This is a genomic window from Pseudomonas sp. 05N433, from assembly GCF_056396925.1.
Window position 1 is genome coordinate 1 of sequence record NZ_JBFTML010000005.1, and the last position, 112,230, is coordinate 112,230.

The following is a 112,230-nucleotide window of genomic DNA, read 5'->3' on the forward strand; positions in this document are numbered from 1 at the left end:
GTCAGGTATTGCGGCTGCTGCGCAGCCGAGCGGGAGCAAGCTCCCTCGCCACGGTGCCCTTGATTCAGGGTCAGGCAGTGGCGGGGCGCAGGGAGTAGGTTTTCAGTTGGTCGGCGAAGTCGCGCAGGGATTGAATCCCGCTGGCCTCGGCCTCGTGTACCCAATCCTTGATGGCGGCCAGCATGTCGTGACCATTTGAGCTGGTCTTGACCCAGATCTGCTGCAGGGCCAGGCGTTTCTCGTAAATTACCTTCAGCGCCTGGCTGTGCTCGAGCATGGTCTGGATGCGCAGGTGGTGCTTGTCGTCCAGCAGGCTGGTTTCCCGCGAGAGCAGGCGTTTGGCCCGGTGGAACTGGTGGCGGACCGAGTGATCGACCTTTTCCAGCTCTTGCTTGACCAGCGGCGCGATCACCAGCTTGCGGTACTGGGCCATGATCTGGAAGCGGTTGTTGAGGATCGCCATGGCGGTGTCCATGTCCAGGTTGCCTTTGCCTTCGACACGGTGGGCGATCGGCGCAACCCGCTGGACCTTGGCCAGGCGCAGGAAGCTGAAGACCTGGATCCAGGCCCAGCCGAGGTCGAACTCCCACTTCTTCACCGACAGTTTGGCCGAGTTAGGGTAGGTGTGATGGTTGTTATGCAGTTCTTCACCGCCGATCAGGATGCCCCAGGGCACCAGATTGGTCGCCGCATCGCGGCATTCGAAGTTGCGGTAGCCGATGGCATGGCCCAGGCCATTGACCACGCCGGCGGCCCAGACCGGGATCCACATCATCTGGATGGCCCAGATGGTGATGCCGATGGTGCCGAACAGCAGCAGGTCGATGACGCCCATGATCGCCACGCCCAGCAGCGGGAAACGGCTGTAGAGGTTGCGTTCGATCCAGTCTTCGGGGCAGTTCTTGCCGTAGATGCGCAGGGTCTCGGGGTTTTCCGCTTCGGCGCGGTACAGCTCGGCACCTTTGCGCAGAACGGTGGACAAGCCCTTGATGACCGGGCTGTGCGGGTCATCGACGGTTTCGCATTTGGCGTGATGCTTGCGGTGGATAGCGGTCCACTCGCGGGTGTTCTGCGCCGTGGTCAGCCACAGCCAGAAGCGGAAGAAATGTTTCAGGCCGGCATTCAGCTCAAGCGAGCGATGGGCTGAATAGCGATGCAGATAGACCGTGACGCCGACGATCGTGACGTGGGTCATCAGCAGGGTGACTGCCACCAGTGACCAGGGCGATAAGCCAAGAAAACCTTCGTACCACATAGCCTATAGGACCCTCGATAAAGAAAAAAACAGCCGTCGCATTATCACTTAGCCCACAGATAAAACCAGTCGCCCTTTCAGATAAGAGTGGCCGGATGTTTCTTTAATCTATAATTCCAGTCTTTTTTGTAGGGGCATGGACGCTCGAATGTCAGCCACATATCGCGATGCCTTGCGTGCAGCGCTACTTTATCTGGTGCTTTCCGTAGTCTGGCTTCAGTTCAGTGGTTATTTATTGAACAGTTTCTTCGATAACTCCACCGACCTGCTGCGCTGGCAACTGATCAACGGTTATGCCTGGGTGGCCTTCAGTGCCGGGCTGATTTTCATCGCGCGGGCACGTTTGTTTCGCTGCCTGGGCGTCGGCGCCAAATTGCGTGAGCGTAATGCCGACCGGGAGCGTTTGCGACAGGCGGCCGCGGTGTTCGATTGCACCCGCGAAGGGGTGCTAGTCACCAATAACAAAGGGCTGATCGTCCATGTGAACCGGGCGTTCATGGAAATCACCGGCTACCAGTGTGAGGAAGTGTTGGGTCAGCGACCGAGCATGTTCAAGTCGGGCCATCACCCGCCGGGTTTCTACCAGTCGATGTTCGCGACACTCGACAGCCTCGGCGAGTGGAGCGGGGAAATCTGGAATCGTCGCAAAAGCGGCGAGATTTACCCGCAATGGCAGACGATCCGCCTCGTTCATGACGATCAGGGGCGGCTCAGCCAGTACGTTGCGGTGTTTTCCGACATCAGTGCGATCAAGAACTCCGAGCATGAACTGACGCGCCTGGCCCACCACGATCCGCTGACCGATCTGCCCAATCGCCTGCTGTTTACCGACCGTGCCGGGCAGGCTGTGGCCTCGGCGCAGGCCCATAAGCGCGGTTGTGCGTTGCTGATGATCGACCTTGATCACTTCAAATTGATCAACGACAGCCTCGGTCACAGTGTTGGTGATCAATTGCTCAAGGGCGTGGCTGAGCGTCTGAACACCTTGTTCGGCCCGGGCATCACCCTGGCGCGGCTCAGTGGCGACGAATTTGCCCTGTTGGCTGAAAATTGCCCGCAACCGGGGCATGCCGCGGCGCTGGCCCAGCGGGTCATCGATGGTCTCAAGGAGCGGTTTGAGATTGACCGGCATTCGTTGTTCATCAACGCCAGTGTCGGCATCAGCCTGTTCCCCAGCGATGCGTTGAGCGCCGAGCAACTGTTGCGCAATGCCGACTCGGCACTGTTCAAGGCCAAGAGCGCCGGTCGCGACAGCTATGCCCTCTACACCGAAGAGCTGACCGCGCATGCCCAGCAACGTGTCGAGATTGCGTTCGAATTGCGCCGAGCACTGGAGCAGCAAGAGTTGCGGGTTTATTACCAACCCGTGCACGACCTCAAAACCAGCCGTCTGATCGGCGTCGAAGCCCTGGTGCGCTGGGAGCATCCACAGCGCGGGCTGGTGTCACCGGCTGAGTTCATCCCCATTGCTGAACGCACCGGGTTGATTGCCGAGATCGATGCCTGGGTCATGCGCCAGGCCTGTCAGCAAATGTGCCAGTGGCACGCCGCAGGCGTGGTGTTGTCGTTTGTTGCGGTGAACGTTTCTTCGCGCCTGTTCGCTCGCCGTGAGTTGTACCAGCAGGTGGCTCAGGTGCTGCACGACACCGGGCTGGATCCGGCGTATCTGGAGCTGGAAGTCACCGAAAGCGCGGTGATGGAGGATCCGGAAGTGGCGCTGGAGCAGATGCATCGCTTGCGTGAGTTAGGCGTGCGGCTGGCCATCGATGACTTCGGCACGGGCTATTCGTCGTTGCTGCGACTCAAGCGTTTACCGGTGCAAAAACTCAAGATCGATCAGGGATTCGTCGCAGGCTTGCCGGGTGATGAGGATGACGCGGCGATCGCGCGGGTGATCGTTGCGTTGGCGCAAAGCATGGGAATGCAGGTGCATGCCGAGGGGATCGAGCAGGTCGAACAGGCGGCTTTCCTGCTTGAGCACGATTGCGATCTGGGGCAGGGCTACTGGTTTGGGCGACCTGTACCGGCGGCGTCCTTGGATTGGGTTCGGGCGCCGGTGATTGGATGAGTGCCTGAACTGCTTCTTGTGGCGAGGGGGCTTGCCCCCGTTGGGGCGCGTAGCGGCCCCAAATCTTTGCGTCTGCTACGCAGCCGAACGGGGCGGTGCGGCGTTCCGACAAGCCCCCTCGCCACAGGGTTTTGTGTGGCCCTGAAAATAGTAGATCCCCCGCAATCCCTTGTCCCATCAAATAATGCATTCTGGTTATATAAACATTCTTAAATAGTCTTTTTAAGAATATCTGCGCCTATCTACTATTGCTCTCACGCCGTACGCAGTGCCCGCCACTGCCAGGCATATCTCATTAAAGGAGCAGCACCATGAGCGCATCCCTACGCAGTGTTGACGGGCAGGACGAAGCCACCATTTTGCGCGAGATCCAGAGCGCGTTGCGCGATCTGCGCTTTGGCGCGGTGGAAATCACCGTGCACAACGCCCAGGTGGTACAGATCGAACGCAAAGAGAAATTCCGTTTGCAGCATCCGGGCAACAAGTCGAGCTGAAGCAAAGATCAAAAGATCGCAGCCTTCGGCGGCTCCTACGGGAGCGTCGAAGGCTTCGATCCTTGAGTCAGGCAACCCGTTCCAGACCATAAGAAAAAGCCACCACACCAAGAATTCCAGGAGCTTTCACCATGTCGTCGATTCGCCATTTTGCGTTGGCCGCCCTGGCCAGTGCCCTTTTTGCTGGTTCCGCGGTTGCCAAGGATTACGAACTGCTCAACGTGTCGTATGACCCGACCCGCGAGCTGTATCAGGACTACAACGCCGAGTTCATCAACTTCTGGAAGAAAGACCACGCTGGCGACAACGTGAAGATCCAGCAGTCCCACGGTGGCTCAGGCAAGCAGGGCCGGGCGGTGATCGACGGTCTGCGGGCCGACGTGGTGACCCTGGCCCTGGCCGGCGACATCGACGAAATCGCCAAGCTCGGCAAGAGCCTGCCGGCTGACTGGCAGAAGCGTCTGCCGGAAGCGAGCACGCCTTACACCTCGACCATCGTGTTCCTGGTGCGCAAGGGCAACCCGAAAGGCATCAAGGACTGGGGCGACCTGACCAAGAACGGTGTGGAAGTCATCACCCCGAACCCGAAAACCTCCGGCGGTGCACGCTGGAACTTCCTCGCGGCCTGGGCCTATGGCCTGAAAGCCAATGGCGGTAACGAAGCCAAGGCCAAAGAGTATGTGCAGACCCTGTTCAAGCACGTGCCTGTGCTGGATACCGGTGCTCGCGGTTCGACCATCACTTTCGTCAACAACGGTCAGGGCGACGTGTTGCTGGCCTGGGAAAACGAAGCTTTCCTGGCCTTGAAAGAAGACGGCGGCGCCGACAAGTTCGACATCGTCGTGCCTTCGCTGTCGATCCTTGCCGAGCCACCGGTGGCCGTGGTCGACAAGAACGCCGAGAAAAAGGGCAACACCGAAATCGCCGAAGCGTACCTCAAGCACCTGTACAGCCCGGCCGGCCAGGAAATTGCGGCGAAAAACTTCTATCGTCCACGTGACAAGGACGTAGCTGCCAAGTACGCCAAACAGTTCCCGACCCTGGAACTGGTGACCATCGACAAGGACTTCGGCGGCTGGAAAACCGCCCAGCCGAAATTCTTCAATGACGGTGGCGTGTTCGACCAGATTTACCAGGCGCAGTAGCCTGAAATAGATCTGCCAACGGGCCCCGATCTTGCCGTCGGGGCTTAGTGCGTTTTCAACCAAGGACTTTTATGTCGCGTCGTATCTCCCCCGTCATACCCGGCTTCGGGCTGACGCTGGGCTACACCTTGGTGTACCTCAGCCTGATTGTGCTCATTCCACTGGCGGCGATGTTCGTGCATGCCGCTCAACTGACCTGGGACCAGTTCTGGGCAATCATCTCGGCACCTCGAGTGCTGGCCGCGTTKAAGCTGAGCTTCGGCACCGCGTTGTACGCCGCGATCATCAACGGCGTGATCGGCACGCTGCTGGCCTGGGTGCTGGTGCGCTACACCTTCCCGGGGCGCAAAGTCATCGATGCGATGATCGATCTGCCCTTCGCATTGCCCACTGCCGTGGCCGGTATCGCGTTGACCGCGCTGTACACCCCCACCGGCCTGGTGGGTCAGTTCGCGGCGGACCTGGGTTTCAAGATCGCGTATACCCCCCTCGGCATCACCCTGGCGCTGACTTTTGTAACACTTCCATTCGTAGTACGTACGGTACAGCCTGTACTGGCCGATATCCCCCGTGAAGTGGAGGAGGCGGCGGCGTGCCTGGGGGCAAATCCGTTGCAGGTTTTCCGCCATATTCTGATGCCGGCGCTGCTCCCGGCCTGGCTGACCGGTTTCGCTTTGGCCTTTGCCCGTGGGGTCGGYGAGTACGGTTCGGTGATTTTCATCGCTGGCAACATGCCAATGAAAACCGAAATTCTGCCGCTGCTGATCATGGTCAAACTCGACCAGTACGATTACACCGGCGCCACCTCCATTGGTGTACTGATGCTGGTGGTTTCCTTTGTCCTGTTGCTGCTGATCAACTTGTTGCAGCGGCGCATCGAAACCCCATAAGGAGGCGCGAAAAATGTCCCAATCGTCTATTGCAGCGGCCTCCTCGAACGCCGCCCGCCGTGGCAGTGCTGCTTCGCGGCGAATCCTCATTGGCCTCGGCTGGCTGATCTTTGCGCTGTTTCTGTTACTGCCGCTGTTCATCGTGGTGTCCCAGGGCCTGAAGCTGGGCCTGGGGGCGTTCTTCACCGCGATCTTTGAGCCGGACGCGTTGTCGGCCCTGAAACTCACGGTGATTGCGGTGTTGATTTCGGTGCCGCTGAACCTGGTGTTCGGTGTCAGCGCGGCGTGGTGCGTGAGCAAATACTCGTTCCGCGGCAAGAGCATGCTGGTGACCCTGATCGACTTGCCGTTCTCGGTGTCGCCGGTGATCGCAGGTCTGGTCTACGTGCTGATGTTCGGCGCCCAGGGCTTGTTCGGCCCATGGTTGCAGGATCACGACATCCAGATCGTCTTCGCCTTGCCGGGCATCGTGCTGGCGACGATTTTCGTCACCGTGCCGTTCGTGGCCCGTGAGCTGATCCCGCTGATGCAGGAACAAGGTACCCAGGAGGAAGAGGCCGCGCGTTTGCTTGGCGCCAATGGCTGGCAGATGTTCTGGCACGTCACCGTGCCGAACATCAAATGGGGCCTGATCTATGGCGTGGTGCTGTGTACCGCGCGGGCCATGGGTGAGTTCGGGGCGGTGTCGGTGGTGTCCGGGCACATTCGCGGGGTGACCAACACCTTGCCGCTGCACGTCGAGATTCTCTACAACGAATACAACCACGTGGCCGCGTTCGCCGTGGCGAGCCTGTTGCTGATCCTGGCGCTCTTCATCCTGCTGCTCAAGCAGTGGAGCGAAAACCGTATTAACCGCCTGCGCGCCAGCGCCGCGGAGGAATAAGTCATGTCGATCGAAGTGCGTAACGTCAGCAAGAACTTCCACGCGTTCAAGGCGCTGGACAACATCAGCCTGGACATTCAAAGCGGCGAACTTGTGGCGCTGCTGGGGCCGTCCGGCTGCGGCAAGACCACATTGCTGCGAATCATCGCCGGCCTGGAAACCCCGGATCAGGGCAACATCGTGTTCCACGGCGAAGATGTTTCCGGCCACGACGTGCGTGATCGCAACGTCGGTTTCGTGTTCCAGCACTACGCCTTGTTCCGCCATATGACGGTGTTCGACAACGTTGCGTTCGGCCTGCGTATGAAGCCGAAAAACCAGCGTCCGAACGAAAGCCAGATCGCGGTGAAAGTCCACGAACTTCTGAACATGGTGCAACTGGACTGGTTGGCCGATCGCTACCCGGAACAACTCTCCGGCGGCCAGCGTCAGCGCATCGCGTTGGCCCGCGCCCTGGCGGTGGAGCCGAAAGTGCTGCTGCTCGACGAGCCTTTTGGTGCACTCGATGCCAAGGTCCGTAAAGAATTGCGTCGCTGGCTCGCGCGGCTGCACGAGGACATCAACCTGACCTCGGTATTCGTGACCCACGACCAGGAAGAAGCGATGGAAGTTGCCGACCGGATCGTGGTGATGAACAAGGGGGTGATCGAGCAGATCGGTTCACCGGGCGACGTCTACGAAAATCCGGCCAGCGATTTCGTCTATCACTTCCTCGGCGATTCGAACCGTCTGCATTTGGGCGAAGACCGGCACGTACTGTTCCGTCCACACGAAGTGTCGCTGTCGCGGCATGAACTGGAAGACCACCACGCCGCTGAAGTGCGGGATATTCGTCCGTTGGGCGCCACCACGCGGGTGACGCTGAAGGTCGAAGGCCAGAGCGAGTTGATTGAAGCTGAAGTGGTGAAGGATCACGACAGCCTGGTTGGATTGACGAAGGGTGAGACGTTGTTCTTCAAACCCAAGGTCTGGCAGAAAGTCGCCAACATTTAAGGGCCAAAGCATCGCGAGCAGGCTCGTTCCAGCAGTGGATTGGTGTTGACCACAAACTCTGTCGGCAACCCAAAGTCCTTGCTCGCGATGGCGTCTCCAAGAACACCCCACCCAATCTGTAATAACACCAACTGACCTTGCTTCGATCGGTTCTACCCCCGTGATTTTTTTGCCTCAAACCCTACCTAGACTCTGACTTGCCAGGAGGCAGTGAGAGTCCATGACGGACCGGTGTTATCTCCTGGCGCCCTGATGCCAAGGAGATAAAGCATGAGAATGGAAGTCAGTCGGCATGGCCCGTTTGGCTGTGCCTTGTTGAGCGCTTTGTTGGGCTCGTCCGCCATTGCCGCCCCCTCACTGTCGCCGCAGATACCCTTTGATGTCACGGTTACCCAACCGGTTTCTCTGCCCAGCCTGCAGGCCGATTTCGATGACTTGTCGTGGCAGACCTTCATCGCCCTGAGCTGGCCGGCGCTGGACAATGGCGATCCAAATACCGGCACCCCCATCGGCAAGCAGGATGGGGCCACGGTGTGGGAAAGCTGGAAAGAGAGCTACCAGATATTCCGGGCCAAGGGCCAGACACCGCTGCCCTGGAATGCCCCGGCAACCCTCCCCGAAGCGTGCAAGTCGCTCAAGCCTGGTCGTCTCCTGCAGCAAATGGGGAAGGTGCCCGATGTGCTGAATGAGTTTATCCAGCCCTTCGAGAGTGGCCCGCTGGTGGATCAGAACGGCGTCTATACGCGCAACGAAATCGTGGTCAACCAATCGATGTTCGACGGGATCGTCAACAACGGGCTGTACAGCATCGAAGGCCAGCAGAAGTTTTTCGCAGCGAGCCCGAGCAACGCCGTGGCTTTCAGCTGTGGCTCGGCTGAGACGAAGCAGGTCGGTGCGGTGATGGTGAAGGCGTCGTGGAAAGTGCTTGGCCCCAATGATCGCCGACAGGATTTCCACACCGTCGATGCACTGGTCTATACACCGGGCAACAACGATCCGAGTCATGGGCCGATTGTCGAGGAGTCGTGTGTATCCGAGCCGGTCGGGCTGGTGGGGTTGCACATCGTTCATAAGACCGCCAATGCCGCGCAGTGGGTCTGGTCAACCTTTGAACATGTGAAAAACGTACCGGAGAAATCCACGCCTCCTGAGCAGCGGGTGGGCCCGTACCTGTTCTACAACGTCAACAGCAAGAGCGACGTCAACCAGCCTCCGCCACGGCCGTGGAACCCGGCAGTCAAGGCGACGCCCTCGCAGATCGAGCGTGACGCGCCGCTGACCGACGCCACCAAAAAGCTGAACACCACGTACCAGGCCCTGCTGCGAACGGTCAATCCGCAGAGCGTGTGGGCGAACTATCAATTGATCAGCACCCAGTGGCCGTCAGCCCCTCCACAGCCCAATTGCCAGATATCGGCGACCAACCCACTGGGCAGTCCCGCGCCCTTGTTCCTGGCCAACGCCACGCTGGAAACCTATATCCAGGGCACCGTGCCCCAGGCGTCTTCCAGCTGCATGGCGTGTCACGGCAATGCGGCCACCCATGTCACCGAATCCCCGCGCACCAGCTTCGCGGATTTCACCTACCTGCTTGAACGCGCACAGTCCACGGGTGGACAAGGAGTCAGCCATGAGCAGTGATCTGCAAAACTTCATTGGCCTTTCATCGGCCCTCACCGGCATTCCCGCTGATCGACTGGCGCCGGCCATCGATCAGGTGGGCTTGCCGCCGATCTTTCTCGAGTTCATCACGCCGCGCATCACGCCTGATGTGCTCAACGCCTTGCTGACTCAGTACGCCACGATGGCGGCGGACCTTGAGCCTCCGGACCGGATCGCCCAGGCGGTGCTGATGGATGGGGCGCAACCGGCGACCACGCAAACCGCCCGAGCAGCGCGTTCAATCATGAAACTGTGGTTGTTGGGTGTCTGGTATCAGCCCTATGCCACCGGGAGCTACAAATCGACCGACTCGATGGTGGTGTCCGATCAGGCCTACATCAACAGCTGGGCCTGGAAAATTGCCCAGGCCCATCCCATGGGATACAGCGAGATGTTTTTCGGCTATTGGAACACCACGCCGCCGAGCCTTGAGGATTACACCGGGGTACCCGCCAGCGGACAGCAAGGAGCCTTGTCATGAGTACCGAACAAGCGGACGTAGTGATCGTTGGCGCGGGGCTGGCCGGCAGCATCATCGCTTATCAACTGGGCATGGCTGGGGTGGATGTGCTGGTGCTCGAATCAGGCCCGGAAATCCCGGCCAACCGTGCTCAATACCTGGAGCGCTTCTATACGTCCACGCTGAAAACCCCCGAGGCCCCGTACCCACCGGTGACGAGCCTGGACACGCCGCGTGATCCGGCCAACGAGAACGCCCCGCGTGCGACCATCGCCGATTTGATCCTGGGCTGGGACAAACCGGCGATCAGCTATCTGGTACAGAAAGGCCCGATGCCCTTCACCAGCACCTATGAACGGGTCGGCGGYGGCACCACCTGGCATTGGGTCGGGACATGTCTGCGCATGGTGCCGAACGATTTTCGCCTGAAATCAAAATACGGCGTCGGGGTGGACTGGCCTATCGGCTACGACGATCTGCAAAGTGCCTACTGCCGGGCCGAGGCGGAAATCGGCGTGGCGGCCAATGTCGCCGACCAGGCCTATCTGGGCATGACCTTTCCCGAAGGTTATTCATTCCCGATGCATAGCATTCCGTTGTCGCTGGTCGATGGCAGTTTTGTCACGGCCGTGACGGGGCAGATGTTCGACGGCTTGCCGCTGGTGGTCAGTCCGACGCCCGCCGGGCGCAATTCCCAACCTTACGCGGGGCGCCGGGTGTGTGCCGGCAACACCAACTGCACACCGATCTGTCCGATCCAGGCCAAGTACGATGCGACAGTGACAATGAACAAGGCCCTGGCCACCGGCAAGGTCAAGGTGTTGTACCGAACCGTGGCGAGCAAAGTGACCGTCGGGGCGGACAGCAATATCAACGGTATCGAATTCATTCAGTATCAGCTTGGCGACGGCCCGGTCACTGGAACCGGCGTCGCTATCGGGCAGCGTTATGTGATCGCCGCCCATGCCATCGAGACACCCAAGTTATTGCTCAACTCGGTCAGCGATGCCTGGCCCAAAGGTGTGGCCAACAGCAGTGGACAGGTGGGACGCAGCCTGGCCGATCACCCGATCTACCTGGCATGGGGGCTGATGCCTGAAGGCAAGGCGGTTTTTCCGTACCGGGGTCCTCTGTCCACGGCGGGCATCGAGAGTTTGCGTGACGGTGACTTTCGCACATCTCGAGCGGCGTGGCGCATCGAAATCGGTAACGAGGGCTGGAACTGGCCGGCCACCGATCCTTACACCACCGTGGCTGACTTCATCGACGGGGCGAATCACAGTCAAACCAACCCGCTACCGCCGGCCTTGAAACCACAGCAAGTGCTCTATGGGACAGCATTGGTTCAAAAGCTCAACGACTTGTTCATCCGTCAGTTCCGGATCGCGTTTCTGGTGGAGCAGGTCGAGGACGATCCCGATCACCCCACGTGTTACATCGTGCCGTCGACCGAGTACAAGGACCGGCTCGGCATTCCCCGGCCGGAAATTCACTATGACCTGTCCAAATACACCAAGGAGGGCTTCAAGCAGGCGAAGAAGTTGGCGACTCACATCATCACCGAACTGCTCGGCGCGGTGGAGCTGACGAAGCCTCTCACGCCCGGGACGTTCACCTATGACAATGAGCCCTACAGTTTCCAGGGCGCCGGACACCTGATGGGGACCTATCGCATGGGCGATGATCCAACCAAATCGGTCGTCGACAAATACCAGCGCAGTTGGGACCACAAGAACCTGTTCCTGGTGGGCGATGGTGTCTTCCCCAGCACCGGCACTTCGAACCCGAGCCTGACGATTGCTGCGTTGTCGTTCCAGGCCGGGGATACGCTGGCCAACGACCTGAAGGCTGCGACGGTGGAGGTTCTGGCCAATCTGCCCTGGCAGGGCACCGGTGTACAGATCAACGGTCTGGTTCCACGTCTGGCTCGTTGTGTCCTTGGCTTATGGTGCGCCAGCCCGGAGGGTAATTGGGTGGATGGAAAGGGCAATCCGAACTACATCGCCAAGTTCGGCTATACGCTGATGGGGGCCGCCGAAGGTGCTTTGATCGGCCGTGTTGGTGACTTTGGCATTCCCTTCCTGATCGGCGATCTGGCGCAGATTCCGGCCGGCCAGCAAGGCGAGCTGCAGTTGTGTATCAATGATGACCTGCTAGGCCTCTACGGTGCGGGTTTGAAGGACAACCTCGGTGCACTGACGGTTCGGGTCGAGTTCGGCACGCTGTGAAACCTGGAGCGGTAACGGTATCAATCCGTTACCGCTCTTTTTCTCAGGCGGCGGAGCGTTGATTGCGCAAGGCCACTGGCCCGGCGCGTTCTTCGATGGCTCGTTTCAGCTCGGTCCGAAGCCCCAGCAGGAAGCCTGCTTCCACCACCACAAACAACGGCCCGACAATCAACCCCGTCACATCATCGACAAACGCCGGTTTGCGCCCCTCGTAATGATGACCGACAAACTGTATCGCCCAGCCCACCACAAACATCCCGATGCCGGCGCCAAGCCAGACGAATGTGCTCTGCTGCGCAAGCATATGCCCCAGCCAGACCGACAGACCCAGCAATACCGTCATCAGCCCCCCCAGCCGCAGTTCCAGGCGCAGGTAAAACCACGCCGACATCAGTGACACCAGCACTGCCGGTGACAGCCAGCCCCCGGCCCATTGCGGACGCGACAGCAACACCGCGACCGCCACGACGATCAGGGGAATGCCCACGAAGTGGCTGGCGATATTGCGCGGATCACGGTGGTAGGCGGCGTATTGACTGAGATGGTCAACGAGGCTTTTCATTGTTATTCCTCCTGTAGGGTGATTGATGATGCCCCGGGTTCATCTCTCGCTCTGTCAGGCAGGCGACAATCTCCAGGAGTTTTCATGGACATGCAGGTTTGGCGTTCGCGCCTGATGACGGGGCAATGGTTCAGTCACTTGCCTGTTTCCTTACAGGATAGTCTGCTGGCAATCGCCAGGATTCGGCGGCTGTCACCGGGGCAACTGCTGTTCAAACGCGGTGATCCCCCGTGCGGGTTGTATGCGGTGCTTGAAGGTTCGGTGCGCATTGGCGCGGTGAATGAGCAGGGCAAGGAAGCGCTGCTAAGCCTGGTGGAACCGCCGCACTGGTTCGGCGAAATCTGCCTGTTCGATGGCCAGCCGCGAACCCATGATGCCTACGCCGTGGGCCAGTGCATTCTGTTGCACATCCCGCAAACAGCGCTGCTGGCATTGCTCGACGAACACCCGGTGTACTGGCAGCAACTGGCATTGCTGATGAGCCACAAACTGCGCCTGACCTTCATCAACCTCGAACAGCTGAGCCTGATGCCAGCCCCGGCGCGCCTGGCCCATCGCTTGCTGATGATCGCCGAGGGCTATGGTGAAATCGACCTGCCGCGCCGCGTTCTGCAACTGCCGCAAGAGCAATTGGCGTCGATGCTGTCGTTGTCGCGCCAGACCACCAACCAGATCCTCAAGGACTTGCAGGGGCAGGGGATTCTGAATCTCAGGTATGGCGAGATCGAGATTCTGGATGCGCGGCGGTTGCGGGCGTTGGCGGTGGTTTGATGTGCACTTGCAGGCGCTGTCGATTTTATTGATGGGCTTTGTCCACGAACGCGCCTAGCCTGTGAAGACGACAATCGAGGTGTGCCATGCGTGTGCTGTTAGTGGAAGACGAACCCGAGACCGCCAGCCTCCTGGCCAAAGGCCTGAGCGAAGCGAGTTATGCGGTGGATGTAGCGCTCAATGGCATGGACGGCCGGCGCTTCATCGAGTCTGGCGAATATGAATTGATCATCCTCGACGTGATGCTGCCGGGGCTCAACGGCTGGCAGTTGCTGCAGCAGATCCGCAAGCTCGGCGATACGCCGGTGCTATTGCTCACCACCACGGACGGCATCGAGGACCGGTTGCGCGGGTTGGAGCTGCATGAGGATGATTACCTGCTCAAGCCGTTTACCGTCAGCGAGCTGGTGAAGCGGGTGCGCAAGCTGTTGCGGCGGGATCGGGGGCGGTAGCGGTTTCAGTGGTGCTTGAGAAATTGCGATGGGGCCGGAAATCTCAACACGCCTTGGGAATCTATTACCGCAACCCATCCCGAAACTGCCCCGGCGTCATTCCCGTCCAGCGCTTGAACGCGCGGCTGAAGCTGCTGGTGTCGGCGAATCCCAATAGATAACTGACCTCGCTCAACGAGCATTGCGGGTCGCGCAGGTGCAGCAGCGCCAGGTTTTCCCGACTTTCGTTGAGCAGCGTATCGAACCGACAACCTTCGTCCGCCAGGTGTCGTTGCAGGCTGCGCAAGCTCAAGTGCAGTGCTTCGGCGATGCGATCGGCCGACGGTTCGCCCTCAGGCAGTTGCTCTTCAATGGCGTCGCGAACCTTGCGCTCCCAGGTCAGGGGCTTGAGTTGCGCCAGGGTGCGTTTGAGCACGGTCTCGTTGTGTTCGGCCAGTTCCGGGTTGGCGTCGTCCAGGTGGCTGTCGAAATCCACCAGGGCGAATTCCAGTCGGTCTTCCTCGGCGGCGAAATACACCGGCGAACGGAACACTTTGTGCCATTGATGCGGGTCGGCAGGTTCCGGACGGCGCAGATAAACCGCCAGCGGCGCGTAGTCGCGGCCCAGCCGGTTACGGCAGGTGCGCACGTAAATCGCCGCGAATGCGTCGATGGCTTCGAAGGCTGGCGCGGGGTTGCCTTGGGGGATTTTCAGGCGGAAGCGGTAGCGATCCTCGGCGCGGGTCAACTCCAGGTCCAGCGCATCGCTGACCACCTGGTGATAACGCACGATGCGCTCGAACACTTCCCGCAAGCTGCCGCTGGCCACCAACGCATACCCGAGCGCATGGAACGTGGTCGGGCTGACAAACCGCGACACCCGCAAGCCAATCGCCGGGTCGCCACTGACCTGCACCGCGATTTCCCACAGGCGTGTGGTGCCGGACAACGGGTAACGGGCGTTCGGGTCGTCCATCAACTGCGGATCGAGCCCCGCCTGTCGGCACAGGGCGGTGCTGTCGAGGCCCAGCGCATCGAGCTGCTTGCGCAGGRCGCGGGTCCAGCTGGCGAGGGAGGTCGGTTCAGTCATGTCGATTGGCGCGTCCGGTCAACAGGTTGGCGTTCACGGCTACCGCTGTGTGAAGCATCACAGGGCAGGATGCGAACATCAATAACCAAAGGATGGAAGCATGGACGGTACTTCTGCAAGTCCCCAGCGACTGAATGCAGCACAACGATCAGCGCATATTCGCCAGGTGGTATTGGCCAAGGGCGTCGAGTTGCGTCGGAGCTACCCGATTCTCAACCATCAGGACGCCTTGGGTGCGGGCATCCTGGCCTTCGCCCTGGCCGGGATGATCGGGTCGGCAGTGCTCTATATCAACGGATACATGGCCTGGTGGGCATGCCTGTTGGTCAACGCGTTCTTCGCCTCGTTGACCCATGAACTTGAGCATGACCTGATCCACAGCATGTATTTTCGCAAACAGCGGGTGCCGCATAACCTGATGATGGGCCTGGTGTGGCTGGCGCGGCCGAGCACCATCAATCCGTGGATCCGCCGCCATTTGCACCTCAACCACCACAAGGTGTCCGGCACTGAAGCCGACATGGAAGAGCGGGCGATCACCAACGGTGAGCGCTGGGGTTTTGCGCGGCTGTTGATGGTTGGCGACAACGTGATGTCGGCGCTTATCCGCATGCTGCGGGCCAAGACCTGGGCGCACAAGTTCAGCATCCTCAAGCGCTCCCTGAAAGTTTACGCACCGCTGGCGCTGATGCATTGGGGGGCGTGGTATGTGTTCCTCGGTTTTCACGCCGCCAACGGCATCGCGCATCTATCGGGGGCGCCCATCGAATGGTCGGCGACGACATTGGCGGTGATGCAAGTGATCGACATCGCTGTCGTGGTGATCATCGGTCCGAACGTGTTGCGCACGTTCTGCCTGCATTTTGTCAGCTCGAACATGCACTACTACGGTGACGTCGAGCCGGGGAATGTGATTCAGCAGACTCAGGTCTTGAACCCTTGGTGGCTGTGGCCGTTGCAGGCGTTCTGCTTCAACTTCGGCAGCAGCCACGGGATCCATCATTTTGTGGTGAAGGAGCCGTTTTACATCCGCCAGATGACGGTGCCGGTGGCGCATGAGGTGATGCGTGAGATGGGGGTTCGGTTCAATGATTTCGGGACGTTTGCACGGGCGAACCGATTTGCGCACAAGGCGACCACAGAACCCCGTCAAGTGCATGCCGCTCAGGTTTGAGCAAGGCACCCGGAAACTCAAAGGCGAAAAACGCTCGTCATCAATTTGACCCAAAGGGACGCTAAGTTGTGACGCAAGCAGCGAGGGGTCGGCGATTGCCGAAGATGATTCGTATATGTGATTTAGGTCTAATAAAGTAATTAAATATTCCTTTATTGGATAACCGATTTCGCCAATCATCGGCTTCAGGATTGTTGATCAGCGCAAACAGATTTTGAGTTTCCGGGGCCGTCTCCTTGGCAGGGTGCGGCCCCTTTTTTATTTTGGATAAACGCATATTCGATATTGGTCTTAATAAATAGCTTCTTATTCCTTAGCGAATATAACTCTCCTCCCTATACTCGATCAGGAACAGACACACAGCAGGAGAGCTCCCCCATGCGCAACGAATCAATTCGCTACCTGATTGTGCCGGGCTGGCAAGGATCGCCAGAAGATCATTGGCAAACCCACTGGCAGAACAGTCTGCCAAACAGCGCGCGGGTGGAGCAGGCCGACTGGCTGACGCCTCGTCGTGAAGACTGGGTCGCAGCGTTGGCCGAGGCGATTGCCGCCGACAGCACGCCTGTGATCCTGATCGCCCATAGCCTGGGTTGCATCACCGTTGCCCATTGGGCAGCCACCGCGCCGCTGCAATTTTTGCGTCAAGTGCGCGGCGCCTTGCTGGTCGCGCCGGCGGACGTCGAGCGCCCGGCCTGCGCGCCGGCCCTACGCAACTTTGCGCCGATCCCGACCCATTTATTGCCGTTCCCGAGCCAGGTCGTCAGCTCTGACAACGACGCCGCCGTGAGCGCGCCACGCGCGCTTGAACTGGCGCGTCAGTGGGGCGCCGAGGCGGGGATTTTATCGGGGGCCGGGCACATCAACGTGAAGTCCGGTCACCGGCGCTGGGAGCAGGGTTTTGCCTACCTTTATCGGCTGCAGAACCGCATGGAGCAGCACGCCCTGCGCCGCGCTTGAACCTCATTCTTTTTCTTTAAAAATCGCCCCCGTCTCCCGGCGGTTTTGGGCGGGAGTCTGCCATGAGTTTGCATGAAACCTTCGGTCAGCCATTGCTGACCTTTCCCGATGCGGAGAAAAGCCCGCTGAGCATCCGTGCCAAGGCGCTGGTGTTTGTCGATCCGCGTTCCCGGCAGTTGCGCCAGGAGCTGGAACAGCTGGCGCCACGTTCGATCTCAGTGTTGATTCGCGGTGAAACCGGCAGCGGTAAAGAACTGCTGGCGCGGCACATCCATCGCGCCAGTGATCGTGGCGGGTTGTTCGTGTCCGTCAATTGCGGCGCGATCAGCCCGACTTACGCCGATGCTGAACTGTTCGGCTATGCCGCCGGCAGTTACAGCGGTTCGGCCAGCAGTCGTGCCGGCTGGTTCGGCTCGGCCAACGGCGGCACCTTGTACCTGGACGAGATCGGCGACCTGCCGCTGCCGATCCAGATCAAGTTGCTCGCAGCCCTGGAAAACCACGAAGTCACCCGCGTCGGTGCGCACCAGCCGAGCCCGGTGGACGTGCGTCTGGTGGCGGCCACCAGCATCGATCTGGCCCAGGCAGTGGCGGCCGGAAAATTCCATGAGCGGCTTTATCACTACCTCAGCGAGGGCCAGCTCGAACTGCCGGCCTTGCGTGAGCGGGTGGGCGATATTTTATCGCTGGCCGAATACTTCCTCGGCATCTACAGCCAGCGCCTCGACCTGCCGGTGCCACTGATCAGCGAAGCGGCGCAGCATCTGCTGGAGCAACACAGTTGGCCGGGCAACACCCGAGAGCTGGAGAACGTCATTCACTTTGCGCTGCTGGTGAGTACGGGCGATGAGATTTTGCCGGAGCATTTGAATCTGCCCGAGGCGCCTGCATCGTTGCTACAGATCGAGCAGCAACTGAAAAAAATCCTCGGCAGCGGCTCCGCCGCCGAAAAAGAGGCCTTGAAAGACCTGCTCAAAGCGACGGGGCTTCTGTAGGAGCGAAGCTTGCTCGCGAATCAGACAACTCGGTCTGTCTGGAGGACGGCTTAGTGGGCAAGTCGCGCTCCTGCAGGGTCGTGCATGGATTTATGGAAGGGGGGCTGTATGAACAAAATGGAATATGAAAGTGAATAAAAGATATTGTTCGGGAATAAAAAATCCCGGTATCGTCCGCGTCACGCCAGCGATAGCACTTCACTGGCACCTAAACATTTAGCCGTCGTCGATGACGACCGTGATTTTCGATAAGGACACTGCATGAAAAAGGTTCTGTTGTTCACCGCATTGGCGGCTGCCCTGACCGCGGGCCAGGCCCAGGCTGGCGAGAAACTGGTGGTTGCGGCGACGCCGATTCCACATGCCGAGATTCTTGAACTGATCAAGCCTACCCTCGCCAAAGAAGGCGTGGACCTGGAAATCAAAGTCTTCACCGACTACGTTCAGCCGAACGTGCAGGTCGATCAGAAGCGTCTGGACGCCAACTACTTCCAGACCCTGCCGTACCTGAAAAGCTTCAACGAAGGCAAAGGCACGAACCTGGTGACTGTGATCGGCGTGCACGTCGAACCGTTCGGCGGCTACTCGAAGAAAGTCAAAACCCTGGCTGAGCTGAAGGACGGCGCAACCATCGCCATCCCGAACGAAGGCAGCAACAGCGGCCGTGCCCTGATCCTGCTGCAGAAGGCTGGCCTGATCGAGTTGAAAGACCCGAAAAACGCTTTGGCCACCCCGAAAGACATCGCCAAGAACCCGCACAATTTCAAGTTCAAGGAACTGGAATCGGCCATGCTGCCGCGTGTTCTGGACCAGGTCGATCTGGACATGATCAACACCAACTACGCGCTGGACGCGGGCCTCAACCCGGCTAAAGACGCGCTGGTGATCGAAGGTGCCGATTCGCCTTACGTGAACTTCCTGGTGGCACGTCCGGACAACAAGGACAGCGTTGCCATCCAGAAACTGGCCAAGGCCCTGACCAGCCCGGAAGTGAAGGCGTTCATCGACAAGAAATACAGCGGCGCGGTACTGCCGGCGTTCTGATTGATTGCAGTCTCGAACCCTTCAAGGTTTCAAACGCCGATGGCTACTATAGCGTCGGCGTTTTTTATTGCGCCAAGATCAAAAGATTTCAGGCCACCCGCGTCTTCAACGCCCTGCGCAGCGCCACCAGCAATTTCACGATGTCCTGCGGATCCAGCCGCGGCGTCACTTTTACGTCAGCCATGTTCTCTTCCTTGTGATGGTTCGGCCGGGGGAGTCTGGCCAAAAGCTGCACGTCCTTGGAGGGGCATTTTGAAAAAAAGATCCCTCCTACAGCGCAAAGGAAAATAACCGTCCCCCGCTGCCGTCGCAAATCCGCAGAATAGTTTTTTGCGTGATATCAATATGCTTTAACGGTATTTAAATTCCTCTTTTTATACCTTTAAAGTTGGCGCCTGCCGGGTGGTTATCCACTGCCCATGGACTGCGCCATCGTCGCTTACCGAGCGGCGTACAGGATGTTCAATGACCATCGATTACGCATTTATCCTCAGCACCCTGCCGGCGTTTCTCAAAGCCGTTGGCGTGACGCTGCAGGTCGGCTTCATCGCCATCGGCACTTCGTTGCTGGTGGCGCTGATCAACGCGACGATTCTGGTGTTTCGCACGCCTTACCTGCAGCGCCTGGTCGGGCTGTATGTGGAGTTGGCGCGTAACACGCCATTGCTGATCCAGTTGTTCTTCGTCTACTTCGCCTTGCCGGCCCTGGGCATCAAAGTCTCGGGCTTCGCCGCAGCGATCATCACCATGACCTTTCTCGGCGGAGCCTACCTCACCGAAGTCCTGCGCGCCGGCGTGGATGCCGTGCCCCAGGCGCAACTTGAGTCCGGTCGTTCAATAGGCTTGTCCCACGGGCAATTGCTGCGCTACGTGATCTTGCCGCAGGCCGGCATCCTCAGCCTGCCGTCGCTGTTCGCCAATTTCATATTCCTGCTCAAGGAAACCACGGTGGTCTCGGCGGTGGCGGTGCCGGAGATTCTCTACACCACCAAGAGCTACATCGCGCTCTATTACAAAACCTACGAAATGCTCGCCGTGCTGACGTTGATCTGCGTGCTGTTGTTTTTGCCGTTGTCGCTGCTGCTCAGCCGTCTGGAAAGGAGGCTCCAGCATGGCCAGTTCGGGTCTTGAGTTGCTCATGGTGTCGTTGCCGCAATTGGGCAAGGGCGCTGCACAAACCTTGTCGATTTCATTCCTGAGCATCGCCTTCAGCACCGTCGGCGGGGTGCTCTACGGCGTGTTGCGCACGCTGAATTCGACATGGCTCAACGCAATGCTGCGGGTTTATCTGGAATTGTTCCGGGCGATCCCGGTGCTGGTCTGGTTGTATTTGTTGTTCTTCGGCCTGCCGATTTTTTTCGGCCTGAGCATTCCGAGCTTCTGGTGCGCGGTGCTGGTGCTGTCGCTGTGGGGCGCCAGCGAAGTCGGGGAAGTGGTGCGCGGCGCCTTGCATTCGTTACCGCGCGGCCAGCGAGAAGCGGGATTGTCGATTGGCTTGAACGGCCCGCAACTCTATGGCTACGTGCTGCTGCCCCAGGCGCTGAAACGCATGACGCCGCCGACCATCAACGTCTACACGCGGATCATCAAGACCAGCTCTCTGGCGGTGCTGATCGGCGTGGTGGACGTGATCAAGGTCGGCCAGCAGATCATCGAGCGCACCTACGAATCGGTACTGATCTACGGCGCGCTGTTTCTGTTTTTCTTTTTCATCTGCTACCCGCTGTCAGCCGCTTCCCGCGTGCTGGAGCGGCGCTGGACGCAAGCATGAGCGCATTGATCGAGTTCAAGGGTTTCAACAAGTTTTTCGGCGAGCAGCAGGTGCTCAACGGCATCGACCTGAAGGTGAGAACGGGCGAAGTGATCGTCATCCTCGGCCCCAGCGGCTGTGGCAAAAGCACCTTGCTGCGCTGCCTCAACGGCCTGGAAGTCGCTCACAGCGGCAGCTTGAATTTTGCCGGGCGTGAGTTGCTGGACAAGGGCACCGACTGGCGCGAAGTGCGTCAGCAGATCGGCATGGTATTCCAGAGTTATCACCTGTTTCCGCACATGAGCGTGCTCGATAACGTGCTGCTTGGCCCGGTGAAAGTGCAGAAGCGCGACCGCCGCGAAGCCCGTGCCCAGGCCGAAGCCTTGCTGGAGCGCGTAGGCCTGTTGGACAAGCGCGACGCGTTCCCGCGTCAGCTCTCCGGTGGTCAGCAGCAACGCATCGCCATCGTCCGTTCGCTGTGCATGAACCCCCAAGTCATGCTCTTTGACGAAGTCACCGCCGCCCTCGACCCGGAGATGGTCAAGGAGGTACTCGAAGTGATTCAGGGGCTGGCCCGCGAGGGCATGACCCTGCTGATTGTCACCCACGAAATGGCCTTCGCCCGCGCCGTGGCCGACCGCATCGTGTTCATGGACGCTGGGAGCATCCTTGAGCAACAACCCCCCGAGATTTTCTTTACGAACCCGCAAACCGCACGAGCGCAGCAGTTCCTGGAGAAGTTCTCCTTCGTCGCCGCACTACCCAAAACGACTCAAATAAAGGAATTGGAACTGCCATGAAAACTGCCAAGTCTTCTCTGCTGCTACTCCCGCTGTTCGGCCTGGCGCTGCTGGCCGGTTGCAACAAAACCGAAGAGCCGGCCAAGCCGAAAGTCGCCAGCGTCAGCAGCGCACCGGCCGGTTACCTGGAAAAGATCAAAGCCCGGGACAAGCTGATTGTCGGCGTGTTCACCGACAAACCGCCGTTCGGTTTTGTCGATGAAGCCGGGCGCTACGTGGGGTTCGATACCGACATTGGCCGCCAATTCGCCAAGGATCTGTTGGGCGATGAAAACAAAGTCGAGTTCGTGGCGGTGGAGCCGGCGAGCCGGATTCCATTCCTGCAAAGCGACAAGGTCGACCTGATCCTGGCCAACATGACCGTCACCCCGGAGCGCAAGGAAGCGGTGGACTTCACCAACCCGAACCTCAAGGTGGCGGTGCAGGCGCTGGTGCCGCAGGCCAGTTCAGTGAAGAACCTTGATGACCTGGCGACCCGCACGACTATCGTGACCACGGGCACCACAGCCGATGTCTGGCTGACCAAAAATCACCCGGACTGGAAACTGCTGAAGTTCGAGAAAAACTCCGAGTCCCTGCAAGCCCTGGCCAATGGTCGCGGCGACGCTTATGCGCAGGACAATCTGGTGCTGTTCAGCTGGGCCAAACAAAACCCGGGCTACCGTGTACTGGAGCAGAAGTTGGGCGCCGAAGCACCGATCGCCCCGGCGGTGAAGAAGGGCAACATCGAACTGCGTGATTGGGTGAATGCGGAGTTGGCGAAGCTGGGTGAGGATAAGTTTTTGCTCAAGCTGTACGACCAGTATGTGCGTAAAGAGCTGAGCGACGACACCAGGCCTGAGAGCGTGATTGTCGAGGGTGGGAAGTGGCAGGGGTGATTGGCTTCAGCTGATCGTTCCCACCTGTGGTGAGGGAGCTTGTTCCCTCGCCACAGAGCGAGGGAACGATCAGTGTGTCTCAGTCGGGCCAATACCACACCGGCTCATCCAGCATCCGCTGCCCGACCATCCCGGTCTGGCCGAAATCTTTCTCCAGCACAATGCAATTGCATTCCGGGTCTTGCTGCAATGCCGAGATCAAGCGCCGCGCATGGGACACCACCCACACCTGGCACTGTTCGGACGCTCGAATAATCAACCGCGCCAACGCCGGCAACAAGTCCGGATGCAGACTGGTTTCCGGCTCATTCAGCACCATCAGCGTCGGCGGCCGGGGTGTCAGCAATGCCGCGACCAGCAACAGATAGCGCAACGTCCCGTCCGACAACTCGGCGGCGGACAGTGGCCGCAACAACCCTTCCTGATAAAACTCGATTGCAAATCGGCCACCTTGCAGCAGTGCGATGTTCAGCGTCGCGCCGGGGAACGCATCGCTGATCGCCGCCTGCAAGGCTTCGGGATCGCCGATTTCGCGGATGGTCTGTAATGCCGCCGCGAGGTCGCGACCGTCGTGGTGCAACACCGGCGTGCGAGTGCCCAGTTGTGGTTGTCGCGCCGGAGCTTCGGCATCGCTGCGAAAGTGATCGTAGAAGCGCCAGCGGCGGATGAATTCACGCAGCTGCAAGACTTCCGGCGAGGTACGCAAGCTACCAACCTGATCGAACAGGCTGTCGAAATTCGGCGTGTGCTGGGACAGCACCTCCCAGCCGCGTCCGGCCCGTGTGCGAATCATCGGGCCGTCGCGATCCACCAGCAGGCTGGCCGGGCGATAGAACGGCCCGGACCAGATGCATTCCCTTTTGATTTCCGGGTCCAGAGAAAACGCGGAAAGACTCGGTTCCGCAAGGCCCAGCGCGATCGAGTAGCTGAAGTCTTCGCCGGCAAACCCCAGGCGCAGGCGCTTGACGCCGTGTCGCATGGTTGCCTGGACCGGGATTTCACCAGCGCGCATGCGCTGGGTGATGGTTTCCGGCCCGGCCCAGAAGGTCGAATCCAGCCCACCCTCGCGTGCCAAGCCATTGACCACTCCACCCTGAGCAGTTTCCGCCAGCAGACGCAAGGCGCGGTAGAGATTGGATTTACCGCTGCCGTTGGGGCCGGTGATCAGGTTCAGCCGTTCGAGCGGAATCACCAATTTATTGATCGAGCGGTAGTTGGCCACCGCGAGGGTTTTGAGCATGGGGAGCTTCCTGCTGCAGGGTCCGCCAGTTTGTCTTATCGTCGGCGACTGTGATCGTCTGTGACGAGGGAGCTTGCTCTTGCTGGGCTACGAAGCGGCTCAAAAAAGTTAAACGAGGTGTGTCAGGCAAAACGAGATAGCAGGTTTGCGTCTGTTGCGCAGCCGAGCGGGAGCAAGCTCCCTCGCCACAGGATAGTCCCCAGGCCATAAGGTACGTAGCAAACCCGTGCACCTGTTGAACCCTGTTCTAAGCTCACAGTCGTATCGTCACTGGCACGTACGTACAACGCAAAGGAGTCTGCATGGCGGGTCCCGGATTGAAATTAATGGTTGGCCTGAGCCTCTTCGCCTTGCTGACCGCCTGTGGCGAAAAAAAGCCCGTCGAGAAGGACCGTCCGCGAGTCTTCGTGCAAGAGGTCAAGCCAACCGATTACGCCGCTGCGGTGACACTCACCGGTGATGTTCAGGCCCGAGTCCAGACCGAGTTGTCGTTCCGCGTGGGCGGCAAGATCATCCAGCGCATGGTCGATGTCGGTGACCGGGTGTCGGCCAAACAAGTGCTGGCCAGGCTTGACCCCAAAGACCTGCAAACCAATGTCGATTCGGCCCAGGCCCAGGTGGTTGCCGAGCAGGCGCGGGTCAAACAGACTGCCGCCGCCTTCGTTCGCCAGCAAAAACTCCTGCCCAAGGGCTACACCAGCCAGAGTGAATACGACTCCGCCCAAGCGGCCTTGCGCAGCAGCCAGAGCGCATTGAGCGCGGCTCAAGCGCAATTGGCCAACGCCCGCGATCAACTGAGCTACACCGCGTTGATTGCCGATGCGCCAGGCGTGATTACTGCGCGCCAGGCCGAAGTCGGCCAGGTGGTGCAGGCCACGGTGCCGATTTTCAGCCTGGCCCGGGATGGCGAGCGTGACGCGGTGTTCAATGTTTACGAATCGCTACTGACCGAACCGCCGTCAGACCGATCGATTGTGGTCAGCCTGCTCGACAATCCGAAAATCAAGACCACGGGCACCGTTCGGGAGGTCACGCCAGCGGTGTCCGCGCAGACCGGCACGGTGCAAGTCAAAGTCAGCCTCGACGGTCTCCCTGAAGGCATGCAGCTCGGCTCGGTGGTGAGCGCCACGGCCAAGCCAGTGGGTAAAACCGCAGTGGAACTGCCCTGGGCGGCCCTGACCAAAAACCTCAGCGACCCGGCCGTGTGGCTGGTGGACGCCGAGGGCAAGGCGCAGTTGCACACGGTCACCGTTGGCCGTTACCTGACCGGCAAAGTCATTGTCAGCGCCGGCCTCACCGGTGGCGAAAAAGTCGTCACCGCGGGCGGCCAGTTGCTGCACCCGGGCGTACGGGTGGAGGTCGTCGAAAATACCGATCAGACCCCAACCACAGGAGCCCAACCATGAAGCACCTGTTGCTGTTGTCCGCCGCTGTACTTCTGGTCGCCTGTTCCAAGGAAGAAGCGCCGCCAGAACCGGTGCGGCCGGTGTTGTCTGTGGAAGTGAAAGCGCTCCATCAAGAGGATCTCGGCCGGTTCGCCGGCAGCATTCAGGCCCGTTACGAAAGCAATGTCGGTTTCCGGGTGCCGGGGCGTATCGCCAGCCGCAATGTCGATGTCGGCGCCGAAGTCCAGAAAGGCGCCTTGCTCGCCACCCTCGACCCCACCGATCAGCAGAACCAGTTGCGCTCGGCCCAGGGTGACCTGGCGCGTGTTCAGGCGCAGCTCATCAACGCCCAGGCCAACGCCCGGCGTCAGCAGGAACTGTTCAATCGCGGGGTCGGCGCTCAGGCACAACTGGACATCGCCCAGACCGAACTGAAAACCACCCAGGCGTCCCTCGATCAAGCCAGGGCCGCCGTCAACCAGGCGAAGGACCAACTCAACTACGTCGAGCTGCGCACCGATCACAAAGCCATTGTCACCGCGTGGAATGCCGAAGCCGGGCAAGTGGTGACCGCCGGCCAGCAAGTGGTGACCCTGGCGCAGCCGGACATCAAGGAAGCGGTGATCGACTTGCCCGACACCCTGGTCGATGATTTGCCGGCCGACGTGGTGTTCCAGGTCGCCTCGCAACTGGACCCGAGCATCACCAGCACCGCCATCGTGCGCGAAATCGAACCCCAGGCCCAAAGCGCGACCCGTACCCGTCGTGCCCGCCTGAGCCTGACTGATACGCCACCGGGTTTTCACCTCGGCACGGCGATCAGCGTGACCCTCAGCTCTGAAATCAAACCACGCCTCGAACTGCCGGCGAGCGCATTGCAGGAGGTCGATGGGAAAACACGGATCTGGGTCGTCGATCCRCAGACGCAAACCGTTGCCCCAAGGGAGGTCAGCCTGGTCAGCCGGACCGACGACACAGTGGTCGTGGCCAACGGTGTGAAATCCGGCGAGCGGGTGGTCAGTGCCGGTGTGAATAGCCTCAAACCGGGGCAGAAAGTGAGAATTGACGAGGGCAGCCCGCAATGAAAGGGAGTTTCAACTTATCCGAGTGGGCCCTCAAGCATCAGTCGTTTGTATGGTATTTGATGTTCGTCGCGCTGTTGATGGGCGTGTTCTCCTACCTGAACCTGGGCCGCGAAGAAGACCCGTCGTTCACCATCAAAACCATGGTGATCCAGACCCGCTGGCCCGGCGCGACCCAGGAAGAAACCCTCAAGCAGGTCACTGACCGGATCGAGAAAAAACTCGAAGAACTCGACTCGCTCGATTACGTGAAAAGCTACACCCGCCCCGGTGAATCGACGGTCTTCGTTAATCTGCTCGACACCACCAGCGCCAAGGACATTCCGCAAATCTGGTATCAGGTGCGCAAGAAGATCAACGACATCCGCGGCGACTTCCCGCAAGGCCTGCAAGGGCCGGGCTTCAACGATGAGTTCGGTGACGTGTTCGGTTCGGTGTATGCCTTTACCTCTGACGGCCTGTCAATGCGCCAGCTACGCGATTACGTGGAACAGGTGCGTGCCGAAATCCGTGAAGTGCCAGGGTTGGGCAAGGTCGAAATGATCGGCGAGCAGGATGAAGTGCTGTACCTGAACTTCTCCACCCGCAAACTCGCCGCCCTCGGCATCGATCAGCGCCAGGTGGTGCAGAGCCTGCAATCACAGAATGCCGTGACCCCGGCGGGAGTGATCGAGGCCGGCCCGGAGCGGATTTCGGTGCGGACCTCGGGGCAGTTTGCCTCTGAGAAAGACCTGGCCAACGTCAACCTGAAGCTCAACGACCGCTTCTACCGCCTGGCCGACATCGCCGACATCAGCCGTGGCTATGTCGATCCTGCCACCCCGGAGTTTCGTTTCAACGGCCAGCCGGCCATCGGCCTGGCAATCGCCATGAAGAAGGGCGGCAACATTCAGGCATTTGGCAAGGCGCTGCATCTGCGCATGAACGAGCTGACGGCCGACCTGCCGGTGGGCGTTGGTGTGCACAACGTTTCCGATCAGGCCGAAGTGGTGGAAGAAGCGGTCGGCGGTTTCACCAGTGCATTGTTCGAGGCCGTGGTGATCGTGCTGATCGTCAGCTTCGTCAGCCTTGGCGTGCGCGCCGGGCTGGTGGTGGCGTGTTCGATTCCGTTGGTGCTGGCGATGGTCTTCCTCTTCATGGAATACAGTGGCATCACCATGCAGCGGATTTCCCTCGGAGCGCTGATCATCGCCCTCGGCCTGCTGGTGGACGACGCGATGATCACGGTGGAGATGATGGTCACGCGCCTGGAAATGGGCGAAACCAAAGAACAGGCGGCGACCTTCGCCTACACCTCGACGGCGTTCCCGATGCTCACCGGCACGCTGGTTACCGTCGCCGGTTTCGTGCCGATCGGCTTGAACGCGAGCTCCGCCGGTGAGTACACCTTCACGCTGTTCGCGGTGATCGCGGTGGCCATGCTGGTGTCATGGATCGTCGCCGTGCTGTTCGCCCCGGTACTCGGTGTGCATATTCTGAGCAGCAATGTGAAACCTCACGACGCAGAGCCAGGGCGCATCGGTCGGGCGTTCAATGGCGGCCTGCTGTGGGCCATGCGCAATCGCTGGTGGGCCATCGGTATCACCGTGGCGCTGTTCGTGCTCTCGGTGTTTTCCATGCAGTTCGTGCAGAACCAGTTCTTCCCGTCCTCGGACCGCCCGGAAATCCTCGTCGACCTGAACCTGCCGCAAAACGCCTCGATCGCCGAAACCCGCAAAGCCGTGGACAAGCTTGAAGCGACGCTCAAGGGCGACCCGGACATCGTGCGCTGGAGCACCTACATCGGCGAGGGTGCGATCCGTTTCTACCTGCCTCTCGACCAGCAGTTGCAGAACCCGTACTACGCGCAACTGGTGATCGTCAGCAAAGGCCTGGAGTCACGCACGGCGCTGACTGCTCGTTTGCAAAAGCGCTTGCGTGAAGACTTCGTCGGCATCGGCAGTTACGTCCAGGCCCTGGAAATGGGCCCGCCGGTGGGGCGTCCGATTCAATACAGGGTCAGCGGTAAAGACATCGATCAAGTGCGCAAACACGCGATCGCCCTGGCCACTGAACTGGATAAAAACCCGCACATCGGCGAGATCATTTACGACTGGAACGAGCCGGGCAAAGTGCTACGCATCGACATCGCGCAAGACAAGGCGCGGCAACTGGGGCTGTCGTCGGAAGACGTGGCGAACCTGATGAACAGCATCGTCGTCGGCTCGCCGGTGACGCAGGTCGATGACGACATCTACCTGATCGACGTGGTCGGCCGCGCTGAAGATGCCGAGCGCGGCAGCCCGGAAACCTTGCAGAACTTGCAGATCGTCACCCCCGGCGGCACTTCGATACCGCTGCTGGCGTTCGCCACGGTGCGCTACGAACTGGAGCAACCGCTGGTATGGCGTCGTGACCGCAAACCGACCATCACCATCAAGGCTGCGGTGCGCGACGAGATTCAGCCGACCGACCTGGTGAAGCAGTTGCAACCGGACATCGACAAGTTCGCCGCCGGTTTGCCGGTGGGCTACAAAGTCGCCACTGGCGGTACGGTGGAGGAAAGCGGCAAGGCCCAGGGGCCGATTGCCAAGGTGGTGCCGTTGATGCTGTTTTTGATGGCGACCTTCCTGATGATCCAGTTGCACAGCGTGCAGAAGCTGTTCCTGGTGGCCAGCGTCGCGCCGCTCGGCTTGATCGGCGTGGTGCTGGCGCTGATTCCGACCGGCACGCCCATGGGCTTCGTGGCGATCCTCGGGATTCTGGCGCTGATCGGCATCATCATCCGCAACTCGGTGATTCTGGTGACCCAAATCGACTCTTTCGAGAAGAGCGGTTATACGCCGTGGGACGCGGTGGTGCAGGCCACGGAGCATCGGCGTCGGCCGATTTTGTTGACGGCAGCGGCGGCGAGCATGGGGATGATCCCGATTGCCCGGGAAGTGTTCTGGGGGCCGATGGCCTACGCGATGATTGGCGGGATCATCATCGCCACCTTGCTGACGCTGCTGTTTTTGCCGGCGCTGTATGTGGCCTGGTACAAGGTACGCGAGCCGAAGAAACAAGCGCCGTAACGATCAGTCGGCTCGACGCCAAACGCTGGCCAACCAAGGCTGCTGCTCCCGTGGCAGCCCCGCCGGCCGGTAGTAATGCTCAAGCTCCACAAACCCCGCCTCGGTCAGTATTTGTTGCCACGCCGCCAGGTCGTAATACGCCCCATAACGCGGTCCGTTCCAGCCTTCCTGATTCTCGCCACGGGGATTGGAACTGAACAACACACCGCCCGGCTTCAATGCCGCGCGCAGTTGCTTCAACACCCTGGGCAACTCCTGGCTCGGGACATGAAACAGCACCGCGTTGGCAAAAATCCCGTCAAACCGCTCGGCTGGCAGATCGAGCTTCAGGAAGTCCTGCTGCCAGACCTCGCAACCGCTGTCGTCCCGGGCCATCTGCGCAAGCTTTTCCGAACCGTCGAGCCCGATGGCGATGTGGCCCAGGCGGGTGAAGGTTTTCAGGTCGCGGCCGGGGCCACAGCCAAAGTCGAGAATGCTGAAGGGCGCCTCACCCTGAATATGCCGCAACAGGGCATCGATGTTCTGGCTGACATCRTGATCGCGAGTGCCTTCACGGAAGTCCTCGGCCACCGCGTTGTAATGGCCCAGGGTGGTAGAGGTGATCTGCTCCAGGTCGGCGGGAGTCTGTTTCATGGTCGGCTGCACAGAAAAAGAAAGAAGCACTGACTATAAGCGCTTTCGCACTTTTGATCTTGATTCAGCGCTTGTTCAACCCCCGCGCCAACCGATCCCCACCCAACTGAATCACCGCCACCAACACCACCAGCAACACAATCACCGTCAACATGATCTGGCTGTCAAAGCGCTGATACCCATATCGATAAGCAATGTCGCCCAACCCACCAGCGCCAATCGCCCCGGCCATGGCCGACGAGTTGATCATGGTCACCAGCGTAATGGTGAAGCCGCCGACAATCCCCGGCAGCGCCTCGGGCAGCAGCACATGCCAGACGATATGCCAGCGTCGGCAACCCATTGCCTGCGCCGCTTCGATCAACCCGTGGTCGACTTCCCGCAGGCTGACTTCGGCGATGCGTGCGAAGAACGGCGTAGCGGCAATAGTCAGCGGCACCACCGCTGCCCAAACGCCATAGGTGGTGCCGACGATCAACCGGGTGAACGGAATCAGCGCCACCATCAAAATCAGAAACGGAATCGAGCGGAACAGGTTCACGAACGCGCCCAGTGCGCGGTTCAGCGCCGGTGCTTCGTAGATCCCGCCTTTGGTGCTGGTGACCAGGATCACCGCCAGCGGAATACCCACCAACAGCGCGATCAGTGACGACACGCCGACCATCAGGAAGGTGTCGATGAAGCCTTGCAGCAATCGATCAAACCACATAACCCAGCACCTCCACCTGTTGCGCCCAATGACTGGCGCGCTGACGCAATTCCTCGGCACCGAGGGACGAACCGGTCACCGCCAGCAGTAATTGCCCCAGCGCATGGCCCTGAATCCGTTCCACGCCCCCTTGCAGCAAACGCACGCGGCCACCGAGGGCGCTGAAAAGCGCCGCCAGGTCTGGCTCGTCGCGTGTATTGCCGGTGAATTGCAAGCGCAGGACCACGGCAGCGTCCGAAGACTGCGGCTGTGCCCGCAAGCGGCTTTGCAGTTCATCCGGCAGGCCGTGTTGCAGCGGCGCGAGCAAGGTCTTGCTCACTTCATGCTGCGGGTTGCCGAAGACCTCCCAGACCGGCCCCTGCTCGACGATTCGCCCGTGCTCCAACACCACGACCCGATCGCAGATATCGCGGATCACCGCCATCTCGTGGGTGATCAGCACGATGGTCAGGCCCAGTCGCTGGTTGATCTCGCGCAGCAGGCCGAGGATCGATTGGGTGGTCTCCGGATCGAGGGCCGAAGTGGCCTCGTCGCACAGCAGAATCTCCGGGTCATGCACCAACGCACGGGCGATGCCGACACGTTGTTTCTGCCCGCCGGAAAGCTGCGCCGGATAAGCCTTGTGTTTACCTTGCAGACCCACCAGTTCGAGCAATTCACGGACCTTCTGCTCGCGTTTTTCCTTGGGCACACCGGCGACTTTCAATGGTAATTCGACGTTCTGCCAAACCGTCTTGGCTGACATCAAATTGAAGTGCTGGAAGATCATGCCGATGCGCCGGCGCAGCGCCACCAGTCGGTCTTCATCGAACTCGCCGATGTCCACCTGATCGATCAGTACTCGCCCGCTGCTCGGTTGTTCGAGGCGGTTGATGGTACGGATCAGAGACGACTTGCCGGCACCGCTGCGCCCGATGATGCCGAACACTTCGCCGCGTTGGATTGCCAGGTCGATACCGTGCAGGGCCGCCACCGGACCTTGCTGGCCATTGTAGGTTTTACCCAGGCCGATGAAGCGCACGTGGGCGCGGTTCAGCTCGGGGTGGAGCTCGGTGCGTTCAGCACTGTGTGGCTCTGGAGTCTCCAGTCGCCGTTGGATGGCGGCCGTCATGCTCAGCTTTCCCAGCCGGCTTGATAGAGCTTGCCGTGGGCTTTATCCAGCGCTGCGCGAACCGCTGGCGAGTGCTGATAGATGTCGACGAATTTGATCAGCCGTGGGTCGGTTTTGCTTTTCGGCTGGATCACGAACTGGATCACGTATTCCTTGTGATCGAGACCATCGAACAGCAGGGCCGAGCTGGCATCGAAGGTTTTCGACAGGCGAATGTAGGCCGGATAACCCTGGACCAGATCGGCGTCGTCATAGGCGCGTACCAGTTGCACGGCTTCAACCTGAAGGATTTTGATTTTCTTCGGGTTGGCGATGATGTCTTCTTCGGTGGCCTTGTAGCCGACGCCCGGTTTGAGGGTGATCAAGCCGGCCTTGGCTAGCAGTTGCAGGCCGCGACCGCTGTTGATCGGGTCGTTGGCGATGGCCACGCTGGCGCCTTCTGGCAACTCGGCGAAGCTTTTGTATTTCTTCGAATAGAGGCCGACGTTGTTGATGATGCCCGGGGCGAACGGCACCAGATCAAAGCCGGCCGCGGCCTTGGCGTTTTCCAGGAACGGGATGTGCTGGAAATAGTTCACGTCGATGTCGCCCGAGGCGAGGCTGACGTTGGGAGCGATCCAGTCGCTGAACTCCACGAGTTCGACTTTCAGGCCTTGTTTGCTGGCTTCCTCTACGGCGGCTTCCAGCGGAATGGCGAAGGCGGCGGTGGTGCCGACCTTCAACGGCGCGTCGGCGGCGAAGGTGATGGAGCTGAAGAGGCCGAGGGCCAGGGCCAGTGCTTTGACTGGGTGGGATAAGAGTTTTTTGGTCATGATGATTTTCCAGTCAATTGTTTAATGTGCATGCTTTTGTGGCGAGGGAGCTTGCTCCCGCTGGGCTGCGAAGCGGCCCCAAAGCCATTCAATGAGTTCAGTCAGTTGAAACTCGCCAGCAGGTTTTGCGACTGCTGCGCAGTCGAGCGGGAGCAAGCTCCCTCGCCACAGGTTTTAGTGTCGGTAGTGGGAGCCCGTGTGTTGCTCAGGCAAATGCGCGTCACGCTGAAACAGTTTTTCCCGCAGGCTGCCGTCGTCGTAAGCGGTCTTGTATGACCCTCGGCGCTGCAACTCCGGAATCACCAGCTCAATGAAATCCACATAGCTTTCCGGGGTGACGATCCGTGTCAGGTTGAAGCCGTCGAGGCCGGTTTCGGCGATCCATGATTCCAGCTCATCGGCCACTTGCTCAGGCGAGCCGACCACGGTGATGTAGCGGCCACCGAGGGCGTGTTGTTCCAGCAGTTTGCGGCGGGTCCAGTCGTTGTTTTGCAGGTTCTTGGTGGCAGACTGGATGGCGTTGCTCTTCACGTACTGGATCGGTTCGTCGAGTTCGTACTCGGAAAAATCGATCCCGGTGGACGCCGAAAAGTGCGCGACGCCGGCCTCGGCGCTGGCGTAGCTCAGGTATTCGGCATGCTTGGCCCAGGCCAGCGCTTCGGTGGCGCCGACGATCACGTTCAAGCCCATGAACACCTTGATGTCCCAAGGATTGCGCCCGGCCTCGACGGCGCTGGCGCGCACCTTGTCCACCTGGATCCGGGTCGCCGGTTTGTTCTGGCCGCTGATGAACACGCACTCGGCATGCCGACCGGCGAACAGCAAACCGCGATCGGAGCTGCCGGCCTGGAACAGCACCGGCGTGCGTTGCGGCGACGGCTCGCAGAGGTGATAACCCTCGACCTGATAGAACTCGCCCTTGTGCTCGACCTTGTGCACTTTGTCTGGCTGGGCGTAGATCCGTTGCTCGCGGTCGTTGAGCACCGCGCCGTTTTCCCAGCTGCCTTCCCAGAGTTTGTAGAGCACTTGCAGGTATTCGTCGGCCTGGTCGTAACGTCGGTCATGTTCCACCTGCTCGCTGAGGCCCATGGCCTTGGCGGCACTGTCCAGATAGCCGGTGACGATGTTCCAGCCGACCCGGCCGCGACTCAGATGATCAAGCGTCGACAGGCGTCGGGCGAACAGATACGGCGGCTCGTAGGTCAGATTGGCGGTCAGGCCGAAGCCGAGGTTCTTGGTGACCGCGGCCATGGCCGAGACCAGCAGCAGCGGGTCGTTGACCGGCAACTGGATCGACTCTTTGAGCGGCACGTCGATCGAGTTCTGGTAGACGTCGTACACGCCGACGATGTCGGCGATGAACAGACCGTCGAACAGTCCGCGCTCCAGCAGTTGCGCCAGTTCGGTCCAGTATTCGATCGTCTTGTACTGGGTGGACGTGTCCCGTGGATGGGTCCACAGGCCATGGTTGATGTGCCCGATGCAGTTCATGTTGAACGCGTTGAGCAGGATCTTCTTTTTGCTCATCAAATGGTCCCCCGCAACGGCGGGTTTTCATCGTTGAGGTAGTAATTGCCCACCGCGTGATACTTCCAGCGCACCGGGTCGTGCAGGGTGTGCACCCGGGCGTTGCGCCAGTGCCGATCGAGGCCGTGCTCAATCAGGGTCGCCTGGCTACCAGCCAGTTCGAACAACGTGCTGCCGGCGGCGAGGGAGATCTCAGTGCTGATGGCCCGGGCTTCGGCAACCGCAATCGACGCGGCGGCGACGGTCTCGGCATTGGTGTCGGCCTGGGCCCGGTCGAGGAATTCGCCGGAGCGTTCCAGCAAGGCTTCGGTGGCGTGCAGACGAATACTCAAGTGGCCGAAACTCTTGATGGTCAGCGGGTCTTCGGTGGCTGTTTCATGCGTGGCGTCGATCCACGGTCGGGTTTTGGTGCGCACGAAATGCAATGCATCTTCATAGGCTGCGCGGGCAATGCCGGTGTCGATCGCGGCGTGGAGAATCTGCGCCAATGGGCCGACAGTGGTCGGGCGTTCGAATGCGCTTTGAAATGGAATCACGTCTTCGGCGGCAACGTAGACATCCTCGAACACCACCGAACCGCTGCCGGTGGTGCGCTGGCCGAAGCCGCTCCAGTCGTCGATGACCGTCAGGCCTTTGCTGTTGTGCGGGACGAAGGCCAGCTGCTGCACGCCGTTTTCATCCACTACTGAGGTGGGGATGCGCTGGGCGTAAATGGCGCCGGTGGCGTAGAACTTGCGGCCGTTGATGCGATAGCCGTCACCGTTGCGGGTCAGGCGGGTGACGCGGTCATGGGCGGTTTTGGTGCCCAGTTCCGCCAGTGCATTGCCGAAACGCTGGCCGGCCAGCACTTCGGCGTACAGGCGTTTTTTCTGCTCATGGCTGCCGTTCACACGGAGCACTTCGAGGGCGTAGAAATGGTTCTGCGGGATCTGCCCCAGGGAGCCGTCAGCCTGGGCGATCAACGCGATCACTTTGGCCAGGGTGGCGTTGGAAACCCCGGCGCCGCCGTATTCCTTTGGCACGCTRATGCCCCAAAGACCCGAACGGGAAAACACTTCCAGTTCCGGGTGCGGCAAACGACGTTCGCGGTCGCGCAGGGCGCTATCGCGTTTGAAGTCGTCGGCCAGGTCACCGGCGACGATCAGGGCTTGCTCATCGCTGGTAATGACCGCGACGTTTCGAGAAAGAGACATGTGTTTCTCCAGCGATCTGGTCGTTAAATCCAGGAGTGGCGAGCCGGCAACGTGCCGTTCAAGTGATATGCGCCAACCGCGTGATACTTCCAGCGCACCGGGTCGTGCAGCGTGTGCACCCGGGCATTGCGCCAGTGGCGGTCGAGGTTGAACTCGGCGAGGGTGGCGCGGCTGCCGGCCAGCTCGAAGAGTTTTTCGCTGGCCAGCAGCGAGATCTCGGTGGTCAGCACTTTGGCCTCGGCAACGGCAATCGAGGCGCGTGCCGCAGACTCGGCGGTGAGCGGCGCGGCGTTGACCTGATCGAGCACTTGCCCGGCCTTGCGCAGCAGCGCTTCGGCGGCGTGCAGTTCAATTTTCAGCTTGCCGATATCGGCGATCACGTAGAGGTCGTCGCTGGCCCGTTCGACCTTGGCGTCGATCCAGGGCCGGGCACGGGTTTTCACGAATTCGATGGCGTCATCGATAGCGCCCCGGGCGATGCCGGCGTCGATGGCTGCTTGAATCAGCTGCGATACGGCGCCCTGAGTGTTCGGGCTGTCGTTGATCCTCCAGTTATCCACCACCAACTCGGCGTCGACCCGCACGTTGTTGAGCAAAATGGTGCCGCTGGCGGTGGTGCGCTGGCCGAATCCCGACCAGTCGTCAACGATGCGCAAACCCGGCGTGCCACGACGAACGAAGGCCAACACTTGCTTGCCGTCGTCGTTCAGCGCCTTGACGGCCACCCAATGGGCGAACAAGGCGCCGGTGGAGTAGAACTTCTGCCCGTTGATGACGAAGCCATCGCCGTCTGCGGTGATTCGCGCCTTGAGCTCCAGGGTGTTTTTGGTACCGCGCTCCGGCCCCGCGTTACCGATCCGCCAGCCTTCGAGCACGCTTTTGAACAGCTGTTTTTTCTGCGACTCGGTGGCACTGCCCAGTATCAGGTTGAGAATCCCGAACTGGTTCTGCGGGATCTGCCCCAGGGCCGGGTCGGCTGCGGAAATGATCGCGAAGACTTCGGCAACGGTGACGAATGAAACCTGTGGGCCGCCGTACTCACGCGGGATGGCAATGCTGCCCAGGCCGCTGCGGGTGAACTGTTCGATTTCCGACCAGGGCAACTTGCGCTGCTGGTCACGTTTGGCGGCGTGCAGGCGGGCGACTTGCGCCAGCTCTTGGGCAGCCTTGATGGCTTGTGCGTCGTTGCGCAAGACCTGCGCGGGCAACAACAATGGGGCGATGTCCAGATCACTCTGGATGATTGCATCTGCCAGACTGGACATCAGTGCCGCTCCTTGGCTGCACGCAATGCCCTGGCGATTTGCACTGGGGTGATTGTGTTCCGGACCATACCTACCTCACATCTCATGAAAACGCCGCAGGTGTTGCGGCGAACGAAAAACACGAATGTCCGGTGGTCCGGTGTATATACCCTAAACGCGTATAAATAATTAATGAACTAACTTTTAGGAATATGCATAGAAGGGTGGCATCGCCAGGACGGTCGAGCCCTGTGGCGAGGGAGCTTGCTCCCGCTCGGCTGCGAAGCAGTCGCAAAATCGGCCATCACGATTCAATTACACAAACACGTGAGCCAGTTTTGGGGGCGCTTCGCACCCCAGCGGGAGCAAGCTCCCTCGCCACAAAAAGCCCTCATATCGTGCACTACAGGCGCTTCACTTCTTTCGAGGCTCAGCAGCTTTGAGCACTTCTTTGGGCGGCACTTTCAGGTAAGGATTGGCACAGCCGATCTTCAGCGTGCGGGCCGGTGCCCAGCGCGAGTTGTTACCCACCCGGTCGAGGATGCAGTAGGTCACTTCCAGTCGAAGGTCTTCGCCGGCTTCGAGAATGATTGCCGGTGGCACCCAGACGTGAATCGGCTGACCCACATCGTCGGCCTTGAGTTTGGGCAGGTCCATGCGCACGTCGCCCCAGCGCAGGGTGATTTCGTCGTCGGCGGCCATGTTCAGGTACGGTTCGATGGTCAATGGCACACCGCGCTTGACCTGGTTCGGATTGACCCCCTGACGGCGAATGGTCTCGGGGATGAACACAGGCGCCAGGCTCTGGTTTTCCTCATCGCAAAGGGGCGAGGGCAGGCCGCCGGGGCAATCGAGTTTGATCTGGACGCGCGCCGCCGGTGATACCGCTGGCCCTTGCCCGATCTGCATGACCTTGTAATGGACGCGAGCAGAACCGTTGGCAATGAAGCTTTCCGGCACCCGCAAGCTCACCGCTTTGTTGCCATGATCCGCTCCCAATACGCTGGAGGCCACGTAGCAGTTGTTCCAGAACAGCTCGATCAGGTCGCCTTCGTACATACGGGGATAGGGAGGCACGTCGATTATCAGGTGAGCGGCCGAGGTGATGTTGATACCAGTCTTGTGAGTTTGCGCCAGGGTCGGGGCTGCAAGCTCGGGTTTGTTCGAAGTGCTTGTCATGGGGTTCTCTCCTTGAAGCCTTACCGCGAAGTCCGTTTCTGAAAGATCGAAAGGCGTGTATTACCAGGCAACAAAACGATTCACTGTTTGTGTGTTTTAAGAATGATCGAGTGTGGTGGTAGTCGCCTGTTGGAGACTAGATAAGAGTGCGTTCGAATAGGTGTCAATAGAACTGATTGGCTAAAGGTTGGTTCTTGGGTTATTCAGAAATTTCCTACGCAGTGTAGTTAGTAAACCGCATCGTGGTGTCGAATTTAGTCCAATATTTCGTGGGTTTTACGCCTTGGGAGCAGCAGCCCGTTGAGTGAGGGTGGTGAGGGATTTCATGGATTTTAAGGGAAGTGAATCTGTTGCAGGACATATATATGTACCGCACGGGAGGGCTGGAAGTTGTTTATGATTTGGGTGAATCAAAGAGGTCAGGGGGAGGAGGGGCATGAGGTTTTTAGAAGAAGGGGGGTGTCACTTCCATCCATGGAAGTTGACGTTTTTTTGAAAGGATGCAACTAAGCGTTGTTAAGGAATTTACTGAGAAACTGCTTCGTCCGTTCTTCTTTCGGGTTGGCAAAGAGTGCCTTGGCTTCGCCCTGTTCGACAATCACACCCTTGTCGAAAAACACCACACGGTTGGCCACGTCCCGAGCAAAACCCATCTCGTGGGTGACGATCACCATGGTGCGTTTCTCCTCGGCCAGGCCGCGGATGGTCGCCAACACTTCGCCCACCAATTCCGGGTCCAGCGCCGAGGTCGGTTCATCGAACAGGATTACTTCCGGTTCCATCGCCAGCGCCCGGGCAATCGCCACACGCTGTTGCTGACCGCCGGAGAGGCGTCGCGGGTAAGCGTCTTCCTTGCCCGCCAGGCCGACCTTGGCCAACAGCTTTTTACCCAAGGCAACGGCGTCGGCTCGTGGAATCTTTTTCACCACGATCGGGCCTTCGATAACGTTTTCCAAGGCTGTGCGATGGGGAAACAGATTGAAGTTCTGGAACACAAAACCCACGTGCTGGCGAAGGCGTCGTACCAGGCTCTGCTGCTGGTTCAGGGGGCGGCTGCCATCGATCTCGATGTCGCCGACCTTGATCCGGCCGCTGGTGGGTTCTTCCAGAAAATTCAGGCAACGCAGGAACGTGGTCTTGCCAGAGCCGCTGGGGCCGATGATTGCCACCACCTCGCCTTCCTTCACCTGCAGATCGATGCCGTTGAGCACCACCTGACCCTTGAACTGCTTTGTCAGCTTTTCCACGACAATCATGGGGTCAGGACTCCTGGTCGTGCCGATTGACCCGCTCTTCCAACTTGTTCTGCAGGTGCGAAAGCACCGTGGCCAGAACCCAGTAGATCAGCGCGGCGGCAAGATACATGGTGAAAATTTCGAAGGTACGGGCGGTGATCAGCTGCGCCTGGCGGAACAGCTCCGGCACCTGAATGGTGGCCGCCAGCGCGGTGTCCTTGACCAGCGAGATGAAGCTGTTGCCCAACGGTGGCAGGGCCGTGCGCATCGCTTGCGGCAGAATGGCCCGGCGCAGGGTTTGCGCGCGGGTCATGCCGATACTGGCCGCAGCTTCCCATTGGCCGCGCTCGATGGAGCTGATCGCGGCACGCAGGATTTCGCAGGCGTAGGCCGCCATGTTCAGCGAGAAGCCGATCAGGGCTGCCGGCAGCGGATCAAGTTCGATGCCCAATTGCGGCAAGCCGTAATAGATCACGAACAGTTGCACCAGCAACGGCGTGCCGCGAAAGAACGACACGTAGATGCGGGAAATCCAGCTCACCAGTTTGAAGCGCGACAGGCGCATCAACGCCAGGCCGAAGCCCATCAGCAGGCCGAAGAACATTCCGCCCAGGCTCAGGATGACCGTGTAATACGCGCCCTTGAGCAGGAAGGGCGCGGAGTCCAGCGCGAGTTGGAAAGCTTCTCCCATTATTGAGTGACGTCAGCGCTGAAGTATTTTTCCGAAAGCTTTTTCAGCGTACCGTCGGCACGCAGCTTGTCGATGGCTTTGTTCACCGCGGCCAGCAGTTCAGGCTCGCCTTTGCGCAGGGCAATACCGGCCTCCTGACGGGAGAACGCTTCGCCGGCGGCGGCAGTGTCCTTGGCCTTCCTGGCGTATTCCAGCGCGGCCAGGCGGTCGATCAGAATGGCGTCGATGCGGCCGACGCGCAGATCCTGGAACTTGCTCGGGTCATCTTCGTAGGTGCGGACGTCAGCCTTAGGCACATTCTCTTTCACCCACTGCTCGTAGTTGGTGCCCAGGCCTACGCCRACTTTCTTGCCGGCCAGATCGGCGGCGGTCTTGATGGTGTCTTTGTTTTTGGTCAGGGTCAGCGCCTGAATCCCGGAAACGGTGTACGGCTCGGAGAAGTCGTACTTCTTCTTGCGCTCTTCGGTGATGGTCACCTGGTTGATCACCGCGTCCAAACGCTTGGATTCCAGGGCCGCGAGGATGCCTTCCCATTTGGTCGGCTGCAGTTTGACCTTCACGCCCAGCTCTTTGGCCAAGGCTTCGGAGAACTCGACTTCGAAGCCGCTCAGTTTGCCGGCCTCGTCGACGAAGCTGAACGGTGGATAAGTGCCCTCCAGGCCGACGTTGATCACGCCCGCGTCCTTGATCTTTTGCAGTTGCTCTCCGGCAACCGCTTGCCCGAGCAGGCCGGCGCTCAGCGCCAGGCCCAACGAGCCCACCAGCAGATTTCTACGTAGTGCGGAAAAATTCATGACAAGCCCCTGTGTTTTCTTATGGAAGACGCTTAAGGAAAGTTGGCAAATTCGGGATTTGAACGACTGCGATATCCTGCCCTAAAGCAGCTTATGCGTCTCGCTGCAAATTCGCCTGCGGCGCGACTATATGATGGGATTTTTAGATTGGAAAATAATAAATATTAAGTTTGTTATTCTTTAAATGAATATTTGAGGAATGCGTTCCTGTGGCGAGGGGGCTTGCCCCCGTTCGGCTGCGAAGCAGTCGTAATGTCTGCTGACTCGATATGACTGCCGGACACAAGGGGCCGCTGCGCGACCCAACGGGGGCAAGCCCCCTCGCCACAGGACTATCGGCTATAAAAAGTCTTTGTAGGCAAACAACGCCGGCGCTCCACCGGTGTGCAGGAAGATGATCGGGCCCGCATCGAAGCGCTGGCGCCCGATGCCGTCGAGCAAACCAGCCATGGCCTTGCCGGTATACACCGGGTCCAGCAACAACCCTTCCTGGCTCGCCAACAGCTTCACCGCCGCCAGCGTCCCGGCATTCGGCTCGCCATAACGCGGGCCGAAATATTCGTCCCACAGTTCGACTTTGAAACTCGCCGGCAGGCCCACGCCTAACAGCTCGGCAGTGCGTTCGGCGAGGCCCTGGACTTTCGGTCGTTGAGCTTCATCGCTACGGGAAACGGTCACGCCGATGACTGGCAAATCCGGCAGTACTTCGCTCAATGCCAGCGCCAGGCCGCTATGGGTGCCGGCACTGCCGGAAGCCAGGACTACGGCGGCGAATTGCAGCCCGGTGTCCTTGATCTGCTCGGCCAGTTCCAGACCCGCACGGACATAACCCAAAGCGCCCACCGCATTGGAGCCACCAATCGGCACCAGATAGGGTTTCTTGCCATTGCTGCGCAGACGTGCGGCCAGCGCTTGCAATTGCTCGTCAGCGTTGTCGAGGTTTTCCACCAGTTCGACCTTGGCATCGAACAGGTCCAGCAACAGCCGATTGCCATTGCCGAGGTAGTTGCTATCGTCAGTCCCGAGCGGGTTCTCCAGCAGCGCCACGCAGCCCAGGCCAAGCTTGGCCGCAATGGCGGCGGTTTGGCGCACGTGGTTGGACTGGATCGCGCCAGCGGTGATCAGCGTATCGGCGCCTTGGGCCAGGGCGTCGGCGGCGAGGTATTCGAGTTTGCGCAGCTTGTTGCCGCCCAGTGCCAATGGCGTCAGGTCATCGCGTTTGACGTACACATCGCGGCCCAGCCAGGTCGACAGGCGTTCGAGTTTTTCCAGCGGGGTAGGGTGACCGAGCAGGTCGAGGCGGTTAAAACGGGCAAGCTGTTGTTTGATCATGGGTCCGTACTGGCGGAGAAAGATGTCAGGACTATAGGCACGGGTATTTAGCGGGGCAACTGCCAATCGCTTATAGCCAAAAGTATTGATCCCAGCACTATTGGTTCTTAATTCGGCTGCAAGTCGTTGCCGTAAAGTAATCGCCGTCAGCGCGGCCAGACAGTCCGGCCGCCCGTGAGGAGTTTTTACCGTGAGCGAGCGTTCCAGCCATTGGCAATTGCAGACCATCGTCAGCCAACTGCGTACGGCGCGCGACCAATGGCGCGCACAAAACGGCCGCGCCAGCACCGAGCAGGGCGGTCGCGAGTTGCCGTCCCGAGCGGCCATGGCGGACATTCTCGAAGCCTTATGCGGTGCGTTGTTTCCGATGCGTCTGGGGCCGGTGGATTTGCGCGAGGAGAGTGAGGACTTCTACGTCGGCCACACACTCGACGTGGCGTTGAATGCATTGCTGGCTCAGGCGCGGCTCGAATTGCGTTACGTCGCTCGCCACAGTGCCGGGGTCGATTCTGAAGTCGAAGCCAAGGCCATCCGGATCATTCAGGACTTCGCCCTCGCTCTGCCGGAATTGCGCAGCCTGTTGGACACCGACGTGCTGGCGGCCTATCACGGCGATCCGGCGGCTCGCAGTGTCGATGAAGTGTTGCTGTGCTACCCGGGAATCCTGGCGGTGATTCACCATCGCCTGGCCCACCATTTGTACCGCGCCGGGTTGCCGTTGCTGGCGCGGATCAGCGCGGAAATCGCCCACTCGGCCACCGGTATCGACATCCATCCTGGCGCGCAGATCGGTCGCAGTTTCTTCATCGACCACGGTACGGGTGTGGTGATCGGCGAAACCGCGATCATTGGCGAGCGGGTGCGGATTTATCAGGCCGTGACGTTGGGCGCCAAGCGCTTCCCGGCGGACGAAGACGGCCAGTTGCAGAAGGGCCATCCGCGGCACCCGATCGTCGAGGACGACGTGGTGATCTATGCCGGCGCGACGATTCTGGGACGGATCACCATCGGCAAGGGCTCGACGATTGGTGGCAACGTCTGGCTGACCCGCAGCGTGCCAGCGGGGTGCAACCTGACCCAGGCGAATCTGCAGCATGATGACGGGACGCAGAAGTAAGGCTCCCTGATATTTGCTGACTGACATGCAGTCTTCGCGGGCAAGCCTCGCTCCTACAGAATCAGTGTCGATCGGGGACTTGGCGACCGACACAAAATCTGTAGGAGCGAGGCTTGCCCGCGAATGGTTTCAAGCCAAACCGAGATAATGGCATCCAGCTAATTTTCCACAGAACAAATCCCGTAAACCCCGCGTCATACCCTTCCTTGCACTCGCGCAGAAAAGCTACCGCCGAGCCCTGCGATTAGTCCTTAGCACCCTATTCATGTTTAACTTGAACGTTCATTCAAGTTAAACCGGTGGTTCGCCGCCCGCTCACAACAGGAGGCTTGCCTTTGCTGAGTCCGATTTTTACAGCCACGTTTTCCCCCCTCGAGGTGCACCTTTCGTGAGTGCATCGTCCATTCCCGCAAGCGGCCAGGTCCGCATGAATCCGCCGGTGTTTTATTTCGCGGCGACCTTCATTTTGTTGTTCGCCGTCGTGGTCATGGCGATCCCCGAACAGGCCGGTGCCTGGTTGTTGCAAGCGCAAAACTGGGCGGCCAATACGGTCGGCTGGTACTACATGCTCGCGATGACGCTGTATCTGGTCTTCGTGGTGGTCACCGCCTTGTCCGGCTACGGCAAGATCAAGCTCGGTGCCGACCACGACGAGCCCGAATTCAGTTACTTGTCCTGGGCCGGCATGCTGTTCGCCGCCGGGATCAGCATCACGCTGTTTTTCTTTTGCGTGTCCGAACCACTTACGCATTTGGTGCAACCACCGCAAGGCGAGGCCGGTACGGCGGAGGCGGCGCGTCAGGCGATGCAGATTCTGTTTCTGCACTGGGGCCTGCACGGCTGGGGCGTGTTCGCCTTCGTCGGCATGGCGCTGGCCTATTTCGCCTATCGGCATAACCTGCCGCTGGCCCTGCGTTCGGCGCTGTACCCGCTGATCGGCAAGCGCATCAACGGGCCCATCGGTTACGCGGTGGACGGCTTCGGCATCATCGCCACTGTGTTCGGCCTCGGTGCCGACATGGGCTTTGGCGTATTGCACCTCAACTCCGGCCTGGACTACCTGTTCGGCATCGCCCACACCCAGTGGATTCAGGTCGGCCTGATCACGCTGATGATGGGCGCGGCGATCATCGTCGCGGTGTCTGGCGTCGATAAAGGCGTGCGGGTGATGTCCGACATCAACATGCTGCTGGCCTGTGCGCTGCTGCTGTTCGTGTTGTTCGCCGGTCCTACCCAGCACTTGCTCAATACCCTGATCCAGAACCTTGGCGATTACCTCGGCGCCTTGCCGATGAAGAGTTTCGACCTCTACGCCTATGACAAACCCAGCGACTGGCTGGGCGGCTGGACGGTGTTCTACTGGGCCTGGTGGATTGCATGGTCGCCGTTCGTGGGCCTGTTCATTGCGCGGATTTCCCGTGGCCGGACCATCCGCGAATTCGTCTTCGGCGTGCTGTTGATCCCGCTCGGTTTCACCCTGGCGTGGATGTCGATCTTCGGCAACAGCGCCATCGACCAGGTGCTCAACCACGGCATGAGCGCGCTCGGCCTGTCGGCCATCGACAACCCGTCGATGACGTTGTACCTGCTGCTGGAAACCTACCCCTGGAGCAAAACCGTGATTGCGGTCACGGTGTTCATCAGCTTCGTGTTCTTCGTCACCTCCGCCGACTCCGGCACCGTGGTGTTGTCGACCTTGTCCGCCAAGGGTGGCAATCCCGATGAGGACGGGCCGAAATGGCTGCGAGTGTTCTGGGGCGCGATGACGGCACTGGTGACCAGCGCACTGCTGTTCTCCGGCAGCATTGATGCCTTGAAGTCGGCGGTGGTGCTGACCTCGTTACCGTTCTCGATGATTTTGCTGCTGATGATGTGGGGCCTGCACAAGGCGTTTTATCTGGAGTCGCAGAAGCAGATCGCGCAATTGCATTCCCTCGCGCCGGTGGCCGGTTCGCGACGCGGTGGATGGCGTCAGCGCTTGAGTCAGGCGGTGCATTTTCCGTCTCGGGATGAGGTCTATCGCTTCCTTGATACGACGGTGCGCCCGGCGATCGAGGAAGTGACCGCCGTGTTTGTCGAGAAGGGGTTGCACGTGGTCACTCAGCCCGACCCGGCCAACGACAACGTTAGCCTGGAAATCGGTCACGGCGAACTGCATCCGTTCATCTATCAGGTGCAAATGCGCGGCTACTTCACACCGTCCTTCGCCCGTGGCGGCATGGGTTCCAAGCAACTCAACAACCGTCGCTACCACCGTGCCGAAGTGCATTTGCGCGAGGGCAGTCAGGACTACGATCTGGTGGGTTACACCAAGGATCAGGTGATCAACGACATCCTCGACCAGTACGAACGGCACATGCAGTTTTTGCATTTGGTGCGTTGATCGACCGGTGGCGCTCAGGTCTCGCTGCTCAACACCATGAACAGCACCAGTGCCGCCACCGGTACGCCGAACACCGCGCTGCCCACCACCAGTTCCGCGCTCAACGGTTGGCCAGCGTTGACCATTCCGACTGCGCCGTTGATCAAGGTCAACGCCAGCCACAGTACGACAAAGCTGTAGGCCAGGGTCTGACGAGAGAAACCGATTTTCTCGCCGATGAACAGCATCAGTGCCAGCAGGATCAGGCCGAAGAAGATGATGATCGTGGTGTGCATGATGCGTTCCGTCCTTCAGATGTGTGCTGCCTTACGGCCCAATACATCGAGCATAGTTAAACCAACCCGCCGTTAACGCGCAGGATTTGCCCGTTGACCCAGGCCGAATCCGGGCCGACCAGGAAGGACACGACGCGGGAGATGTCTTCTGGCTGAGCCAGGCGTTCCAGCGGTGGCATCTTGGCGAAGGTCTGGATCTGTTCTTCGCTCTTGCCGTGCAGGAACAGGTCGGTGGCGACCGGGCCCGGGGCCACGGCGTTGACGGTGATGTTGCGACCGCGCATTTCCTTGGCGAACACTTGGGTCAGGGATTCCACTGCCGCTTTGCTGGCGATGTACACCGCATAGCCCGGCAGGTTCATGCCGACGGTGCTGCTGGAGAAGTTGATGATCCGGCCACCACTGTTCAGGCGCGTTGCCGCTTCACGCAGAGTGTTGAAAGTGCCGCGAGCGTGGATGTTGAAGTTCTGGTCGAACAGTTCGTCGCTGTGTTGCGCCAGCGGCAGCACTTTGAGGATGCCGGCGTTATTGACCAGCACGTCGACCTTGCCCAGTTGGGTTTCGGCTTCGTCGAACAGCCGGCGTACATCGTCGGCGTTGGCCACATCAGCCTTGATCGCTATGGCCCGGTGACCGGCCTGACGCAGTTTTACCACCAGTGCCGACGCCTCGGTGGCGCTGTTAGCGTAGTTGATGGCGACGGCGAAACCCTGGGCGGCCAGTTGCTGGGCGATCACGGCACCAATGCCGCGGGAGGCGCCGGTAACGATGGCAACTTTCGAAGTTTGAGTAGTCATGGCGTTGATTCCTTGGAGTGGCTGAGTTGTGGAGCCAGATTCACATGTTTACTCAGGGTGATAGATGCACGAGAGTTGCCTTTACTGTTCAATAATCGCCAACAATCGATCGTCAGGAGCGCCGTATGGATCAAGTCAAGGCGATGAAGGTTTTCGTGCGGATCTACGAGCGCAGCAGCTTCACGCTCGCGGCCGATGACCTGAACCTGCCGCGTGCCACCCTGACCCATACGCTGAATCAGTTCGAAGCCTGGCTCGGCCCCGTTTACTGGAGCGCAGCACGCGCAAGGTCCGTCCTACGCTGGATGGCGAGGCGTACTACTTGCGTTGCGTGCAGTTGTTGGCAGAACTGGAAGAAGCCGAACTGGCATTTCGCGGCGTTGCGCCGAAAGGCCGATTACGGGTGGATCTGCATGGCACGTTGGCCAAGCACTTTGTAATCCCGGCGTTGCCGCAATTCATGGCGCGCTACCCGGACATCGAATTGTCCATCAGCGAAGCCGACCGCTTCGTCGACCTGATCGCCGAAGGCGTTGATTGCGTGTTGCGCGCCGGCACCTTGGGCGACTCGGCGCTAATCGGTAAACGTGTCGCCAACCTGCGCCAGATCACCTGCGCCAGCCCGGCATACTTGCGTAAGTACGGCGAACCGAAAAACCTCGAAGACCTGAAAAACCACCGCGCGGTGAACTACGTTTCGCGCACCACGGCCAAGCTGTTTCCATTCGAGTTCATGGTGGATGGCGAGCTGAAAGAAGTGGCCATCGATGGCGCGTTGTCGGTGTTCGGCGCGGAGATTTATGCGGCCTCGGCAATTGCCGGATTGGGGCTGATTCAGTGCCCGCATTACCGAATGGAAACGCAGATTGGCCAAGGGTTGGTGCAGGAAATCCTCACCGACACACCGCCGCCATCGATGCCGGTTTCGGTGTTGTATCCGCATAACCGACACATGTCGCCACGGGTTCGGGTGTTTGTGGATTGGTTGGGGGAGGTGTTTGCGGGTGCCCGGTAACCGATGGTCTGCGAGCAATCTGGCCTGCTTGTGTTCGGCTAATATTTATCAGAGTGTGTATCGTGTGTATTGAAGGTGTGATCATCGCGTAATGTGCATCAGCAGATGCTGCCCACAAGGACGAAGGTGATGCGAAGTCGGGAAATGATCAGGATGATCGAGGAGGATGGTTGGTATCTGGTGGCCGTGAAAGGTAGCCATCATCAGTACAAGCACCCGTGTAAGTCAGGCAGGGTGACGATAAAACACCCTGATTCGGATCTTCCAAAAGGCACGATCAACAGCATATTGAAACAGGCGGGTCTGAAATGAGGCCCGACATCGGAAACGAAAGCCTCGAAGGGGCCACATCACAGGAAGGACTCATCGAAATGAAATTCCCGGTCGTTCTGCACAAGGATGCCGACTCAGAATACGGAGTGATTATCCCGGACGTGCCGGGATGCTTCTCCGCAGGCGCTACAGTGGCGCAGGCATTTGAAAACGTGAAAGAAGCGTTGGCTTTGCACTACGAAGGTCTGGTCGCCGATGGTGATCCACTTCCGCAGGTGCGTGAAATTGACGCTCATCTTGATAACCCTGATTACGCTGGCGGTGTGTGGGGTGTGGTCGAATTCGATATCACACCCTATTTCGGCAAGTCGGTGCGCTTCAATGCCACGCTTCCTGAGCAGTTGCTTGAGCGTATCGATCAGACGGTCAGACGAGATCAGCGATATAGCTCAAGGTCTGGCTTTTTGGCGGCTGCCGCGCTACGTGAGTTGTCGGCGTAAGTGTTGGGCGTGGATATCGACTCTATGGGGGAACTCAGTTTTTCATAATCTATGAAACGTTTCAGCAATTAGTCGAATCCGGGGTTTCCTGGCGTTTGTCTGGGCGTATGCTGGGCAGCTTGCAAAGCAGTCGATACCCCATTCAAGACCCACAAGAGAGGATTCGATGACCTACACCGCTGCCGAAAACCGCTACGATTCCATCCCTTACCGCCGCGTAGGTCGCAGCGGACTGGTGCTGCCGGCACTGTCGCTGGGCCTGTGGCACAACTTCGGCGACAGCACGCCGATCGACACCCAGCGCTCGCTGCTGCGCACGGCGTTCGATCTGGGCATCAACCACTTCGACCTGGCCAACAACTACGGCCCGCCGTACGGCAGCGCCGAGATCAACTTCGGTCGTTTGATACGCGAAGACTTCAAGCAGTACCGCGATGAGCTGATCATCTCCAGCAAGGCCGGTTGGGACATGTGGCCCGGCCCTTATGGCCAGGGCGGCGGGTCGCGCAAATATGTGCTGGCCAGCCTCGACCAGAGCCTGCAACGCCTGGGCCTCGATTACGTGGACATCTTCTATTCCCACCGTTTTGACCCGGACACCCCGCTGGAAGAAACTGCCAGCGCACTGGCCACCGCCGTGCAACAGGGCAAGGCCTTGTACATTGGCATCTCGTCTTACTCCGGGGTGAAAACCCGGGAAATGGCTGCGTTGCTCAAGGAGTGGAAAGTTCCGCTGCTGATCCACCAGCCGGCCTACAACCTGCTCAATCGCTGGGTGGAAAAGGACCTGCTGGATGTCACCGACGAACTCGGCACCGGCGTGATCGCCTTCACGCCGTTGGCGCAGGGCCTGTTGACCGACAAATACCTCAACGGCATTCCGAAGGATGCGCGGGTCAATCGCCCGGGCGGTGATTCATTGCAGTCCTCTCACCTGTCCGAAGCCAACATCGCCCAAGTGCGGGCGCTCAATGAGATCGCCAAGCGTCGTGGTCAGAGCCTGGCGCAACTGGCGTTGGCCTGGACCCTGCGCGATCCACGGGTGACCTCGGCGCTGATCGGCGCGAGCCGGCCGGAGCAGATCATCGAGAACGTCGGGGCGCTGAAGAACCTGAGTTTTAGCGTGGAAGAACTGGCGGAGATTGATCGATTTGCCCAGGAGGGCGGGATCAATCTGTGGGAGAAGCCTTCGATGGCTGAGTAACTGAGTACTGTTCGTTCCCATGCAGAGCGTGGGAACGATCGGGAACTGGCGGCTCAACGAAAAAACGGCACATCCCCCAACACCGTCGCCCGCTGCATCACCCGCCGTGCCGGGCGGTAATCATCCACCGCGTAATGCTGGGTCACGCGGTTATCCCAAAACGCGATGTCGTCTTTTTGCCAGCGCCAGCGGATGGTGAAGTCCGGCCGTGTGGTGTGGGCGAACAAGAACTTCAGAACTGCTTCGCTCTCGGTTTCCGACAGCTCATTGATCTTCGATGTGAAGCCCTCATTGACGAATAACGACCGGCGCCCGCTCACCGGATGCGTACGAATTACTGGGTGTGACAGTGGCGGGTTCTTGCGCCGGGCTTCTTCCCACTGGGCCAGCGCCTCCGGCGTGTTGCCATAGCGCTCCAGTGGAAACGAGCGGGTGAAATCGTGAGTGGCGGTCAGCCCCTCGAGCAAGGTTTTCATCGGCGCGGACAACGCTTCATACGCCGCAATGCCGCTGGCCCACAGGGTGTCGCCGCCAAACTCCGGCAGCAACTTGGCGCTGAGCACCGCGCCCATCGCCGGGGTCGGCAGGAACGTCACATCGGTGTGCCAGATCGCGTTGTCCCGCACGTCGGTGACGGCGGTGTCGAGGATCAGTACTTCCGGTTGTTCCGGCACGTTCGGGTAGATCGGATGAATATGCAGGTCGCCGAAATAGGCGGCGAATCGCGCCTGTTGCTGTGGCTCGATCGGCTGGTTGCGGAAGAACAGCACCTGATACTTGAGCAGCGCCTGCTCGATGGCGGCGCGTTGTTCCGCGTTCAGCGGCTGACTGATGTCGACGCCGCTGATTTGCGCGCCGAGGGCGCAGCTTAAAGGGACGATAGTCAGGTGGCTCATGGTGGTTCTCTTCAATCCGGGGTGTCGACACATGAATATTCAGTGAGCCTGGCCATGCCACGGCACCAGTTTGCGCTGCAGGGCGCGCAGGCCCATCTCCATGGCGAAGGCGATCAGCGCGATCACCAGAATCCCCAGCACCACCACATCGGTGACCAGGAACTGCGCCGCCGACTGCACCATGAAGCCCAAACCGCTGGTGGCGGCGATCAACTCGGCAGCCACCAGCGTCGACCAACCCACCCCCAAGCCAATGCGCACACCGGTCAAAATGTCCGGCAAGGCACTGGGCAGAATCACATGGCGAATCAACTGCGCCCGAGTCGCACCCAACGACTGCGCGGCGCGCAATTTCGCCGGGTCGACGGTGCGCACGCCGGTGGCGGTGGCGATGGCTATCGGGGCGAAGATCGCCAGGTAGATCAGCAACACTTTCGACAGCTCACCGATGCCGCACCAGATCACGATCAGCGGCAAATAGGCCAGGGGCGGAATCGGGCGGTAAAACTCGATCAGCGGATCGAGAATGCCGCGAGCAATGCGGTTGTGGCCGATGGCAATGCCGATCGGCACCGCGGTCAGCACCGCGAAGCCCAGGCCCAAACCGATGCGGCTGAGGCTCGCGCCCAAGTGCTGCCACAAGGTCGAATCCATGTAGCCGCTGGTCACCAGCAACCAGCCTTTTTGCAGCACGGCGGAGGGGGGCGGCAGGAACAGTGGTTCGATCAAACCGGTGGCGGTGACGGCCCACCAGATCGCCAACAGCGCGATCAGTGTCAGCACGCTGATCCAGCGGGTGCTGATACGGCGGCGTAGCGCGATCACCGCCGAGCCCTTCACCTTTGAACCGGGTTTTACCGTTGCGGCGGGAATTCCATAGCTGCTCATGCGTGCTCCTGCCGCTGGACGGCACTGCGTTGGGAGAACACTTTGGCGAGCACGTGTTCGCGGGTTTCGATAAAACGCGGGTCGGACTTGATCGAGCGCGCCGATTCACCTGCGGCGTAACGTTGGCCAAAATCCAGGCTCAGGCGCTCGACGATTTGCCCGGGATTCGGCGCCAGCAGAATCAGGTCGGTGGCGAGGAACACCGCTTCTTCAATATCGTGGGTAATCAGGAACACCGGTTTGGCGGTGCGTTGCCAGACTTGCAGCAGCAGCTCCTGCATCTGTTCGCGGGTGAAGGCATCCAGGGCGCCGAAGGGTTCGTCCATCAGCAACACCCGAGGGTCGGCGGCGAGGGCGCGGGCCAGGCCGACACGTTGTTTCTGCCCGCCCGAGAGTTGCCAGATGCGGCGGTTTTCGAAACCGGAAAGGTCTACCAGCGCGAGCATTTCCCGGGCGCGCTGTTCACGTTTTTCCCGCGCGGCGCCGGCCAGTTCCAGGCCGAAGCCGACGTTGGCCAGCACGTCCTGCCAAGGCAGCAGGGCGTCGTCCTGAAACACCACGCCGCGCTCGGCGCTCGGGCCTTTGACCGGCACGCCGTCAAGGGTGATGCGCCCGGCGCTGGGCTCGACGAAACCGGCAATCAGGTTCAACAGCGAAGTCTTGCCACTGCCGGAAGGGCCGAGGGCGACCAGCAACTGCCGGGGCCCAAGGCTCAGGGAAATATCCGCCAGCACAGGTTCCGCTGCACCGGGGTACTGTGCGCTGATGCGCTCCAGCTGTAGCAAAGCCATCGCGGTTAACTCCCGATCAGTTGGTGATGTACTTGGCGCTGACGTACGGCGCGTAGTCCGGCAGCACAGCCTCGACCTTGCCCTGTTCCTTGAGGAACGCCGCGGTGTCGGTAATGGCCTTGGTGGTCGGCGCGCCGAGGGTGATCACCTGATCAGCCGCCAGCGGATACACGTTGCCTTGCAGCAGCAGCGGAATATCGCTGGCCTTGGCACCGGAGAGTTTCACCAGTTTGTCGACGTTGCTTTGGTTGGCCAGCCAGGCTTGCGGATCCTTGCGGTAGTCGGCGTAGGCATCGAGGGTCACTTTGGCGAATGCGGTGACGATCTCCGGATGCTTCTCGGCGAAATCCTTGCGCACGATCCAGGCATCGAAGGTCGGCGCGCCGAACTTGGCCAGTTCGCCGGAAGTGATCAGCACTTTGCCGTTTTCCTTGGCCACACCGAGCGCCGGGTCCCACACGTAGGTGGCGTCGATGTCACCGCGCTTCCATGCCGCGATGATCGCTGGCGGCGCGAGGTTGAGCACGGTGACTTTCGACGGGTCGATGTTCCAGTGTTTCAGCGCTGCAAGCAGGCTGTAGTGGCCGGTGGAGACGAACGGTACGGCGACTTTCTTGCCGATCAGGTCTTGCGGGGTCTTGATCCCGGACCCGTCGCGCGCGACCAAGGCTTCGGCGGCGCCGATCTGGGTGGCGATGAGGAAGGTTTCCACCGGGACTTTGCGGGTGATTGCCGCCGTCAGGGGGCTGGAGCCGAGATAGCCGATCTGCACATCACCGGAAGCGATGGCGGCGATGATGTCGGCGCCGCTATCGAATTTGCGCCAGTCGATACTGGCTTCGGTGGCTTTTTCGTAGGCGCCGTCGGCTTGGGCGACTTTGGCCGGGTCAACGGTGGTCTGGTAGGCGACGGTCACGTCTGCCGCCTGAGCCAGGAAGCTCGCCGCAGCCAACGACGCGGCCACCAGGAGGCGAAGGGGGGAAATCAGTTTCATGGGGAAGCTCCTTTTCAGACGACCGGGAGTCGGCGTGAAAAAGAGACTAAATGATATAAGAAACTTAAAATAAATAACTTTTTAGAATTAGCATATGAGCGGAAAATTCTAAGGGAGAATAGTCGTGTATTGCTCTTGTGGCGAGGGAGCTTGCTCCCGCTGGACCGGGCTGGCGCTCCAGGCCGAAGGACTCTCAAAAAAAGCGAAGGTGTTGTGCCAGATTAAACACCGTCGCAGATTTTACGGCTGCTGCGCAGCCGAGCGGGAGCAAGCTCCCTCGCCACAGAGGTTTACGTCTAATTGCTGATCGCCAGAATGCTCGCCTGATACGCTCCGACAAACACATCGAAATCGCCGACTTCGTTCTGTTCAAGTTCAGCCTGTTGAGCCAACGACGAACGCGCCAGCTCTTCAAACCTGGTCTGTTCTTCGCCTGAAAGCGGCTCGCTGCGGAAAAACTCCGCATGCACCTGGCTTTGGCGCAAGGAGAACTGGGCGAAGCTTTCCTTGTGCTCGGCCATCGCTGCCAGCACCTGGGCCGATGGCGTCAGGGACGAGTCCTGGAACTTGGCCATTTGGGCGTCCAGCGCCTTGCTGTGGGCATCGCCGCCATGGCTCTGATCCAGCAGCGCCGCCAGTGGCGCAATCTTCTCCAGCAATTCGCCGGCCCATTCCTTCATGTCCACCGCTTGCCCGTCGCGTTGCAGCTGCAGGCCCGGACGACGACCTTCCTTGACCACGCTGAGGAAGTTCGACGTTGCGTTACCGCAGCTGGTACTGGTCAACAGCGGGCTGTCGTTCAGCGCGCAGTACAGCAGGAATGCGTCGAGGAACCGTGATTCGGTGAGGTCGATGCCCATCGGCAGGAACGGGTTGATGTCCAGGCAGCGGACTTCGACGTACTGGATGCCACGGGCCACCAGCGCCTGAATCGGCCGTTCGCCGGTGTAGGTCACGCGCTTGGGGCGGATGTTGGAGTAGTACTCGTTTTCGATCTGCAGGATGTTGGTGTTGAGCTGAACCCACTCACCGTCCTTGTGCGTACCCACCTCGACGTACGCTGGATACGGTGTAGCCACCGCTTTGCGCAGGCTGTCGGTGTAGCTGGTCAGGTCGTTGTAGCACGGCGTCAGACCGGCCTGGGCGTTGCTCTGGTAACCCAGATCGCTCATGCGCAGGCTGGTGGCGTACGGCAGGTACAAGGTGTCCGGATCCAGTTGTTCCAGTTGATGCGAGCGACCGCGCAGGAAACCGGCGTCCAGCGCAGGGGACGCGCCGAAAAGGTACATCAGCAGCCAGCTGTAGCGACGGAAGTTGCGGATCAGCGCGATGTAGGCTGACGACTGATAATCGCGGTCGGTGCCGACAAAGCCTTCGGCCTCTTTGAGCAGCGGCCAGAGCTTTTCCGGCAGGGAAAAGTTGTAGTGGATCCCGGCGATGCACTGCATGGTCTTGCCGTAACGCAGGGCCAGGCCCTTGCGATAGACGTACTTGAGCTGACCGATGTTGGAGGTGCCGTAATAGGCGATCGGGATGTCTTCCTCGGCCGGCAACGGGCACGGCATCGACGGACTCCACAGGTACTCGTCGCCGAGTTTGCTGTAGGCAAACCGGTGAATCTTGTCCAGGCTCGCCAGCGTATCCGCCGGGTCTGGCAGGGCCGGCGTGATGAACTCCAGCAGCGACTCGGAGTAGTCAGTGGTGATTTGTTCGTTGGTCAGCGCGGAACCCAATGCTTCGGGGTGCGGCGTTTGCGCCAGGCGCCCTTCGCCTGTCACGCGCAGGCATTCACGTTCGATGCCGTGAAGGCACTGTTCGAGCAGAGAGAGGTTAGCGCGCTCGCCGAGCAGAGCCAGGCGGCGGTTGAGAAGTTCGCTCAAGTTGGATTCCTTCACGCGTCAGTCGCCCCAATATGGGGGTGGGCAAGACGGTCTACAAGGGTGAAGTTGAAACTGGCGTTTTCGCCTGGTTCTTGAGCCATACAGGCCCGTATTGAAAGGCCAACTTCAATCCTTGAATCTGGCAGACACGAGCGAAGGAAACTCCGACGCTGTAGTCACAGCGCCGAAATTAACTCAAATTGATGATTGGGGGCTACAGGACAGCGAACGTGCCTTGTGCTTTTGCGACCAGTTTGTCGCCTTGCATCACATCGGCCTCGACGACAAGCGTGCGACGGCCCGGGTGGATCACCCTGGCCGTGCACATCACTTCACCGTCGGCGACGGCGCGGATGTAGTTGATCTTGCACTCGATGGTCGCGCTTTGCTGGTCAAAGCCGTGGGTGCTGGAGCAGGCCAGCCCCATGGCAATGTCCACCAGACTGAACAAAGCCCCGCCGTGCAGCTTGCCGCCGCGATTGCGCAACTGTGGCTCCAGCGCCAGGGCGACTTGCGCCACCCCGGTGTCCAGGCTGTGCAAGCGACACCCCAGCAGCTTGAAAAATGCGCTTTCGGTCAAGCCGGCCGGGATCTCCATCAACGTTTCTTCAACTGCTTGGCGTTGGCGAACAGCGACGCCATGGCGTTGTTGGTCGGAGCCGCTGCCGGGGTTTCCTTGCGCGGCGCGGTGTTCTGGGACTGGCGCGGAGCCGACCCCGGACGTGCACCACGGGCACCGTCGATCTTCTCGCCCGGGGTGTCGCTCATGCGCATCGACAGGCCGACGCGTTTGCGCGGGATATCGACTTCCATGACCTTCACCTTGACCACATCACCGGCCTTCACCGCTTCGCGTGGATCCTTGATGAACTTCTCCGACAGCGCGGAAATGTGCACCAGACCGTCCTGATGCACGCCGATGTCGACGAAGGCACCGAAGTTGGTCACGTTGGTGACCACGCCTTCGAGGATCATGCCCAGTTGCAGGTCCTTGAGGTCTTCGACGCCGTCCTGGAACTCGGCGGTCTTGAACTCGGGACGCGGGTCGCGGCCAGGTTTTTCCAGCTCTTGCAGAATGTCGGTGACCGTCGGCAGGCCGAACGTTTCGTCGGTGTACTTCTTCGGGTCCAGGCGCTTGAGGAACGCGGCGTCGCCGATCAGCGAGCGAATGTCGCGGTCGGTTTCAGCGGCAATGCGCTGCACCAGCGGATAGGCTTCCGGGTGAACCGCCGACGAATCCAGCGGGTTGTCGCCATTCATTACGCGCAGGAAGCCGGCGGCCTGTTCGAAGGTTTTTTCACCCAGTCGGGCGACTTTCTTCAATGCCGCACGGGTTTTGAACGCGCCGTGTTCGTCACGGTGGGCAACAATGTTCTGCGCCAGGGTCGCGTTGAGGCCGGAGATGCGCGCCAGCAGCGCCACGGAGGCGGTATTCACGTCCACGCCCACGGCGTTCACGCAGTCTTCGACCACTGCGTCCAGGCCGCGCGCCAGTTTCAGCTGCGACACGTCGTGCTGGTATTGGCCAACGCCGATGGATTTCGGATCGATTTTCACCAGCTCGGCCAGCGGGTCCTGCAAGCGACGAGCGATGGACACCGCGCCACGGATCGACACGTCCAGGTCCGGGAATTCCTTGGAAGCCAGTTCCGAAGCCGAGTACACCGATGCACCGGCCTCGGAGACCATGACTTTGGTCATCTTCATGGCTGGGTATTTTTTGATCAGTTCAGCCGCCAGCTTGTCGGTTTCGCGGCTGGCGGTGCCGTTGCCGATGGCGATCAGGTCCACCGAATGCTTGGCGCACAGGGCGGCGAGCACGGCGAGGGTCTGGTCCCACTTGTTGTGCGGCACGTGCGGGTAAACCGTGGCGTGGTCCAGCAGCTTGCCGGTGGCGTCGACCACGGCGACCTTGCAGCCGGTGCGCAGGCCCGGATCGAGGCCCAGGGTGGCACGCGGGCCGGCCGGCGCGGCCAGCAGCAGGTCGTGCAGGTTGTGGGCGAACACGTTGATCGCTTCGGTTTCCGCGCCGTCGCGCAGCTCGCCCAGCAGATCGGTTTCCAGGTGGGTGTAGAGCTTGACCTTCCAGGTCCAGCGCACCACTTCGCCCAGCCATTTGTCGGCGGCGCGGTTCTGGTTCTGGATGCCGAATTGCTGGCCGATCATGCCTTCGCACGGGTGCATGGTGCCCGGCAGTTCGTCACCAACTTTCAGCGCGGAGCTGAGAATGCCTTCGTTGCGGCCACGGAAAATCGCCAGTGCGCGGTGGGACGGCATGCTTTTCAGCGGTTCGTCGTGTTCGAAGTAGTCGCGGAACTTGGCGCCTTCCTCTTCCTTGCCGGCGATCACGCGGGCACTGAGGGTGGCTTCCTGCTTGAGGTAATTGCGCAGCTTGTCCAGCAGACCGGCGTCTTCGGCGAAGCGCTCCATGAGGATGTACTTGGCGCCTTCGAGGGCGGCCTTCACATCGGCCACGCCTTTTTCGGCGTCGATGAAGCGCGCCGCTTCGGTTTCCGGGTTCAGGGTTGGATCGTTGAACAGGCCGTCGGCCAGTTCGCCGAGGCCGGCTTCCAGGGCGATCTGGCCCTTGGTGCGGCGCTTCTGCTTGTACGGCAGGTACAAGTCTTCGAGGCGGGTCTTGGTGTCGGCGAGCTTGATGTCGCGCTCAAGTGCAGGGGTCAGCTTGCCTTGCTCCTCGATGCTGGCGAGGATGCTGATACGCCGTTCGTCGAGTTCTCGCAGGTAGCGCAGACGCTCTTCCAGATGACGCAGTTGCGTGTCATCGAGGCTGCCGGTCACTTCTTTCCGGTAGCGGGCGATGAAGGGCACCGTGGAGCCTTCATCGAGTAGCGCGACGGCCGCTTCGACCTGTTGTGGGCGGACGCCGAGTTCCTCGGCGATGCGGCTGTTGATGCTGTCCATAAAACCACCTGACAAATTGTGAAAGCAGGCTCGCAGGCGCGGAAATTAGGGCCTTCGCGAGTCTGGTTGAGCGGCCTGGCGAGCGCCGCTACCTGGATCAACAGGCTTGCCGTTGACCCGTGAAATCGAACAATTACTGCCAGCACCATGAAAATAAAAAGTGGTTACCGGCAATAACGATCAGACGTTGCCTGACACAAAAGGCCGCGCATTATAACCAGCGTTGTGTCATTCGGGGGCATTGCAGGCTGTAGGCGAAAAGACTGGTTTTCTGGCGGTGAAGGAAAAATCTGCTAACAATGCACACGGTGCGTATAACGGCAGCTACGCCATAATGCGCGCCGAGATCAAAGGAGCATCCAATGAGCAGCACTGCACAAACTGCTGAAGGCGAAAAAATTCTTATCGTTGACGACGATCCAGGGCTGAGCAGCCTGCTGGAACGCTTTTTCGTCAGCAAGGGCTACCGTGCCCGCGCCGTCCCGAACACCGAGCAAATGGACCGCCTGCTGGCGCGTGAAGTGTTCAACCTGGTCGTCCTCGACCTGATGCTGCCCGGCGAAGACGGCCTGACCGCCTGCCGCCGCCTGCGCACGGCGAACAATCAGATTCCAATCATCATGCTCACCGCCAAGGGCGACGAGCTGAGCCGCATCAAGGGCCTGGAACTGGGCGCCGACGATTACCTGGCCAAGCCGTTCAACCCGGACGAGCTGATGGCCCGGGTCAAAGCGGTGCTGCGGCGCCAGGCAGCACCGGTGCCGGGTGCGCCGGGCAGCGAAGACGAAAGCGTGACCTTCGGTGACTACGAGCTGTCCCTGGCCACCCGCGAACTCAAGCGTGGCGACAAAGTGCACATGCTCACCACCGGTGAGTTCGCGGTGCTCAAGGCGCTGGTCATGAACGCCCGTCAACCGCTGACCCGCGACAAGCTGATGAACCTAGCCCGTGGCCGCGAGTGGGATGCCCTGGAGCGTTCCATCGACGTGCAGATATCCCGTCTGCGCCGGATGATCGAGCCCGATCCGTCCAAACCGCGCTACATCCAGACCGTCTGGGGCGTGGGCTACGTGTTCGTTCCGGATGGCGCCGCCACGAAGTGATCGGTGATTTGTAGGAGCGGGTCCTGCGGGCAACGGGTCGGATGACCTTTCCCGCAGACTCGCGATCCGCAATATGCGAGCATCGCTCGCTCCTGCAAGTGTGTAGCGGTTACCCATGAAAACCCCTGTTTGGTTCCCCCAGAGCTTCTTCTCCCGCACCCTGTGGCTGGTGCTGATCGTCGTCCTGTTCTCCAAGGCGCTGACCCTGGTTTATCTGTTGATGAACGAAGACGTGCTGGTGGATCGCCAATACAGCCACGGCGTCGCCCTGACGCTGCGCGCCTATTGGGCCGCCGATGAAGAGAACCGCGCGAAGATTGCCGATGCCGCGACCCTGATCCGGGTGGTAGGGGCCGGTGTGCCCGAAGGCGAGCAGCACTGGCCGTACAGCGAGATCTACCAGCGACAGATGCAGGCCGAAYTGGGTGCCGACACCGAAGTACGATTACGCATGCACTCGCCACCGGCGCTGTGGGTCCGGGCGCCCAGCCTGGGCGATGGCTGGCTGAAAGTGCCGCTGTATCCGCATCCGTTGCGCGGCCAGAAAATCTGGAACGTGCTCGGCTGGTTCCTCGCCATCGGCTTGTTGTCGACCGCTTCGGCGTGGATTTTCGTCAGCCAGCTCAATCAACCGTTGAAACGTCTGGTCTATGCCGCGCGGCAACTCGGTCAGGGCCGCAGCGTGCGTCTGCCGATCAGCGACACGCCGAGTGAAATGACCGAGGTCTATCGCGCCTTCAATCAGATGGCCGAAGACGTCGAACAGGCGGGGCGTGAGCGCGAGCTGATGCTGGCCGGGGTGTCTCACGACCTGCGCACGCCGCTGACCCGTTTGCGGCTGTCCCTGGAACTGATGGGCGATCACAGCGACCTGACGGACGACATGATCCGCGACATCGAAGACATGGACGCGATTCTTGACCAGTTCCTGGCCTTCATTCGCGACGGTCGTGACGAGTTGGTGGAAGAAGTGGACCTGAGCGATCTGGTTCGCGAAGTCGCCGCACCGTACAACCAGAACGAAGAAAAAGTGCACTTGCGCCTGGAGCCGATCCAGCCGTTCCCGTTGCGTCGGGTGTCGATGAAGCGGCTGCTGAACAACCTGATCGGCAATGCGCTGCATCACGCTGGCAGTGGAGTGGAAGTGGCGGCTTATGTGTCCGGGGATACCAGCGCGCCGTATGTGGTGCTGAGTGTCATGGACCGTGGCGCGGGGATTGATCCGTCGGAGCTGGAAGCGATTTTCAACCCGTTCACCCGTGGCGATCGGGCCCGGGGCGGAAAGGGGACGGGGTTGGGGCTGGCGATCGTGAAACGGATCGCCTCGATGCATGGCGGGAATGTCGAGCTGCGCAACCGCTCCGGTGGTGGGCTGGAAGCGCGGGTTCGGTTGCCGCTTGGGTTGATGTTGCCGCGGGATGCGGTTTAAGCGTCGTACACAACCTCTGTGGCGAGGGGGCTTGCTCCCGCTCGGTTGCGCAGCGACCGTGAAATCAGGCAACCGTATTTCAATGCAAAACACGGTTGCCGGTTTCGGGAGTCCTTCGGCCTGGACCTCCAGCCCGGTTCAGCGGGAGCAAGCTCCCTCGCCACAGGGCCTGAGTAAGCTTCACCCTTTACCTTTGGTCCGCGTCATATTTGGCCCGCCATTCTTCTCCAGATGCTCAATGATGATCCCCGCCACGTTCTTCCCGGTGGTGGTTTCAATCCCTTCCAGACCCGGCGACGAGTTCACTTCCATCACCAACGGGCCGTGATTGGAACGCAGGATATCCACACCCGCCACTGCCAAACCCATGACCTTCGCTGCACGCAACGCGGTCATGCGTTCTTCCGGGGTGATCTTGATCAGGCTCGCGCTACCGCCGCGATGCAGGTTGGAGCGAAACTCCCCCGGCTTGGCCTGGCGCTTCATCGCCGCGATCACCTTGTCACCGACCACGAAACAGCGAATGTCCGCGCCGCCGGCTTCCTTGATGTACTCCTGAACCATGATGTTCTGCTTCAGGCCCATGAAGGCCTCGATCACCGACTCCGCTGCCGTCGCCGTTTCACACAGCACCACGCCGATGCCCTGGGTGCCTTCCAGCACTTTGATCACCAGCGGTGCGCCGTTGACCATCTCGATCAAGTCGGGAATGTCATCCGGGGAGTGCGCAAAACCGGTGACCGGCAAACCGATCCCCCGGCGCGACAGCAATTGCAGGGAACGCAGTTTGTCTCGGGAACGGGCGATGGCCACCGACTCGTTGAGCGGAAACACCCCCATCATTTCGAACTGGCGCAGCACCGCGCAGCCATAAAACGTGACCGATGCGCCGATCCGCGGGATCACCGCATCGAAACCCTCCAGCGGTTTGCCACGGTAGTGAATTTGCGGCTTGTGGCTGGCAATGTTCATGTAGGCGCGCAGGGTGTCGATCACCACCATTTCATGGCCACGCTCTACACCGGCTTCGACCAGGCGACGGGTGGAATACAGACGCGGATTCCGCGACAGCACAGCGATCTTCATGCAACACCTGTGGAGAGGGTAGATACCGGGAACACCGGCTTGTCTTGTACATATTTGATGCCCGGATTGACCACCAACTGGCCGTCGATCAGGGCTTTGGAACCGAGTAACAGGCGATAACGCATGGACTTGCGGCAGGCGAGGGTGAACTCGACCCGCCAGACCCGATCACCGAGGGCCAGGGTGGTACTGACCACATAGCGCATCTGCGCGTGGCCGTTGGAGCTTTTAATGGTTTTCATCGTTACCAGCGGTGCTTCGCAGCGCCGGTGCCGCAATTGCACCACCGTGCCCAGGTGCGCGGTGAAGCGCACCCACTGTTCGCCGTCGCGCTCGAACGGCTCGATGTCGGTGGCATGCAGGCTGGAGGTACTGGCGCCGGTGTCGATTTTTGCCCGAAGGCCCGCGACTCCCAAATCCGGGAGCGCCACCCACTCGCGCAGACCGACAACGGTCAAATGGTCAAATGTCTTCAAAAGTGCTCAACCGGCAAAAACCGCTCAGGCCGTGTGCGGCCGAATTCGCGGTATTCACGCAGAATAATGGGTAAAAGGCGACAGATATCTACGGCCCGGATTTTCATCCCTCAAACAGGGGGGAATGCCTGCATTCTAATCCACGGCGTTGTGATTCATGGCACGACAGAAACGGTAGTACAGTTCATCGATATTTCAGAATGAGGACATCCAATGGCACAAAAAAGCGAAGAGGACGACAAGGTTCGTCTCGATAAATGGTTGTGGGCTGCGCGTTTTTATAAAACACGTGCCTTGGCCAAGGCCGCGATTGAAAGCGGCAAGGTGCATTGCCGAGGCGAGCGCTGCAAGCCAGGCAAGGAGCCGAGGATCGGCGACGAGTTTCAGATTCGCACCGGCTTCGAGGAGCGCACGGTGGTGGTCCAGGCGTTGTCGATCGTGCGTCGTGGCGCGCCGGAAGCCCAGGCCCTGTATGCCGAAACCGAAGCCAGCGTTGCCAAGCGCGAAGCGGCGGCGGCCATGCGCAAGGCCGGGGCGTTGGGCGTGAGCACCGACGGCAAACCGAGCAAGAAACAGCGCCGGGATTTGTTCAAGTTTCGCGGCAGCAGCAACGACGAGTAGTGACGGCCGTCGGGCGCAGACTTGTAATCGCCTGCCTGTGCAGCCATATGGGGGATATTCGCCAACGGCGCATTTCGCAGGTGAAAGCACCGCTCGTCGAAAACCGAGGTTTGACCTTGCTTGGAACAACCCCGAATTGTTCATAAAATGCCGCTATGGCTAAGCTCACCCCCAAAAGTGCTGCTACGGCGTGTTTCATTTTTTGTAACCTTTTTTGTCACCACTTCAGATACCCAGACCTATGACCGATCTACCGGATACCGACTACACCCAACGCTTCATCTTCGATGACAGCGACACCCGCGGCGAACTGGTGGCATTGGAGCGTAGCTATGCCGAAGTCCTCGCCAAACACACCTATCCGGAGCCGGTCGCGCAACTGCTGGGCGAGCTGATGGCGGCTGCAGCGTTGCTGGTAGGCACCTTGAAGTTCGATGGCTTGTTGATTCTTCAGGCCCGTTCCGAAGGCCCGGTGCCGATGCTGATGATCGAGTGCTCCAGCGAGCGCGAAATTCGCGGCCTGGCCCGCTACGACGCCGAGCAGATCGCGCCCGATGCGACGCTCGCCGACCTGATGCCCAATGGCGTGTTGGCGCTGACTGTCGACCCGACTCAAGGCCAGCGCTATCAGGGTATCGTCGATCTCGACGGTGAAACCCTGTCCGATTGCTTCACCAACTATTTCGTCATGTCGCAGCAGGTTGGCACCCGCTTCAAGCTGTACGCCGACGGCCGTCGTGCCCGTGGCCTGCTGTTGCAGCAATTGCCTGCCGACCGTCTGAAAGATGAAGAAGATCGCGCCGCCAGTTGGCAGCACATCACCGCCCTGGCCAGCACCCTGACCGCCGACGAATTGCTGAGCCTGGACAACGAAACCGTGCTCCATCGCCTGTACCACGAAGAGCAAGTGCGTCTGTTCGATGTGCAGAAACTGCGCTTCCATTGCAGTTGCTCTCGGGAACGCTCGGGCAATGCGTTGGTCAGTCTGGGTCTGGAAGATGCTCAGAGGCTGGTCGTCGAACATGGCGGCAGCATCGAGGTCGATTGCCAGTTTTGCAACGAGCGCTACCTGTTCGACGCGGCCGATATCACTCAATTATTCGCCGGAGCAGGGGTTGATACGCCGTCAGATACCCGTCACTAAAACGCTTCAGCGCAGGTAAATTCACTGCTTTGCGCCGGAATAACGCCGTTCTGACGGGAGGGCCCTACACTTTTTGGGCTTTTCTGGCATAATCCGGCCCACTTTTTTCGCGGTAGTAGTGCACGACTTTCTACTACAAAACGTTTGGAGCACTCGGCCACTGGCCGACGGGGAACCTCATGACGCAAGCCAATAACGCCGTGTACACCGATCTGAGTGTTGATGATCTGGTTAAACAAGCCCTGAATCGCGGTGAAGGCGAGCTTGCCGATACCGGCGCGCTGGTTGTTCGCACCGGTCACCGTACCGGCCGTTCGCCAGTCGATCGTTTCATCGTTGAAGAGCCGACTACTCAGGACGCCATTGCCTGGGGCCCGATCAACCGCAAGTTCCCGGCCGACAAGTTCGATGCCCTGTGGGCTCGCGTCGAGGCGTTCAACAACGCGCAAGAGCATTTCGTTTCCCACGTGCACGTAGGTTCGGCTGAAGAGCACTACCTGGCCGTGAAAATGACTACCCAGACTGCCTGGCAGAACCTGTTCGGTCGTTGCCTGTTCATCAACCCGGCCCAGTACAACCCGGCCGGTCGTGAAGAGTGGCAAGTTCTGAACGTCGCCAACTTCGAGTGCGTGCCAGAGCGTGACGGCACCAACTCCGACGGTTGCGTGATCATCAACTTCGCGCAGAAAAAAGTGCTGCTCGCCGGCATGCGCTACGCCGGTGAAATGAAGAAAGCCATGTTCTCGGTGCAGAACTTCCTGCTGCCGGCCGCCGACGTGCTGCCAATGCACTGCGCCGCCAACATCGGCGAAGCGGGCGACGTGACCCTGTTCTTCGGTCTGTCCGGCACCGGCAAGACCACCCTGTCCGCCGACGAAAGCCGTTACCTGATCGGTGACGACGAACACGGCTGGGGCGAAGGCGTGGTGTTCAACATCGAAGGCGGTTGCTATGCCAAATGCATCGACCTGTCCGAGAAGAACGAGCCGGTCATCTGGAAAGCCATCAAACACGGCGCAGTCCTGGAAAACGTTGTTATCGACGACGCCAAGCACGCCGACTACACCGATGTCAGCCTGACCCAGAACAGCCGCGCCGCCTACCCGCTGGAGCACGTAGCCAAGCGTTCCGAGAAGAACCTGGGCGGCGAGCCAAACGCAGTGATCTTCCTGACCTGCGACCTGACCGGCGTGCTGCCGCCAGTGTCGATCCTCAATGAAGAACAAGCGGCCTACCACTTCCTGTCCGGCTACACCGCACTGGTGGGCTCGACCGAAATGGGTTCCGGCAGCGGCATCAAGTCGACCTTCTCCACCTGCTTCGGCGCACCGTTCTTCCCGCGTCCGGCTGGCGAATACGCAGAACTGCTGATCAAGCGCATCCGCGGCTTCGGCTCCAAGGTTTACCTGGTCAACACCGGCTGGACCGGCGGCGGCTACGGCGTCGGCAAACGCTTCAACATCCCGACCACCCGCGGCGTGATCGCAGCGATCCAGAGCGGCGCGTTGATCGGTGCCGAGACTGAGCACCTGGACACCATCAACCTTGACGTGCCATTGGCTGTGCCGGGCGTTGAGACTGGCCTGCTGAACCCACGTAACACCTGGGCTGACAAGGCTGCTTACGATGAAGCTGCTAAAGCACTGGCCGGGTTGTTTGTCGAGAACTTCAAGAAGTTCGACGTGAGCGACGCGATCAAGGCTGCTGGGCCGAAGTTGTAAGAGTTGGTCTGATGCAATGAGAAAGCCGCCCTTTGGGGCGGCTTTTTTGTGAGCGCTGATTCAGTTCCCTTGAGGCAAAACTGGCAATATTCCCGCAGTAAACACGCTAAACAGCCAGAATAATTCCACTTCTGTTGATCAGATCCCCTCGACCCCTTCCACTTCCTGCGTATCCCACCGTTGTTTCTTGACTGCTTTGTAGAGCATCCCAATAGTCAGCGGCACTTTGTCGCCACGACCCTTCGCTCGGCGCTTGAGAAACACATCAAACCCTTCCGGTTGAAAATACCGATATGCGTCGTAGTCGACGAAATCGATGGCGAACTGTTCCTCCAGCGCTTCCATCAGCTGCCGCGCATCAGCGCCATCGCAACCCAGGTCAAAGTTGATCGAGGTGGTGAGACTGATGGTTTTGCGTTCGGGCAGGCCGAGTTCTTCGTGCAGCAACTGCATGAGCAGGTGCATGGCGTGGTCGTCGGGGAAGTTGGGGGCGAGGATCATTACGGGGCATCCGGTTGGGCTTTGGAGGATCTTATTGGGCGTCGGATTCGTGGGGAAGGGCGCAAGCCCGATGGCAGCGGTTAAAACGTAAAGGATTGCAGGGTTTTGAGGAGATCACTGGAGGCTCGGATGCGCTGGAGGGCGGCTTCGAGGATGTCTTGGGGGTTGGCCTCTGTGTCGATGATCAGGGGCGGGGTGTCGGTGAGGTTGGATTGGAGTGAAAGGTAACGATCGCTGGAGAGCGGATTCCATGTCTTCATTGGTTTTAGCCTCAAATGCATCGGGAAGAACCGCCGTCACCGTGACCAAGCGATGGGAGGCGGACTGTGTTCGGGTTGGTCAACCGATGAGGCTCACATCCCGGCACGCCCGAGGGCGTCCCAAACACAGCCACCATATAGCGTGCAGGCACTTGAAGTGCCGGCAGCATATAACGGACGCGTAGATATGAGCCATTCGGGTGACCAAGCCCGAGTCGCTGATTTGGCAGCGACAGTCACGACTATAGGTTTGAGCCACCGGGCAGCGATAGGCGACAAGGTGTCTTCGGTTGTAGGACCGGGACGAAGCGTTGATAGGGCGTTGCCTACGGACTTATCTCTTTTGCAGTTTGTCTCGTTTGATTGCCATCAGGTGTTTGGCTTCTCCATCTGGAATGCTGGGGCGAGGGTCGTCGAGGCTGGCTTGTACTTGTGCTCTGAACCATGCGTCGCAGGCCGCTTTGTCTGTGTTTTTCATCAGACACACCGCGTTATCGTTCTTCGCGGGCAAGCCTCGCTCCTACAGGGGATCGTGGTCAGGGTCTCAAACCGCTGTGGTTTTCGGCAGGCGTTGCCGGGCGATTTCGAGTAGTTCATTGCCATCCTGGGTCAGCAGGTACAACGCGTTGACGATATTGGGAATGTCTTTCGCGTCGGCCTGTTTGAAGCACAGGCAATAGAGTGTTTCGAGCAGGTCGCCAGCGGCGCGGATGCGTTGTCGGGCGGCATCGAGGATTTCGTGGGGATCGGCCTCGGTGTCGATGACCAACACGGGGGTATTGCTGTAGCTGGTTTTGAGCGGGCGATAGCGGTCTGTTAACGAGTGGCGCGTGTTCATCGAAGTCAGTCCTGTGGGAAGTCGGGCAGTCTCGCCGGCGGGCCGACACAGTGTTTTCAGCCGCGTCGAAAACTATAGAGGGCCACAGCGAGGCGTCGCAAGGTGGTGCAAGTGGACAGGTTTTGTAGGGGATTTACCGGTGTTATCGCCCTTTGCCTACGCATCCCTCGACTATTTTTTAAGCTTTTCCCTTGGTGGTCGATATTCCTACGGGATTGTCAGGCTTAACGCATCCAGCCTCTGGAGGGTGCGCGCCAGAATGTGTAGGACGTTTCGAAGCGTCTGAGTCAACTCTTAAAGGGAATTAGGTATGCAGTGGCTACGTGTGGCCTCGATTTTATTATTGTGGGCCGCTGTTTCTCGGATAGCGGGTGCTGCTGACGTCGGTCATTCGCTCGTGCTCGCCAACATGGAGCGAACCGGTTGGCCGGATGCGCTGACCACCCAAGCGGACATCGATACCGCATCTCGCGCCGAGGTGTTGATGGTGGGCAAGGCGCTGCTGGCCAGCGAAGCGTTGGATGAACAGGGGCTGAAACAGCGACTGGGCGTGCGGGCTGTGAAGCTCAAGTCGGTCAGGCAAGTGCGTGACGGGTTGTGGGATCGGTTGCTGATCACCTATCGCAGTGCCAGTCAGAACTGCGAGGACCAACTCTTCTGTCCTCGTGTGCGCAGGGTCGCCGATTTGCGTCAGCTGGCGGCGGCGTTTACGGGGGAAATAAGCCCGGCTTATGCGACGTGGGCGAGCAAGAGCCGGGTATTTCATGAACAGGCGCTGGATGAGCAGTTGCGGGTGGCGGTATTGGTGCCGTAGCTACCCGAGGTCAGTCGATCGACGACTAAGTCTGTGAGGCACTGTCCAGCGTTGTGGGCGCAGCGTAGAGGGGGTCGTCAGGGAGCTTCATGCACCCGTTCAGCAGCAGGGATGCAAAGATAAGGGCGACTGGAAAAAACAGAGTGTCAGGCATGATTGTTCCTTTGTGAGGATCCGCGTGCAGGCGTCCTGCCTTGATGAAAACTTCGCGGATAATGGTTTTCTCGGGGCGCACCTTACCGGCTGACAGGGGGCTGATGTCAGGGGGCAAAGTGCCTCGTTTGTTTCAATCTGTGGCGAAGGAATCGATGGGTTGACGCTGTATCATCCCGTATCGTTTTTGCCCCCGACCTTTTCTCGACTCGCGGCGTTCGCCGGCTAGGCTTTGGGCTTCGCAGCGGTCAACGGAGTGACAGCTTATGCACAACACCCTGGAACAGGTTTTCGGTTATCCACAGTTTCGGCCCGGCCAGGAGGCAGCGGTCAGCGCGGTACTGGCCGGACGTTCGGCGGCGGCGATTTTCCCTACCGGCTCGGGCAAATCCCTGTGCTATCAGTTACCGGCCATCCTGCTGCCGCACCTGACGCTGGTGGTCTCGCCTCTGCTGGCGTTGATGCAGGATCAGTTGGCGTTCTTGCAGCGCCACGGCATTGCGGCGGGAAGTATCGATTCGGCCCAGAGTCGCGATGACGCCAGCGATGTGATGGCCCGGGCCAAGTCAGGCGAATTGAAGATTCTGATGATTTCCGTGGAGCGCCTGAAGAACGAGCGTTTCCGCCATTTTCTGCAGCAGGTGCCGATCTCGCTGTTGGTGGTGGACGAGGCCCACTGCATCTCCGAGTGGGGTCACAACTTCCGCCCCGACTACCTCAAGCTGCCGGACTATCAGCGCCAGTTCAACATCCCTCAGGCGCTGCTGCTGACGGCCACCGCGACACCCAAGGTGATCGCCGACATGGAGGCCCGGTTCGCCATTGCGCCTGAGGATGTGGTGACCACCGGTTTCTACCGGCCCAATCTCAATCTGTTGGTGGAACCGGTGCGTGGCCAGGACAAGCGCCGCCGCCTGGTCGAGTGGATGAGCCAGCGTCCCGGCCAGCCCAGCATTGTCTACGTCACTCTGCAAAAAACCGCTGAGCACATCGCCGAACATCTGGCGCGCAACGGCATACAGGCCGAGGCCTATCACGCCGGTTTGCCCCACGAGCAACGGGAAGCGATTCAGCGCCGGTTCATGGGCGGGCAGTCCAATTGCATCGTCGCCACCATTGCCTTCGGCATGGGCATCGACAAAAGCGATATCCGCAACGTGGTGCATTTCGACCTGCCCAAATCCATCGAAAACTACAGCCAGGAAATCGGCCGCGCCGGGCGTGACGGGCAGCCGTCCGATTGCCTGGTGCTGGCCAACCGCGACAGCCTCAATGTGCTGGAGAATTTCGTCTACGGCGACACACCGGAGCGGGACGGCATTCGTTGTGTGCTCGACGAGTTGCAAGCCGCAGCGCCCGAGGGGCAGTGGGAGTTTCTGCTGGGGCCTTTGGCCGATCAGAGCAACATCCGCCAGTTGCCGCTCAAGACCTTGCTGGTACAGCTGGAGTTGCGTGGGCTGATCGCTCCACGCTATGCCTATTACGCCGAATACCGCTTCAAGTATTTGCAGGAGCCGGAAGCGTTGCTGGCCCGTTTCGAGGGTGAGCGCAGGGACTTCGTCTCGGCGATCATCCAGACTTCCAGTCGCGCACGGACCTGGGCCACGGTGAATTTCGACGCACTGTATCAGCAGCATTCCGCCGAGCGCAGTCGAGTGGTCAAGGCGCTGGATTACTTCCAGGAAAAGGGCTGGGTGGAGCTTGAAAGCAAGCAGATGACGGAGGTCTATAGCCTGCTGCAAGCCGACTTCGATTCCCAGGCCTTGAGCGCCGAATTGCACACCTACTTCACCCGGCACGAACGCACCGAGATTTCGCGGATTCACGCCATGCTGGATCTGTTCGCCACCGACCACTGCCTGGGCTATCGCCTGGCCGAGTACTTCGGCGACGAAAACGCGCCACGGCGATGCGGGCATTGTTCGGTGTGTCACGGCCACGTAGCGCGATTACCCGAACCACCGGAATTGCCGGCGCTTGTGGATAAAAATTTCGAGGCGCTGTGCGGTGATTTTATCCACAGGCACCAGCAGCACACGGGGAGTGCTCCATCGGCGGAACGCGTGACGCGGTTTTTGTGCGGGATCAGCGTGCCGTTGTTTACCAGGCTCAAGGCACGGTCGATTCCGGGGTTTGCGGCGCTGGAGGAGTATCCGTATGGCGAGGTCCGGACGTGGGCTGAGGCGAACCTCTAACCTGCGGGATCGGGACGCATCCATCCGCTGAATGTCGCCCATCACAGGAATAAACTTCAAAAACACGCATCGGCTGACTATGGTGAGGACTGTCTTTGGATCGCCAATAAGAGAACAACAACCATGAGCCAGACATCGTTCGATATTCAGCGCGCTGCCGTGATTGGCGCGGGCACCATGGGCCGGGGCATTGTCATGTGCCTGGCCAACGCCGGGGTGCCGGTGCAGTGGGTCGATAACAATCCGCAGATGCTTGAGCAGGCGCTGGCCAGCGTGRCTGACACTTACGCCCACAACGTGCGTCAGGGGCGGATCGATCAGACCGAGGCGGATGCGCGCATTGCACGGGTAACGGCGGCTGCCGATTACGCGGCGATCCGCGATGTTGATCTGGTTATCGAAGCTGTCTACGAAAACCTCGAGCTGAAGCAGAAAATCTTCCGCGAACTCGACGGCCTGCTCAAACCTGAAGCGATTCTGGCCAGCAATACCTCGGCGCTGGATATCGACGCCATCGCCGCCGCCACTCGTCGCCCGCAGCAGGTCCTGGGCCTGCACTTCTTCAGTCCGGCGCACATCATGAAGTTGCTGGAGATCGTACGCGGCGCCCAGACCGCTCCGGCGGTGCTTGATGCAGCCCTGGCACTGGGCCAGCGCATGGGCAAGGTCAGCGTGGTCTCGGGCAACTGTCACGGTTTCATCGGCAACCGCATGCTGCATCCGTACGTGCTCGAAGCGCGCAAGATGCTGCTGGAGGGGGCGTTGCCTTATCAGGTGGATGCGGCGCTGCAAGGTTTTGGTTTCGCCATGGGGCCGTTCCGCATGTATGACGTGGTCGRCATTGMCCTGGAGTGGCGCGCGCGGGAGCTGGCTGGCAAGGGCCAGGATGCGCCGGAGGTTCAGGTGGACAATCGTTTGTGCGAGCTCGGGCGTTTCGGTCAGAAGAGCGGCGACGGGTATTACCATTACGAACCGGGCAGTCGTCAGGCTGAGCACGATGTGGAAGTCGATGCGCTGGTGCTGGAAATCAGCGAAGGGTTGGGGTTCCAGCGGCGTGAGATAGGGCCAGAGGAGATTCTTGAGCGCAGCTTGCTGGCACTGGTCAATGAAGGGGCGAAGATCCTTCAGGAAGGCATTGCGGCGTCGGCGCACGACATCGATCTGGTGTACCTCAACGGTTATGGTTTCCCGGCGGACAAGGGCGGGCCGATGGCCTGGGCGGATCAGCAAGGGCTGGACGATATTCATCTGCGGTTGTTGCAGCTTGAGACCAAACAGGGGGATCACTGGGCCCCGGCACGGTTGATTGGGGAGTTGGCGGCGCAGGGCAGAGGGTTTACCGACATGTGATTTAGGTAGTGCCTGTGACAGCGCCTTCGCAGTTTCACCTTAAACTGGCCATCCAACTCCAGGAACCGACGCTGATGTCCAACCCGATGCCCCATCGCACCGACTACCCCCATTTCCAGCCCATCACCACCCGCTGGCATGACAATGACGCCTACGGTCATGTCAATAACGTCACCTACTACAGTTTTTTCGATACGGCGGTGAACACCTACCTGATCGAAGTCGGCGGCCTGGATATCCATGACGGTGAGGTGGTGGGTTTTGTGGTGAGTTCGGCCTGCGATTACTTCGCGTCTATCGCCTTCCCGGATCGGATCGAGATTGGCCTGCGGGTCGGCAAGTTGGGCAGCAGTTCGGTGCAGTACGAGCTGGCGGTGTTCAAGGCTGGAGAAGATGAGGCCTGCGCGGCAGGGCGCTTCGTGCATGTATTCGTCGATCGGCTGTCGAATCAGCCGGTGGCGATTCCTGCCGGGTTGCGCGGGGCGTTGGAGCGACTGGCGATCTGAGGGCAAAAAAAATCGCAGCCCGAGGGCTGCGATTTTTCGATCTAACGGTCGACGAGGCGATTCAAGCCTCAGTCGTCATCGCGATAGCGATGGTGATGCTTGCGATGCCCGTACGCATGGCCGCGACCCGGGTGACCACGGTAGTAGCGACGATCATCATCGTCATAACCACGACGATAGGAACGACGATCATCGTCGTCATTGCTGCTGTTGCCCATATGGTTACCCAGCGCGCCACCGAGGCCGCCGCCTGCTGCGGAACCGATCAGGCTACCGGTGGTGCCGCCCATGCTGCGGCCGACCACGTTACCGCCAGCTGCGCCCAACGCACCGCCAATGGCGGCTTCGCCACGGCTGCGTCTGTCTGCGCCAACTGCGCTACCACCCGCGCCGCCCAGGGCCGCGCCAATGGTTGAACCTGTACTGCCGCCTAGTGATTGACCGACGACCGAGCCAAGAACCCCGCCCAATGCGCCGCCCACACCTGCTTCGGTGGTGCCGCCAGCAGACGCGAAGCCACTGACCAGGCCAAGGGACAACAAGAGAATCGAGGAGAACTTCATAGAGGAACCTCAAGGGGATGACGGCGCGATCCTGAGGCTGTGTCATGGTTGTGACAATAGAAATCCGACGAATAACACGACTTGAGCACATTTCTATAAGTTGCTGTTTTTTGGGCGGAACTTAAGTGTTTTTCGCCAGTCTTTAGCTACTTCTCAAAGGCCGTTTTCATATGAAAACGGCCTTTTTTGTGGGCGATTGGAAAGTATGGATCGGAAGAGTTTGTTGAGTGGGCTACCGCCATCGCTGCGTCAAGCTGACTTGGCCATGATCAACCCAGTCTCACTCGCCGCTTCCAGCCGGATCGCCACAAATTTCGACGTCGGCGTATGGCTGCCATCCCCGGTGCTTTCCAACGGCACCAGCGGGTTCACTTCCGGATAGTATGCAGCCGCCTGCCCGGCAGGAATATCAAACGCCAGCAGGGTAAAACCCTTGACCCGCCGCTCACGGCCATCATCCCAGATCGATACGATGTCAGCCTTTTGCCCCGGTTTGAAGCCCAGGCGAATGATGTCGGCTTCATTGACGAACAACACATCCCGCTGACCTTTCACCCCGCGATAACGATCATCAAGACCATAAATGGTGGTGTTGTACTGATCGTGGGAGCGCATCGACTGCATGATCAGGTCCGGCAGTACGCCGGTGGCGCGGGTGCGTTCGTGCACCAGGTCTTTGGGCAGGATGTTCGGACGGAAATTGGCCCGACCTGATGGGGTATTCCAGCGACGTGCGCCGGCACTGCTGCCCAAGTAGAAACCGCCGGGGTTCTGGACTTTCTCGTTGAAGTCCCGAAAGCCCGGGATGGTGTCGGCGATCAGGTCGCGGATGCGGCTGTAATCAGCCACCAGCCAGTTCCAGTCCACCGGTTTGCTGCCCAGGGTCGCGGCGGCGATACCAGCGATGATTGCAGGCTCCGAGCGCATCAGGTTCGACAACGGTTGCAACTGACCGTTGGAGGCGTGGACCATGCTGAAGGAGTCTTCCACGGTCACCGCTTGGGCGCCTTCGGTCTGGATATCGATATCGGTGCGGCCCAGGCACGGCAGGATCAGCGCGTCTTTACCGTGGATCAAATGGCTGCGGTTGAGCTTGGTGCTGATCTGCACGGTCAGGTCGCAGTTGCTCAGGGCCTGGAAGGTCCGTGGGCTGTCCGGGGTGGCTTGGGCAAAGTTGCCGCCCAGGCCGATGAAGACTTTCGAACGGCCTTCGGCCATCGCGTGAATCGCCTCGATCACGTTGTGGCCGTTTTCGCGTGGCACCTTGAACTGGAAGCGCCGCTCCAGGGAGTCGAGGAACGCCGCCGGCGGGCGTTCGTTGATGCCCATTGTCCGGTCGCCCTGCACGTTACTGTGGCCGCGCACCGGGCACAGACCGGCACCCGGCCGGCCGATGTTGCCGCGCAGCAGCATCAGGTTGGCGATTTCCTGGATGGTCGCCACCGAATGGCGATGCTGGGTGATGCCCATCGCCCAGCACATGATCACGTTCTTGCCTTTGGCGTACATGCGCGCCGCTTGCTCGATTTCCACCAGGGGCAGGCCGGATTGCTCGACGATCTGCTCCCACGGGGTGTCGTCGACGATGCCGAGGTATTCCAGAACATTGACGCTGTGTTCATTGAGGAAGTCGTGGTCGAATACCGCAGGCTCACCCGCCTTCTGCGCATCGCGCTCCCATTGCAGCAGGTACTTGGCCATGCCGCGCATGATCGCCATGTCGCCGCCCAATGCCGGACGGAAGTACGCGGTGTTGGTCGGTTTGTCGCCGTTGGTGAGCATTTCGATCGGGTGTTGCGGGTGCTGGAAGCGTTCCAGGCCGCGCTCTTTCAGCGGGTTGATGCACACCACCTGCGCACCGCGTTTCACCGCTTCGCGCAGTGGCTCGAGCATCCGCGGGTGGTTGGTGCCAGGGTTTTGGCCCCAGACAAAAATTGCATCTGCATGTTCGAAATCGTCGAAGGTCACCGTGCCTTTGCCGACTCCGACGCTTTGGGCCAATGCCACACCGCTGGCTTCGTGGCACATGTTCGAGCAGTCGGGGAAATTGTTGGTGCCATAGGCGCGCACGAACAATTGATAGAGGAACGCCGCTTCGTTGCTGGCACGGCCCGAGGTGTAGAACTCGGCCTGATTCGGGCTCGACAGCCCTTGCAGGTGTTTGCCGATCAGGGCGAATGCGGCTTCCCAGCTGATCGGTTTGTAACGATCGGTTTCGGCGTCGTAGCTCAGCGGCTCGGTCAGACGGCCCTGGTACTCGAGCCAATAATCACTTTGTTCCAGCAACGAGCTAACGCTGTGCTTGGCGAAAAACGCGCCATCGACACGCCGTTTGGTCGCTTCCCAGTTCACTGCTTTGGCGCCGTTCTCGCAGAACATCACCATGCCGCCTTCCTGGGAATCGCCCCAGGCGCAACCGGGGCAGTCGAACCCGCCGTTCTTGTTGGTCTTGAGCATCATGCGCAGATTTTTCAACGCGTTGTCGCTGGTCAGCCAGGCCCGGGCGACGCTGGCCAGCGCGCCCCAGCCACCGGCCGCACCCTTATAGGGCTTGTAACGTGGAACAGGTTTCTGGTCGGCTTGTTGGTGTTGACTCACGCTTGATTCTCCAACGCAGGGCTGTAGACCCTTGGTGCACTTTTCTGAGGTAGGTGGATGAGATTGAGGTTGTGTCGACGGGCCCATTGCACGGCCAGGCCCGTGGGCGATGACAGGCTGACCAGGGTCTGGATGCCGGCGCGTAAAACTTTCTGGATCAATTCGAGGCTGCAACGGCTGGTGACAATCGCCAGACCATCGGTGGTCGGGATTTTCTGGCGGATCAACCCGCCAATCAGCTTGTCGAGGGCGTTGTGTCGGCCGATGTCTTCACGGCCCAGCAGCAATTCGCCTTTGCCATTCATGAACACCGCCGCATGCACCGCGCCGCAATGCTGGCCCAAAGGCTGGAATTCGCCGATGCGATGGCGCAGGCCGTCCAGCCATTCGGCCGGGGGCAGCGGGGCGCCGGGCAGCACCTTGAGATCGGGCAGCGCTTGCTCCACCGCTTCCACGCCACAGAGCCCGCAACCGCTGGTGCCGGCCAGTTGCCGGCGCTGCTGCTTGAGGTTCCAGAAGGCGCGGTTGGCGATGGTCACTTGCGCGTATTGCGCCGAACCCGAGCCGCTGAGTTGCAGGTCATAGATGTCTGAAGCGTCTTCGATGATGCCGCTGCCGAGGCTGAAGCCGACGATGAAGTCTTCAAGGTCCGTCGGCGTCACCAGCATGACGGCCTGGCTGATGCCGTTGTAGGCGATCGCCAACGCGACTTCCTCAGCCAGCGCGGTGCTGGATGATTCGGAGTATTCGAGGTTGCAGTAACTGTATGTCTGGCTTGCGGCGGGCGCGGGCGTTTCGAGAGCGGGCGCCGCGCAGCCGGGGCGCTTGGCGTTCATTAGGCATCACCGACGGTTTGGTCAGCTTTAAGCCTAGGCGCGTCAACATGTCGCGTCTAATCGCTATTACTGATCTACCGATAGATGGCGTCGATCAAGAGTCTGTCAGTGATTTCTGATAGATCGCAAAACAGGCTTCTGCCAAGGCCGAACGCGGAGCGCTGCGACGCATGATCAGCCCCAGCCGGGCGAGGGTCTGGGCGCTTTCGATGGGTTGCAGGCGCAAGTGATCGGTGAGGTTTTCGAGGCCGCTGTTCAGCGGCATCACCGCACAGCACAGGCCACCGTGTACCGCTTGTAACAATTGGTGGACTGCATCGGTTTGCAGCAACGGTTGTGGGGTCAGGCCACGGCTGTGGAAGTTATGGTCGATGGACTGGCGAAAGTGCATGCCGCTGGTGAGCATGCCCAWGGGCAGTTCGATCAGCGACTCCCAGCTCAGCGGCACCTCGCCGAAACTGAAGAAGCGTTGATCGTAGAGCAGGCCCATGCGGGTTTCGCTGAACGCCAGGGAGTCGAAGCGCTCGCCGTCCAGATGCTCCAGGTACGATACGCCGAGGTCGAGACGGTTATTCGCCAGTTGTTCAAGGATCTGTTCGGAACTCAGGGCCGAGAGTTCGAACCGCAGGTTCGGGTGTGCGGCATGCAGGCGTTGCATCAGCGGCACCGGGTCGAAACTCGACAGCGGCACCACCCCCAGACGCAACGTACCCACGAGGTTGCCGCGACAGGCCGCCGCTTCGGCCTGCAAACCGTCGTAGGCCGCCAGCACCGTACGCGCCCATGCCAGCACGCGCTCACCCGGCGCCGTGAAACCTTCGAAGCGTTGGCCGCGATTGACCAGCGGCAGCTCGAGTTCTTCCTCAAGGCTGCGCAGGCGCATGGACAAGGTCGGCTGAGTGATGTGACAGCGCGCGGCGGCCTGGCCGAAGTGTCGGGTTTCGTCGAGAGCGATGAGGAATTTCAGCTGCTTGATGTCCATCTTCGCTCCAGGGCGCCGGCAAGGTTTGCGATTCTACCGCCTGCGCGGGGTTGGGTCATTGGTCGGCTGGGAGCCGGTCTTCAAACGACTGGTCTAGTCTTGGGCGTCTGGAACCCAAATCCCAAGGAGCGTGCACCATGAGTATTTTTAGCTTTGTGAAAGAAGCAGGTGAAAAACTTATTGATCTGCTGACACCCGGCAATGCCAACGCCAGCGAGCAGCTGAAGGCACACATCAGCAAGGTCGGCTTGGGTAACCCGAATGTTCAGGCGACCATCGATGGCGACAAAGTCACCGTCACCGGTGAAGTGGCAAGCCAGGAAGAGAAGGAGAAAATTCTGTTGGCCGTGGGCAATATTGCCGGTGTCGGTAGTGTCGATGACCAGATCACCGTAACGGGGCCGGTTGCCAAGGCAGCGCAGTTCGTCACCGTTAAAAAGGGCGACACCCTCAGCGCGATTTCCAAGGCGGCATACGGCGACGCGAACAAGTACAACAAAATCTTTGAAGCCAACAAACCAATGCTTTCGCACCCGGACAAGATCTATCCGGGGCAGGTGTTGCGGATTCCTGAATAATACAAAACCTGTGGCGAGGGAGCTTGTCGGATCGCCGCACCGTCCCGCTCGGCTGCGCAGCAGTCGCAATCTGGCCAATGCACCTTTCTGAAGGAACTCAGCCAGATTGGGAGCGCTTCGCACTCCAGCGGGAGCAAGCTCCCTCGCCACAACGACCGCGTCAGACTCTAAAGCCCTGCGATGAGCTCCCGATAATCCCCCACCGCCGCAAACTCTGCCGTGTCCTTCGGCCCTTTGCGGCTGTCCGGCTCGCTCACGGCCAGCAGGTGCGCCACCCCGAAATTGCGTGCGCTGCGCAGGATCGGCAGGGTGTCGTCGATGAACAGACAGCGTGCCGGGTCGAAGCCGATATCGGCCTGCAAGGCATCCCAGAACTGCGGGTCTTCTTTGGCGAAACCGTAATCGTGAGAGCTGATCAAGCGCTCGAAATACGGCGCCAGTTCAATTCTTTCCAGTTTCAATGACAACGAGTCGCGGTGGGCGTTGGTGATCAGTACCACGCGCTTGCCGGCCTGTTTGATCGCGGCCAGAAAAGTATCCGCATCCGGACGCAAGGCGATCAGGTGCGCGGTTTCCAGTTTCAGTTCGCGCACCGACAACTTCAGTTCGGCGCTCCAGAAGTCCAGGCAATACCACTGCAACTGACCGGCATGGCGCTCGAACAGTGGCTGCAATTCCAGCTCCGCCATGGCCAGGCTCACCCCGTGCAACTCGGCATAACGCTTTGGCAGGTGTTCCAGCCAGAAATGGTTGTCGTAGTGCAGGTCCAGCAGCGTGCCGTCCATATCTAGCAGAACGGTATCGATGTCGCGCCAGGGCAGCAGGGACATAAAAAACTTCTCCAGCGGTAAAAAAGATATCCGAGGTAAACAATCAGGATAGGCCGGGTATAGTAACGCGTTCACGCCAAGGAGCTTCTCATGCGCCAGAAACCCACCATACTCGCCCGCGAGATCGTCGCCACCAGCCGATTATTCTGTGTCGAAGAGCTGAAACTGCGCTTTTCCAATGGCGTGGAACGCACTTACGAGCGATTGGTCGGTAAAGGCGCTGGTTATGGTGCGGTGATGATCGTGGCGATGCTCGACGCGGACCACGCCGTGTTGGTGGAGGAATACTGCGGTGGCACCGATGCCTACGAATTGTCCCTGCCCAAAGGCTTGATCGAGCCGGGCGAAGACGTGTTGGCGGCGGCCGAGCGGGAGCTCAAGGAAGAGGCCGGGTATGGCGCGCGGCAACTGGAGCACCTGACCGAGTTGTCGTTGTCACCCGGCTACATGAGCCAGAAGATCCAAGTGGTGCTGGCCACCGATTTGTATGAAGAACGCCTGGAGGGTGACGAGCCCGAGCCGATGGGGATGGACAAGATCAACCTGCGGGAATTGTCGGCGTTGGCGCAGAACCCGCGATTCACCGAGGGCCGTGCCTTGGCGGCGCTGTATCTGGCCCGTGATCTGTTGACTCAGCGTGGGGTGTTCCTGCCATGAAGTTGAATTTTCCCCATCCGTTGATGGCACCGGTGGTAGAACTGGCATTGAAGGCTGGCGAGGCGATCCTGCCGTTCTGGCGCGTCAACGTTGCTGTGACGGCAAAGTCCGATGATTCCCCGGTCACAGCTGCCGACATGGCCGCTCACCATGTGATTCTGGCCGGGTTGACGGCGCTGGACCCGACTATTCCGGTGCTGTCCGAAGAGGATGCCAACATCCCCCAGAGCGTGCGTGCCGGCTGGCAGCGTTGGTGGTTGGTCGACCCTCTGGACGGCACTAAGGAGTTCATCTCCGGCAGCGAAGAGTTCACCGTGAACATTGCGCTGATCGAGCAGGGGCGTGTGGTGTTTGGCGTGGTGTCGATGCCGACCAGCGGGCGTTTTTATGTTGGCGGTGACAGGTTGGGAGCCTGGCGTGGCGATAAAGGCGCCGAGCCAATGCCGATCCAGGTTCGCGAGGTGCCGGCGGCGGGTGAAGCCTTCACGGTGGTCGCCAGTCGTCGGCATTCAAGCCCTGAGCAGGAGCGCTTACTGGCGGGGTTGAGTGACAGTCTGGGCGAGCTGCAACTGGCGAATATCGGCAGCTCACTGAAGTTTTGCCTACTGGCGGAAGGGGCGGCGGATTGTTATCCGCGATTGGCGCCGACTTCGCAGTGGGACACGGCCGCGGCTCAAGGTGTGCTGGAAGGCGCCGGCGGTGAGGTGCTGGATTTGAGCGGCGCGCCGTTCTGTTATCCGGCGCGGGAATCGTTGCTGAATGAGTTCTTCCTGGCGCTGCCGGCTAAAGCGGCTTGGCGGGAGAAACTATTGGCGCTCGCTCGGGCGTAAAGATCAAGAGATCGCAGCCTCGTTTCACTCGACAGCTCCTACAGGGGGCGCGCTTCTCTGTAGGAGCTGTCGAGTGCAACGAGGCTGCGATCTTTTAAGATCGTTTGCTTTACCGGTGAAGGACGTATTGCCCGGTAAACCTCACCGCATCCTCATCACTCCCGGCATTCACGATCCGCGAATGCAGCGTCAACCGCGCCCGCCCATAGCGTCGATACATCGCCAGGAACTTCCTCCACACTGCCGGGTTCGGTGCCTGACAGATCGCCGTCGCGTCCATGGTGACCGGCAGCGGGTAGTTGATCTGCCCTTCCTGAATCACGATGTGCCCGTCTTCGATACCTTCTTCACGCAAACGCAAATGCAGCCAGCCCCAGCCGGCCAGCACCGCGCCGCAATACAGGCTGCCACCGAACATGGTGCTCTTGTGATTGACGTTGGGCTCCAGCGGCAGATGCAGGCGCAGTTGTTGGTCATGCCAGTCGAGCACTTTGAGGCCCATGTCCCGCGTGAGGGGGATGTCGCGATAGAGGATCGATTCCAGGTGACGACTGTCGCGGTTCATTCGCGGGCCTTTTGTTTGATAGGGATGATTTTACGGTAGCTCAATCGAGGTCGTCGGTATGGCTGCTGGTGCCGCCATCGGCGAAGTTCAGGCCATGCTTGCGCAGCTTGTCGTGCAGGGTTTTGCGCGGAATGCCGAGCGCTTCGGCGAGGCTGCGCACGGAGCTGTGCGAGCGCGCCAGTTCGGCGGCAATCAGGCTCTTCTCGAAGTTCTCGACTTGCTCGCTCAAGCCGCCGCTGACCACTTCAACCGTGGTGCCGACACCGCCATCCGGTGCGCTGTTGTCCAGTGCCAGCTCCAGGCCCAGGGCAAAGCGCTCGGCGGCGTTCTGCAGTTCCCGCACGTTACCTGGCCAGCTGTGACGCAGCAGCAGCGCCCGTTGCCCCGGTTGCAGTTCGTGGGGCGGCAAGCCGTGGCGGGCGCTGGCTTCGTCAGCGAAATGCTGGAACAGCACCAGCGCATCTTCGCCCCGTTCGCGCAGCGGCGGAATGCGCAACGGCGCAACGTTCAGGCGGTAATACAAGTCGGCACGGAAGCGCCCCTGATCGGCGGATTGCCGCAGGTCTTCCTTGGTCGCGGCGATGATGCGGATGTCCAGCGGGATCAACTGATTGCCGCCCAGGCGTTCGACGACCCGCTCTTGCAGCAAGCGCAGCAATTTCACCTGCACGTCCAGGCTCATGCTTTCGATTTCATCGAGGAACAACGTGCCGCCGTTGGCGAATTCGAACTTGCCGATGCGGCGCTTTTGCGCGCCGGTAAACGCGCCGGGTTCGTGACCGAACAACTCGCTTTCCACCACCGACTCGGCCAGGGCCCCGGCGTTGATTGCCACGAACGGGCCGTTACGCCGACTCGACAAGTCGTGCAGCGCGCGGGCCACCACTTCTTTGCCTGCACCGGTTTCACCGAGAATCAGCACGTCAGCCTTGGTCGCCGCCAGTGCCCCGATCTGCTCGCGCAGGCGCAGCATCGGCGCCGATTGCCCGACCAGTCGGGCGCTCAGTTCGTTGCGATCGCTCAGGGCCAGCCGCAGGCTGCGGTTGTCCAGTACCAGACGGCGCAGGGCCAGGGCGCGACGTACGCTGTCGAGCAGGGCGTCACTGGCGAAAGGTTTTTCCAGAAAGTCATAAGCCCCGGCGCGCATGGCCTGCACCGCCAGGGGGACATCGCCGTGGCCGGTGATCAGCAGCACGGGCAGCTCCGGATCCTGGGCGTGGAGTTCGGTCAGCAGTTCGAGGCCGTCCATGCCCGGCATGCGGATGTCACTGACCACCACGCCTGGCCAGTCGCGTTCCAGTTGCCCGGCCAGGCCCTTGGCTTCAGCAAGCGGCAGGATCTTCAGGCCGGCCAGGTCCAGGGTCTGGCTCAGGGCCTGACGCAGGTGGGGATCGTCGTCGATCAACACGACCTGGATGCGGTTGTCGATGGTCATGCACTTCGGTCCTCGGACGGTTGCAGGCTCACACCCGGCGCGCCTGCGCGCAGCTTCAGGGTAATCAGGGCGCCGCCTTCCTTATGGTTGGAGAACGACAGTTCACCACCGAAGGCGCGCATCAGGGTGTCGCAGATCGCCAGCCCCAGCCCAAGTCCCTGAGTGCGGGTCTTGGTGGTGTAGAAGGGCTCGCCGGCACGACCCAGCGCTTCCAGGCAGAACCCGGGGCCGTTATCGCGAATGTACAGAGTGACGCCGTCGGCGGTGGATTGGGCACTCAACCAGAGTTTACGCGGCGGGCCTTTTTCCGTCAGGGCATCGAGCGCATTGGCCAGCAGATTGCCGAGTACCTGGCGCAGACGGGTTTCTCCAGCCTCGACCCACAGGGTGGCGGCCGGCAGGTCGCGGATCAGCTCGACTTCCATGCTGCGCCGACGCTTGGCCAGTAACGCCAGGGCGTCGTCCAGCGCCGGTTGCAGGGCCACGCTTTCCGGGGCATGGCGATCACGTCGGGCGAAGGCGCGCAGGTGGGCGATGATCGACGCCATGCGCCCGGTCAGCTCGCTGATCAGCTTGAGGTTGCCGCGAGCATCCTCGGTGCGCTGATGATCGAGCAGCACTTCGGCGTTTTCCGCGTAGCTGCGGATGGCCGCCAGCGGTTGGTTGAGTTCATGGCTGATACTCGCCGACATTGTTCCCAGCGCCGAGAGCTTGCCGGCCTGTACCAGATCATCCTGAGCGCGTACCAGTTCTTGCTGGGCGTGTTCGCGCTCCAGCACTTCCTGTTTCAGTCGACGGTTGAGGCCCTCAAGGTCGCTGGTCCGTTCGGCGACCCGGCCTTCGAGTTCCTGGCGGGTCTTGGCTTCGAAGGCGATCCGCTCCAGGTAATGGCGTCGGCGTTGCATCATCAGGCCAAGCAGCAGCATCAATACCAGCAGCGTTGCGCCGCCGATGGCCACGACTGTGCGCACGGGGCGGTCGATCAGGGTGCGTGGAGCAAGGATACTGACACTCCAGCCGGTTTCTTCGATCTGCCGGGTTTGGGTCAGCCAGGCATTGGGGTCGAGACTCAACGGCTTTGGATCGCGGGTCGGATAGGGTTGAATCGCGGCGACGGCCTTGTTCTCCTCATCACTCAATGGACGGGTCGAGCGGAAACGCCATTCTGGCCGCGATGTGAGGATGACCACACCGTTGTGGTCGGTGACCAGCAGTTGTTCCGGGGTTTTGCCCCAGAGGCTTTCGGTGTGATCGAGGTCAACCTTGACCACCAACACGCCGATGATTTTTTCACGATCGTGTACCGCCGCAGCGAAGAAGTAACCGCGCTTGGCCGAGGTGGTGCCCAGGCCAAAGAAGCGCCCCAGGCGCCCGGCCATGGCTTCACTGAAATATGGACGGAAAGAGAAATTGCGGCCGACGAAGCTGTCGTGTTTGTCCCAGTTGGAGGCCGCCAGTGTCTTGCCGGTGGTGTCCATCAGGTACATGACTTCGGCGCCGGTCTGGGCACTGATGTGTTTCAACAGACGATTGGCATTGCCTTGAATCACGCCCTCGTCGGGGGCGCCCAACGTCGCACGCAGGGCGGGCAGGTCGCCGAGAATCTGCGGCAGCACTTCATAGCGGTGCAGGGTACCCAACAGGTTGGCGACGTAGAGGTCGAGGGTCTGACGGTTCTGCCCGGCCAGCTCGCTGCGGTAATAACGCTCGGCCAGATGCTCCAGCGGCCACAGCAAGGGTGCCAGGCACAACGCAAGCAGTGCCAGGCTGCGCCAGCGGGGTCTGCGGGGGAGGGTCGGTGTCATGAGCATCAAGCGCCTGTGGGGACAGACGCATTATGCCTAGGGTCTGTTGACGTTTGGTAGCAACGCGGTTCGCTACCAAACCTCAACAGACCCTAGGCTTGCGGGCGCAGTCTGCGCATCCTGGATCAAGTGCATGCTGGCGCTGAAAATTCAGACGGCAATTCAGGAGAAGACTTCAGCGTCCTTGAAGAACGCGGCGGCCTGATCCTTGGCGGACAGCTGCGGTGCCTCGTCCAGCTGCCAGTCGATGCCCAAGTCCGGGTCGTCCCAGCGAATGCTGCGTTCAGCCGACGGGGTGTAGTAGTCGGTGGTTTTGTAGAGGAATTCAGCGAAATCGCTCAGCACCACGAAACCATGGGCAAAACCTTCTGGTACCCAGAGCTGGCGATGGTTGTCGGCGGACAGGCGCACCGCGACCCATTTGCCGAAATGCGGCGAGCTGCGGCGAATGTCCACGGCCACGTCCAGCACTTCACCGGCGGTGACGCGGACCAGTTTGCCCTGAGTGTTTTCCAGCTGGTAGTGCAAGCCGCGCAGTACGCCTTTTTGCGAGCGGGAATGGTTGTCCTGCACGAATCGGGTGTTCAGGCCGGTTGCTTCTTCGAAAGCCTTGGCGTTGAAGCTTTCATAGAAGAAGCCGCGCTCATCACCAAATACCTTGGGCTCGATGATCAGAACACCTGGCAGGTCGGTGGTGACTACATTCATGGTGTTTCTCCAGCAATAGGCGTTGATGGGCGACATTCTTACGCAAAGTGCCGGCAGGTGCGAGTGGGACGGTGAAGAGAGTTGCTCACGCATTGATTCGGGCCAATCAGGGAAGGGGGGTTGCGTATCGCACCCGGCAGTGGCGATATAAGCGCCTAATAAAATTTCAGGGGTCGTTGTATGCCGCTCGCCACGTTGATTCACCGCGCCAGTCTGCCCAGCCCGCAAGTGTCCGCGGCGCAAGCGCTTGAGTTGCTGGAAGAACATTACGGGCTGAGCGGACGGTTGCAGGCTCTTGGAAGCCAGCAGGATCTCAACTACCGCGTCGACAGCGAGCAGGGGCGTTTCGTCCTGAAAATCTGCCGTGGTGATTATTCGGTGCTGGAGCTGCAAGCCCAGCACGCAGGGCTCAAGCGCTTGGTCGAACATCCCGGCGTGAAGGTGCCGCGAGTGATCCCGGCCAAAAATGGTAAAGACCTGCTCTCCCTGGAGGTCGGCGGTCAAGCAGTGCATGTACGTCTGCTCGATTACATCGACGGCCAGTCCCTGACGCACCTCGACCATCTGAGCCAGGCCGTGGTCGCCGGTTTCGGTCGGCTCTGCGGCGAGATGGACCTGGCGCTGGCCGGCTTCGACCATCCTGGCCTTGAGCGCACCCTTCAATGGGACGCCCGCCACGCCAACGCGTTGATCGCGCATTTGCTGCCGGTGATCAAGGATGATCAGCAACGCAAGCTGATTGCTGAAGCGGCCGAGCAGGCCGAGCGCCATTTGCAGCCCTTGGTGGATAAGCTGCCGGTGCAGGCGATTCACATGGACATCACCGACGACAACGTGGTCTGGCAGCGAGATGCGCAGCGCCAATGGCAGTTGCAGGGTGTCATCGATTTCGGCGACCTGGTCCGAACCTGGCGGATCACCGATCTGTCGGTGACCTGTGCCGCGCTGCTGCACCATGCCGATGGCGATCCGTTCTACATCTTGCCGGCGGTTCGGGCCTATCACGCGATCAATCCGCTGCAACATGAAGAACTGCTGGCGCTCTGGCCGCTGATCGTTGCGCGTTCGGTGGTGTTGGTGCTGAGTGGCGAACAGCAGGTCAGCATTGATCCGGGCAACGAGTACAGTCGCGACAACCTGACCCATGAGTGGGAAATTTTCCGCGTGGCCACATCGGTGCCGCTGGCGTTGATGGAGGCGGCGATTCTTGCTGCGGTTGGTCAAGGCCTGCCGAGCATCGGCAGCGAAAGCTTTGCGCCCTTGTTGCCGAGTCTGGTGGGGCGTGAGTTTGCGTTGATCGATCTGGGCGTGCTCAGCCCGCATTTCGAAGCGGGTAACTGGGAGCAAGAGGGGATCGACCAGCGTCTGTTGACCGAAGCTGCTGCGGCTCATGGTCTGGCGGCCAGTCGTTATGGGCAATATCGTCTGTCTCGCACCCAACCGGACAGCGCCACTGAACCGGCCACTTGCCCTCTGCATGTCGAGTTGCGAGTGCCCCATGGCACGGCGGTCGAATCGCCGTTTGCCGGAACGGTTCACCAGCCGGCAGTGGGTGTGCTGCAACTGGATGGTCCACAACAGAGTTTACGGCTGTGGGGTGTGACACCGTCGTTGCACGCGGGCGCAGCATTGGTCAAAGGCCAGGTGCTGGGCTCTGTCAGCGGAGCGTTGATCGTACAGTTGTGCCGCAGTGCTCAGCTCGACGCACCGTTGTTTTGCACACCTTCGCGCGCTGCCGCCTGGCAAGCGTTGTGCCCGTCACCGGCGGCGTTGCTGGGGCTGGCCTGCGATGCAGAAGAAGAACTCGACCCGCAAACCTTGCTGGCCCGCCGCGATGCCAGTTTCGCCCGATCCCAGAAGCATTATTACGTCGACCCGCCGCGCATCGAGCGGGGCTGGCGCAATCATTTGATCGACATGCAGGGCCGCTCCTACCTCGACATGCTCAACAATGTCGCGGTATTGGGTCATGGTCATCCGCGCATGGCCGCCGTCGCCGGCCGTCAATGGTCGTTGCTCAATACCAACTCGCGTTTTCACTACGCAGCGATTGCCGAGTTTTCCGAGCGCTTGTTGAAGTTGGCACCGGACAACATGGACCGGGTATTCCTGGTCAACAGCGGCACCGAGGCCAATGACCTGGCGATTCGCCTGGCCTGGGCCTACAGCGGCGGCCGCGACATGCTCAGTGTGCTGGAGGCGTATCACGGCTGGTCGGTGGCGGCGGATGCGGTCTCGACCTCGATTGCCGACAACCCCAAGGCCTTGAGCAGCCGTCCTGATTGGGTGCACCCGGTGACCGCGCCGAACACCTATCGCGGCGAATTCCGTGGCCCGGACAGCGCGCCGGACTATGTGCGCAGCGTCGAACACAACCTGGCGAAAATCGCCGGGCAGAAACGCCAACTCGCCGGTTTCATCTGCGAGCCGGTGTACGGCAATGCCGGGGGCATCTCGCTACCGCCGGGCTATTTGAAGCAGGTCTATGCGCTGGTCCGTGCTCAGGGTGGGGTGTGCATCGCCGATGAGGTGCAGGTCGGTTACGGCCGCATGGGTAAATTTTTCTGGGGTTTCGAAGAGCAGGGCGTGGTGCCCGACATCATCACCATGGCCAAAGGCATGGGTAACGGCCAGCCGTTGGGTGCCGTCATTACCCGTCGGGAGATTGCCGAAGCGCTGGAGGCCGAGGGTTATTTCTTCTCGTCCGCTGGCGGCAGCCCGGTCAGTTGCCGGATCGGCATGGCGGTGCTGGATGTGATGGAAGAAGAAAAACTCTGGGAAAACGCCCAGGTCGTGGGCGGGTACTTCAAGGAACGTCTTGAAGCCCTGATCGACCGGCATCCGTTGGTGGGAGCGGTGCATGGTTCCGGCTTCTATCTGGGCGTGGAGTTGGTCCGCAATCGCGAAACCCTTGAACCGGCGACCGAAGAAACCACGGCGTTGTGCGATCGCCTTCGTGAGTTGGGGATTTTCATGCAGCCGACGGGTGATTACCTGAACATCCTCAAGATCAAACCGCCGATGGTCACGTCGCGGCAGAGTGTGGACTTCTTTGTGGACATGCTGTCGAAGGTGCTGGGCGAAGGTTTGTAGGCAGCTCGTAGAGGTTGCAAATGTCGATTGTTATCGGGAATTTTTGAGGTTATTTAGAGGTGGTGGATATTTATTGCTTTTAAAGCCGATTTTTATCGGCTATAAAGTCGCCACTGCCCACGGTGTGGACGAACCACGCCCGGTGATTCCCGTTCTGTCATCGGTCGATGCCACACTGACCCTCAAGCACTTGCCCAGGAGATGATTCATGAGTCGTATCGTTACCGTCGCCGCCACCCAGATGGCTTGTTCCTGGGACCTTGAAGCCAACATCGAGACCGCTGAGAAGCTGGTCCGTGAGGCAGCGGCCAAAGGTGCGCAAATCATCCTGATCCAGGAACTGTTCGAGGCTCCGTACTTCTGCCAGAAGCCGAACCCGGACTACCTGCAACTGGCCACGACGGTAGAAGACAACGTTGCCATCAAGCACTTCCAGAAAGTCGCCAAGGAACTGCAAGTGGTGCTGCCGATCAGCTTCTACGAATTGGCCGGTCGCGCGCGTTTCAACAGCATCGCGATCATCGATGCCGACGGCAGCAACCTCGGGATTTATCGTAAAAGCCACATCCCGGATGGCCCTGGCTACCACGAAAAGTACTACTTCAATCCGGGCGATACCGGTTTCAAAGTGTGGAACACCCGTTACGCGAAAATCGGCGTGGGCATCTGCTGGGATCAGTGGTTCCCTGAGTGCGCCCGCAGCATGGCGCTGCAAGGCGCGGAAATTCTGTTCTACCCGACAGCCATTGGCAGTGAGCCGCACGACAAGACCATTTCGTCCCGCGACCACTGGCAGCGCGTGCAACAGGGCCATGCCGGTGCCAACCTGATGCCGCTGATCGCCAGCAACCGCATCGGCAATGAAGAGCAGGACGGCTACGACATTACCTTCTACGGCTCGTCGTTCATCGCCAACCAGTTTGGCGAGAAGGTCCAAGAGCTGAACAAAACCGAAGAAGGCATTCTGGTTCACAGCTTCGACCTCGATGAGCTGGAGCACATTCGCAGCGCCTGGGGTTCGTTCCGCGACCGTCGTCCGAACCTGTACGGCGCGATTAAAACCCTCGACGGTTCCCTGGAGTCCTGAAGCCATGACCACGTTGAACAGCACCCCTCGCGCCGACGGCTTTTACATGCCTGCCGAGTGGGCACCCCAAACCCAGACCTGGATGGTCTGGCCCGAGCGCCCGGACAACTGGCGCCTGGGTGGCAAACCGGCGCAAGCCGCGCACGTTGCAGTGGCCAAGGCCATCGCGCGTTTCGAACCGGTGACCGTGGCGGTCTCCGCTGGCCAGTACGAAAATGCCCGCGCCCGTCTCGACGTGCCGAATATTCGTGTGGTGGAGATGTCCAGCGATGACGCCTGGGTCCGGGATACCGGCCCGACGTTCGTCATCAATGACAGCGGCGAAGTCCGTGGCGTGGATTGGGACTTCAATGCCTGGGGTGGTTTCGACGGTGGTTTGTATTCGCCGTGGAACCGTGACTCGCAGGTGGCGGGCAAGATCCTCGAAATCGAGCGCAGCCCGCGCTACCGCACCGAGGGTTTTGTGCTCGAAGGCGGCTCGATTCATGTCGATGGCGAAGGCACCCTGATCACCACCGAAGAGTGCCTGCTCAACCGCAATCGCAATCCGCACATGAGCCGTGAGCAAATCGAAGCGGTGCTCAGCGCAAACCTGGCTGTGGATAAGATCATCTGGCTGCCGGACGGCTTGTTCAACGACGAAACCGACGGCCATGTGGATAACTTCTGCTGCTATGTGCGTCCGGGTGAAGTGCTGCTGGCCTGGACCGACGACCCGCAGGACCCGAACTACCCGCGCTGCCAGGCGGCCATGAACGTGCTGCAAAACAGCACCGATGCCAAGGGGCGCTCGTTCACGGTGCACAAAATGYCGATTCCGGGGCCGCTGTATGCGACCGAAGAAGAGTGCGCCGGTGTGGACCCGGTGGACGGCACTCAGGAGCGCAATCCGACCGTGCGCCTGGCCGGCTCTTATGTGAACTTCCTGATCGTCAACGGTGGCATCATCGCGCCAAGCTTCGACGACCCACTGGACGGGCCGGCCAAAGAGATTTTGCAGAGCGTGTTTCCGCAACACGAAGTGGTCATGGTGCCTGGTCGCGAACTGTTACTTGGGGGCGGTAACATCCATTGCCTTACCCAACAACAGCCCGCTCCACACAAGGAGTGAGTGAGGACGTAACAGCTTGAGTTGATTGAAAAATCGATTGAGCAACGATTTTGGCCTCCTTATCTCGCAGAAAGCCCGCAGCCCATCAGGACTTCGGGCTTTTTTGTATCTACTTATCGACACTTCGAAAACATTGGCATAGCTCTTGTATCTTCGATGGCGCAACACGGGGAGGGAGAGAACTTCGATGTTCTGTCATAAACCTTGGATAAGTTAGCCGCTCACAAACCAGGAGAGAGCGCTGAGATGAACGCCGAAATGAACGTAGTGGGCGAGCGGGCACTGCATCCCCTGGCAGTTAACAGCGAATCGCTTCAAGTCCTGGCACAGTGGTTGAAGTCCAATGGAACGCGTCAGATCAGAGAACCTGATCCGCGCCGGATGATGATCGAGCGCTATCCCGCTGGTTTATTCAGCGAGGCGGAACTGGAAGCATTGTGGGATGTGATGGAAGGATAAGAAGAAAAACAACGGATGGATAAAAGCGCTGCCGGGAAGGCGGCGCTTTTTTATGCCCGTCGCAAAAGTGGGTGCCTGCAAGATCGGTGGGTGCCCGTTAAGGGGCATTCGACCGATTCTTGAAACAGACTGAAATCGATTCCGGCGTTTTTCCAAAACGATCTGAGTATTAGTCTGCCGGCATTGAGTTTTCCTACTTTATTGCCGGAGTCTTCCCATGACCCTTCACTACATTTACGACCCATTGTGCGGTTGGTGCTACGGCGCCAAACCCTTGGTGCAAGCTGCCCAAACCGTGTTGCCGGTGATCGGCCACGGCGGCGGCATGATGAGCGGTGCCAATCGCCAAACCGTTTCGCCACAACTACGCAATTACGTCATGCCCCACGACCGGCGCATCGCCGAGTACACCGGCCAGCCGTTTGGCGAAGCATATTTTGAGGGATTGCTGCGTGATGAGACGGCGGTGTTCGACTCCACGCCGCCGATTGCCGCCGTGCTGGCAGCCGAGCAGATCGCCGGGCGCGGACTGGAGTTGCTGGGGCGTTTGCAGACGGCTCATTACGTGGAAGGTCGACGCATCGCTGACGAGGCTGTTTTGCTTGAACTTGCCGCACAGACAGGTCTTGAGCCCGAGGCTTTCCAGCAGGCATTTAGTGCAGCTGATACCGGTCGCCATATCAAGGACAGCCGCGCACTCTTGGCCCGTGTCGGCGGTCAGGGCTTCCCGACCTTCGCGCTGGAACAGGATGGCCAGTTCACCCTGGTCGATATCGGCCCTTGGCTCGGCAAGCCGCAGGCCTTCGCCCAATGGTTGAGCCAGTCGCTTTCGGCAACAGAGTCTTCATCCGCGTTTCAAACCTGTGGCCTCGACGGCTGCGCCCATTGAACTCACCTGGAGTCACCATGGATAACCTGAGCCTGATCAAAAGCACCTACGAAGGCGTCAACTCCCAGGAGAATGCGCGCAACACCGCCGCGGCGCTGGCCGATGACGCCCGCTGGACCGAAGCCGCAGGTTTTCCGTATGCCGGGACCTACGTCGGTTTCGACGCGATCGTCGAAAATGTCTTCAAGCGCCTGGCCACTGAGTGGGAAGATTTTCGGTTCAAGGTCGAGAACTACGTCGCTCAGGGCGACAAGGTATTTGCCTACGGCAATTACAGCGGCGTCTATAAAGCTACCGGTCGTGCGATGAATGCCCGAGTCGCGCACTTGTGGACTCTGGCCGATGGAAAAGTCACCCATTTCGAACAATTCGTCGACAGCCATATCGTGCAATTGGCTATCGCTGACAAGTGATTTCTTAGACGATTTTCGCCTATTTACAGAAGATTCACGAAATTGACACATCATTAAGGGCGCAGATAGGATGCGCCCCAACGCCTGTGGCTAACCGCCACGACTGACAAAACAATAAAAGGCCCGCCGCGAATTTTCGTGGGCGGGCCTTTTTGTTTTTGCGGTGAAAAAAGAGCGCGATAGCGCCGTTTCAGCTGTTCGGCACAGAGCGTATCAACCCGTAATAAGGAAAATAACATGTTGAACAAGCGAATCAGCCTGATCGCACTGGGGATGTTGAGCGCCACACAGGCCATGGCTAACGACCAGGCCGAATCCAAGGGTTTTGTTGAAGACAGCAGCCTCAAAGTGCTGCTGCGCAACGCCTACATCAATCGTGACTATAAAGACGGCAACCCGGACAAAGCCGAATGGGGCCAAGCGGCCATCGGTACTTACTCATCCGGTTTCACCCAAGGCACCGTCGGTGTGGGTGTGGATGCCTTCGGTCTGTACGCACTGCGTCTGGACGGCGGCAAAGGCCGCAGCGGCGCCGGTGGTATCGATTTCTTCAAGCAGGGCGACAGCGGCAACGCGGCGGATGACTTGTCCAAGTTCGGTGGCGCGGTCAAATTCCGTATCTCCAGCACCGTCCTGACCTACGGTGACCAGATGCCGGCCCTGCCGGTGCTGAACTACGACAACTCCCGCCTGCTGCCGGAAAGCTATACCGGCACCTTGATCACCTCCAAAGAGATCAAAGGCCTGGAGCTGAACGCCGGTCGCTTCACCGCTGAATCGCGCAAAAGCGCTGAAGGCCGTGACAGCGGTGGCTTGAAGTCGATCAATGTATTGGGCGGTAGCTACCAGTTCACTGAACAGTTCAAGGCAGCGCTGTACGCTTCCGACGTCGAAGACGTACTGAAGAAGCAATACGTGAACGCCAATTACGTGTTCCCGATTGCCAAGGATCAGTCCCTGACCCTGGACTTCAACGGCTATCGCACCAAGCTGGACAACTCCTACGTCCGGGAAAACGGTGTCACCGGCGACGACAACAAAATCTGGAGCCTGGCAGCGACCTTTGCCACCGGCCCGCACTCGTTCACCCTCGCCCACCAGCGCAGCACCGGCGACAGCAACCTGGGTTATGCCTACGGTGGCTATCAGCGCGGCCAGAACCGCGTCGGCGACGGCGGCAACACCATTTACCTGGCGAACTCCTACTGGTCCGACTTCAACGCCGAAGACGAACGCAGCTGGCAGCTGGGTTACGGTCTGGACTTCGGCGCCTTCGGCGTTCCGGGCCTGAGCTACAACGTGGCCTACGTGCGCGGCGACAACATCACCACTTCCACCAGTGAAGGCGGCACCGAGCGCGAGATCTTCAACCAGTTCAAGTACGTCGTGCAGAGTGGCCCGGCCAAAGACCTGAGCGTGAAGGTACGCAGCTCGATCCTGCGTGTGTCGCAGAAATCCAGCGAGTACAACGTCAGCGGCAACGAACTGCGCGTATTCGTGGATTACCCGATCAACATCTTCTGATGATCGGCTGAGTTGTTCAGACTCGATAAAAACCCTGACTGGTTCGGGGTTTTTTTTGCCTCATAACCATATAAAAACACCGAAAACGGCTGTTTTCGATCGTAAAAAGTCGAATTGAAGCTACTTCATCCTGCGTTTCAAGCAACGCTTGATATGCCTGAAATTCTTTCTCATGGGCCGTCAATCCGGCACCTACTAGATTAGGCCGCTTAATGCAGCGGAGACCTAGTAATGATCGTGTTGAACAGAGAAGTTGGTGAATCGCTACGGCGCGACAAGTATGTCAACGTCCAGGGAGCCGACTTCAACCTCTTCGGTCATTTTTCCGACTTCGTCAGACTGACCAAAAGTTGGGAAAACATGGAGCCGGACAGTTATTACGGCCAAGCCGATGCGGGCATGCGTTTTCGTCGCTACAGCGATTTTGAATACAACCCGGTCACCCGTGACTTGAAGCAATTGGAACACCGCGCCTACGTGCAATCGAAGGCCAACAACAGCTACGTCGGTGGACTGGAGCGGCACTTCCAGGACTTCTCTAATGAGGTCATTAATTCGCCGGTGATGCGCAGCCTGATCGATACGGATTTCGAGGTGTACAAACACGTATTGCCGCCGGAACTGCACGACGCAATTTGGCAATGCCAGATTCATCAGATCCGCATCGAGATCARGCCGGGCAAGCAACTGGAAATCACCCCGGAAGGTATTCATTGCGACGGTTATCCGTTCAGCGGTGTGCATTTCTGGGGTCGCAACAATGTGGACGGGGCGGAGAGCCGTTTGTATTCGGCCCAAGAGGAACAGCTGGCGGCAACGACCTATCTGGAAATCCTCGACACCACCTACTTCCTCGATCGCGAGATGCGTCACTACGTGACACCGGCGCGCAACACCCATGCTCACGAAATGGCCTATCGGCAGATTCTGGCCATTTCCTTCTCGCGGCCCGGGACCGCTTTCGACATTGTTCGCTGAACAGTTCGACCCCATGATGAACATCACCGAGTGCTCTGCACCGGTGATGCTGCGACGCGCGACGGCCAAGGATGCCCAACGCCTGGAGCGCTTCTTTCGGCAATTCGAAGAAGTGTCTTTCTGTGAATGGCAGGACGCCAAATGCCTGCGCGGTGTGCTGGAGCAGAAAACCACCACCGCGTTCCTCGCACTCGATGTCGGTGGCGAAGTGGTCGGCGCGGTGTTGGGCGGCATGCTTGGTAGCCGTGGCACCATCAATCACCTGGCGGTGAGCACGTTGTATCGCAGCCAGGGCGTCGGTCAACGTCTGGTGGAAGCGGCCTCGGCGGACATGAAACGGGTGGGTGTGCTGCGGATGTTCCTGTTCGTCGACGATGCTAACCTTGCCGGCAAACGCTTTTGGAGTGCCCAGGGCTTTTGTGAGCCGCGCGGCGAAACTACCTTTGAGAGGGACCTATGAATGAGACGTCCAGCAGCCAGCCGCTGATGGTCGAGCCCCAGCCCTCGCGCACGTTTGCTGAAGCCAGCCCGGTGGTTGCGGGCTACTTCACGGTGTCGTTTGTGTTCGGTCTGATGGCCGTCAATGCCGGGATGCCCGTGTGGCTGCCGGTCGCGATGTGCCTGTTCGTCTACGCCGGTGCCTCACAGTTCGCCGCCCTGGCGTTGATCTCCAGCGGTGCGTCGCTGACCACCATTATCCTCACCACGTTTCTGATCAATGCGCGGCACATGCTGATGTCGGTCTATATGGCCAAGGCCCTGCAAGCGCTGGGGCTCAGTCGTCTGGAACGCTGGTGTTATGCCGGTGGGCTGACCGATGAATCGTTCGCCTTCCACAGCGTCAAACTGGGCAAGGGCTCGCCGGTCAATGTGCGTTACCTGATCGGCTTCAATCTGTATTGCCACACCTCGTGGGTACTCGGCGGTTTGCTGGGGGCGATCTGCGCGCAGTACGCGGCGCACCTGATCAAATATCAGCTCGACTATGCACTGACCGCGATGATGCTCTACGTGCTGGTATCGCTCTGCAACACCCGCAACAAACTGATCGCCGCACTGGCCGCGGTCGCTTGCATGGGTGCACTGAGCCTGATTGGCAACTCACCCTTCAACGTATTCATCGCCACATTCGTGGGCTGCGGAGTGGGTGTATGCCTGACCAAACGTTCCTGATCCTGGTCGTCGCGCTGATGATGGCCGTGACATTCCTGCCACGCGCGTTGCCGCTGCAGGTGAACACCGATCATTGGCCACCTCTGGTCGCCCGGGCGCTGGAATACCTGCCGGTGGCGATCGTGGCTGCCATCAGCCTCACGCCCCTGTTGATCAAGGATCAGCATGTGCAGCTCGATCGCCCGGAATTTTATGCAGCCATTCCGACGTTGTTATGTGCGTATTTCAGCAAAAATCTCTTTCTCTCCGTTGCGGTGGGAACGGCTGCGTACATTGCGCTCGGCTCGTTCATGTAACGGCAGATCGACCACTTCATTCAAGGCCTGACCCGACAACTCGGGATTATTGATCGCCAGCCGCACTTCGAGGGAGTCCTCGAACCCCGGGAAAATGGTCAGGCCGTTACGCAGGGCCGCCTCACGGGAAACCATGCCCAGTCCGTCCATTTGCGTGATCAACGATAGGGTCAGGGTTTCACTGCAGGAATAGATCATCCGCTTGCCTGACTCGTAGTTGCCAAGGCCTGCGTCGAGAAATCGCAAGAAGCTGTGGGAATACGGACAGTCGTCGGCCGGCCGAACCTGAAATTTATTGCCAAGCAGCACCAGCGGGTCGTTTTCCTGACCGCAATGAGCACCGACCACCTGCACTTGCACATCGGGCAGGGCAATGCTGGGCAACCCCGGCTGTTGCGGCCCGATCAGCACGGCCAGGTCGAAGTCCTCATTCTTCAACTTGCTGAGGTTTTCCATCGACTCGGCGTAGCTGAATTCCAGCTGATAATCAGCAAACACCTCGATGAGGCGTTCGATCATTCGCCGGTTGAAGTCGGCCGAGAGCGTGGTGTTAAGCGCAACCTTGAGCGTGCGCTGCCCGGGCACCTTGAGCGCGGCGACTTTCTCTTCCAGCTGCCGCGTGGCGACCAACACTTTGTCCATGTAGGGCGTGAGCTCCGTGCCCTGTGTGGTCAGGGTCAGCCCCTTGTTGGAGCGACGAAACAACCGAAAACCGAACTGCTCTTCGACCTTGTTCAACTGCGCGGCCAATGCCTGCACGGTCAAAAAGGAATGCTCTGCCGCCGCCGACAACGAGCCGGTCTGCACGATGCGCATGAGGTTGCGTAAGGTTCTGCTATCCATTTGGGTAATGCCCTCTAAAGTGGGCTGGCTATTGTTGTGTACCTTGCCGCCCGGTGGGCGTGGGTCGCGTGCTGGCTATGATCCTGCACCAGAGCATGCTTGTCCCGAGTTTAGTAGCGAAATGATTCTGCGTCCGATGGCTGGAGGCTTGCACAGGATCGAGATTTTTGTTGGAGGGGAGATGATCGGGGTCAAGAAAGTGGCCCGGATGGGGGAGGTGTGGGCGTTTTTTGGCTGCTTGTTTTATCAACGAAACCTTTTCCCAAGGCAAAAAAAAAGCAGCCTGATCAGGCTGCTTTCATGAAAAAGGTGCTTGATATTGTGCTCCCTCAAGCAGGGGAGAAGAGGTCTCACCAGGCGTCGATTTCCAAGTCATCAACGAGGTCCCTCCGCCRACTATTGCCACTTGGAGGCAGTCGGTTTCGCGCTCTCGATTTAATTCTCTGCCCCTATAGTGGGGGTGTCAACGTGTGTGTCGGACCGTATGTCGGCGTCTTTTCAGGCTGCGGAAAAGCCCAACACCGCCGCACCGTTCAATGGCCAGTCGGCATTGAGCTACATGCTTCATCTGGATTCTAACTGGCGTCAATCAACGCTCGTTCTTCCAACCAACTCTCCTGAACAAACTGATCCGTAATCGCATAAATCCCATGCCCAACACCGGATAAGCCGCCGACGTTGCACCGGAAAATGCTTGGTTCCGCTTTGCAGTCATTTCGCTGACTTGCGCCCTGTGCGATCCCGTTCCGATGAACAGAAAGTAGCCAGGTGTATTAGGGCGTGGGTTTATTGCATCACGAGCGGCTTTGAGTGCCAGGAGCAGTTGATTGCCGTCGTCGGAGGGAATCGCGTGCTGCACTTCGTCGATGATCAGCACCAAATCTGTTTTCGCTTGGTCGACCACCTCTTTTTATGGATACGCCATAATTATTGGCCAGCCATAATTTAGCATAAAGGTTAAGATCTGGCCTGAGTGCGGACTCATTACACCACGTCACTAATGATGTTCCCGCCCCCACCTTTATCCCCCCTAACCAACCTCCTACATTGAGCTCCACCCACCTACCCATTCATCCCGAAGGGCAGGTCACTGGAGACTCATCATGCCTTTTGTCAGCGTACGCATTACCCGCGATGGTGTTACCTCGGAGCAGAAAGCTCAGGTGATCGCCGAAATCACTGAAACCCTGGAACGCGTCCTCAACAAACGCCCGGACCTGACCCACATCGTGATCGAGGAAGTCGACACCGATAACTGGGGCTATGCCGGTATCACCACCACCCAGTACCGCAAGCAACTGGCTGAGGCGGAGGGGCAGTCATGACCGCCTCCGTCACCATCGATTTCATTTCCGATGTGGTGTGCCCGTGGTGCGCCTTGGGTGCAACGGCGCTGGAGCAAGCGATCGAGAACATGGCGGGTGAAGTCTCGGTCGAGCTGACTTTCAAGCCTTTCGAACTGAACCCCGACATGCCGGCCGAAGGCGAGAACGCGGTTGCGCACTTGATGCGCAAGTATGGGCGCAGCGCCGAGGACGTCGCCGCCGGTAAAGCGATGCAGATCGCTCGTGGCGAGGCCATCGGGTTCAAGTTCGATCTGGAGAAGCGCACCCACTTCCATAACACCTTCGATGCTCACCGATTGCTGTTGTGGGCGTTGCAGGAAGGGCGTCAGGTCGCACTCAAGAAAGCCCTGCTGCGTGCTTATTTCACCGACGGCCAGAACCCGAACGATCGCGAGACGCTGGTTCGGCTGGCGGCGCAAGTGGGATTGGATGCGGCGAGTGCGCGTGAGGTGTTGGTGTCCGGAGCGTTTGCCCAGGAAGTGCGTGAGCTTGAAGTGTTTTACCGCGAGCGCGGCATTAATTCGGTACCGGCCATGGTGCTGAACGGCCGTCACCTGGTGTCCGGTTCGCAATCGGTCGAGTACTACGAACAGATGTTGAGACAAATGGCGCAGGCGCCTGTTGAAGCCTGATTAATCACTTTTTCAAACCATCATTTATGAGTAGAGGTTCATCATGAGCAATTCGAAAAAAGTCATCGTAATTACTGGCGCCTCCCAAGGTCTCGGCGCAGGCATGGTCAAGGCTTTCCGTGATCTCGATTACAAGGTTGTCGCCACCTCGCGTTCGATCAAACCGTCCACCGACCCGGACATCCTTACCGTGGCGGGCGACATCGGCGACCCGGCGGTCGCTCAGCAAGTCATTCGTGAAGCGATCGCACGTTTTGGCCGCATCGACACCCTGGTCAACAACGCCGGGATCTTCGTCGCCAAGCCGTTCACTGCTTACACCCCTGAAGACTATGCCGCGGTGCTGTCGGTGAACTTGAATGGTTTCTTCTACATCACCCAACTTGCGATCACCGAGATGGAGAAGCAGGGCAAAGGCCACGTCGTCAACATCACCACCAGCCTGGTGGACCACGCCATTGACGGTGTGCCATCGGTACTGGCTTCGTTGACCAAAGGTGGCTTGAACGCGGCGACCAAATCACTGGCCATCGAGTACGCCAAGCGCGGGATTCGAGTGAATGCGGTTAGCCCCGGCATCATCAAAACGCCGATGCACGGAGAGGAAACCCATGAAGCGCTGGGGAGTTTGCATCCGGTTGGGCACATGGGCGAGATCAGCGATATTGCTCAGGCTGTTGTGTATCTGGACAGCGCCAACTTTGTCACCGGGGAAATTCTGCACGTTGATGGCGGGCAGAGTGCGGGTCACTAAGACCTGTTTTCTAAACATCAGAAACAACAAAGCCCTCGCGTTTTTGCGAGGGCTTTGTTTTGTATGGTGCACGCTTTACCAGCACGTGCATCATCCGAAGATCGTCCCTTAGCCAACCCGCCAAGTCTGATAACTCCAGGTACTGAGCGGTGCGTCATTGCGCCCGAAAAGTCTAAATCCATCCTGTTGTTTCTACGATGGTTAAGAGTTCATTTGCTGAAGTCGTGCTGCAGCCGGCTCTGGCATGGCCGCCAGGGAACTAAACTATTTATATCTCTATAGAAGATGTCTCTACAGAGGTAAGGAGGTGTCAAATGGCCATTCGTGATACCTATCAGGAAATTGAACAGACCCTGGGTCTGGTTCCGGAGTGGATCAAGCAGATGCCGGAAGGCGGCGCGATCGGATTCTGGGGCGTAGCCCGGGATTTCTGGCTGGCAGATACCAAGATTCCTAATAAGTACAAGGAGTTGATAGGTCTGGCGGTATCCGGGGCGACCCGTTGCAAGTATTGCGCTCTGTTCCATACCGAAGCCGCGCGCCTGTTTGGCGCGAGCGACGAGGAAATTTCCGAAGCCAGCTTTATGGGCTCGCTGACCATGATGGGCAGCACCTTTATTAACGCCCAGCAGATCGACTACGAGCAGTTCCGGCAGGAAACGCTGAGTATCGTCCGGTATGTCAAAGATCACTCGCAACCCAAAGCCGCATAAGCCGTTGCGAGAACCTGCCCTTCGCCAGCTGACGAAGGATAAGTTGATTGCAATCACCAGCGGTGGTCCCAGGACCACCGCTCGGTGGCAAGCGGCTGTGCTGCGAGCCATCAGCGAACTCATGCAATCCAGCGATACCGCCCGCGAAGAAAACCAGGACCTGCGCATCCCCTTTGCCAAAGCACTCCATGACCTCTATGCGGGACAGAAGTCCGACGCCGAGTTGACGGAAATGGTGTTGCTGATGCTGGAAGTGGAAACCGCCCCTTTTATTGGCAAAGAGCCCCAGCCAGGAGCGGTATCTGGGGACAATGACCTCTGAGAAGTGGAAAAGGGGCAACGTTATTTTCCCAAATGGAAATCGTCGTATCCCTGGTTTGAGCAAAAAAGTCCCGCACGATTTGAGCTTGCTGACAACGTCAACCTATAGTGCTGTGCTGGAGCTACGAAGGATGCTTCAGGCTGATGATTTCGTTTCTTCCCAGGATGGATATTTACCCAATGCTCAAGTTCAATGCTCATCTCGGCTTCCAATTCAATGAATTGCCTTTTCTGCAACGCATCGAAGCAGCCGCCGCAGCTGGTTTTCGGGCGGTGGAGTTCCCATCACCCTATGAGTTCGACGCGAGTCTCTTGGCCGACCATCTGGCTCAATACAGTCTGCCATTGATTCAATTCGCTGCACCGGCTGGTGTTACCAAAGGCATCGCTGCCTTGCAGGGCATGGAGGAAGAGTTTCGCAACGGTTTGCTCCGGGCCGCCAGCTATGCAAAGGCGCTGGCATGTTCGGATGTCCACATTATGTCTGGTGTTACGACGCAGGATGACGCAGGGCGTGTCTTCGGGAGCAACCTGGAGTATGCCGTCAAGTACTTCGAGGATCAGGGTTTGCGGCCGCTTATCGAAGTAATCTGTGCGCAGGAGATGCCGGGCTATTACATGGCTGACTTCAGCAAGGCGCAACAAGTGCTGGAAACCTTCCCGAGTGTCGGGCTGATCCTCGATCTTTACCATGCCCAGCTTCTGACCGGAGACGCAGCAGATGTTCTGGCTCGGTTTTACGACAGAACAGTTCATGTGCAAATTGCCGACTGCCCGGGGCGCCACGAGCCGGGAACGGGGAGCATCGACTTTGCAGCCTTGTTCGCAGCGCTGGAGCAGCGTGGCTACACAGGATGGATCGGGTGTGAATACCGGCCTTCCGGTTCTACCGTGGCGAGTCTTGACTGGATTAGGCAGTTAAGTGCTTAGCGCTGAAGTGAAATTGTGATGGGGCGGCGTGCAGGTAGATTTGGCGCAGGGGAGGGTTAAGACGGTATCTACAAGGGCTGCCTCTCTAGATGCCAGAAACAACAAAGCCCTCGTATTTCTACGAGGGCTTTGTTTTGTATGGTGCCGGCACCAGGAATCGAACCCGGGACCTACTGATTACAAGTCAGTTGCTCTACCATCTGAGCTATACCGGCGTGTCAGGGCGACGATTATAGCGATTGGGTTGGTTCTGTAAACCCCTGAATTCAGACTATTTTTGCGCAGGCTTTCGGTCAGGCGCGATGCAGTACTTTCTTGAGTTTCTGCAGGGTGCGCCAGGCTCGGCTGTTTTGCATCGCCCGCAGTTGCGCTTCGGCGTGTTCAGCGCGTTGCAGGGCGGCGGGGAGGTGGTTTTCGGTGTTGGTGACGGGGTGGCTGGATTGATGGCCTCTGCAGAACGTCACGGTCGAAGATTTTTCTTGTTCATGGCCGCACTGTCGGCGCCCTCGTATGCGTGTATAGCAAGGGGCATTGCCAGGCGCAATTTTTCGCCGTGGTGTCCGGAATTCGGCGGTTATGTCGTTTTGATTGAATGCTTATGCACAACGGGCTGGCGGAATCTGCTTGATCATTGCGCTTTTGTGGACTCGTTCTCATTTGTCCGCAAATGCCTGTTTTACGGGTTTTTTATTTTTGTGAACAAAAAATGACCAGTAGTGTTTTGGGCGTAAAACAGCGTGGATATTGGATCCACGATAATTCCATCAACAGAGTTATCCACAGGCTGTGACTGTTTAAGGGCGCTCTGCCAGAAGCAGGAAATTGCGCGGTGTGAGTGGGGATTCGCAGAAGGTGCCGAGACGAACGACATAACCCTGCTCAATGAGGAAAAGTGCCCGATCGAGTACCAGCCACAGCTCCAGAGGCCGTCGGAAAAGGCCTCGCAGCAGCTCCAGGTTGCGCACTTCGGCCAGTCGCTGCCAACCGGCGGCTTCCAGTTCGGTCCAATCTGGCGTGCCGACTGTGGATAAGTCTTTGAGTGCGGCCAGATCGCGGCAGTAATCGGAGAAGGGTTTGTCCAGCCAGGCGCTGGGCAGGGAAGGGGTGGGCAGGTATTCGTCGACACCGCGAAGTTGCCGTTGCAGCAGGTCGAACCCCAGGCGCCGGGCCATGGAGGTGTCGCGCTGGCGTCGGACGCGAGCGCCGGCGGTGACGGTTTCGCTCATCGGCAGCGCAAGATCATCGAGGGAAAGGTGTAGGTCGGAGCGCTCGGCCGCACAGGAAAGTGGCCGATAGGTGTTCAGACTGATCCGGTTGTAACAGCACGGTGCGATAGCCAGTTGTTTGCACCCGGCGGCACTGGCGAGCTGGATCAGCCGCACATGCAGATCCCCGCAGGCGTGCAGCGCTACGGGCGTGTGATCGGCATTCAATAAAGAGGCTGCGCCAGGCGCGAGTACATCCTGTTCGACATGCAGCGCATGCATTTGATGGCGCTGGCTGAGTGCCTCGCCGCTGGCGACCAACGCCGGGTCGTATTCCAGGCAGGTCAGTTGTTGACCGGTTTGCAGCAGGCGTCGCCCCAAATGGCCCTTGCCCGAACACCAGTCCAGCCAATGCGTCGGTGCACGGGCAAACTGCAAGCAGCCGGCGAACGCTTCAATCTGCTGCCACTTGCGCCCCGGCACATCCACATTCAACCGATGGCCCGCCGCTTCGAGTGCACGAGCTGGCAATTCGCCCACCGCACTCAGCTCAAGAGACATCGCCGCCAATGAAGCAAACGGCTCCGGTGCATCGAGCCAGCCAGGCTGGTTATGACTGTTTTCCGCATCTTCCAGCGACCGCCCGCGTAGCCACAACGCCAGTTCCGGGTAGGACGCTTCCCAGGGTAGTTGCAGATGGGTAAACGGTCGGGGCTTCCACAGCGCCTGATGCTCGATCAGAAAAGCATCCAGCGCAGCGAAGCGGGCGAGCAGGGTCTCGCCCGTCAGCACGCAGGCATCAACGCCCTTGGCAGGCATCGACGCGCAACCAGCGCTCCAGCAGCTTGAAGCCGCGCACCAGCACGTAAGCCATCAGCAGATAGAACATGCCCGCGGCGAAGAAGATCTCCACCGGCAGGTAGGTGCGAGCAATGATGGTGCGGGCCATGCCGGTCAGTTCCAGCAGGGTCACGGTACTGGCCAGGGCACTGGCCTTGAGCATCAGGATCACTTCGTTGCTGTACGCCGGCAGGCCGATACGCGCAGCACGTGGCAGCATGATGTAGAACAACGCCTTGGCCCGGGACATGCCCAGCGCCCGCGCCGCTTCGATCTCGCCCGGTGGAATCGCCTGGATCGCGCCACGCAGGATCTCGGCGATGTAGGCCGCGGTGTGCAAGGTCATGGTCGCGGTGGCGCACCAGAACGGATCGCGCAGGTACGGCCACATCGAGCTGTTACGCACCGCATCGAACTGCGCCAGGCCGTAGTAGACCAGGAACAGCTGAACCAGCAACGGCGTGCCACGGAAAAAGAAGATGTAGCCGTAGGGGAATGCCCGCACATACCAGAGTCGCGATGAGCGAGCGATGCCCAGCGGAATTGCCAGCAGCAACCCGGCAATCACGGCGATGGCCACCAGTTCCAGGGTCAGCGTCGCGCCCTGAGCCAGTTTTGGCAGCCACTTGATGATGACTTCCCAATTCATTGGGTGCTCCTCGCGAAGCCGCGAGCGGCACGTCGTTCCATAAAGTGCATGCCGGTCATGGCCAGAATGGTCAGGCTCAGGTACATGAAGGCAGCCACCATATAGAAGGTGAACGGTTGCTTGGATACGGTCACGCCGATTTGCGCGTGACGCATGATTTCTTCAAGGCCGATGACCGATACCAGCGCAGTGTCTTTCATCAGAATCATGAACAGATTGCCCAGGCCCGGCAGGGCGATGCGCCACATCTGCGGCATGATCAACTTGGTGAAGATGCGGAATTTCGACAGGCCCAGGGCCACACCGGCTTCACGGTGACCTTTGGGAATCGCCAGAATCGCCCCGCGAAACACTTCCGTGGCATAGGCGCCGAAACACAGCCCCAGCGCAATCACGCCGGCGGCAAAGGCGTTGAGTTCGAGCTCGGGGTTGCCGAAGAACTCACCCAGCGCACGCATCAGGTTGACTGTGCCGAAGTAGATCAACAGCACCCAGAGCAATTCGGGGATGCCGCGAACCAGCGTTGAATAAGTGCCGCCAAGCCATTGCAACGGCTTGTACGGGGAAGTCTTGGCCAAGGCGCCGAGCAGACCGAGCACCAGCCCCAGGCACAAGGCCGAGAGTGCCAGTTTCACAGTCATCAGTGCGCCAGCGGCGAGCGCCGGGCCGAATCCGTAGAGGTCGATAATCATGGATTTCTTTTCAAATCGCGGCAGGCAATGCCAAGGACTGGCGCCGTCAGCGAACGGCGCCGGTCGGGCAGGTCAGAATCAATAGATGCTGAACGGGAAGTACTTGTCGTTGATCTTCTTGTAGGTGCCGTCAGCAACGATTTCTTTCAGCGMAGCGTTCAGCTTCTCGCGGATCGGGTCGTTCTTGCGAACGGCGATACCGATCTTGTCGCTTTCTTCAACCGGGTCACCCTTGAATTCGTAAGGACGGCCGGCGTCGCTTTTCAGCCATTCATAGTTGACGTACTTGTCGGCCAGGATGCCGTCCAGACGACCGGAAGTCAGGTCCAGGTAAGCGTTTTCCTGGGTGTCGTAGAGTTTGACTTCGACGCCTTCCATGTTGTCTTCCAGCCAGGTGCCGGCCAGGGTCGCGCGTTGGGCCCCGATCACCTTGCCTTGCAGCGAAGCCTTGTCGGTCTTGAAGTCGACGTCTTTTTTGGCAATGAACTGCAGTTTGTTGGAGTAGTACGGTGCGGTGAAGTCCACCGCTTGCTTGCGCTCATCGGTGATCGACATCGAGGAGATCAGGAAGTCGAACTTCTTGGCGTTCAGGGCCGGGATGATGCCGTCCCAATCGGAGGTGACCACGGTGCACTCGACTTTCATCTTGGCGCACAAGGCGTCGCCGATGTCTTTGTCGAAGCCGACGACATTGCCACTGGCATCTTTATTGTTGAACGGCGGGTAGGCCGCTTCGATGCCCATCTTCAAGGTCTCGGCGGCGGCACCGGCGCTGAAGGCCAGGGTGACGGCCGCAGCCAGGAAGATCTTTTTGAAGTTCTGCATGCGGGTAGCTCCGTTAGCGGTTGCTGGACATGAATTGTTTGCAGCGCGCCGAAAGCGGGTTTTCGAACACCTGCTGCGGCGATCCTTGTTCTTCTACCAAGCCTTGGTGGAGGAACACCACTTCGCTGGAAACCTGACGGGCGAAGCCCATTTCATGGGTCACGAGCAGCATGGTGCGGCCTTCTTCGGCCAGCGCGCGGATGACATTAAGTACTTCCTGGACCATTTCCGGGTCAAGGGCGGAGGTGGGTTCGTCGAACAGGATCACCTTGGGTTGCATCGCCAAAGTGCGGGCGATGGCTGCACGTTGCTGCTGGCCGCCGGAGAGTTGTGCGGGGTAGGCGTGGCGCTTGTCAGCGATGCCGACCTTGGCCAGCAGGGCTTCGGCGACTTCGATGGCCTCGGCCTTGCTCTGACCGAGTACGCGGCGCGGGGCCTCGATGATGTTGTCGAGCACGGTCATGTGCGGCCAGAGATTAAAGTTTTGAAACACAAAACCGATCTCGCTGCGCAGGCGATTGATCTGCTTGCCGTCGGCAGCGACCAGTTCGCCGTTCTTGGCGGGCTTGAGCTTGAGTTCTTCGCCAGCTACCAGGATCTGGCCCTGGTGCGGGTTTTCCAGCAAGTTGATGCAACGCAGGAACGTGGACTTGCCGGAACCGGAGGAGCCCAGGATCGAGATCACGTCGCCGTCGCGGGCGGTCAGCGAGATGCCTTTGAGCACCTCAAGCTGTCCGTAGCGTTTGTGCAAGTTGCGGATTTCAAGCGCGGGCGTGGCCTCAGCCATGTGCGTTCCTCATAGTGTGTTGCGCTCCTGCTGTTGGTCGCCTTCCTGGCGAGGCGGCCAAGCTAGCATAGCGTTCGAATGGCAGCCAACAGCGCTCGGGACGGTAAACGGATGGCGTGTGGCAGGTTGTCGCATCGGTACAGCAGACTGTCGCGCTGCTATCAACCGAACAGCCGTTTGAACCCGATGTGGTCCGGCTGTCCCGTAAAAAAAGGCGCGATGTTGCCAGCTTTGGCGGGGTGTTGGAAGCGCTAACCGGCCAAACGTTCCTGATCTGCACTTTTATTGTGCGCGCCTGCCTTTTTGGGTGTGTTTCCGGTGCATGGATTCGTTCCTGAAGTGGGTGGCAAGGTAACGCTCTGGCTAAATGCCATTAATCTCAATGACTTGCGATAAGCGCTCCATCGGCGCACAGGCCGCGTATACCGGGGGCGTGAAACATTTTGGCGCAATTATTGCGTGCAGAATAAGGAACACTCTGTTGGATTCTTTTTACGAGAAGGGATTTTCAGGCAGGGTGGACTGAATCGATTTCCAGGCAAAGGTAGTTTCAATGAGCAGTACGCAAAGCTCCAATGGCCTCGAACAGGGGCTCAAACCGCGTCATGTGACCATGCTGTCGATCGCCGGGGTTATCGGTGCCGGCCTGTTCGTCGGCTCCGGCCACGCCATCGCCGCTGCAGGCCCGGCCGTGTTGTTGGCCTACGCTGCCGCCGGTGCGCTGGTGGTTCTGGTCATGCGCATGCTCGGCGAGATGGCCGTTGCATCGCCAGATACAGGCTCCTTCTCGACGTATGCCGATCGTGCGATCGGTCACTGGGCCGGTTTCACCATCGGCTGGCTCTACTGGTGGTTCTGGGTTTTGGTCATCCCGCTGGAAGCTAACGCTGCGGCGACCATTCTGCATGCCTGGTTCCCGAACGTGGCGATCTGGGCCTTCACCTTGGTCATCACGTTACTGCTGACGGTGACCAACCTGTTCAGCGTGAAGAACTATGGCGAGTTCGAGTTCTGGTTCGCCCTGGTCAAAGTCGTGGCGATCATCGGCTTTATCGGTCTGGGCATTCTGGCGATCTTCGGCCTCCTGCCCACCAGCCAGGTCAGCGGTGTGTCGCACCTGTTTGACACTCAAGGCTTCCTGCCAAACGGCATGGGCGCGGTGCTCGGCGCCATTCTGACCACCATGTTTTCCTTCATGGGCACCGAGATCGTGACCATTGCGGCCGCGGAATCGAAGAACCCTGGCCAGCAGATCTCCAAGGCCACCAACTCGGTCATCTGGCGGATTGGCTTGTTCTACCTCGTCTCCATTTTCATCGTTGTGGCCTTGGTGCCGTGGAACGACCCGATTCTGGCCAGCGTCGGTTCCTACCAGACCGTGCTGGAGCGCATGGGGATCCCGAATGCCAAGCTGATCGTTGATATCGTGGTTCTGGTCGCGGTCACCAGCTGCCTGAACTCCGCGCTCTACACCGCTTCGCGGATGATGTTCTCGCTGGGCAAACGCGGCGACGCGCCGGCCGTTTCCCAGCGCACCAATAGCAGCGGCACACCTTACTGGGCCGTGATGCTGTCGACCGCTGCGGCATTCCTTGCAGTCTTCGCCAACTACGTGGCCCCGGCTGCCGTGTTCGAATTCCTGCTGGCCAGCTCTGGCGCCATCGCGTTGCTGGTGTACCTGGTGATCGCATTTTCGCAACTGCGTATGCGCAAACAGCGCATGGCTCGTGGTGAAAAAATCGCCTTCAGCATGTGGCTGTTCCCGGGTCTGACCTACGCGGTGATCGTATTCATCATCGCCGCCCTGACCATCATGCTGTTCCAGGAAGCGCATCGCGTGGAGATCCTCGCGACGGGTCTGCTGAGCGTGTTGGTGGTGGCTGCCGGTTTGTTTGTGGCGCGTCGTCGCAAGCTGCAGAAACTGGGCGCTGTGGTGCTGAGCTGATCCGTACCGCGTAACGCAAAACGGCCGCTGTCAGTGATGACACGCGGCCGTTTTCAGTTCTGAAGAGGAGGAGTGTTTACTCGCCCTTTTCTTCCTGCGCATCCAGCGACTGACGATAACTGTCCAGCGCATCACCAAAGTCAGTGATGAATTGCGGATCGGTCAGCCAGGCCTGGGCGGTATCGCGGTCCATGCCATCGGCCCACATGCGGTAGTCGATCAGCATGTCGGCGGCCAGGTGTGTGGCGGCCATGGCTTCGTTGTCGGCGTTTTCCATGTCCAGCAGTTCTGGATGGTCGCTGATAATCCCGGCAAGGTTCGACAGCAGGGTCAGCAGCATGTCGTTGCGGCTGGTGGCTTCGGCGTCACGCATTTTGCTGAACATCGCCAGGGTGTATTCCGGGATCGGCTCGCCGATCTCACCCAGGTCATCATTCAGATCGGCAGGCTTTCTGCCGACCATGCGGATTTGTTTGGCTTTGGCTTTTGCGCGTTTGGCGCGTTTCTGTTGCTTATTCAGGGATGCCATGGGAACTCAGTGGGTTTTCTGTTGGGTTTGGGCCGCGATGGCGTCGGACGCCGCCACGTAATCAGCCTGGAAGGCCGGCGATTCGATCCACGCCAGTGCACCGGCCTCGTCGGTCTCGGTGGACCATTGGCGGTATTCGATCAGCGCCGCGAGGATGAAGTCCATCGCGCCTTCTTCGCCTTCCTGTTCGTACACCAGCTCCAGCAGCGGGTCTTCAAGGAAGGCTGTGCACATTGCCTGCTGGCTGGACTTTTCGGCGTCGATCATTTTTTTGAACAATTCGGTCAGGTCCACCGATTCGAAGTCGATGCGATCGTCGTTCGGGTCCAGCTCGACCGGCGCGGCGACCCGCTGGGTGCGGTTCTGCTTGGCCTTGGCTTTGGCGCGGGAGGCGCGTTTGTTCTGCTTGTTGGCGGAGGCCATGGGCGTCATTCCGTAATTCGTTGAGAGGGTGCATCAATCAGTTGCGTGGCACTCGCCGCCCGGGTGTATCGGGGGCCAGCTCGCCGGTCTGCAGCCAGGACAATGCAATGGGCCATAGTGTGGCTTGGTATGCGCTGCGAAAAAAGGCGAAATGTCCGACTTCTTCTTCGCCGATGTCCTCAGGTGTGATTCTCAGGTGGGTATTTGTACTGCCGGTGAAGTAGCCAAGCAGGCGTTCTATGGCTGGAATCGTGCCGTAGGGATCGTCGCTGAGGCTGATGGCCAGGGTTTGTGCGCTGACGTTGGCGAAGGGCAGTCGACCGGTTCTGGCGTGGATGAGGCGACCGCTGGGGCGTTTCTCATATCGGTTGCTGGGCGTGCTCCAGTCGCGAACCACGCCGGCGGGGGTGTCTTCGAGCCAACCCAGGCGTTTGCCGGGGAAGTAGCCGCAAAGCATCGTCATCAACGGCATCACCACGTGCCACTTGGCGAACATCCGCCAGCGATGAGCGGGGGCGTAGTCGCGCCAGTAAGCGAACTGCGCGCCCACTGTCACCAGGCGTCGGATCAAATGCCCGGAGGCCCCCAGCCCCGCAGCACAGCCGCCGAAGCTGTGGCCGACGACATTGATGGGTTGTCCTGCAAACTCGCGTTGCGCTCTTTGCAGCATCGCCTCGAAATCCAGCGCGCCCCAGTCGGACCATGAGGCCTCGAGCCCTTTCAGTGATGCGGGACGCGACTCGCCGATGCCACGGTAGTCATAAGTGATCACGTCAAAGCCGTTGGCGAACAGGTAATCGGCGAAGCGCGAATAGTGTCGGCAACGGACAGAGGTGGCAGCGTTGACGATAACCACCGGGCGAGTTGGGTCTTGATGGGGGTGTCGCCAGGTGAAGCCGCCAAGGAGGAAGCCATCGGCGGCGGGCTCCCTGAAGGATTCGCCAGGTGTGCGGGTGGGCAACGGCAACTCGAGTTGCGTCGGGGCCAGTGAGGGCATGTCCTGTAAGTTCATCGGCTTTGAACCTTTGCGACGAGTTACTCACCATAGTCGTCATGCCGTTTATGAACAATCTGCCCGCGCTTATCGGGGGCGCTTGAGTAACCGCTCCTCAAGCATCCCGTTCCCTATCCGGTTCTGCATGAGGTTCCTCCTTGCTCAGGACTGCATTGGGCAGGCCGAGAAACTAGAGCAGCACCGGATCCCGGATGAAATCCCGAGGGCTGGCGTTCATTTGCTGGATGTTGATGGCGGCTTCCTGTTTGACGGGAGACTGGTCGCGACTCGCCAGCAGGCGCTCGTAGTAGAGGGTGTTGATCTGACGCTCGAGGGCGCGACTTGACCAGTTCTGGAGCGCTGATTCGTTCATGTACCAGTGGCGAGCGTTGTCGTTGTCGACTCGCAGCAGCCTGCGGTAGTGGGTCCAGCTCAATTCGTGACGCAGCGCGTCACGAATCGGGAATGCTTGATAGAACTGGCGCATGTAACGGAGATTAGAGGCGTCGAAGCCTTTCCCAAACTCCGCTGTCAGTGTATGCGCCAGTGTCGACAGCAGCTGCTTGCCATAAGCCGCCCGCCGAGCGCCTTCCTGTTCGAATTCCACAATATGCCGGCCGATCTGCCAACAGGTTTGCACCTGAACGGTATCGACCGCTCGCAGCACCTTTTGGCGCGCTTCACGGATCAGCTCGCCCAGACTGCCGAGCAGTGAAACCATTTGTGGATCTTGAGTGTTATCGGGTTTGAGGTGGCTCATGACATCTTCCGCAGCTGGAGGGAACAGGCGCAAGAGGATGGCAGGAGAGCGATAGTCGACGATGCCGGGCGCTGCTGGTAAATCGGAAGGAAATACCGGATTCGTCTTGCAGGACACCACCGACTACAGCTCGTACTTGAGGAGCAGATCGTGTAGTCCGATTCGCAGTGAGCTCAATTCCGAATCGATCTAAAACTTGAGTATTCGGCGATAAATCTAAAAGGAGTAACGAGTGGGTTCTACGTAACCCGGGAGTCGCCATCATGAAGTACGTCCATTCATTCATGCTGCCCATCGCCGCTGTCGGCGTACTGCTGTTGCCAGTCGCGCTTAACGCCGCCAGCCTTGAGCCAATTGACAGCTCGGCCGTGCAAGTCCAGCAGCAACAACAAAACGGGATTACCTACCTGTCCGGGGGGATTGGAGAGGACGAGGCTAAAGCCATTCAGCAAACCAAGGGCTACAACCTGCACATGACATTCTCCACCGGGCCTCAGGACGAATACGTTCCCGATGTGGATCTGGTTATTCAGAAAGCCGCAGGGCAGACCGTGCTGACACTGAGTGAGGCTGGGCCGTTGGTTTACGTTCAGCTGCCTGCCGGCAAGTACACCGTTATCGCCACGCATAAAGGTGAGGTGCGGCGTGATACGGCGGATGTGGGCAGTGGTGCCGCTCGCAATCTGGTTTTCCACTGGGGCGGTCAAAACTAGTCAGGAGAGGTGGCTTGCGTGATGTCCGATTAAATCGCAGGCATAAAAAAACCCTGAATCTTGCGATTCAGGGTTTTCGGTATTTGGTGCCCAGAGACGGAATCGAACCGCCGACACGGGGATTTTCAATCCCCTGCTCTACCGACTGAGCTATCTGGGCAACGGGGCGCATTAAACGGGTTTTTCAGGGGGTCGTCAAGCAAGTTTTCAAAAAATATTTAATTATTACCGTCGCTTACGTGCCGACCCCGAATTTTGATCAATTATTGAGCAGGTGGAACGTAGCCTTCAGCCTTGGCGTATTCCTCGCCGGAAAAGTATTTGTCCATCTCACCCTGAAGGTATTTGCGGTCTTCGGCGTTCATCATGTTCAGGCGTTTTTCGTTGATCAGCAGGGTCTGGTGTTTCTGCCAGTCGGCCCAGGCCTTGGCCGAGACGTGGTCAAAAATGTCCTGACCTTTTGCACCCGGGAATGGAGCGCGCTCCAGGGCGGGCAGTTCTTCTTTGTACTTGCGGCACATGATGGTGCGGGTCATGACGACTCTCCTGCGTTCAATACGGCGGCCGCGCGCTCGAGCAAGGTTTTGACCGGGGCGGCAAGGCCCAGGCGCGGCGGGGTGGCGAGGTTATACCAGAGCCAGTCGGCCTCGGCCACGTGATGGCCGGCCTCCTGGACCTGCACCAGCCAGGGTTCGATGGATAATTGAAAGTGACTGAAGGTGTGCACCAGGCTCGGCAGTGCCTGCTGGCTGCCCAGTTCCAGCGAGTGCTGCGAAGCCAGATGTTGCAGGTCGTCGAGGTCATCGAGTTCCGGCAGGCTCCAGAGACCGCCCCACAGGCCCGTGGAAGGGCGTCGGTAAAGCAGAATCGCGCCGTCGCCGTTGGCGAGCATCGGCATCAGCGTGCGCTTCTGTGGCACCGCTTTGCGTGGCTTGGGGATCGGGTAGCGGGTTTCCAGGCCGAGCATGTGTGCTTCGCAGCCCTTTTTCAGTGGGCAGAGCAGGCAGCTCGGCTTGCTGCGGGTGCAGAGCGTG

General features: G+C 59.7%; 109 protein-coding genes, 2 tRNA genes and 4 pseudogenes (1 of these 115 only partly in view). 59 read left to right on the top strand and 56 right to left on the bottom strand.

The features are described 5' to 3' along the window. Positions 1-70: 70 nt before the first annotated feature. On the bottom strand, positions 71-1,255 hold the full coding sequence (desA, locus tag AC1DIS_RS03170; protein ID WP_018929366.1) for a delta-9 fatty acid desaturase DesA: 1,185 nt from the start codon (positions 1,253-1,255) through the stop codon (positions 71-73). Positions 1,256-1,403: 148 nt separating this feature from the next. Here desA and dibA point away from each other — a divergent pair, with 148 nt between their 5' ends. The 9 genes from dibA to AC1DIS_RS03215 all read left to right on the top strand — a co-directional run bounded on the left by dibA (position 1,404) and on the right by AC1DIS_RS03215 (position 12,078). Continuing rightward, on the top strand, positions 1,404-3,323 hold the full coding sequence (gene dibA, locus AC1DIS_RS03175) for a phosphodiesterase DibA (protein WP_477744093.1): 1,920 nt from the start codon (positions 1,404-1,406) through the stop codon (positions 3,321-3,323). 311 nt (positions 3,324-3,634) lie between these two features. Next, positions 3,635-3,817: a sulfur starvation response protein OscA gene (gene oscA / locus AC1DIS_RS03180; RefSeq protein WP_018929364.1), complete on the top strand. Its 183-nt coding sequence runs from the start codon at positions 3,635-3,637 to the stop codon at positions 3,815-3,817. Between the two features lie 131 nt (positions 3,818-3,948). After that, positions 3,949-4,962, top strand: coding sequence for a sulfate ABC transporter substrate-binding protein (locus AC1DIS_RS03185; RefSeq protein WP_018929363.1), 1,014 nt, complete (start codon positions 3,949-3,951; stop codon positions 4,960-4,962). 71 nt (positions 4,963-5,033) lie between these two features. After that, positions 5,034-5,852, top strand: coding sequence for a sulfate ABC transporter permease subunit CysT (cysT, locus tag AC1DIS_RS03190; RefSeq protein ID WP_477780764.1), 819 nt, complete (start codon positions 5,034-5,036; stop codon positions 5,850-5,852). A gap of 13 nt (positions 5,853-5,865) precedes the next feature. Next, positions 5,866-6,735 carry a sulfate ABC transporter permease subunit CysW gene (gene cysW, locus AC1DIS_RS03195; protein WP_007941037.1) on the top strand — a complete coding sequence of 290 codons (870 nt, stop codon included), beginning with the start codon at positions 5,866-5,868 and terminating at the stop codon, positions 6,733-6,735. A gap of 3 nt (positions 6,736-6,738) precedes the next feature. Further along, positions 6,739-7,728 carry a sulfate/molybdate ABC transporter ATP-binding protein gene (locus AC1DIS_RS03200; RefSeq protein WP_018929361.1) on the top strand — a complete coding sequence of 330 codons (990 nt, stop codon included), beginning with the start codon at positions 6,739-6,741 and terminating at the stop codon, positions 7,726-7,728. A 270-nt stretch (positions 7,729-7,998) separates the two neighbouring features. Beyond that, positions 7,999-9,369: a hypothetical protein gene (locus AC1DIS_RS03205; RefSeq protein WP_064615787.1), complete on the top strand. Its 1,371-nt coding sequence runs from the start codon at positions 7,999-8,001 to the stop codon at positions 9,367-9,369. After that, positions 9,359-9,871, top strand: coding sequence for a hypothetical protein (locus AC1DIS_RS03210; RefSeq protein WP_019581704.1), 513 nt, complete (start codon positions 9,359-9,361; stop codon positions 9,869-9,871). Before AC1DIS_RS03205 ends, AC1DIS_RS03210 begins: the two co-directional genes overlap by 11 nt. After that, a complete protein-coding gene (locus AC1DIS_RS03215; RefSeq protein ID WP_477744094.1) occupies positions 9,868-12,078 on the top strand; it encodes a GMC family oxidoreductase in 2,211 nt (736 codons plus the stop codon). Before AC1DIS_RS03210 ends, AC1DIS_RS03215 begins: the two co-directional genes overlap by 4 nt. Before the next feature lie 43 nt (positions 12,079-12,121). Here AC1DIS_RS03215 and AC1DIS_RS03220 read toward each other — a convergent pair whose 3' ends face one another. After that, on the bottom strand, positions 12,122-12,640 hold the full coding sequence (locus tag AC1DIS_RS03220; protein WP_477744095.1) for an Mpo1 family 2-hydroxy fatty acid dioxygenase: 519 nt from the start codon (positions 12,638-12,640) through the stop codon (positions 12,122-12,124). A gap of 84 nt (positions 12,641-12,724) precedes the next feature. On the opposite strand from AC1DIS_RS03220, the gene AC1DIS_RS03225 reads away from it, so the two are divergent. Further along, positions 12,725-13,411 carry a Crp/Fnr family transcriptional regulator gene (locus AC1DIS_RS03225; protein ID WP_477744096.1) on the top strand — a complete coding sequence of 229 codons (687 nt, stop codon included), beginning with the start codon at positions 12,725-12,727 and terminating at the stop codon, positions 13,409-13,411. A gap of 86 nt (positions 13,412-13,497) precedes the next feature. Then, positions 13,498-13,863 (top strand): response regulator, encoded by a 366-nt coding sequence (locus AC1DIS_RS03230; RefSeq protein ID WP_019581708.1) that lies wholly within the window; start codon positions 13,498-13,500, stop codon positions 13,861-13,863. 64 nt (positions 13,864-13,927) lie between these two features. Here the strand turns inward: AC1DIS_RS03230 and AC1DIS_RS03235 are convergent, their stop codons facing one another. Next, positions 13,928-14,932, bottom strand: a complete 1,005-nt coding sequence (locus AC1DIS_RS03235; RefSeq protein WP_477780765.1) for an AraC family transcriptional regulator — start codon at positions 14,930-14,932, stop codon at positions 13,928-13,930. A 100-nt stretch (positions 14,933-15,032) separates the two neighbouring features. Between AC1DIS_RS03235 and AC1DIS_RS03240 the strand changes: the two genes are divergently transcribed. The 8 genes from AC1DIS_RS03240 (at position 15,033) to AC1DIS_RS03275 (ending at position 22,533) form a co-directional block, all read left to right on the top strand. Beyond that, a complete protein-coding gene (locus tag AC1DIS_RS03240; protein WP_477744097.1) occupies positions 15,033-16,106 on the top strand; it encodes a fatty acid desaturase in 1,074 nt (357 codons plus the stop codon). A 378-nt stretch (positions 16,107-16,484) separates the two neighbouring features. Then, entirely contained in the window at positions 16,485-17,066 is a 582-nt protein-coding gene (locus AC1DIS_RS03245; protein WP_064615794.1) for an alpha/beta hydrolase, read from the top strand. A gap of 62 nt (positions 17,067-17,128) precedes the next feature. After that, positions 17,129-18,061, top strand: a complete 933-nt coding sequence (locus tag AC1DIS_RS03250) for a sigma 54-interacting transcriptional regulator (RefSeq protein WP_018929353.1) — start codon at positions 17,129-17,131, stop codon at positions 18,059-18,061. 261 nt (positions 18,062-18,322) lie between these two features. Beyond that, a complete protein-coding gene (locus AC1DIS_RS03255; RefSeq protein WP_477744098.1) occupies positions 18,323-19,105 on the top strand; it encodes a MetQ/NlpA family ABC transporter substrate-binding protein in 783 nt (260 codons plus the stop codon). 465 nt (positions 19,106-19,570) lie between these two features. After that, positions 19,571-20,236 carry an amino acid ABC transporter permease gene (locus AC1DIS_RS03260; RefSeq protein WP_086944177.1) on the top strand — a complete coding sequence of 222 codons (666 nt, stop codon included), beginning with the start codon at positions 19,571-19,573 and terminating at the stop codon, positions 20,234-20,236. Next, positions 20,217-20,876 carry an amino acid ABC transporter permease gene (locus tag AC1DIS_RS03265; RefSeq protein ID WP_018929350.1) on the top strand — a complete coding sequence of 220 codons (660 nt, stop codon included), beginning with the start codon at positions 20,217-20,219 and terminating at the stop codon, positions 20,874-20,876. The genes AC1DIS_RS03260 and AC1DIS_RS03265 overlap by 20 nt, the downstream gene beginning before the upstream one ends. After that, positions 20,873-21,655 carry an amino acid ABC transporter ATP-binding protein gene (locus tag AC1DIS_RS03270; RefSeq protein WP_477744099.1) on the top strand — a complete coding sequence of 261 codons (783 nt, stop codon included), beginning with the start codon at positions 20,873-20,875 and terminating at the stop codon, positions 21,653-21,655. Before AC1DIS_RS03265 ends, AC1DIS_RS03270 begins: the two co-directional genes overlap by 4 nt. After that, complete coding sequence (locus tag AC1DIS_RS03275) at positions 21,652-22,533, top strand: transporter substrate-binding domain-containing protein (RefSeq protein ID WP_086944175.1); 882 nt, start codon at positions 21,652-21,654, stop codon at positions 22,531-22,533. The genes AC1DIS_RS03270 and AC1DIS_RS03275 overlap by 4 nt, the downstream gene beginning before the upstream one ends. Positions 22,534-22,612: 79 nt before the next feature. On the opposite strand, the gene AC1DIS_RS03280 is transcribed toward AC1DIS_RS03275, so the two are convergent. Beyond that, on the bottom strand, positions 22,613-23,773 hold the full coding sequence (locus tag AC1DIS_RS03280; RefSeq protein ID WP_477744100.1) for an AAA family ATPase: 1,161 nt from the start codon (positions 23,771-23,773) through the stop codon (positions 22,613-22,615). A 302-nt stretch (positions 23,774-24,075) separates the two neighbouring features. Here AC1DIS_RS03280 and AC1DIS_RS03285 point away from each other — a divergent pair, with 302 nt between their 5' ends. Genes AC1DIS_RS03285 through AC1DIS_RS03295 form a run of 3 tightly spaced genes read left to right on the top strand, consistent with a single transcriptional unit; the run spans position 24,076 to position 29,293 of the window. After that, on the top strand, positions 24,076-25,179 hold the full coding sequence (locus tag AC1DIS_RS03285) for an efflux RND transporter periplasmic adaptor subunit (protein ID WP_026286661.1): 1,104 nt from the start codon (positions 24,076-24,078) through the stop codon (positions 25,177-25,179). Next, positions 25,176-26,243, top strand: a complete 1,068-nt coding sequence (locus AC1DIS_RS03290; protein WP_477744101.1) for an efflux RND transporter periplasmic adaptor subunit — start codon at positions 25,176-25,178, stop codon at positions 26,241-26,243. Before AC1DIS_RS03285 ends, AC1DIS_RS03290 begins: the two co-directional genes overlap by 4 nt. Further along, positions 26,240-29,293: an efflux RND transporter permease subunit gene (locus AC1DIS_RS03295; RefSeq protein ID WP_018929344.1), complete on the top strand. Its 3,054-nt coding sequence runs from the start codon at positions 26,240-26,242 to the stop codon at positions 29,291-29,293. Before AC1DIS_RS03290 ends, AC1DIS_RS03295 begins: the two co-directional genes overlap by 4 nt. Positions 29,294-29,296: 3 nt before the next feature. On the opposite strand, the gene AC1DIS_RS03300 is transcribed toward AC1DIS_RS03295, so the two are convergent. The 12 genes from AC1DIS_RS03300 to AC1DIS_RS03355 form a co-directional block, all read right to left on the bottom strand. Beyond that, on the bottom strand, positions 29,297-29,926 hold the full coding sequence (locus AC1DIS_RS03300) for a class I SAM-dependent methyltransferase (protein ID WP_086944173.1): 630 nt from the start codon (positions 29,924-29,926) through the stop codon (positions 29,297-29,299). 64 nt (positions 29,927-29,990) lie between these two features. Beyond that, the gene (locus AC1DIS_RS03305; RefSeq protein ID WP_018929342.1) at positions 29,991-30,635 is read right to left on the bottom strand and encodes a methionine ABC transporter permease; all 645 of its coding nucleotides are present in this window, start codon (positions 30,633-30,635) and stop codon (positions 29,991-29,993) included. Further along, positions 30,625-31,746, bottom strand: coding sequence for a methionine ABC transporter ATP-binding protein (locus AC1DIS_RS03310; RefSeq protein WP_086944172.1), 1,122 nt, complete (start codon positions 31,744-31,746; stop codon positions 30,625-30,627). Before AC1DIS_RS03310 ends, AC1DIS_RS03305 begins: the two co-directional genes overlap by 11 nt. A gap of 2 nt (positions 31,747-31,748) precedes the next feature. Continuing rightward, positions 31,749-32,558 (bottom strand): MetQ/NlpA family ABC transporter substrate-binding protein, encoded by an 810-nt coding sequence (locus tag AC1DIS_RS03315; RefSeq protein ID WP_018929340.1) that lies wholly within the window; start codon positions 32,556-32,558, stop codon positions 31,749-31,751. 174 nt (positions 32,559-32,732) lie between these two features. Beyond that, positions 32,733-34,085 carry an LLM class flavin-dependent oxidoreductase gene (locus AC1DIS_RS03320; RefSeq protein ID WP_477744102.1) on the bottom strand — a complete coding sequence of 451 codons (1,353 nt, stop codon included), beginning with the start codon at positions 34,083-34,085 and terminating at the stop codon, positions 32,733-32,735. Beyond that, positions 34,085-35,278: an SfnB family sulfur acquisition oxidoreductase gene (locus tag AC1DIS_RS03325; RefSeq protein ID WP_064615814.1), complete on the bottom strand. Its 1,194-nt coding sequence runs from the start codon at positions 35,276-35,278 to the stop codon at positions 34,085-34,087. Before AC1DIS_RS03325 ends, AC1DIS_RS03320 begins: the two co-directional genes overlap by 1 nt. Before the next feature lie 23 nt (positions 35,279-35,301). Then, positions 35,302-36,543: an SfnB family sulfur acquisition oxidoreductase gene (locus tag AC1DIS_RS03330; protein ID WP_019651519.1), complete on the bottom strand. Its 1,242-nt coding sequence runs from the start codon at positions 36,541-36,543 to the stop codon at positions 35,302-35,304. Between the two features lie 393 nt (positions 36,544-36,936). Further along, positions 36,937-37,701 carry a hypothetical protein gene (locus tag AC1DIS_RS03335; protein WP_477744103.1) on the bottom strand — a complete coding sequence of 255 codons (765 nt, stop codon included), beginning with the start codon at positions 37,699-37,701 and terminating at the stop codon, positions 36,937-36,939. Positions 37,702-38,207: 506 nt separating this feature from the next. Beyond that, entirely contained in the window at positions 38,208-38,957 is a 750-nt protein-coding gene (gene tcyN, locus AC1DIS_RS03340) for an L-cystine ABC transporter ATP-binding protein TcyN (protein WP_007939567.1), read from the bottom strand. A gap of 4 nt (positions 38,958-38,961) precedes the next feature. Then, entirely contained in the window at positions 38,962-39,627 is a 666-nt protein-coding gene (gene tcyL / locus AC1DIS_RS03345; protein ID WP_007939566.1) for a cystine ABC transporter permease, read from the bottom strand. Then, complete coding sequence (gene tcyJ / locus AC1DIS_RS03350; protein WP_019581730.1) at positions 39,627-40,421, bottom strand: cystine ABC transporter substrate-binding protein; 795 nt, start codon at positions 40,419-40,421, stop codon at positions 39,627-39,629. Before tcyJ ends, tcyL begins: the two co-directional genes overlap by 1 nt. A gap of 339 nt (positions 40,422-40,760) precedes the next feature. Next, positions 40,761-41,753 (bottom strand): D-cysteine desulfhydrase, encoded by a 993-nt coding sequence (locus tag AC1DIS_RS03355; RefSeq protein ID WP_018929333.1) that lies wholly within the window; start codon positions 41,751-41,753, stop codon positions 40,761-40,763. 190 nt (positions 41,754-41,943) lie between these two features. On the opposite strand from AC1DIS_RS03355, the gene epsC reads away from it, so the two are divergent. Beyond that, on the top strand, positions 41,944-42,870 hold the full coding sequence (gene epsC / locus AC1DIS_RS03360; RefSeq protein WP_018929332.1) for a serine O-acetyltransferase EpsC: 927 nt from the start codon (positions 41,944-41,946) through the stop codon (positions 42,868-42,870). A 427-nt stretch (positions 42,871-43,297) separates the two neighbouring features. After that, positions 43,298-45,253 carry a choline transporter BetT gene (gene betT / locus AC1DIS_RS03365; RefSeq protein WP_169342480.1) on the top strand — a complete coding sequence of 652 codons (1,956 nt, stop codon included), beginning with the start codon at positions 43,298-43,300 and terminating at the stop codon, positions 45,251-45,253. A 14-nt stretch (positions 45,254-45,267) separates the two neighbouring features. On the opposite strand, the gene AC1DIS_RS03370 is transcribed toward betT, so the two are convergent. Both AC1DIS_RS03370 and AC1DIS_RS03375 read right to left on the bottom strand, forming a co-directional pair. Further along, positions 45,268-45,528 carry a hypothetical protein gene (locus AC1DIS_RS03370; protein WP_018929330.1) on the bottom strand — a complete coding sequence of 87 codons (261 nt, stop codon included), beginning with the start codon at positions 45,526-45,528 and terminating at the stop codon, positions 45,268-45,270. A gap of 56 nt (positions 45,529-45,584) precedes the next feature. After that, positions 45,585-46,325 (bottom strand): SDR family oxidoreductase, encoded by a 741-nt coding sequence (locus AC1DIS_RS03375; protein WP_086944166.1) that lies wholly within the window; start codon positions 46,323-46,325, stop codon positions 45,585-45,587. A 125-nt stretch (positions 46,326-46,450) separates the two neighbouring features. On the opposite strand from AC1DIS_RS03375, the pseudogene AC1DIS_RS03380 reads away from it, so the two are divergent. From AC1DIS_RS03380 to mgrA, 4 genes and pseudogenes are all read left to right on the top strand, one after another. Next, positions 46,451-47,340 (top strand): annotated as a pseudogene (locus AC1DIS_RS03380) (LysR family transcriptional regulator). A 129-nt stretch (positions 47,341-47,469) separates the two neighbouring features. Continuing rightward, positions 47,470-47,652, top strand: a complete 183-nt coding sequence (locus AC1DIS_RS03385; RefSeq protein ID WP_018929327.1) for a type II toxin-antitoxin system HicA family toxin — start codon at positions 47,470-47,472, stop codon at positions 47,650-47,652. Beyond that, positions 47,649-48,113: a type II toxin-antitoxin system HicB family antitoxin gene (locus AC1DIS_RS03390; RefSeq protein ID WP_008005174.1), complete on the top strand. Its 465-nt coding sequence runs from the start codon at positions 47,649-47,651 to the stop codon at positions 48,111-48,113. The genes AC1DIS_RS03385 and AC1DIS_RS03390 overlap by 4 nt, the downstream gene beginning before the upstream one ends. 166 nt (positions 48,114-48,279) lie before the next feature. Then, complete coding sequence (gene mgrA / locus AC1DIS_RS03395) at positions 48,280-49,317, top strand: L-glyceraldehyde 3-phosphate reductase (protein ID WP_064615821.1); 1,038 nt, start codon at positions 48,280-48,282, stop codon at positions 49,315-49,317. A 53-nt stretch (positions 49,318-49,370) separates the two neighbouring features. Here mgrA and tauD read toward each other — a convergent pair whose 3' ends face one another. The 7 genes from tauD to AC1DIS_RS03430 all read right to left on the bottom strand — a co-directional run bounded on the left by tauD (position 49,371) and on the right by AC1DIS_RS03430 (position 57,688). Beyond that, positions 49,371-50,213 carry a taurine dioxygenase gene (gene tauD / locus AC1DIS_RS03400; protein ID WP_086944163.1) on the bottom strand — a complete coding sequence of 281 codons (843 nt, stop codon included), beginning with the start codon at positions 50,211-50,213 and terminating at the stop codon, positions 49,371-49,373. Positions 50,214-50,252: 39 nt separating this feature from the next. Further along, the gene (gene tauC / locus AC1DIS_RS03405) at positions 50,253-51,101 is read right to left on the bottom strand and encodes a taurine ABC transporter permease TauC (protein WP_018929324.1); all 849 of its coding nucleotides are present in this window, start codon (positions 51,099-51,101) and stop codon (positions 50,253-50,255) included. Next, positions 51,098-51,892: a taurine ABC transporter ATP-binding subunit gene (gene tauB / locus AC1DIS_RS03410; RefSeq protein ID WP_018929323.1), complete on the bottom strand. Its 795-nt coding sequence runs from the start codon at positions 51,890-51,892 to the stop codon at positions 51,098-51,100. Before tauB ends, tauC begins: the two co-directional genes overlap by 4 nt. A 16-nt stretch (positions 51,893-51,908) precedes the next feature. After that, a complete protein-coding gene (gene tauA / locus AC1DIS_RS03415; protein ID WP_477744105.1) occupies positions 51,909-52,886 on the bottom strand; it encodes a taurine ABC transporter substrate-binding protein in 978 nt (325 codons plus the stop codon). A 296-nt stretch (positions 52,887-53,182) separates the two neighbouring features. Then, complete coding sequence (gshA, locus tag AC1DIS_RS03420) at positions 53,183-54,766, bottom strand: glutamate--cysteine ligase (RefSeq protein ID WP_477744106.1); 1,584 nt, start codon at positions 54,764-54,766, stop codon at positions 53,183-53,185. Between the two features lie 214 nt (positions 54,767-54,980). Beyond that, entirely contained in the window at positions 54,981-55,364 is a 384-nt protein-coding gene (locus tag AC1DIS_RS03425; protein WP_018929320.1) for a PaaI family thioesterase, read from the bottom strand. After that, positions 55,364-57,688, bottom strand: a complete 2,325-nt coding sequence (locus AC1DIS_RS03430) for a Tex family protein (protein ID WP_018929319.1) — start codon at positions 57,686-57,688, stop codon at positions 55,364-55,366. Before AC1DIS_RS03430 ends, AC1DIS_RS03425 begins: the two co-directional genes overlap by 1 nt. 362 nt (positions 57,689-58,050) lie before the next feature. Here AC1DIS_RS03430 and ompR point away from each other — a divergent pair, with 362 nt between their 5' ends. Both ompR and AC1DIS_RS03440 read left to right on the top strand, forming a co-directional pair. Continuing rightward, positions 58,051-58,791: an osmolarity response regulator transcription factor OmpR gene (gene ompR / locus AC1DIS_RS03435; RefSeq protein WP_007939544.1), complete on the top strand. Its 741-nt coding sequence runs from the start codon at positions 58,051-58,053 to the stop codon at positions 58,789-58,791. Between the two features lie 115 nt (positions 58,792-58,906). Continuing rightward, the gene (locus AC1DIS_RS03440; RefSeq protein WP_007939543.1) at positions 58,907-60,220 is read left to right on the top strand and encodes an ATP-binding protein; all 1,314 of its coding nucleotides are present in this window, start codon (positions 58,907-58,909) and stop codon (positions 60,218-60,220) included. 180 nt (positions 60,221-60,400) lie between these two features. On the opposite strand, the gene rimK is transcribed toward AC1DIS_RS03440, so the two are convergent. Both rimK and rimB read right to left on the bottom strand, forming a co-directional pair. Next, positions 60,401-61,306, bottom strand: a complete 906-nt coding sequence (gene rimK / locus AC1DIS_RS03445; RefSeq protein WP_018929318.1) for a 30S ribosomal protein S6--L-glutamate ligase — start codon at positions 61,304-61,306, stop codon at positions 60,401-60,403. Next, positions 61,303-61,782: a retropepsin-like aspartic endopeptidase RimB gene (gene rimB / locus AC1DIS_RS03450; RefSeq protein ID WP_018929317.1), complete on the bottom strand. Its 480-nt coding sequence runs from the start codon at positions 61,780-61,782 to the stop codon at positions 61,303-61,305. Before rimB ends, rimK begins: the two co-directional genes overlap by 4 nt. Positions 61,783-61,995: 213 nt before the next feature. On the opposite strand from rimB, the gene AC1DIS_RS03455 reads away from it, so the two are divergent. The 3 genes from AC1DIS_RS03455 (at position 61,996) to AC1DIS_RS03465 (ending at position 65,268) form a co-directional block, all read left to right on the top strand. Beyond that, on the top strand, positions 61,996-62,403 hold the full coding sequence (locus tag AC1DIS_RS03455; RefSeq protein ID WP_064615830.1) for an RNA-binding S4 domain-containing protein: 408 nt from the start codon (positions 61,996-61,998) through the stop codon (positions 62,401-62,403). 241 nt (positions 62,404-62,644) lie between these two features. Beyond that, on the top strand, positions 62,645-63,547 hold the full coding sequence (gene hslO / locus AC1DIS_RS03460; RefSeq protein ID WP_477744107.1) for an Hsp33 family molecular chaperone HslO: 903 nt from the start codon (positions 62,645-62,647) through the stop codon (positions 63,545-63,547). A gap of 179 nt (positions 63,548-63,726) precedes the next feature. After that, complete coding sequence (locus tag AC1DIS_RS03465; protein WP_018929314.1) at positions 63,727-65,268, top strand: phosphoenolpyruvate carboxykinase; 1,542 nt, start codon at positions 63,727-63,729, stop codon at positions 65,266-65,268. A gap of 138 nt (positions 65,269-65,406) precedes the next feature. On the opposite strand, the gene AC1DIS_RS03470 is transcribed toward AC1DIS_RS03465, so the two are convergent. The 4 genes from AC1DIS_RS03470 to AC1DIS_RS03485 all read right to left on the bottom strand — a co-directional run bounded on the left by AC1DIS_RS03470 (position 65,407) and on the right by AC1DIS_RS03485 (position 66,867). Then, positions 65,407-65,769 (bottom strand): DUF1493 family protein, encoded by a 363-nt coding sequence (locus AC1DIS_RS03470; RefSeq protein ID WP_086944160.1) that lies wholly within the window; start codon positions 65,767-65,769, stop codon positions 65,407-65,409. Positions 65,770-65,849: 80 nt separating this feature from the next. After that, the gene (locus tag AC1DIS_RS03475) at positions 65,850-66,029 is read right to left on the bottom strand and encodes a hypothetical protein (RefSeq protein WP_086944159.1); all 180 of its coding nucleotides are present in this window, start codon (positions 66,027-66,029) and stop codon (positions 65,850-65,852) included. 334 nt (positions 66,030-66,363) lie between these two features. Continuing rightward, positions 66,364-66,507 carry an antitoxin PaaA2 family protein gene (locus tag AC1DIS_RS03480; RefSeq protein WP_342745208.1) on the bottom strand — a complete coding sequence of 48 codons (144 nt, stop codon included), beginning with the start codon at positions 66,505-66,507 and terminating at the stop codon, positions 66,364-66,366. Between the two features lie 66 nt (positions 66,508-66,573). Next, positions 66,574-66,867 carry a hypothetical protein gene (locus AC1DIS_RS03485; protein WP_018929310.1) on the bottom strand — a complete coding sequence of 98 codons (294 nt, stop codon included), beginning with the start codon at positions 66,865-66,867 and terminating at the stop codon, positions 66,574-66,576. A gap of 310 nt (positions 66,868-67,177) precedes the next feature. On the opposite strand from AC1DIS_RS03485, the gene AC1DIS_RS03490 reads away from it, so the two are divergent. The 4 genes from AC1DIS_RS03490 (at position 67,178) to AC1DIS_RS03505 (ending at position 71,885) form a co-directional block, all read left to right on the top strand. After that, complete coding sequence (locus tag AC1DIS_RS03490; protein WP_477744108.1) at positions 67,178-67,681, top strand: polysaccharide deacetylase; 504 nt, start codon at positions 67,178-67,180, stop codon at positions 67,679-67,681. Positions 67,682-68,100: 419 nt separating this feature from the next. Beyond that, positions 68,101-70,029, top strand: coding sequence for a RecQ family ATP-dependent DNA helicase (locus AC1DIS_RS03495; RefSeq protein ID WP_477744109.1), 1,929 nt, complete (start codon positions 68,101-68,103; stop codon positions 70,027-70,029). Between the two features lie 123 nt (positions 70,030-70,152). After that, positions 70,153-71,379 (top strand): 3-hydroxyacyl-CoA dehydrogenase, encoded by a 1,227-nt coding sequence (locus tag AC1DIS_RS03500; RefSeq protein WP_477780766.1) that lies wholly within the window; start codon positions 70,153-70,155, stop codon positions 71,377-71,379. 74 nt (positions 71,380-71,453) lie between these two features. Further along, complete coding sequence (locus AC1DIS_RS03505) at positions 71,454-71,885, top strand: acyl-CoA thioesterase (RefSeq protein ID WP_018929305.1); 432 nt, start codon at positions 71,454-71,456, stop codon at positions 71,883-71,885. Positions 71,886-71,953: 68 nt separating this feature from the next. On the opposite strand, the gene AC1DIS_RS03510 is transcribed toward AC1DIS_RS03505, so the two are convergent. The 4 genes from AC1DIS_RS03510 to AC1DIS_RS03525 form a co-directional block, all read right to left on the bottom strand. Beyond that, a complete protein-coding gene (locus tag AC1DIS_RS03510) occupies positions 71,954-72,448 on the bottom strand; it encodes a glycine zipper domain-containing protein (protein ID WP_477744111.1) in 495 nt (164 codons plus the stop codon). A gap of 249 nt (positions 72,449-72,697) precedes the next feature. Then, positions 72,698-75,046 (bottom strand): FdhF/YdeP family oxidoreductase, encoded by a 2,349-nt coding sequence (locus AC1DIS_RS03515; RefSeq protein ID WP_477744112.1) that lies wholly within the window; start codon positions 75,044-75,046, stop codon positions 72,698-72,700. Beyond that, positions 75,043-75,882: a formate dehydrogenase accessory sulfurtransferase FdhD gene (fdhD, locus tag AC1DIS_RS03520; protein ID WP_064615849.1), complete on the bottom strand. Its 840-nt coding sequence runs from the start codon at positions 75,880-75,882 to the stop codon at positions 75,043-75,045. Before fdhD ends, AC1DIS_RS03515 begins: the two co-directional genes overlap by 4 nt. Before the next feature lie 94 nt (positions 75,883-75,976). Further along, positions 75,977-76,864 carry a LysR family transcriptional regulator gene (locus tag AC1DIS_RS03525; RefSeq protein ID WP_477780767.1) on the bottom strand — a complete coding sequence of 296 codons (888 nt, stop codon included), beginning with the start codon at positions 76,862-76,864 and terminating at the stop codon, positions 75,977-75,979. A 137-nt stretch (positions 76,865-77,001) separates the two neighbouring features. On the opposite strand from AC1DIS_RS03525, the gene lysM reads away from it, so the two are divergent. Beyond that, positions 77,002-77,442 (top strand): peptidoglycan-binding protein LysM, encoded by a 441-nt coding sequence (gene lysM / locus AC1DIS_RS03530; RefSeq protein ID WP_018929300.1) that lies wholly within the window; start codon positions 77,002-77,004, stop codon positions 77,440-77,442. 167 nt (positions 77,443-77,609) lie between these two features. On the opposite strand, the gene yrfG is transcribed toward lysM, so the two are convergent. After that, positions 77,610-78,272 (bottom strand): GMP/IMP nucleotidase, encoded by a 663-nt coding sequence (gene yrfG, locus AC1DIS_RS03535; protein WP_007939517.1) that lies wholly within the window; start codon positions 78,270-78,272, stop codon positions 77,610-77,612. Positions 78,273-78,362: 90 nt separating this feature from the next. On the opposite strand from yrfG, the gene nudE reads away from it, so the two are divergent. Together nudE and cysQ are read left to right on the top strand one after the other, a co-directional pair. Next, complete coding sequence (nudE, locus tag AC1DIS_RS03540; RefSeq protein WP_018929298.1) at positions 78,363-78,929, top strand: ADP compounds hydrolase NudE; 567 nt, start codon at positions 78,363-78,365, stop codon at positions 78,927-78,929. Beyond that, positions 78,926-79,759, top strand: a complete 834-nt coding sequence (gene cysQ / locus AC1DIS_RS03545; RefSeq protein WP_064615857.1) for a 3'(2'),5'-bisphosphate nucleotidase CysQ — start codon at positions 78,926-78,928, stop codon at positions 79,757-79,759. The genes nudE and cysQ overlap by 4 nt, the downstream gene beginning before the upstream one ends. Before the next feature lie 109 nt (positions 79,760-79,868). On the opposite strand, the gene AC1DIS_RS03550 is transcribed toward cysQ, so the two are convergent. From AC1DIS_RS03550 to rfbC, 4 genes are all read right to left on the bottom strand, one after another. Further along, positions 79,869-80,324, bottom strand: a complete 456-nt coding sequence (locus AC1DIS_RS03550) for a thioesterase domain-containing protein (RefSeq protein ID WP_018929296.1) — start codon at positions 80,322-80,324, stop codon at positions 79,869-79,871. A 40-nt stretch (positions 80,325-80,364) separates the two neighbouring features. Then, the gene (locus AC1DIS_RS03555) at positions 80,365-81,759 is read right to left on the bottom strand and encodes a sigma-54-dependent transcriptional regulator (RefSeq protein ID WP_018929295.1); all 1,395 of its coding nucleotides are present in this window, start codon (positions 81,757-81,759) and stop codon (positions 80,365-80,367) included. Next, positions 81,756-83,564, bottom strand: coding sequence for a sensor histidine kinase (locus AC1DIS_RS03560; RefSeq protein WP_018929294.1), 1,809 nt, complete (start codon positions 83,562-83,564; stop codon positions 81,756-81,758). Before AC1DIS_RS03560 ends, AC1DIS_RS03555 begins: the two co-directional genes overlap by 4 nt. A 162-nt stretch (positions 83,565-83,726) precedes the next feature. Further along, complete coding sequence (gene rfbC, locus AC1DIS_RS03565) at positions 83,727-84,272, bottom strand: dTDP-4-dehydrorhamnose 3,5-epimerase (protein WP_064615862.1); 546 nt, start codon at positions 84,270-84,272, stop codon at positions 83,727-83,729. 180 nt (positions 84,273-84,452) lie between these two features. On the opposite strand from rfbC, the gene AC1DIS_RS03570 reads away from it, so the two are divergent. From AC1DIS_RS03570 to AC1DIS_RS03620, 11 genes are all read left to right on the top strand, one after another. After that, a complete protein-coding gene (locus AC1DIS_RS03570) occupies positions 84,453-87,365 on the top strand; it encodes an aminotransferase (RefSeq protein WP_477744113.1) in 2,913 nt (970 codons plus the stop codon). A gap of 208 nt (positions 87,366-87,573) precedes the next feature. After that, positions 87,574-88,452 carry an N-carbamoylputrescine amidase gene (gene aguB / locus AC1DIS_RS03575; RefSeq protein WP_019581765.1) on the top strand — a complete coding sequence of 293 codons (879 nt, stop codon included), beginning with the start codon at positions 87,574-87,576 and terminating at the stop codon, positions 88,450-88,452. 4 nt (positions 88,453-88,456) lie between these two features. Further along, complete coding sequence (gene aguA / locus AC1DIS_RS03580) at positions 88,457-89,563, top strand: agmatine deiminase (protein WP_477780768.1); 1,107 nt, start codon at positions 88,457-88,459, stop codon at positions 89,561-89,563. A gap of 246 nt (positions 89,564-89,809) precedes the next feature. After that, entirely contained in the window at positions 89,810-90,022 is a 213-nt protein-coding gene (locus tag AC1DIS_RS03585) for a hypothetical protein (protein WP_018929289.1), read from the top strand. Between the two features lie 217 nt (positions 90,023-90,239). Next, positions 90,240-90,911 carry a DsbA family protein gene (locus tag AC1DIS_RS03590; protein ID WP_064615868.1) on the top strand — a complete coding sequence of 224 codons (672 nt, stop codon included), beginning with the start codon at positions 90,240-90,242 and terminating at the stop codon, positions 90,909-90,911. A gap of 17 nt (positions 90,912-90,928) precedes the next feature. Next, a complete protein-coding gene (locus AC1DIS_RS03595) occupies positions 90,929-91,324 on the top strand; it encodes a nuclear transport factor 2 family protein (RefSeq protein WP_258612960.1) in 396 nt (131 codons plus the stop codon). 237 nt (positions 91,325-91,561) lie between these two features. Continuing rightward, a complete protein-coding gene (locus AC1DIS_RS03600) occupies positions 91,562-92,848 on the top strand; it encodes an OprD family porin (RefSeq protein WP_018929286.1) in 1,287 nt (428 codons plus the stop codon). 231 nt (positions 92,849-93,079) lie between these two features. Beyond that, positions 93,080-93,826, top strand: a complete 747-nt coding sequence (locus AC1DIS_RS03605; RefSeq protein ID WP_477780769.1) for a 2OG-Fe dioxygenase family protein — start codon at positions 93,080-93,082, stop codon at positions 93,824-93,826. Positions 93,827-93,872: 46 nt separating this feature from the next. Next, positions 93,873-94,286 carry a GNAT family N-acetyltransferase gene (locus AC1DIS_RS03610; RefSeq protein WP_173861173.1) on the top strand — a complete coding sequence of 138 codons (414 nt, stop codon included), beginning with the start codon at positions 93,873-93,875 and terminating at the stop codon, positions 94,284-94,286. After that, positions 94,283-94,999: an AzlC family ABC transporter permease gene (locus tag AC1DIS_RS03615; RefSeq protein ID WP_018929283.1), complete on the top strand. Its 717-nt coding sequence runs from the start codon at positions 94,283-94,285 to the stop codon at positions 94,997-94,999. Before AC1DIS_RS03610 ends, AC1DIS_RS03615 begins: the two co-directional genes overlap by 4 nt. Further along, positions 94,978-95,295 (top strand): AzlD domain-containing protein, encoded by a 318-nt coding sequence (locus tag AC1DIS_RS03620; RefSeq protein WP_007939492.1) that lies wholly within the window; start codon positions 94,978-94,980, stop codon positions 95,293-95,295. The genes AC1DIS_RS03615 and AC1DIS_RS03620 overlap by 22 nt, the downstream gene beginning before the upstream one ends. On the opposite strand, the gene AC1DIS_RS03625 is transcribed toward AC1DIS_RS03620, so the two are convergent. After that, on the bottom strand, positions 95,212-96,138 hold the full coding sequence (locus tag AC1DIS_RS03625) for a LysR family transcriptional regulator (RefSeq protein ID WP_477744115.1): 927 nt from the start codon (positions 96,136-96,138) through the stop codon (positions 95,212-95,214). The two genes, AC1DIS_RS03620 and AC1DIS_RS03625, sit on opposite strands and share 84 nt — an antisense overlap. Positions 96,139-96,793: 655 nt before the next feature. Beyond that, positions 96,794-97,045, bottom strand: a pseudogene (locus AC1DIS_RS03630) (ATP-binding protein); the annotation flags it as partial. Positions 97,046-97,241: 196 nt separating this feature from the next. Here AC1DIS_RS03630 and AC1DIS_RS03635 point away from each other — a divergent pair. From AC1DIS_RS03635 to AC1DIS_RS03660, 6 genes are all read left to right on the top strand, one after another. Further along, on the top strand, positions 97,242-97,463 hold the full coding sequence (locus tag AC1DIS_RS03635; protein WP_007939483.1) for a tautomerase family protein: 222 nt from the start codon (positions 97,242-97,244) through the stop codon (positions 97,461-97,463). Beyond that, positions 97,460-98,116: a DsbA family oxidoreductase gene (locus tag AC1DIS_RS03640; protein ID WP_477744116.1), complete on the top strand. Its 657-nt coding sequence runs from the start codon at positions 97,460-97,462 to the stop codon at positions 98,114-98,116. The genes AC1DIS_RS03635 and AC1DIS_RS03640 overlap by 4 nt, the downstream gene beginning before the upstream one ends. A gap of 43 nt (positions 98,117-98,159) precedes the next feature. Further along, the gene (locus AC1DIS_RS03645) at positions 98,160-98,870 is read left to right on the top strand and encodes an SDR family NAD(P)-dependent oxidoreductase (protein WP_064615873.1); all 711 of its coding nucleotides are present in this window, start codon (positions 98,160-98,162) and stop codon (positions 98,868-98,870) included. Positions 98,871-99,184: 314 nt separating this feature from the next. Next, a complete protein-coding gene (locus AC1DIS_RS03650; RefSeq protein ID WP_007939479.1) occupies positions 99,185-99,583 on the top strand; it encodes a carboxymuconolactone decarboxylase family protein in 399 nt (132 codons plus the stop codon). Between the two features lie 43 nt (positions 99,584-99,626). Beyond that, positions 99,627-99,905 carry a hypothetical protein gene (locus AC1DIS_RS03655; protein WP_032830984.1) on the top strand — a complete coding sequence of 93 codons (279 nt, stop codon included), beginning with the start codon at positions 99,627-99,629 and terminating at the stop codon, positions 99,903-99,905. Positions 99,906-100,084: 179 nt separating this feature from the next. Next, positions 100,085-100,834, top strand: a complete 750-nt coding sequence (locus AC1DIS_RS03660; protein WP_477744153.1) for a hydroxypyruvate isomerase family protein — start codon at positions 100,085-100,087, stop codon at positions 100,832-100,834. A 139-nt stretch (positions 100,835-100,973) separates the two neighbouring features. On the opposite strand, the gene AC1DIS_RS03665 is transcribed toward AC1DIS_RS03660, so the two are convergent. From AC1DIS_RS03665 to AC1DIS_RS03695, 7 genes and pseudogenes are all read right to left on the bottom strand, one after another. Further along, positions 100,974-101,049, bottom strand: a tRNA-Thr gene (locus AC1DIS_RS03665). Between the two features lie 78 nt (positions 101,050-101,127). Then, a pseudogene (locus tag AC1DIS_RS03670) lies at positions 101,128-101,292 on the bottom strand (FkbM family methyltransferase); the annotation flags it as partial. A gap of 336 nt (positions 101,293-101,628) precedes the next feature. After that, on the bottom strand, positions 101,629-102,858 hold the full coding sequence (locus AC1DIS_RS03675; protein ID WP_477744122.1) for a methyltransferase: 1,230 nt from the start codon (positions 102,856-102,858) through the stop codon (positions 101,629-101,631). Next, on the bottom strand, positions 102,839-103,528 hold the full coding sequence (locus AC1DIS_RS03680; RefSeq protein ID WP_007897471.1) for an ABC transporter permease: 690 nt from the start codon (positions 103,526-103,528) through the stop codon (positions 102,839-102,841). The genes AC1DIS_RS03675 and AC1DIS_RS03680 overlap by 20 nt, the downstream gene beginning before the upstream one ends. Next, positions 103,525-104,220 (bottom strand): ABC transporter permease, encoded by a 696-nt coding sequence (locus AC1DIS_RS03685; protein ID WP_019651467.1) that lies wholly within the window; start codon positions 104,218-104,220, stop codon positions 103,525-103,527. The genes AC1DIS_RS03680 and AC1DIS_RS03685 overlap by 4 nt, the downstream gene beginning before the upstream one ends. A gap of 78 nt (positions 104,221-104,298) precedes the next feature. Next, positions 104,299-105,045 carry an ABC transporter substrate-binding protein gene (locus AC1DIS_RS03690; RefSeq protein ID WP_477780770.1) on the bottom strand — a complete coding sequence of 249 codons (747 nt, stop codon included), beginning with the start codon at positions 105,043-105,045 and terminating at the stop codon, positions 104,299-104,301. Positions 105,046-105,058: 13 nt separating this feature from the next. Further along, entirely contained in the window at positions 105,059-105,832 is a 774-nt protein-coding gene (locus AC1DIS_RS03695) for an ABC transporter ATP-binding protein (protein WP_477744123.1), read from the bottom strand. Between the two features lie 553 nt (positions 105,833-106,385). On the opposite strand from AC1DIS_RS03695, the gene gabP reads away from it, so the two are divergent. Next, the gene (gabP, locus tag AC1DIS_RS03700; protein WP_018929225.1) at positions 106,386-107,777 is read left to right on the top strand and encodes a GABA permease; all 1,392 of its coding nucleotides are present in this window, start codon (positions 106,386-106,388) and stop codon (positions 107,775-107,777) included. A 76-nt stretch (positions 107,778-107,853) separates the two neighbouring features. Here gabP and AC1DIS_RS03705 read toward each other — a convergent pair whose 3' ends face one another. The 4 genes and pseudogenes from AC1DIS_RS03705 to AC1DIS_RS03720 all read right to left on the bottom strand — a co-directional run. Continuing rightward, positions 107,854-108,306 (bottom strand): hypothetical protein, encoded by a 453-nt coding sequence (locus AC1DIS_RS03705; RefSeq protein WP_064615876.1) that lies wholly within the window; start codon positions 108,304-108,306, stop codon positions 107,854-107,856. Between the two features lie 6 nt (positions 108,307-108,312). Beyond that, positions 108,313-108,729, bottom strand: a complete 417-nt coding sequence (locus AC1DIS_RS03710; protein WP_305410823.1) for a hypothetical protein — start codon at positions 108,727-108,729, stop codon at positions 108,313-108,315. Between the two features lie 37 nt (positions 108,730-108,766). After that, positions 108,767-109,741 carry an alpha/beta hydrolase family protein gene (locus tag AC1DIS_RS03715; RefSeq protein ID WP_258612971.1) on the bottom strand — a complete coding sequence of 325 codons (975 nt, stop codon included), beginning with the start codon at positions 109,739-109,741 and terminating at the stop codon, positions 108,767-108,769. A 175-nt stretch (positions 109,742-109,916) separates the two neighbouring features. Then, a pseudogene (locus AC1DIS_RS03720) lies at positions 109,917-110,483 on the bottom strand (DUF1016 N-terminal domain-containing protein); the annotation flags it as partial. A gap of 263 nt (positions 110,484-110,746) precedes the next feature. On the opposite strand from AC1DIS_RS03720, the gene AC1DIS_RS03725 reads away from it, so the two are divergent. Then, positions 110,747-111,196, top strand: coding sequence for a hypothetical protein (locus tag AC1DIS_RS03725; RefSeq protein WP_086944143.1), 450 nt, complete (start codon positions 110,747-110,749; stop codon positions 111,194-111,196). Positions 111,197-111,280: 84 nt separating this feature from the next. Here the strand turns inward: AC1DIS_RS03725 and AC1DIS_RS03730 are convergent. The 3 genes from AC1DIS_RS03730 to mutY form a co-directional block, all read right to left on the bottom strand. Beyond that, positions 111,281-111,356 (bottom strand) — tRNA-Phe (locus tag AC1DIS_RS03730). A gap of 103 nt (positions 111,357-111,459) precedes the next feature. Further along, entirely contained in the window at positions 111,460-111,732 is a 273-nt protein-coding gene (locus tag AC1DIS_RS03735; RefSeq protein WP_018929219.1) for an oxidative damage protection protein, read from the bottom strand. Beyond that, positions 111,729-112,230 carry the 3' portion of an A/G-specific adenine glycosylase gene (gene mutY / locus AC1DIS_RS03740; protein WP_477744124.1) on the bottom strand. It continues 566 nt past the right edge of the window, so only the last 502 of its 1,068 coding nucleotides appear in the window; its start codon lies beyond the right edge, outside the window — the gene reads right to left on this strand; it ends in the stop codon at positions 111,729-111,731. Before mutY ends, AC1DIS_RS03735 begins: the two co-directional genes overlap by 4 nt.

What these genes read in the sequence shown, in the direction of transcription:
- desA (WP_018929366.1), bottom strand. Translation starts at nt 1,255, where the DNA reads ATGTGGTACGAAGGTTTTCTTGGCTTATCGCCCTGGTCACTGGTGGCA.
- dibA (WP_477744093.1), top strand. Translation starts at nt 1,404, where the DNA reads ATGTCAGCCACATATCGCGATGCCTTGCGTGCAGCGCTACTTTATCTG.
- oscA (WP_018929364.1), top strand. Translation starts at nt 3,635, where the DNA reads ATGAGCGCATCCCTACGCAGTGTTGACGGGCAGGACGAAGCCACCATT.
- AC1DIS_RS03185 (WP_018929363.1), top strand. Translation starts at nt 3,949, where the DNA reads ATGTCGTCGATTCGCCATTTTGCGTTGGCCGCCCTGGCCAGTGCCCTT.
- cysW (WP_007941037.1), top strand. Translation starts at nt 5,866, where the DNA reads ATGTCCCAATCGTCTATTGCAGCGGCCTCCTCGAACGCCGCCCGCCGT.
- AC1DIS_RS03200 (WP_018929361.1), top strand. Translation starts at nt 6,739, where the DNA reads ATGTCGATCGAAGTGCGTAACGTCAGCAAGAACTTCCACGCGTTCAAG.
- AC1DIS_RS03205 (WP_064615787.1), top strand. Translation starts at nt 7,999, where the DNA reads ATGAGAATGGAAGTCAGTCGGCATGGCCCGTTTGGCTGTGCCTTGTTG.
- AC1DIS_RS03210 (WP_019581704.1), top strand. Translation starts at nt 9,359, where the DNA reads ATGAGCAGTGATCTGCAAAACTTCATTGGCCTTTCATCGGCCCTCACC.
- AC1DIS_RS03220 (WP_477744095.1), bottom strand. Translation starts at nt 12,640, where the DNA reads ATGAAAAGCCTCGTTGACCATCTCAGTCAATACGCCGCCTACCACCGT.
- AC1DIS_RS03225 (WP_477744096.1), top strand. Translation starts at nt 12,725, where the DNA reads ATGGACATGCAGGTTTGGCGTTCGCGCCTGATGACGGGGCAATGGTTC.
- AC1DIS_RS03230 (WP_019581708.1), top strand. Translation starts at nt 13,498, where the DNA reads ATGCGTGTGCTGTTAGTGGAAGACGAACCCGAGACCGCCAGCCTCCTG.
- AC1DIS_RS03240 (WP_477744097.1), top strand. Translation starts at nt 15,033, where the DNA reads ATGGACGGTACTTCTGCAAGTCCCCAGCGACTGAATGCAGCACAACGA.
- AC1DIS_RS03245 (WP_064615794.1), top strand. Translation starts at nt 16,485, where the DNA reads ATGCGCAACGAATCAATTCGCTACCTGATTGTGCCGGGCTGGCAAGGA.
- AC1DIS_RS03250 (WP_018929353.1), top strand. Translation starts at nt 17,129, where the DNA reads ATGAGTTTGCATGAAACCTTCGGTCAGCCATTGCTGACCTTTCCCGAT.
- AC1DIS_RS03255 (WP_477744098.1), top strand. Translation starts at nt 18,323, where the DNA reads ATGAAAAAGGTTCTGTTGTTCACCGCATTGGCGGCTGCCCTGACCGCG.
- AC1DIS_RS03260 (WP_086944177.1), top strand. Translation starts at nt 19,571, where the DNA reads ATGACCATCGATTACGCATTTATCCTCAGCACCCTGCCGGCGTTTCTC.
- AC1DIS_RS03265 (WP_018929350.1), top strand. Translation starts at nt 20,217, where the DNA reads ATGGCCAGTTCGGGTCTTGAGTTGCTCATGGTGTCGTTGCCGCAATTG.
- AC1DIS_RS03270 (WP_477744099.1), top strand. Translation starts at nt 20,873, where the DNA reads ATGAGCGCATTGATCGAGTTCAAGGGTTTCAACAAGTTTTTCGGCGAG.
- AC1DIS_RS03275 (WP_086944175.1), top strand. Translation starts at nt 21,652, where the DNA reads ATGAAAACTGCCAAGTCTTCTCTGCTGCTACTCCCGCTGTTCGGCCTG.
- AC1DIS_RS03280 (WP_477744100.1), bottom strand. Translation starts at nt 23,773, where the DNA reads ATGCTCAAAACCCTCGCGGTGGCCAACTACCGCTCGATCAATAAATTG.
- AC1DIS_RS03285 (WP_026286661.1), top strand. Translation starts at nt 24,076, where the DNA reads ATGGCGGGTCCCGGATTGAAATTAATGGTTGGCCTGAGCCTCTTCGCC.
- AC1DIS_RS03295 (WP_018929344.1), top strand. Translation starts at nt 26,240, where the DNA reads ATGAAAGGGAGTTTCAACTTATCCGAGTGGGCCCTCAAGCATCAGTCG.
- AC1DIS_RS03305 (WP_018929342.1), bottom strand. Translation starts at nt 30,635, where the DNA reads ATGTGGTTTGATCGATTGCTGCAAGGCTTCATCGACACCTTCCTGATG.
- AC1DIS_RS03310 (WP_086944172.1), bottom strand. Translation starts at nt 31,746, where the DNA reads ATGACGGCCGCCATCCAACGGCGACTGGAGACTCCAGAGCCACACAGT.
- AC1DIS_RS03315 (WP_018929340.1), bottom strand. Translation starts at nt 32,558, where the DNA reads ATGACCAAAAAACTCTTATCCCACCCAGTCAAAGCACTGGCCCTGGCC.
- AC1DIS_RS03320 (WP_477744102.1), bottom strand. Translation starts at nt 34,085, where the DNA reads ATGAGCAAAAAGAAGATCCTGCTCAACGCGTTCAACATGAACTGCATC.
- AC1DIS_RS03330 (WP_019651519.1), bottom strand. Translation starts at nt 36,543, where the DNA reads ATGTCCAGTCTGGCAGATGCAATCATCCAGAGTGATCTGGACATCGCC.
- AC1DIS_RS03335 (WP_477744103.1), bottom strand. Translation starts at nt 37,701, where the DNA reads ATGACAAGCACTTCGAACAAACCCGAGCTTGCAGCCCCGACCCTGGCG.
- tcyN (WP_007939567.1), bottom strand. Translation starts at nt 38,957, where the DNA reads ATGATTGTCGTGGAAAAGCTGACAAAGCAGTTCAAGGGTCAGGTGGTG.
- tcyL (WP_007939566.1), bottom strand. Translation starts at nt 39,627, where the DNA reads ATGGGAGAAGCTTTCCAACTCGCGCTGGACTCCGCGCCCTTCCTGCTC.
- AC1DIS_RS03355 (WP_018929333.1), bottom strand. Translation starts at nt 41,753, where the DNA reads ATGATCAAACAACAGCTTGCCCGTTTTAACCGCCTCGACCTGCTCGGT.
- betT (WP_169342480.1), top strand. Translation starts at nt 43,298, where the DNA reads ATGAATCCGCCGGTGTTTTATTTCGCGGCGACCTTCATTTTGTTGTTC.
- AC1DIS_RS03370 (WP_018929330.1), bottom strand. Translation starts at nt 45,528, where the DNA reads ATGCACACCACGATCATCATCTTCTTCGGCCTGATCCTGCTGGCACTG.
- AC1DIS_RS03375 (WP_086944166.1), bottom strand. Translation starts at nt 46,325, where the DNA reads ATGACTACTCAAACTTCGAAAGTTGCCATCGTTACCGGCGCCTCCCGC.
- AC1DIS_RS03385 (WP_018929327.1), top strand. Translation starts at nt 47,470, where the DNA reads ATGCGAAGTCGGGAAATGATCAGGATGATCGAGGAGGATGGTTGGTAT.
- AC1DIS_RS03390 (WP_008005174.1), top strand. Translation starts at nt 47,649, where the DNA reads ATGAGGCCCGACATCGGAAACGAAAGCCTCGAAGGGGCCACATCACAG.
- mgrA (WP_064615821.1), top strand. Translation starts at nt 48,280, where the DNA reads ATGACCTACACCGCTGCCGAAAACCGCTACGATTCCATCCCTTACCGC.
- tauD (WP_086944163.1), bottom strand. Translation starts at nt 50,213, where the DNA reads ATGAGCCACCTGACTATCGTCCCTTTAAGCTGCGCCCTCGGCGCGCAA.
- tauC (WP_018929324.1), bottom strand. Translation starts at nt 51,101, where the DNA reads ATGAGCAGCTATGGAATTCCCGCCGCAACGGTAAAACCCGGTTCAAAG.
- tauB (WP_018929323.1), bottom strand. Translation starts at nt 51,892, where the DNA reads ATGGCTTTGCTACAGCTGGAGCGCATCAGCGCACAGTACCCCGGTGCA.
- tauA (WP_477744105.1), bottom strand. Translation starts at nt 52,886, where the DNA reads ATGAAACTGATTTCCCCCCTTCGCCTCCTGGTGGCCGCGTCGTTGGCT.
- AC1DIS_RS03425 (WP_018929320.1), bottom strand. Translation starts at nt 55,364, where the DNA reads ATGGAGATCCCGGCCGGCTTGACCGAAAGCGCATTTTTCAAGCTGCTG.
- AC1DIS_RS03430 (WP_018929319.1), bottom strand. Translation starts at nt 57,688, where the DNA reads ATGGACAGCATCAACAGCCGCATCGCCGAGGAACTCGGCGTCCGCCCA.
- ompR (WP_007939544.1), top strand. Translation starts at nt 58,051, where the DNA reads ATGAGCAGCACTGCACAAACTGCTGAAGGCGAAAAAATTCTTATCGTT.
- rimK (WP_018929318.1), bottom strand. Translation starts at nt 61,306, where the DNA reads ATGAAGATCGCTGTGCTGTCGCGGAATCCGCGTCTGTATTCCACCCGT.
- AC1DIS_RS03455 (WP_064615830.1), top strand. Translation starts at nt 61,996, where the DNA reads ATGGCACAAAAAAGCGAAGAGGACGACAAGGTTCGTCTCGATAAATGG.
- hslO (WP_477744107.1), top strand. Translation starts at nt 62,645, where the DNA reads ATGACCGATCTACCGGATACCGACTACACCCAACGCTTCATCTTCGAT.
- AC1DIS_RS03465 (WP_018929314.1), top strand. Translation starts at nt 63,727, where the DNA reads ATGACGCAAGCCAATAACGCCGTGTACACCGATCTGAGTGTTGATGAT.
- AC1DIS_RS03470 (WP_086944160.1), bottom strand. Translation starts at nt 65,769, where the DNA reads ATGATCCTCGCCCCCAACTTCCCCGACGACCACGCCATGCACCTGCTC.
- AC1DIS_RS03475 (WP_086944159.1), bottom strand. Translation starts at nt 66,029, where the DNA reads ATGAAGACATGGAATCCGCTCTCCAGCGATCGTTACCTTTCACTCCAA.
- AC1DIS_RS03480 (WP_342745208.1), bottom strand. Translation starts at nt 66,507, where the DNA reads ATGAAAAACACAGACAAAGCGGCCTGCGACGCATGGTTCAGAGCACAA.
- AC1DIS_RS03485 (WP_018929310.1), bottom strand. Translation starts at nt 66,867, where the DNA reads ATGAACACGCGCCACTCGTTAACAGACCGCTATCGCCCGCTCAAAACC.
- AC1DIS_RS03490 (WP_477744108.1), top strand. Translation starts at nt 67,178, where the DNA reads ATGCAGTGGCTACGTGTGGCCTCGATTTTATTATTGTGGGCCGCTGTT.
- AC1DIS_RS03495 (WP_477744109.1), top strand. Translation starts at nt 68,101, where the DNA reads ATGCACAACACCCTGGAACAGGTTTTCGGTTATCCACAGTTTCGGCCC.
- AC1DIS_RS03505 (WP_018929305.1), top strand. Translation starts at nt 71,454, where the DNA reads ATGTCCAACCCGATGCCCCATCGCACCGACTACCCCCATTTCCAGCCC.
- AC1DIS_RS03510 (WP_477744111.1), bottom strand. Translation starts at nt 72,448, where the DNA reads ATGAAGTTCTCCTCGATTCTCTTGTTGTCCCTTGGCCTGGTCAGTGGC.
- fdhD (WP_064615849.1), bottom strand. Translation starts at nt 75,882, where the DNA reads ATGAACGCCAAGCGCCCCGGCTGCGCGGCGCCCGCTCTCGAAACGCCC.
- lysM (WP_018929300.1), top strand. Translation starts at nt 77,002, where the DNA reads ATGAGTATTTTTAGCTTTGTGAAAGAAGCAGGTGAAAAACTTATTGAT.
- yrfG (WP_007939517.1), bottom strand. Translation starts at nt 78,272, where the DNA reads ATGTCCCTGCTGCCCTGGCGCGACATCGATACCGTTCTGCTAGATATG.
- nudE (WP_018929298.1), top strand. Translation starts at nt 78,363, where the DNA reads ATGCGCCAGAAACCCACCATACTCGCCCGCGAGATCGTCGCCACCAGC.
- cysQ (WP_064615857.1), top strand. Translation starts at nt 78,926, where the DNA reads ATGAAGTTGAATTTTCCCCATCCGTTGATGGCACCGGTGGTAGAACTG.
- AC1DIS_RS03550 (WP_018929296.1), bottom strand. Translation starts at nt 80,324, where the DNA reads ATGAACCGCGACAGTCGTCACCTGGAATCGATCCTCTATCGCGACATC.
- AC1DIS_RS03555 (WP_018929295.1), bottom strand. Translation starts at nt 81,759, where the DNA reads ATGACCATCGACAACCGCATCCAGGTCGTGTTGATCGACGACGATCCC.
- AC1DIS_RS03560 (WP_018929294.1), bottom strand. Translation starts at nt 83,564, where the DNA reads ATGACACCGACCCTCCCCCGCAGACCCCGCTGGCGCAGCCTGGCACTG.
- rfbC (WP_064615862.1), bottom strand. Translation starts at nt 84,272, where the DNA reads ATGAATGTAGTCACCACCGACCTGCCAGGTGTTCTGATCATCGAGCCC.
- AC1DIS_RS03570 (WP_477744113.1), top strand. Translation starts at nt 84,453, where the DNA reads ATGCCGCTCGCCACGTTGATTCACCGCGCCAGTCTGCCCAGCCCGCAA.
- aguB (WP_019581765.1), top strand. Translation starts at nt 87,574, where the DNA reads ATGAGTCGTATCGTTACCGTCGCCGCCACCCAGATGGCTTGTTCCTGG.
- AC1DIS_RS03585 (WP_018929289.1), top strand. Translation starts at nt 89,810, where the DNA reads ATGAACGCCGAAATGAACGTAGTGGGCGAGCGGGCACTGCATCCCCTG.
- AC1DIS_RS03590 (WP_064615868.1), top strand. Translation starts at nt 90,240, where the DNA reads ATGACCCTTCACTACATTTACGACCCATTGTGCGGTTGGTGCTACGGC.
- AC1DIS_RS03595 (WP_258612960.1), top strand. Translation starts at nt 90,929, where the DNA reads ATGGATAACCTGAGCCTGATCAAAAGCACCTACGAAGGCGTCAACTCC.
- AC1DIS_RS03600 (WP_018929286.1), top strand. Translation starts at nt 91,562, where the DNA reads ATGTTGAACAAGCGAATCAGCCTGATCGCACTGGGGATGTTGAGCGCC.
- AC1DIS_RS03610 (WP_173861173.1), top strand. Translation starts at nt 93,873, where the DNA reads ATGCTGCGACGCGCGACGGCCAAGGATGCCCAACGCCTGGAGCGCTTC.
- AC1DIS_RS03615 (WP_018929283.1), top strand. Translation starts at nt 94,283, where the DNA reads ATGAATGAGACGTCCAGCAGCCAGCCGCTGATGGTCGAGCCCCAGCCC.
- AC1DIS_RS03620 (WP_007939492.1), top strand. Translation starts at nt 94,978, where the DNA reads ATGCCTGACCAAACGTTCCTGATCCTGGTCGTCGCGCTGATGATGGCC.
- AC1DIS_RS03625 (WP_477744115.1), bottom strand. Translation starts at nt 96,138, where the DNA reads ATGGATAGCAGAACCTTACGCAACCTCATGCGCATCGTGCAGACCGGC.
- AC1DIS_RS03635 (WP_007939483.1), top strand. Translation starts at nt 97,242, where the DNA reads ATGCCTTTTGTCAGCGTACGCATTACCCGCGATGGTGTTACCTCGGAG.
- AC1DIS_RS03640 (WP_477744116.1), top strand. Translation starts at nt 97,460, where the DNA reads ATGACCGCCTCCGTCACCATCGATTTCATTTCCGATGTGGTGTGCCCG.
- AC1DIS_RS03645 (WP_064615873.1), top strand. Translation starts at nt 98,160, where the DNA reads ATGAGCAATTCGAAAAAAGTCATCGTAATTACTGGCGCCTCCCAAGGT.
- AC1DIS_RS03650 (WP_007939479.1), top strand. Translation starts at nt 99,185, where the DNA reads ATGGCCATTCGTGATACCTATCAGGAAATTGAACAGACCCTGGGTCTG.
- AC1DIS_RS03660 (WP_477744153.1), top strand. Translation starts at nt 100,085, where the DNA reads ATGCTCAAGTTCAATGCTCATCTCGGCTTCCAATTCAATGAATTGCCT.
- AC1DIS_RS03675 (WP_477744122.1), bottom strand. Translation starts at nt 102,858, where the DNA reads ATGCCTGCCAAGGGCGTTGATGCCTGCGTGCTGACGGGCGAGACCCTG.
- AC1DIS_RS03680 (WP_007897471.1), bottom strand. Translation starts at nt 103,528, where the DNA reads ATGAATTGGGAAGTCATCATCAAGTGGCTGCCAAAACTGGCTCAGGGC.
- AC1DIS_RS03685 (WP_019651467.1), bottom strand. Translation starts at nt 104,220, where the DNA reads ATGATTATCGACCTCTACGGATTCGGCCCGGCGCTCGCCGCTGGCGCA.
- AC1DIS_RS03695 (WP_477744123.1), bottom strand. Translation starts at nt 105,832, where the DNA reads ATGGCTGAGGCCACGCCCGCGCTTGAAATCCGCAACTTGCACAAACGC.
- gabP (WP_018929225.1), top strand. Translation starts at nt 106,386, where the DNA reads ATGAGCAGTACGCAAAGCTCCAATGGCCTCGAACAGGGGCTCAAACCG.
- AC1DIS_RS03705 (WP_064615876.1), bottom strand. Translation starts at nt 108,306, where the DNA reads ATGGCATCCCTGAATAAGCAACAGAAACGCGCCAAACGCGCAAAAGCC.
- AC1DIS_RS03710 (WP_305410823.1), bottom strand. Translation starts at nt 108,729, where the DNA reads ATGGCCTCCGCCAACAAGCAGAACAAACGCGCCTCCCGCGCCAAAGCC.
- AC1DIS_RS03715 (WP_258612971.1), bottom strand. Translation starts at nt 109,741, where the DNA reads ATGAACTTACAGGACATGCCCTCACTGGCCCCGACGCAACTCGAGTTG.
- AC1DIS_RS03725 (WP_086944143.1), top strand. Translation starts at nt 110,747, where the DNA reads ATGAAGTACGTCCATTCATTCATGCTGCCCATCGCCGCTGTCGGCGTA.
- AC1DIS_RS03735 (WP_018929219.1), bottom strand. Translation starts at nt 111,732, where the DNA reads ATGACCCGCACCATCATGTGCCGCAAGTACAAAGAAGAACTGCCCGCC.